This window comes from Pseudomonas sp. FP1762, from assembly GCF_030687105.1.
Lineage (GTDB): Bacteria > Pseudomonadota > Gammaproteobacteria > Pseudomonadales > Pseudomonadaceae > Aquipseudomonas > Aquipseudomonas siliginis.
This window is the reverse complement of the sequence record NZ_CP117458.1, coordinates 2176901-2290576: the sequence shown is the minus strand read 5'-3', so window position 1 is coordinate 2290576 and position 113676 is coordinate 2176901. Positions and strand designations below refer to the sequence as shown.

At 60.2% G+C, this 113676-nt stretch carries 105 protein-coding genes and 9 tRNA genes (2 of these 114 only partly in view); 39 read left to right on the top strand and 75 right to left on the bottom strand.

Annotated elements, in window-relative coordinates; all coding sequences use genetic code 11:
- From PSH90_RS10090 to PSH90_RS10025, 14 genes are all read left to right on the top strand, one after another.
- Positions 1 to 86: the end of a CpsD/CapB family tyrosine-protein kinase gene (locus PSH90_RS10090; protein WP_024012451.1), read on the top strand. 562 nt of this gene lie to the left of the window's left edge; only the last 86 of its 648 coding nucleotides appear in the window; the start codon falls outside the window, past its left edge; the stop codon is at positions 84 to 86.
- Positions 87 to 107: 21 nt separating this feature from the next.
- Positions 108 to 1130: a polysaccharide biosynthesis/export family protein gene (locus tag PSH90_RS10085; protein ID WP_305382628.1), complete on the top strand. Its 1023-nt coding sequence runs from the start codon at positions 108 to 110 to the stop codon at positions 1128 to 1130.
- Between the two features lie 16 nt (positions 1131 to 1146).
- The gene (locus PSH90_RS10080; RefSeq protein WP_095179535.1) at positions 1147 to 2739 is read left to right on the top strand and encodes a Wzz/FepE/Etk N-terminal domain-containing protein; all 1593 of its coding nucleotides are present in this window, start codon (positions 1147 to 1149) and stop codon (positions 2737 to 2739) included.
- Complete coding sequence (locus PSH90_RS10075) at positions 2736 to 3827, top strand: glycosyltransferase family 4 protein (RefSeq protein WP_150635723.1); 1092 nt, start codon at positions 2736 to 2738, stop codon at positions 3825 to 3827. Before PSH90_RS10080 ends, PSH90_RS10075 begins: the two co-directional genes overlap by 4 nt.
- Positions 3824 to 5194 carry an O-antigen ligase gene (locus tag PSH90_RS10070; RefSeq protein WP_258711417.1) on the top strand — a complete coding sequence of 457 codons (1371 nt, stop codon included), beginning with the start codon at positions 3824 to 3826 and terminating at the stop codon, positions 5192 to 5194. The genes PSH90_RS10075 and PSH90_RS10070 overlap by 4 nt, the downstream gene beginning before the upstream one ends.
- Entirely contained in the window at positions 5191 to 6159 is a 969-nt protein-coding gene (locus tag PSH90_RS10065) for a glycosyltransferase family 2 protein (protein WP_305382627.1), read from the top strand. The genes PSH90_RS10070 and PSH90_RS10065 overlap by 4 nt, the downstream gene beginning before the upstream one ends.
- Complete coding sequence (locus tag PSH90_RS10060) at positions 6152 to 7288, top strand: glycosyltransferase family 2 protein (protein ID WP_150635726.1); 1137 nt, start codon at positions 6152 to 6154, stop codon at positions 7286 to 7288. Before PSH90_RS10065 ends, PSH90_RS10060 begins: the two co-directional genes overlap by 8 nt.
- A gap of 13 nt (positions 7289 to 7301) precedes the next feature.
- On the top strand, positions 7302 to 8303 hold the full coding sequence (locus PSH90_RS10055; RefSeq protein ID WP_041478593.1) for a polysaccharide deacetylase family protein: 1002 nt from the start codon (positions 7302 to 7304) through the stop codon (positions 8301 to 8303).
- A complete protein-coding gene (locus PSH90_RS10050; protein WP_130899478.1) occupies positions 8300 to 9604 on the top strand; it encodes an oligosaccharide flippase family protein in 1305 nt (434 codons plus the stop codon). The genes PSH90_RS10055 and PSH90_RS10050 overlap by 4 nt, the downstream gene beginning before the upstream one ends.
- Positions 9601 to 11520, top strand: coding sequence for a hypothetical protein (locus PSH90_RS10045; protein ID WP_305382626.1), 1920 nt, complete (start codon positions 9601 to 9603; stop codon positions 11518 to 11520). The genes PSH90_RS10050 and PSH90_RS10045 overlap by 4 nt, the downstream gene beginning before the upstream one ends.
- A gap of 68 nt (positions 11521 to 11588) precedes the next feature.
- Positions 11589 to 12278, top strand: a complete 690-nt coding sequence (locus tag PSH90_RS10040; protein WP_305382625.1) for an N-acetyltransferase — start codon at positions 11589 to 11591, stop codon at positions 12276 to 12278.
- 4 nt (positions 12279 to 12282) lie between these two features.
- On the top strand, positions 12283 to 13470 hold the full coding sequence (locus PSH90_RS10035; RefSeq protein ID WP_095179527.1) for a GNAT family N-acetyltransferase: 1188 nt from the start codon (positions 12283 to 12285) through the stop codon (positions 13468 to 13470).
- Positions 13442 to 14233 carry a carbohydrate deacetylase gene (locus PSH90_RS10030; RefSeq protein ID WP_041478588.1) on the top strand — a complete coding sequence of 264 codons (792 nt, stop codon included), beginning with the start codon at positions 13442 to 13444 and terminating at the stop codon, positions 14231 to 14233. The genes PSH90_RS10035 and PSH90_RS10030 overlap by 29 nt, the downstream gene beginning before the upstream one ends.
- A gap of 56 nt (positions 14234 to 14289) precedes the next feature.
- Positions 14290 to 14982: a GNAT family N-acetyltransferase gene (locus tag PSH90_RS10025; RefSeq protein WP_041478587.1), complete on the top strand. Its 693-nt coding sequence runs from the start codon at positions 14290 to 14292 to the stop codon at positions 14980 to 14982.
- Positions 14983 to 15108: 126 nt separating this feature from the next.
- On the opposite strand, the gene PSH90_RS10020 is transcribed toward PSH90_RS10025, so the two are convergent.
- Complete coding sequence (locus PSH90_RS10020; RefSeq protein ID WP_305382624.1) at positions 15109 to 15906, bottom strand: class I SAM-dependent methyltransferase; 798 nt, start codon at positions 15904 to 15906, stop codon at positions 15109 to 15111.
- 308 nt (positions 15907 to 16214) lie between these two features.
- On the opposite strand from PSH90_RS10020, the gene PSH90_RS10015 reads away from it, so the two are divergent.
- Positions 16215 to 16406, top strand: coding sequence for an antitoxin (locus PSH90_RS10015; RefSeq protein ID WP_305382623.1), 192 nt, complete (start codon positions 16215 to 16217; stop codon positions 16404 to 16406).
- Positions 16396 to 16665, top strand: coding sequence for a type II toxin-antitoxin system mRNA interferase toxin, RelE/StbE family (locus tag PSH90_RS10010; protein WP_082228561.1), 270 nt, complete (start codon positions 16396 to 16398; stop codon positions 16663 to 16665). Before PSH90_RS10015 ends, PSH90_RS10010 begins: the two co-directional genes overlap by 11 nt.
- A gap of 73 nt (positions 16666 to 16738) precedes the next feature.
- Here PSH90_RS10010 and PSH90_RS10005 read toward each other — a convergent pair whose 3' ends face one another.
- Positions 16739 to 17638: a LysR family transcriptional regulator gene (locus PSH90_RS10005; protein WP_041478583.1), complete on the bottom strand. Its 900-nt coding sequence runs from the start codon at positions 17636 to 17638 to the stop codon at positions 16739 to 16741.
- Positions 17639 to 17873: 235 nt separating this feature from the next.
- On the opposite strand from PSH90_RS10005, the gene PSH90_RS10000 reads away from it, so the two are divergent.
- Together PSH90_RS10000 and PSH90_RS09995 are read left to right on the top strand one after the other, a co-directional pair.
- Positions 17874 to 18893 carry an alpha/beta hydrolase gene (locus tag PSH90_RS10000; protein WP_150741528.1) on the top strand — a complete coding sequence of 340 codons (1020 nt, stop codon included), beginning with the start codon at positions 17874 to 17876 and terminating at the stop codon, positions 18891 to 18893.
- Positions 18894 to 19001: 108 nt separating this feature from the next.
- The gene (locus PSH90_RS09995; protein WP_073474277.1) at positions 19002 to 20429 is read left to right on the top strand and encodes a mechanosensitive ion channel family protein; all 1428 of its coding nucleotides are present in this window, start codon (positions 19002 to 19004) and stop codon (positions 20427 to 20429) included.
- An 87-nt stretch (positions 20430 to 20516) separates the two neighbouring features.
- Here the strand turns inward: PSH90_RS09995 and ycaC are convergent, their stop codons facing one another.
- From ycaC to PSH90_RS09965, 6 genes are all read right to left on the bottom strand, one after another.
- Positions 20517 to 21140 (bottom strand): isochorismate family cysteine hydrolase YcaC, encoded by a 624-nt coding sequence (ycaC, locus tag PSH90_RS09990; RefSeq protein ID WP_056784494.1) that lies wholly within the window; start codon positions 21138 to 21140, stop codon positions 20517 to 20519.
- A 68-nt stretch (positions 21141 to 21208) separates the two neighbouring features.
- A complete protein-coding gene (locus PSH90_RS09985) occupies positions 21209 to 23047 on the bottom strand; it encodes an amidohydrolase (RefSeq protein WP_056784491.1) in 1839 nt (612 codons plus the stop codon).
- 40 nt (positions 23048 to 23087) lie between these two features.
- Complete coding sequence (locus PSH90_RS09980; protein WP_041478579.1) at positions 23088 to 23714, bottom strand: antibiotic biosynthesis monooxygenase; 627 nt, start codon at positions 23712 to 23714, stop codon at positions 23088 to 23090.
- Positions 23707 to 24120, bottom strand: a complete 414-nt coding sequence (locus tag PSH90_RS09975) for a DoxX family protein (protein ID WP_150741527.1) — start codon at positions 24118 to 24120, stop codon at positions 23707 to 23709. Before PSH90_RS09975 ends, PSH90_RS09980 begins: the two co-directional genes overlap by 8 nt.
- 502 nt (positions 24121 to 24622) lie before the next feature.
- Positions 24623 to 25546, bottom strand: coding sequence for a LysR family transcriptional regulator (locus tag PSH90_RS09970; RefSeq protein WP_039762138.1), 924 nt, complete (start codon positions 25544 to 25546; stop codon positions 24623 to 24625).
- 54 nt (positions 25547 to 25600) lie between these two features.
- Positions 25601 to 26584, bottom strand: a complete 984-nt coding sequence (locus PSH90_RS09965; RefSeq protein ID WP_041478578.1) for an MBL fold metallo-hydrolase — start codon at positions 26582 to 26584, stop codon at positions 25601 to 25603.
- A 236-nt stretch (positions 26585 to 26820) separates the two neighbouring features.
- Between PSH90_RS09965 and PSH90_RS09960 the strand changes: the two genes are divergently transcribed.
- Together PSH90_RS09960 and PSH90_RS09955 are read left to right on the top strand one after the other, a co-directional pair.
- Complete coding sequence (locus PSH90_RS09960) at positions 26821 to 27252, top strand: helix-turn-helix domain-containing protein (protein WP_056784487.1); 432 nt, start codon at positions 26821 to 26823, stop codon at positions 27250 to 27252.
- Positions 27253 to 27386: 134 nt separating this feature from the next.
- Positions 27387 to 30236: a winged helix-turn-helix domain-containing protein gene (locus PSH90_RS09955; RefSeq protein WP_305382621.1), complete on the top strand. Its 2850-nt coding sequence runs from the start codon at positions 27387 to 27389 to the stop codon at positions 30234 to 30236.
- On the opposite strand, the gene PSH90_RS09950 is transcribed toward PSH90_RS09955, so the two are convergent.
- Positions 30201 to 31673 (bottom strand): winged helix-turn-helix domain-containing protein, encoded by a 1473-nt coding sequence (locus tag PSH90_RS09950; protein WP_305382620.1) that lies wholly within the window; start codon positions 31671 to 31673, stop codon positions 30201 to 30203. The two genes, PSH90_RS09955 and PSH90_RS09950, sit on opposite strands and share 36 nt — an antisense overlap.
- Positions 31674 to 31763: 90 nt before the next feature.
- A complete protein-coding gene (locus tag PSH90_RS09945) occupies positions 31764 to 32714 on the bottom strand; it encodes a GlxA family transcriptional regulator (RefSeq protein ID WP_305382619.1) in 951 nt (316 codons plus the stop codon).
- A 220-nt stretch (positions 32715 to 32934) separates the two neighbouring features.
- Between PSH90_RS09945 and PSH90_RS09940 the strand changes: the two genes are divergently transcribed.
- Entirely contained in the window at positions 32935 to 33657 is a 723-nt protein-coding gene (locus tag PSH90_RS09940) for a pirin family protein (protein WP_305382618.1), read from the top strand.
- 42 nt (positions 33658 to 33699) lie between these two features.
- Here the strand turns inward: PSH90_RS09940 and PSH90_RS09935 are convergent, their stop codons facing one another.
- Together PSH90_RS09935 and PSH90_RS09930 are read right to left on the bottom strand one after the other, a co-directional pair.
- The gene (locus PSH90_RS09935; RefSeq protein WP_236169324.1) at positions 33700 to 34206 is read right to left on the bottom strand and encodes a hypothetical protein; all 507 of its coding nucleotides are present in this window, start codon (positions 34204 to 34206) and stop codon (positions 33700 to 33702) included.
- Between the two features lie 180 nt (positions 34207 to 34386).
- Positions 34387 to 35262, bottom strand: a complete 876-nt coding sequence (locus PSH90_RS09930; protein ID WP_305382617.1) for a LysR family transcriptional regulator — start codon at positions 35260 to 35262, stop codon at positions 34387 to 34389.
- A gap of 111 nt (positions 35263 to 35373) precedes the next feature.
- On the opposite strand from PSH90_RS09930, the gene PSH90_RS09925 reads away from it, so the two are divergent.
- The 3 genes from PSH90_RS09925 to PSH90_RS09915 all read left to right on the top strand — a co-directional run bounded on the left by PSH90_RS09925 (position 35374) and on the right by PSH90_RS09915 (position 38691).
- Positions 35374 to 36573 (top strand): YbfB/YjiJ family MFS transporter, encoded by a 1200-nt coding sequence (locus PSH90_RS09925; RefSeq protein ID WP_150635737.1) that lies wholly within the window; start codon positions 35374 to 35376, stop codon positions 36571 to 36573.
- A 60-nt stretch (positions 36574 to 36633) separates the two neighbouring features.
- A complete protein-coding gene (locus tag PSH90_RS09920; RefSeq protein WP_305382616.1) occupies positions 36634 to 37632 on the top strand; it encodes an NAD(P)H-quinone oxidoreductase in 999 nt (332 codons plus the stop codon).
- Between the two features lie 114 nt (positions 37633 to 37746).
- Entirely contained in the window at positions 37747 to 38691 is a 945-nt protein-coding gene (locus PSH90_RS09915) for an alpha/beta hydrolase (RefSeq protein WP_041478569.1), read from the top strand.
- Positions 38692 to 38721: 30 nt separating this feature from the next.
- On the opposite strand, the gene PSH90_RS09910 is transcribed toward PSH90_RS09915, so the two are convergent.
- On the bottom strand, positions 38722 to 39051 hold the full coding sequence (locus tag PSH90_RS09910) for a hypothetical protein (RefSeq protein WP_041478568.1): 330 nt from the start codon (positions 39049 to 39051) through the stop codon (positions 38722 to 38724).
- A 196-nt stretch (positions 39052 to 39247) separates the two neighbouring features.
- Between PSH90_RS09910 and PSH90_RS09905 the strand changes: the two genes are divergently transcribed.
- Positions 39248 to 39523, top strand: coding sequence for a hypothetical protein (locus tag PSH90_RS09905; RefSeq protein ID WP_305382614.1), 276 nt, complete (start codon positions 39248 to 39250; stop codon positions 39521 to 39523).
- 127 nt (positions 39524 to 39650) lie between these two features.
- Complete coding sequence (locus PSH90_RS09900; RefSeq protein ID WP_041478566.1) at positions 39651 to 39866, top strand: hypothetical protein; 216 nt, start codon at positions 39651 to 39653, stop codon at positions 39864 to 39866.
- Between the two features lie 82 nt (positions 39867 to 39948).
- Here PSH90_RS09900 and PSH90_RS09895 read toward each other — a convergent pair whose 3' ends face one another.
- The 3 genes from PSH90_RS09895 to PSH90_RS09885 all read right to left on the bottom strand — a co-directional run bounded on the left by PSH90_RS09895 (position 39949) and on the right by PSH90_RS09885 (position 42824).
- Positions 39949 to 40236 (bottom strand): hypothetical protein, encoded by a 288-nt coding sequence (locus tag PSH90_RS09895; protein WP_041478565.1) that lies wholly within the window; start codon positions 40234 to 40236, stop codon positions 39949 to 39951.
- 174 nt (positions 40237 to 40410) lie between these two features.
- A complete protein-coding gene (gene rtcA / locus PSH90_RS09890) occupies positions 40411 to 41436 on the bottom strand; it encodes an RNA 3'-terminal phosphate cyclase (RefSeq protein ID WP_305382613.1) in 1026 nt (341 codons plus the stop codon).
- A gap of 161 nt (positions 41437 to 41597) precedes the next feature.
- Complete coding sequence (locus PSH90_RS09885; protein ID WP_252879813.1) at positions 41598 to 42824, bottom strand: RtcB family protein; 1227 nt, start codon at positions 42822 to 42824, stop codon at positions 41598 to 41600.
- 195 nt (positions 42825 to 43019) lie between these two features.
- On the opposite strand from PSH90_RS09885, the gene rtcR reads away from it, so the two are divergent.
- A complete protein-coding gene (gene rtcR, locus PSH90_RS09880; protein ID WP_252883511.1) occupies positions 43020 to 44624 on the top strand; it encodes an RNA repair transcriptional activator RtcR in 1605 nt (534 codons plus the stop codon).
- 419 nt (positions 44625 to 45043) lie between these two features.
- Here rtcR and PSH90_RS09875 read toward each other — a convergent pair whose 3' ends face one another.
- From PSH90_RS09875 to thrS, 10 genes are all read right to left on the bottom strand, one after another.
- Positions 45044 to 45259, bottom strand: a complete 216-nt coding sequence (locus PSH90_RS09875) for a hypothetical protein (protein WP_076567342.1) — start codon at positions 45257 to 45259, stop codon at positions 45044 to 45046.
- Between the two features lie 209 nt (positions 45260 to 45468).
- Positions 45469 to 45545 (bottom strand) — tRNA-Pro (locus tag PSH90_RS09870).
- Positions 45546 to 45634: 89 nt separating this feature from the next.
- Positions 45635 to 45991 carry a MerR family transcriptional regulator gene (locus PSH90_RS09865; RefSeq protein ID WP_003179985.1) on the bottom strand — a complete coding sequence of 119 codons (357 nt, stop codon included), beginning with the start codon at positions 45989 to 45991 and terminating at the stop codon, positions 45635 to 45637.
- Positions 45972 to 46274 carry an integration host factor subunit alpha gene (gene ihfA / locus PSH90_RS09860; RefSeq protein ID WP_002553164.1) on the bottom strand — a complete coding sequence of 101 codons (303 nt, stop codon included), beginning with the start codon at positions 46272 to 46274 and terminating at the stop codon, positions 45972 to 45974. Before ihfA ends, PSH90_RS09865 begins: the two co-directional genes overlap by 20 nt.
- A gap of 3 nt (positions 46275 to 46277) precedes the next feature.
- A complete protein-coding gene (gene pheT, locus PSH90_RS09855) occupies positions 46278 to 48656 on the bottom strand; it encodes a phenylalanine--tRNA ligase subunit beta (protein ID WP_305382612.1) in 2379 nt (792 codons plus the stop codon).
- Positions 48657 to 48682: 26 nt separating this feature from the next.
- The gene (pheS, locus tag PSH90_RS09850) at positions 48683 to 49699 is read right to left on the bottom strand and encodes a phenylalanine--tRNA ligase subunit alpha (protein ID WP_003226365.1); all 1017 of its coding nucleotides are present in this window, start codon (positions 49697 to 49699) and stop codon (positions 48683 to 48685) included.
- 109 nt (positions 49700 to 49808) lie between these two features.
- Complete coding sequence (gene rplT / locus PSH90_RS09845; RefSeq protein WP_002553161.1) at positions 49809 to 50165, bottom strand: 50S ribosomal protein L20; 357 nt, start codon at positions 50163 to 50165, stop codon at positions 49809 to 49811.
- Positions 50166 to 50192: 27 nt separating this feature from the next.
- Positions 50193 to 50387 (bottom strand): 50S ribosomal protein L35, encoded by a 195-nt coding sequence (gene rpmI / locus PSH90_RS09840; RefSeq protein WP_002553160.1) that lies wholly within the window; start codon positions 50385 to 50387, stop codon positions 50193 to 50195.
- Positions 50388 to 50447: 60 nt separating this feature from the next.
- Positions 50448 to 50999, bottom strand: coding sequence for a translation initiation factor IF-3 (gene infC / locus PSH90_RS09835; protein ID WP_169432615.1), 552 nt, complete (start codon positions 50997 to 50999; stop codon positions 50448 to 50450).
- Complete coding sequence (thrS, locus tag PSH90_RS09830; RefSeq protein ID WP_024012407.1) at positions 50999 to 52921, bottom strand: threonine--tRNA ligase; 1923 nt, start codon at positions 52919 to 52921, stop codon at positions 50999 to 51001. The genes infC and thrS overlap by 1 nt, the downstream gene beginning before the upstream one ends.
- A 370-nt stretch (positions 52922 to 53291) precedes the next feature.
- Between thrS and PSH90_RS09825 the strand changes: the two genes are divergently transcribed.
- Complete coding sequence (locus PSH90_RS09825; protein ID WP_056784441.1) at positions 53292 to 53594, top strand: hypothetical protein; 303 nt, start codon at positions 53292 to 53294, stop codon at positions 53592 to 53594.
- Positions 53595 to 53884: 290 nt separating this feature from the next.
- Positions 53885 to 54097 (top strand): cold-shock protein, encoded by a 213-nt coding sequence (locus PSH90_RS09820; protein WP_003179963.1) that lies wholly within the window; start codon positions 53885 to 53887, stop codon positions 54095 to 54097.
- A gap of 65 nt (positions 54098 to 54162) precedes the next feature.
- Here PSH90_RS09820 and PSH90_RS09815 read toward each other — a convergent pair whose 3' ends face one another.
- A complete protein-coding gene (locus PSH90_RS09815; protein ID WP_095179508.1) occupies positions 54163 to 54480 on the bottom strand; it encodes an I78 family peptidase inhibitor in 318 nt (105 codons plus the stop codon).
- Positions 54481 to 54646: 166 nt separating this feature from the next.
- The gene (locus PSH90_RS09810) at positions 54647 to 54949 is read right to left on the bottom strand and encodes a hypothetical protein (protein ID WP_305382610.1); all 303 of its coding nucleotides are present in this window, start codon (positions 54947 to 54949) and stop codon (positions 54647 to 54649) included.
- A 129-nt stretch (positions 54950 to 55078) separates the two neighbouring features.
- On the opposite strand from PSH90_RS09810, the gene PSH90_RS09805 reads away from it, so the two are divergent.
- Positions 55079 to 55279 carry a hypothetical protein gene (locus tag PSH90_RS09805; protein ID WP_056784436.1) on the top strand — a complete coding sequence of 67 codons (201 nt, stop codon included), beginning with the start codon at positions 55079 to 55081 and terminating at the stop codon, positions 55277 to 55279.
- 34 nt (positions 55280 to 55313) lie between these two features.
- Here PSH90_RS09805 and PSH90_RS09800 read toward each other — a convergent pair whose 3' ends face one another.
- The 8 genes from PSH90_RS09800 to PSH90_RS09765 all read right to left on the bottom strand — a co-directional run bounded on the left by PSH90_RS09800 (position 55314) and on the right by PSH90_RS09765 (position 62927).
- Complete coding sequence (locus PSH90_RS09800; protein ID WP_056784434.1) at positions 55314 to 56342, bottom strand: nucleoside hydrolase; 1029 nt, start codon at positions 56340 to 56342, stop codon at positions 55314 to 55316.
- A 31-nt stretch (positions 56343 to 56373) separates the two neighbouring features.
- Positions 56374 to 56778, bottom strand: a complete 405-nt coding sequence (gene rbsD / locus PSH90_RS09795) for a D-ribose pyranase (protein ID WP_305382608.1) — start codon at positions 56776 to 56778, stop codon at positions 56374 to 56376.
- On the bottom strand, positions 56775 to 57692 hold the full coding sequence (rbsK, locus tag PSH90_RS09790; protein ID WP_305382607.1) for a ribokinase: 918 nt from the start codon (positions 57690 to 57692) through the stop codon (positions 56775 to 56777). The genes rbsD and rbsK overlap by 4 nt, the downstream gene beginning before the upstream one ends.
- A gap of 24 nt (positions 57693 to 57716) precedes the next feature.
- On the bottom strand, positions 57717 to 58736 hold the full coding sequence (locus PSH90_RS09785) for a LacI family DNA-binding transcriptional regulator (protein ID WP_236169313.1): 1020 nt from the start codon (positions 58734 to 58736) through the stop codon (positions 57717 to 57719).
- 3 nt (positions 58737 to 58739) lie between these two features.
- Complete coding sequence (locus PSH90_RS09780) at positions 58740 to 59717, bottom strand: ABC transporter permease (protein ID WP_016774040.1); 978 nt, start codon at positions 59715 to 59717, stop codon at positions 58740 to 58742.
- Positions 59714 to 61267, bottom strand: coding sequence for a sugar ABC transporter ATP-binding protein (locus tag PSH90_RS09775; RefSeq protein WP_305382606.1), 1554 nt, complete (start codon positions 61265 to 61267; stop codon positions 59714 to 59716). Before PSH90_RS09775 ends, PSH90_RS09780 begins: the two co-directional genes overlap by 4 nt.
- A gap of 55 nt (positions 61268 to 61322) precedes the next feature.
- Complete coding sequence (locus PSH90_RS09770) at positions 61323 to 62279, bottom strand: sugar ABC transporter substrate-binding protein (RefSeq protein WP_024012403.1); 957 nt, start codon at positions 62277 to 62279, stop codon at positions 61323 to 61325.
- Positions 62280 to 62477: 198 nt separating this feature from the next.
- Entirely contained in the window at positions 62478 to 62927 is a 450-nt protein-coding gene (locus PSH90_RS09765; RefSeq protein ID WP_041478549.1) for a hypothetical protein, read from the bottom strand.
- Between the two features lie 336 nt (positions 62928 to 63263).
- Between PSH90_RS09765 and PSH90_RS09760 the strand changes: the two genes are divergently transcribed.
- From PSH90_RS09760 to PSH90_RS09750, 3 genes are all read left to right on the top strand, one after another.
- Positions 63264 to 64352, top strand: a complete 1089-nt coding sequence (locus PSH90_RS09760; RefSeq protein ID WP_125915872.1) for an asparaginase — start codon at positions 63264 to 63266, stop codon at positions 64350 to 64352.
- A 197-nt stretch (positions 64353 to 64549) separates the two neighbouring features.
- Positions 64550 to 64819, top strand: coding sequence for a DUF1654 domain-containing protein (locus PSH90_RS09755; RefSeq protein ID WP_016774035.1), 270 nt, complete (start codon positions 64550 to 64552; stop codon positions 64817 to 64819).
- A gap of 4 nt (positions 64820 to 64823) precedes the next feature.
- Positions 64824 to 65513, top strand: a complete 690-nt coding sequence (locus PSH90_RS09750; protein WP_041478547.1) for an endonuclease — start codon at positions 64824 to 64826, stop codon at positions 65511 to 65513.
- 84 nt (positions 65514 to 65597) lie between these two features.
- Here the strand turns inward: PSH90_RS09750 and PSH90_RS09745 are convergent, their stop codons facing one another.
- The gene (locus tag PSH90_RS09745) at positions 65598 to 65963 is read right to left on the bottom strand and encodes an SPOR domain-containing protein (RefSeq protein WP_024012401.1); all 366 of its coding nucleotides are present in this window, start codon (positions 65961 to 65963) and stop codon (positions 65598 to 65600) included.
- Between the two features lie 250 nt (positions 65964 to 66213).
- Between PSH90_RS09745 and csrA the strand changes: the two genes are divergently transcribed.
- Positions 66214 to 66408, top strand: a complete 195-nt coding sequence (csrA, locus tag PSH90_RS09740) for a carbon storage regulator CsrA (RefSeq protein WP_003179932.1) — start codon at positions 66214 to 66216, stop codon at positions 66406 to 66408.
- A gap of 219 nt (positions 66409 to 66627) precedes the next feature.
- On the opposite strand, the gene PSH90_RS09735 is transcribed toward csrA, so the two are convergent.
- On the bottom strand, positions 66628 to 67083 hold the full coding sequence (locus PSH90_RS09735) for a DUF2214 family protein (RefSeq protein ID WP_305382605.1): 456 nt from the start codon (positions 67081 to 67083) through the stop codon (positions 66628 to 66630).
- A gap of 463 nt (positions 67084 to 67546) precedes the next feature.
- Positions 67547 to 67623 (bottom strand) — tRNA-Val (locus tag PSH90_RS09730).
- Positions 67624 to 67806: 183 nt separating this feature from the next.
- Between PSH90_RS09730 and PSH90_RS09725 the strand changes: the two genes are divergently transcribed.
- Positions 67807 to 69090 (top strand): FAD-binding oxidoreductase, encoded by a 1284-nt coding sequence (locus PSH90_RS09725; RefSeq protein ID WP_150635745.1) that lies wholly within the window; start codon positions 67807 to 67809, stop codon positions 69088 to 69090.
- Positions 69091 to 69219: 129 nt separating this feature from the next.
- On the opposite strand, the gene PSH90_RS09720 is transcribed toward PSH90_RS09725, so the two are convergent.
- The 23 genes from PSH90_RS09720 to leuC all read right to left on the bottom strand — a co-directional run bounded on the left by PSH90_RS09720 (position 69220) and on the right by leuC (position 94362).
- Complete coding sequence (locus tag PSH90_RS09720) at positions 69220 to 70191, bottom strand: XdhC family protein (protein ID WP_305382603.1); 972 nt, start codon at positions 70189 to 70191, stop codon at positions 69220 to 69222.
- Between the two features lies 1 nt (position 70192).
- On the bottom strand, positions 70193 to 71428 hold the full coding sequence (locus PSH90_RS09715) for a cytochrome c (protein WP_305382601.1): 1236 nt from the start codon (positions 71426 to 71428) through the stop codon (positions 70193 to 70195).
- A 2-nt stretch (positions 71429 to 71430) separates the two neighbouring features.
- Positions 71431 to 71970 (bottom strand): (2Fe-2S)-binding protein, encoded by a 540-nt coding sequence (locus tag PSH90_RS09710; protein WP_305382598.1) that lies wholly within the window; start codon positions 71968 to 71970, stop codon positions 71431 to 71433.
- Positions 71963 to 74794: a xanthine dehydrogenase family protein molybdopterin-binding subunit gene (locus tag PSH90_RS09705; RefSeq protein ID WP_305382597.1), complete on the bottom strand. Its 2832-nt coding sequence runs from the start codon at positions 74792 to 74794 to the stop codon at positions 71963 to 71965. The genes PSH90_RS09710 and PSH90_RS09705 overlap by 8 nt, the downstream gene beginning before the upstream one ends.
- A 489-nt stretch (positions 74795 to 75283) precedes the next feature.
- A tRNA-Asp gene (locus PSH90_RS09700) sits at positions 75284 to 75360 on the bottom strand.
- 93 nt (positions 75361 to 75453) lie between these two features.
- A tRNA-Asp gene (locus tag PSH90_RS09695) sits at positions 75454 to 75530 on the bottom strand.
- A gap of 55 nt (positions 75531 to 75585) precedes the next feature.
- Positions 75586 to 75661: transfer RNA gene (locus PSH90_RS09690), tRNA-Val, on the bottom strand.
- Between the two features lie 166 nt (positions 75662 to 75827).
- Positions 75828 to 76604, bottom strand: a complete 777-nt coding sequence (locus PSH90_RS09685) for an SDR family oxidoreductase (protein WP_252879799.1) — start codon at positions 76602 to 76604, stop codon at positions 75828 to 75830.
- The gene (locus PSH90_RS09680; protein ID WP_056784395.1) at positions 76601 to 77812 is read right to left on the bottom strand and encodes an O-succinylhomoserine sulfhydrylase; all 1212 of its coding nucleotides are present in this window, start codon (positions 77810 to 77812) and stop codon (positions 76601 to 76603) included. The genes PSH90_RS09685 and PSH90_RS09680 overlap by 4 nt, the downstream gene beginning before the upstream one ends.
- Before the next feature lie 71 nt (positions 77813 to 77883).
- Positions 77884 to 79389, bottom strand: coding sequence for an amidophosphoribosyltransferase (gene purF / locus PSH90_RS09675; RefSeq protein WP_016773943.1), 1506 nt, complete (start codon positions 79387 to 79389; stop codon positions 77884 to 77886).
- A gap of 41 nt (positions 79390 to 79430) precedes the next feature.
- A complete protein-coding gene (locus PSH90_RS09670; protein ID WP_016773942.1) occupies positions 79431 to 79991 on the bottom strand; it encodes a CvpA family protein in 561 nt (186 codons plus the stop codon).
- Between the two features lie 98 nt (positions 79992 to 80089).
- On the bottom strand, positions 80090 to 80749 hold the full coding sequence (locus tag PSH90_RS09665) for an SPOR domain-containing protein (protein ID WP_041478538.1): 660 nt from the start codon (positions 80747 to 80749) through the stop codon (positions 80090 to 80092).
- Positions 80733 to 82040 carry a bifunctional tetrahydrofolate synthase/dihydrofolate synthase gene (gene folC / locus PSH90_RS09660; RefSeq protein ID WP_305382595.1) on the bottom strand — a complete coding sequence of 436 codons (1308 nt, stop codon included), beginning with the start codon at positions 82038 to 82040 and terminating at the stop codon, positions 80733 to 80735. Before folC ends, PSH90_RS09665 begins: the two co-directional genes overlap by 17 nt.
- A complete protein-coding gene (accD, locus tag PSH90_RS09655) occupies positions 82037 to 82957 on the bottom strand; it encodes an acetyl-CoA carboxylase, carboxyltransferase subunit beta (RefSeq protein ID WP_016773939.1) in 921 nt (306 codons plus the stop codon). Before accD ends, folC begins: the two co-directional genes overlap by 4 nt.
- A 199-nt stretch (positions 82958 to 83156) precedes the next feature.
- On the bottom strand, positions 83157 to 83789 hold the full coding sequence (locus tag PSH90_RS09650) for a phosphoribosylanthranilate isomerase (RefSeq protein ID WP_095179496.1): 633 nt from the start codon (positions 83787 to 83789) through the stop codon (positions 83157 to 83159).
- A 64-nt stretch (positions 83790 to 83853) separates the two neighbouring features.
- Positions 83854 to 84678 (bottom strand): tRNA pseudouridine(38-40) synthase TruA, encoded by an 825-nt coding sequence (gene truA, locus PSH90_RS09645; protein ID WP_016773937.1) that lies wholly within the window; start codon positions 84676 to 84678, stop codon positions 83854 to 83856.
- A 266-nt stretch (positions 84679 to 84944) separates the two neighbouring features.
- Complete coding sequence (locus PSH90_RS09640; protein WP_305382594.1) at positions 84945 to 87602, bottom strand: FimV/HubP family polar landmark protein; 2658 nt, start codon at positions 87600 to 87602, stop codon at positions 84945 to 84947.
- 209 nt (positions 87603 to 87811) lie between these two features.
- Positions 87812 to 88822, bottom strand: coding sequence for an aspartate-semialdehyde dehydrogenase (locus tag PSH90_RS09635; RefSeq protein ID WP_305382593.1), 1011 nt, complete (start codon positions 88820 to 88822; stop codon positions 87812 to 87814).
- A 245-nt stretch (positions 88823 to 89067) separates the two neighbouring features.
- Positions 89068 to 90180 (bottom strand): aspartate-semialdehyde dehydrogenase, encoded by a 1113-nt coding sequence (gene asd / locus PSH90_RS09630; RefSeq protein ID WP_016773934.1) that lies wholly within the window; start codon positions 90178 to 90180, stop codon positions 89068 to 89070.
- Between the two features lie 66 nt (positions 90181 to 90246).
- On the bottom strand, positions 90247 to 91329 hold the full coding sequence (gene leuB / locus PSH90_RS09625; protein ID WP_016773933.1) for a 3-isopropylmalate dehydrogenase: 1083 nt from the start codon (positions 91327 to 91329) through the stop codon (positions 90247 to 90249).
- Positions 91330 to 91384: 55 nt separating this feature from the next.
- Positions 91385 to 92152: a class I SAM-dependent methyltransferase gene (locus PSH90_RS09620; RefSeq protein ID WP_095179493.1), complete on the bottom strand. Its 768-nt coding sequence runs from the start codon at positions 92150 to 92152 to the stop codon at positions 91385 to 91387.
- A 132-nt stretch (positions 92153 to 92284) separates the two neighbouring features.
- The gene (leuD, locus tag PSH90_RS09615; RefSeq protein ID WP_024012386.1) at positions 92285 to 92929 is read right to left on the bottom strand and encodes a 3-isopropylmalate dehydratase small subunit; all 645 of its coding nucleotides are present in this window, start codon (positions 92927 to 92929) and stop codon (positions 92285 to 92287) included.
- A 2-nt stretch (positions 92930 to 92931) separates the two neighbouring features.
- Positions 92932 to 94362: a 3-isopropylmalate dehydratase large subunit gene (gene leuC / locus PSH90_RS09610; protein ID WP_041478531.1), complete on the bottom strand. Its 1431-nt coding sequence runs from the start codon at positions 94360 to 94362 to the stop codon at positions 92932 to 92934.
- Positions 94363 to 94501: 139 nt separating this feature from the next.
- On the opposite strand from leuC, the gene PSH90_RS09605 reads away from it, so the two are divergent.
- The 3 genes from PSH90_RS09605 (at position 94502) to PSH90_RS09595 (ending at position 100520) form a co-directional block, all read left to right on the top strand.
- Positions 94502 to 95392, top strand: a complete 891-nt coding sequence (locus tag PSH90_RS09605; protein ID WP_024012384.1) for a LysR family transcriptional regulator — start codon at positions 94502 to 94504, stop codon at positions 95390 to 95392.
- Between the two features lie 63 nt (positions 95393 to 95455).
- Entirely contained in the window at positions 95456 to 98734 is a 3279-nt protein-coding gene (locus tag PSH90_RS09600; RefSeq protein ID WP_024012383.1) for a PAS domain S-box protein, read from the top strand.
- A 94-nt stretch (positions 98735 to 98828) separates the two neighbouring features.
- Complete coding sequence (locus PSH90_RS09595) at positions 98829 to 100520, top strand: molecular chaperone HscC (protein ID WP_305382592.1); 1692 nt, start codon at positions 98829 to 98831, stop codon at positions 100518 to 100520.
- Here PSH90_RS09595 and PSH90_RS09590 read toward each other — a convergent pair.
- The 13 genes from PSH90_RS09590 to uvrB form a co-directional block, all read right to left on the bottom strand.
- Positions 100517 to 103207, bottom strand: a complete 2691-nt coding sequence (locus PSH90_RS09590) for a DUF805 domain-containing protein (RefSeq protein WP_150635756.1) — start codon at positions 103205 to 103207, stop codon at positions 100517 to 100519. The two genes, PSH90_RS09595 and PSH90_RS09590, sit on opposite strands and share 4 nt — an antisense overlap.
- Entirely contained in the window at positions 103204 to 103899 is a 696-nt protein-coding gene (locus tag PSH90_RS09585; RefSeq protein WP_150635757.1) for a DUF1266 domain-containing protein, read from the bottom strand. The genes PSH90_RS09590 and PSH90_RS09585 overlap by 4 nt, the downstream gene beginning before the upstream one ends.
- Positions 103900 to 104087: 188 nt before the next feature.
- Positions 104088 to 104534 (bottom strand): Hsp20 family protein, encoded by a 447-nt coding sequence (locus tag PSH90_RS09580; RefSeq protein ID WP_016773925.1) that lies wholly within the window; start codon positions 104532 to 104534, stop codon positions 104088 to 104090.
- A gap of 119 nt (positions 104535 to 104653) precedes the next feature.
- Positions 104654 to 105613, bottom strand: coding sequence for a tRNA-dihydrouridine synthase (locus PSH90_RS09575; RefSeq protein ID WP_150635758.1), 960 nt, complete (start codon positions 105611 to 105613; stop codon positions 104654 to 104656).
- A gap of 175 nt (positions 105614 to 105788) precedes the next feature.
- Positions 105789 to 106232, bottom strand: coding sequence for a thioesterase family protein (locus PSH90_RS09570; protein ID WP_016773923.1), 444 nt, complete (start codon positions 106230 to 106232; stop codon positions 105789 to 105791).
- A gap of 46 nt (positions 106233 to 106278) precedes the next feature.
- On the bottom strand, positions 106279 to 107112 hold the full coding sequence (locus PSH90_RS09565) for an alpha/beta fold hydrolase (protein ID WP_016773922.1): 834 nt from the start codon (positions 107110 to 107112) through the stop codon (positions 106279 to 106281).
- A 30-nt stretch (positions 107113 to 107142) separates the two neighbouring features.
- Entirely contained in the window at positions 107143 to 107682 is a 540-nt protein-coding gene (locus PSH90_RS09560; protein ID WP_041478525.1) for a TetR/AcrR family transcriptional regulator, read from the bottom strand.
- Positions 107683 to 107863: 181 nt separating this feature from the next.
- Positions 107864 to 107939: transfer RNA gene (locus tag PSH90_RS09555), tRNA-Glu, on the bottom strand.
- An 80-nt stretch (positions 107940 to 108019) separates the two neighbouring features.
- Positions 108020 to 108095: transfer RNA gene (locus PSH90_RS09550), tRNA-Ala, on the bottom strand.
- 53 nt (positions 108096 to 108148) lie between these two features.
- A tRNA-Glu gene (locus PSH90_RS09545) sits at positions 108149 to 108224 on the bottom strand.
- 79 nt (positions 108225 to 108303) lie between these two features.
- Positions 108304 to 108379 (bottom strand) — tRNA-Ala (locus PSH90_RS09540).
- Positions 108380 to 108567: 188 nt separating this feature from the next.
- Entirely contained in the window at positions 108568 to 110049 is a 1482-nt protein-coding gene (gltX, locus tag PSH90_RS09535; protein ID WP_095180271.1) for a glutamate--tRNA ligase, read from the bottom strand.
- 164 nt (positions 110050 to 110213) lie between these two features.
- Positions 110214 to 112229: an excinuclease ABC subunit UvrB gene (gene uvrB, locus PSH90_RS09530; protein ID WP_016773919.1), complete on the bottom strand. Its 2016-nt coding sequence runs from the start codon at positions 112227 to 112229 to the stop codon at positions 110214 to 110216.
- A 337-nt stretch (positions 112230 to 112566) separates the two neighbouring features.
- Between uvrB and PSH90_RS09525 the strand changes: the two genes are divergently transcribed.
- Positions 112567 to 113676: the 5' portion of an amino acid aminotransferase gene (locus tag PSH90_RS09525; protein WP_305382591.1), read on the top strand. Its footprint extends 87 nt past the window's final position; 1110 of the gene's 1197 nt are visible here — the first part of the coding sequence; the start codon lies at positions 112567 to 112569; its stop codon lies beyond the right edge, outside the window.

The following is a 113676-nucleotide window of genomic DNA, read 5'->3' as shown; positions in this document are numbered from 1 at the left end:
TGACTCAGGCCGGGGCGAAAGTGGTCGGCAGCGTGTTCAACCGGCGCAAGTACTACATGCCCAAATGGCTTTACAAAAACCTGTAAGCGAACGCAAAGGATGACGCCATGAACGCCAGAATGCTTGTCCTGCTGTTGCTGCCGCTTGCGGGCTGCTCCAGCACTTCCGACACCCAGAACATGCCGGTGAATATTCTCACCGCCTCCCCGGCCAACGCCCAGGCGACCGATATGCCGAAGATCGAGCAGACCCTGCGCCCGCAGGATGTGCTGGACGTGATCTTCCATATCAGCACCAGCGGCTCGGACGCTTACCGCGTGCAATCGGGCGACCAGATCGGCCTGAATTTCACCGCCGCCAGCCAGCTCAACGGCAATCAACTGGTGCTGCCCGACGGCACCATCGAACTGCCGGGCGCCAACACCTCGGTGAAAATCGCCGGGCTGACCAGCGAAGAAGCGCGCCAGGAAATCCAGCGCGTGTATCAGCGCAAACAGCTGTTCCAGCCCAACCGCAACCAGCTCACCGTGCAGATCATCAGCCCGCTGAGCAACGAGCAGAACCTGAAAAGCGCCCTCAATCACCCGGCCACCGGCATGAGCCGCGAGATCACCGTCGGCACTGACGGCTACGCGAGTTTTCCGGAAATCGGCGCCGTGCCGCTGCAAGGCATGACCGTCAATCAACTGGAATCGTTCCTCAACAAAAAGTACGCGCAACTGCCGGGCCGCATGACCGTGGACGTGCTGCTCAAGTCCACCGCAGGCAACGAGATCTACGTGCTCGGCGAGGTCGCACAACCGGGCTCGTATCCGATCCGCCGGCCGGTGTCGGTGCTCGAGGCGCTGACCCTGGCGCGCGGTACCAACGTCAAGGCGCGGCTGGATTCGGTGGTGATCATGCGGCGCAACGGCAATCAGGTGAAAGCCGTGCGCTACGACGTCGAAAAAGCGCTGTCCGGCGAAGCCCCGCAAATCGCCTACCTGCAACCGGACGACATGCTCTACGTGCCAAAAACCAAACTGGCTAGCGCCGGCGAACTCGCCCGCCAACTGGCTGATGTGGTGCTGTTCCAGGGCGTCGGTTTCAGCTTCGGCTACCGCGTCGACAACAAAGACAGTGACAACTAACTCACAGGTGACCGACATGAACCCAAAGGAAAACTACCTGCATGAGTTCTTCAGGATTTTCTTCGCCAACAAGCAACTGGTGAAGCGCGTCTTCCTGACCTTTGCAGTCATCGCCCTGCTCCTGCCGTTGCTGCTCAAACAGAGCTTCGATATCACCGCGCAGGTCATCGTGCAGTCGAAAAAACTCTCTCAGGGCGACGCCACCACGTCGCTCACGGTGGACAACGCCACCTTCATTCCGCCGTCGCTGGCGGACATGGAAACCGAAAGCAACATTCTCCGTTCGCCAGCGCTGATCCGTCAGACCATCAGCGAACTGCGCGACAACGGTGAATACAGCCCGCCACCCGGGGTGTTCGCCAAGTTGCTCGGCGAACCATTCAAGCGCTACGTCTCGACGCCGCTGCGCGAGTACGTGATCAATCCGCTTCGCGACGGGCTCGGCATGGAAACCGATCCGGTACGTGACACCACCCTCGACGCCCTGACCCAGCAAGCCGTCGACAGCCTGAAAATCGAAACCCTGCCCGGTTCCAACGTGATCTCGATCACCTACAGCTTCCCGGATCCGCAGCAAGGCACGACGTTTGTCAGCGCCCTGCTGCAGAACTATCTGGTCAGCCGTCAGGCCCTGCAATCGATCGACTTGCCGCAGTCGTTCTACGAGACCAAAAAGCACCAGTATCAAGTGCGTCTCGATGGCCTGGAAGGTAATCGTCAAGCACTGCTGGAAAATGTCGGCGCAGCGGATCCGAAGGAGGAAATCACCTTCCGCCTCAACGCCATCAACACTGAAGAACAGGCGCTGAACCTGTATCAGGATCGCCTGCTGCAAAGCCAGCGCTGGCTCGAATATCTGAAAACCGCGCTCGCCGCCGCCAGCAGTAGCAAGCTCAACGACTACACCTTCCCCTACACCTTCACCACCACCGTCGACAACGTGGCGTTCGAGGACCGGGAAATCAAACAGATGGGCGAGCAACTGACCAGCCAGGTCAGCCGTTACATGAACGATCTGGCGGTGTTCCAGCCCGGCAGCGAACCGATGCTGTTGACCCGCGAGCAGATCGCCCGCACCCGTCAGCAGTTTCTCAAAGTGGTGAGCAACCGCATCCAGGAACGCACCGCCGACCTGGCCGTGGTCAAGCAGGTGATCGAGCAGAAAACCGCGCGCATCGCCGAGTTCAAGAACCGCATCCGCGACCTGCAGCAGACCCAGAGCAAACTGCGCCAGATGGACACCGAGATCGATGCGCTGCACGCAGCGTTCTCGACCTATGCCCAGCGTTTTGCCGAAAGCAGCACCACGCGCTCGCTCAACGATGACCTGTCCAACGCCCGGGTACTCAGCCCGCCGTTCGAACCGACCGAGGCAGCGTTCCCGAAACCGCTGCTGATCATCCCGTTCGGGCTGTTCACCGGTCTGCTGCTGGCAATCGCGTTCGTCTACGTGCGTGAGTTCTTCGATCACCGCTTCAAGCATCCGGCGCAAATCAGCCATGAGCTGGGCCTGCCGGTGCTGTTGGTGCTCAACGAAGAAACGTCGCAGCCGGGCAATCCGCACAAGAACTGGACCATGCCGAGCCTGGTTCACTGGGTGCGCAATTGAACGCGGTGTCCACCCCAATCGTCGCCCTGCCGATCATTCATTTGCTCAGCAGCGGCGGCTTCTACGGGGCCGAGCGGATGTTGCTGGATCATTGCCTGGCCACGCCGGGGCAGCATCAGGTGCTGTTCCTCGACGCACCGCCTGAGCTGATCTCGCGCTTTCGCGAGGCTGGGGTGGACGCTCGCGCTTGTTCAGGGCCGGGCGAGCTGTTGCGGCACTTGCGTCAGCGCCGTGGCGACAAACCGTTGCTCAACACTCACAACTTCAAAGGGCTGTTGTTCGGCTGGGTCGGCGCCACGCTGTTGCGCCTGCCGCTGGTGATCACCCAGCACGGGTTCACGCCGCGCAGTCGCAAGCAGAAGTTCTACACCTGGCTGAGCCTGCAACTATGCCGCACGGCATCGGTGAAACGGGTGGTTTGCGTGGCGCAAAGCATCGCCACGCTGCATCTGAAGGCCAGCGTGCGCGCGGAGAAGTTGCAGGTGATTCCCAACGGTTTGCCAGCGGCGCCAGCGACGCCGCCGCTGGCAGAGCGGCAACGCTGGCTGGCCGGTTACGTCGGGCGGTTGAGCAGTGAAAAAGGCCCGGACCTGTTCCTCGATGCGCTGATCGCATTGTGTCACCAGCATCCGCAACTGGACGCGGTGATGCTCGGTGACGGCCCGGAACGCGAGGCCTTGCAGGCGCGTATCGATGCTGCCGGGTTGCAGCAGCGGATTCGCCTGCCGGGCTACCAGACGGCGATGCAAGGCTGGTGGCAGCAACTCGATGCGTTGGTGATCAGCTCGCGCACCGAGGGCACGCCAATGATTCTGCTCGAAGCGATGCAGGCCGGCGTGCCGGTGGTGGCGTTCGCGGTCGGCGGTATTCCCGATGTCCTGCAGGACCGTCACAACGGCCTGCTCGCGGCGCCGACGGATACCGCCGCCCTCGCCCGCCAGCTCGACACCTTGCTGGCCGAACCGAAGCTGGCCGCGCAGTTGCGTGAAAACGCCAGACGCACCCAACAGGAACGCTACGACCTCAAGGCTTTGGCCGAACGCTGGTCGCAGCTGTACATCCACACGGCACGGGAGACACGCTCATGATTTTCCCGCTCTCGATCGTCAGTCTGTTCGCCCTGGTCAGCCTCGGTCTGCTGGCCAGTCCTTGGCCGTATCTGGCGCCGGGGGCGGTGATTGGCCTGGTCGGTTTCACCGTCCTGTACCGCAAGCCGACATGGGGCCTGCTCGGCATTGCCGCGCTGGTGCCGTTCGAAGGGTTCTTCAAGGACAGTTCAGTGTCGGGAAGCAAGTTGCTCGGCGCCTCCCTGGCGGTAATCGTGATGCTGCAACTGGCGCTGCACCAGATTCCGTCGCAACGCCTGCGCAGCAACCTGTGGCACTGCCTGATCGGCTTCATGGTTCTGTATTTTCTCAGCCTGCTCAATACCGATGACATGGGCATGTCGCTGGGGCATCTGCGCGAACTCAGCGTTGGTCTGGTGCTGTTTGTCATTACCTTGTTGATCGGCCGCGAACTGAACCTCGACCTGTTCGCCCGGCTGGTGACCCTCGCCGTCACCGCGACCTGCGCCATGGCGATGTTCTCGGCGAAGTTTCAGGATCAGGGCCGCGCCGCCGGCCTGCTCGAAGACCCCAACGCCTTCGCTATGCTCATCGCCTTCGCCATTCCTCTGGGTCTGCTGCTGGTGATCCGCAGCCCGAACCTGCTGCACCGCTTGTTCTGGGGCACCTGCTGCCTGCTGTTGCTCGGTGGCATGACCAAGACCGAATCGCGTTCCGGGCTGGTGGTATTGGCGTTGAGCCTGCTCATCGGCATCTGGCACTACCGCGCGCAACTGACCCACATCCGCCCACGGCACCTGGGTTTCGTCATGCTCGGTGCGGCCATCGTGATTCCGCTGGCGATCTACGCCATGCCGGCCGGTTACATGGCGCGGATCCAGTCATTGAGCATCCTCAGCGCCGGCTCCAAGGCGCAGGACGAATCCCTCGGCCGCCGTGCTTCCTACATCGTCGTCGGCAGCCAGATGATCCGCGAGCACCCGGTGCTCGGCTCCGGCCCCGGGACCTTCCCGTTGCATTACGCGACCACCGGTTACGCCAAGGCGTTTTCTGCCAACCGCAAGATCGGCGACCTGTACCGGCGCGCCCACAACACCTATCTGGAAATCTTCAGCGAACTGGGCGTGCCTGCCGGGCTGTTCTTCGTCGGCATGCTCGGGCTCGGTCTGTACAACCTGATTCGCGCGCGGGCGGCGTGGATGCTGCGCGGTGACGGATATCGGGCAGACATGATGACCCACCTGGGGGTGAGCTTTCTGTCGCTGACCCTGTTCCTGATGTTCCTCAGCGCGCCGAACCAGAAATACGTGTGGATCATGCTGGCGCTGACCAGCGTCCTGCGCATCAAGGCCGAGCAGGCGCCACTGACCCCGGAGACGCAGGCATGAAGCGGATCAGCATCGTCATCCCGATGTACAACGAGGCGCGGCACATTGGCCGTACCCTGCTCGCCGCGCAGAAAGCCGCACACGCGGCCAACGTCGAGTGCGAGCTGATCGTGGTCGACAACGGCTCGACCGATCAGGGTCCGCAGATTGCCCGGCAGTTCGGCGCAACCGTGCTGAGCTTGCCGGGGCTGTTGATCGGCGCTCTACGCAATCGCGGCACGGCGATCGCCAGCGGGGAATGGCTGGCCTTCATCGACGCCGACGTGGAAATGCCTGAAACCTGGTTGCAGCCCTTGTTCGACATCCAAGCCAGTGGCCAAGCCGATGTGTTCGGCCTGGATCTGCATACGCCGGCCGAGGCGCCATGGTTCGCCACGGCCTGGCAGCGGCGCACTTCGCAGCCGTCGCACCGCGTCAGCCACAGTGTCGATTGGCTGCCCAGTTCCAACCTGCTGATGCGTCGCGACTGGTTCGACAAGGTCGGCGGTTTCAACGAGGCCCTGCGCACTGGCGAAGACAAGGAATTCACCCTGCGCCTGCACGAACAGGGCGCGCGTCTGCTGTCGGTCAATGACAAGGTCGCGCTGCACTGGGGTTACGAGATGAACTGGCGCGAATGGATGGGCAAGGAAATGTGGCGTCAGGGCAGCCACCTGCAACTGCTGCGCACCCATGGCATGAGCCTGCGCCTGCTGCGCTTTCCAATATTGTCGTTGTTGGTGTGGATCCTCGATTTCCTGGCGATTTCCGCACTGCTAGACGGCTTTCCCCATCACGCGGCGGTGATGGTCACCCTGACCGTGATCCCCGGTCTGGTCCTGAGCGTTCGCCAGAGCATCAAGCACCGCGATCCGGTTCTGCTCCTGCAACTGTGGGGCCTGCACTGGCTGCGCCTGCACCTGGCCGGCGCGGCGTTCATTTTGAGTCTGTGTCAATGGAACGCAAGGAGGCCTGCCCGTGGCTGAGTTCATTTTCTGGATGTGCCTGTTGCTGCCGGTCTACGCCTACGTCGGCTACCCGCTGTTGCTGACGATCCTCGCGCCGCTGTTTCCAGCGTGGCGACACACGCCGGCGCCGCCGCTGAACGTCAGCATCGTCATCGCCGCGCACAACGAGGCGCGGCATATCGAGCACAAGTTGCGCACGCTGCTGGCCCAGGATTATCAACCGGCAACGCTGCAGATCATTCTCGCCAGCGACGGCTCTACCGATGACACCGTGGCCTGCGCGCACAAAGTGATTGATCCGCGCATCACCGTGCTTGACCTGCCGCGTCAGGGCAAAGCCGCCACGCTGAATGCCGGCGCGGCCCTGAGCAGCGGCGACATTCTGGTGTTCACCGATGCCGACAACCAATGGTCACGCGACACCCTCGGTCACTTGCTCGCGCCTCTGAGCGATCCACAGGTCGGCGCTTGCGCCGGGCACATGGTGATCCCGGTCACCGGTGGCGGTCTGAGTGTCGGCGACAGCCTCTATCGGCATTACGAAGGCTGGTTGCGCCGGGTCGAGAACCGCACCGGTTGCATGGTCTCGGCCGACGGCGCCCTGCTCGCCCTGCGCCGCGAGCTGTTCCAGAACGTACCGGCCGAGGTCAACGACGACTTCTTTATCAGCACCTGCGCGCCGGTAGCCGGCAAGCGCATCGTCTACGTGCCCGAAGCGCAAGTGATCGACCATGGCGTCGACGAGGCGGACAAACAGTTTCGCCGCCGTCAGCGCGTCACCGTCGGCGGCCTGCAAAGCCTGGCCCAGCGCCGCGAGCTGCTCAACCCGCTCAAGCATGGCCTGTATTCCCTGGCGTTGATCAGCCACAAATTGATCCGCCGCCTGGCGCCGGTACTCCTGCTGCCATTGCTGCTGAGCAATTGCTGGCTGTGGGACGAGCACGCTTTCTATCGCCTGAGCCTGATCGCGCAACTGTTCGGCTACAGCGTGGCAATTGCCGGGCTGCTGGATGCGCAACACCGCTTGCCGAAACCGTTCCGCCTCGCCGCGTTTCTGCTGGTCACCCTCGCCGGGATGAGTCTCGGCCTGTGGCAGTTCCTGCGCGGTCAGCGGTATGCCCAGTGGAATCCGGAACAGAACCGTTAAGAGGACCGAAGCCATGGCGATCAAACAACTGATAAAAAGCACCAGTGGCTGGCTCTATCTCAACTCGCCGGTGGGCCGTCAGCAGTTGCAGGGCGCGGGGGTGATTCTGATGCTGCACCGCGTGCTGTCGAATGACCGCGCCGCCGACCTGCCGCACCGCAATGAACTGTGCGTCGGACCGAAAGCGTTCGAGCATTTGCTGGTGTGGCTGCGCAAGCATTTCGACTGCGTGCCGCTGATGGAAATTCTCCAGCCCAACGCCCTGCGCAGCGAGCGCCCACGGGTGGCGCTGACCTTTGACGATGGCTGGCGTGACAACGCCGTCAACGCCTTCCCGTTGCTGCAGAAACACCAGGTGCCGGCGAGCATTTTTCTCTCCACCGATTTCATCGGCAGCCGCCAGCGTTTCTGGTGGGAAAGCCTTGGCGAAACCCTATGGGGCAGCCATGGCGATAAAGCACGCATGCACCTGATCGAATGCCTGCATGCGCGCAAACATCCGCTGCCGGTGCTGCTTGATGACATCGATGTCGAGCGCCGCAGCCTGGCGCTGCTGCATTACCTGCAAGGGCTGAAAAGCCTGGCCCCGCAGGAGCTGGAAGAACTCACCGACGAATGCCCGAAGGACTCGCTGCCACAGGCACTGGACTGGCATCAGGTGCGGGCAATGGAAGCCTCCGGTCTGGTGCGGTTCGGCCCGCACGGCGCCAGCCACGCAATCCTCACCGGTCTCGATGATGCGCGCCTGAGCGAAGAAATCCGCCGCAGCCGCGACGCATTGAACAACGGCTGCAACCGACCTCTACCGGTCTATTGCTACCCCAACGGCGACAACGATGATCGCGTTCGCCAGCAGGTCGCGGACCACGATTACCCGTTTGCGCTGGGCACCGGCACCGGGATCTATCGCGGCGACGGCGATCCGCTGAACCTGCCGCGTTTCGGCGTCAGCCAGCGCACCGCGCGCCATCCGCAATTGCTGTCGTGGCGGATCTACCGGGGAGCGCGGCCATGAGCCGAGGCAACTACCTCAAGCACCTCGCGTTGAGCATGGGCACCAAGCTGGCGATGATCGCCTTGCGTTTGCTGCGCAACGTCCTGCTCGCGCGGATTCTCGGCCCCAGCGAACGCGGCCTGTTCGCCCTGCTCAGCACCCTGCCTGACCTGATCAGCGCGGCCACCAGCGGCGGTTTGAATTCGGCGGTCGGTTATCAGGCGGCCAAGCAGCGGCCGATGGGTTTGCTGCTCAGCCAGGTGCTGGTGTTCGGTTGTTTGCTGGCCGGTTTGCTGACTTTGCTGGTGGTGGCGCTGGTGCGCGAATTCGGCACGCAACTGGACGTGACCACGCAACTGGGCCTGCTCGCCTGGCTGTTGCTGCTGGCGGTGCCGTTGACCGTGTTGAAAAGCGGCCTGCTGACCCTGCACAACGCCTCGGGTGGCGTGGTCGCGTTCAACGTCTTGCGCCTGATCGAATCGCTGGCGCCGCTGTTGCTGTTCGTCGCACTGTTCTGGATGTGGCAGAGCGCGGCGTTGGAGGCAGCGCTGATCAGTTGGCTGGCCGGTATCAGTCTGGTGGTGCTCGCCGGTTGGGTCTGGCTGAAGCGGGCGCAGCCATTGCAGCTGCAATGGGATCGCGCCAGCCAGAAGGAGCTGCTGCGCTACAGCGCGCGCAGCCATCCCGATCTGCTGTTCCAGCAAGTGATTTTGCGCTCCGATTACCTGTTTATCGGCGCCCTGCTCGGTAGCACCGCGCTGGGCCATTACGCCATGGCCAGCGCTGCTGCCGAATTGCTGTTGATCGTCCCCGAAGCCGTGACCACACCGCTGATGAAACGCCTGCTGCAACAGGATGAAGGCATGGACAAGGTCACTCCGCTGGCGCTGCGCCTGACCGCGACGGTGATGCTCGGCGCCTGTTTGAGCATGGCCGTGATCGGCGAGTGGTTGATCGTCACCCTGTTTGGCGCTGCCTACCAACCGGCGTACCCGGCGCTGCTGGCGTTGCTGCCGGGGCTGTTGGGTCTGTGCTACGCGAGCATTCTGCGCCTGGACTTGCTGGGCAAGAATCGCCCCGGCTCGGTGTCGTTGTTGATGGGCCTGGGCGCGCTGCTCAATCTGGCGCTGAACCTGGTGCTGATTCCGGCCTACGGCATCGTCGGCGCCGCCGCCGCATCATCGATCGCCTATCTGGCGGTGACCGTGGCCATGCTCGTGCTGTATTGCCGTTTGAGCGCTGTGCCGTTCTGGCAAACCCTGATCATCCTGCCCCGCGACGTGCTGCCGATGTGGTCGATGCTGCAGAGGAAGCCCGCATGAAAGGCTGGTACCTGCTGTTCGGTCTCGGCCTGTCGCTGGACGCTTTGGCGGCGTCGATGCGCTGGGGCGAAATTCGTGACGGCAGTCTGTTTCTGCAAACCGATCAGCCTGACAGCGTGACCGTGCGCTGGACCCCGGCGTGGCAAGCGGATGCCAACGAAGAGCAACTGTACCTGCTCGACGGTCGCGGCAAATTGCTCGGCGAACGCTTGATCAAGGCCAGCGAAACCCGTGGCAGCCAGACCTGGCCGCTGCTGCCCGGCGCGGCGAGTTATCGACTGGAAATTCCCGGCTACAGCTTCCGCCACTACCGCATCGAACACGATGAACGCACCGTTGCCCTGTTTGCCCCGGCCAAAGTGCACTTCAGTGCCGAAAGCAAAAATGGCGACGTGCTGTATTTCAAAGTCGCGGCCGGTGAGCATGCAGTGCTCGCCGGCAAGTTTCACGGCGGCGTCACCGCGCTACAGGCGCAGCGGATCGGCGACCACCAGGCGCTGACTCTCGCACTAAAGCCCTATCGCGCCTATTGGCAGTTCGATCAGGTCGCGTTGCCAGTCAGCCCCCGCGAGCAGGTCTGGCGCCTGCAACTGCAGGGCAGCGGCAAAGCGGCGTTCTGGCTTGATGGCACGACTAATCTGTTTGCGCAGAATCCGCAGCAACTGCAACCGCTGCGCGAAGACGTCGGAGATGTCCGGCTGGTGCTGCATGACAAAGTCCTCGGGCGCACGCCGGATCTCGGTATTGCCCTGCCCTACGTGATGCCGCCCGCAGCCAGCCACGCGCTGCTCGATGCGCTGAAACCGACGGCAGCGAGCTATTACAGTTTCGTCGACGTCACGGCGCAGAACCCGCAATTCGAAGACGCGTTCCGCCGGGTCTATCAGCAGCGCTTCGGCATTCGCAACGACATCACCCTGCTGGCCGGAAGTCAGCGCCAGGCCGATCTGCGCGCCGACGTGCAGAGCAACAGCGGCCTCGACGCCTGGCTGGCGAGCACCCGCGCGCTGGGCGGCAATGGCACGCATTACATCGGCTTTGCCGACGAACCCAATCTCAACTATTCCAGCTACGGGCAATATCAGGCGATTTTCACCAGCATGGCCCGTCAGGTGCGCAGCGACCCGGCGAATGCCCGCGCCGGTGTGCGCATCGCCATGCCGGCCAGTTCGCGACTGGTCAACGGCCCGTTCGCCGATAACGCAGCGGACAAGCGCGGAATCGATTGGGCACGGCGCCTGCTCAGCGAGTCAGCCGATCAGGTCGATGCACTGGCCTGGCATGAATGGATGATTCGCGATCTACTCGCCACCCGCGTCTACCGCGACAGCGTGCGCCGTGCCGCCGAACTGGTCGGCCGCGACGCCAATGGTCAGCCGCGCAAGGCCTTGCTGCTCGATCAGACCAACCTGTCCAGCGGCTCCAGCCTCAGCCCCTACGATCAGGAAACCCACTACACCTCGCTGTGGTGGGCCTCAGTGGTGATCAATGCCTCGCAGGACGGTTTGCTGAGCATGCTCAACTGGTTTCAGGCCGCTGACGAACCGCATTACCCCAAAGGCATGTTGCGCGTGTTGGGCGACGATCGCTTCGAGCTGAAACCGGTCGGCCTGGCCCAGCAATTCATCGCCCGCCACTGGCTGCACCAGGTGCTGCAACTGGACAACGATGCCTTTGAGGTGGATGTGCTGGCGATGGCCGGCGACGAGCAGCGCACGTTGCTCGGAGTGAACAAAGGTACGCGCCTGCAACGCGTCGATCTGAGCGGCGCCCGATGCCCGCTCAACCATGGCGCCCTGCGTTACTTCGGCGCCGACAATCGCAGCCGCGACGCACCGTTTGCCTGCGACAACGGGCGCGTGCGTTTCGAACTGCCGGGACAAACCCTGTTTGCCCTGAGCTGGAGCGCTTCATGAGCCGCCCTTCGATGCTCTGCCGCGTGGGCTTGATGCCGCGCATGGCACCCTCATCAGGAGAAGAGACCATGGATGTTTTGCAAAAACTCAGCGGACATATTCGTCGTAAAGGCCTGCGAGCGACCTTGGGCAAGATCCGCAAACTGTACATTTTTTCCCATCAGCAACTGCTGTGGATGGAGCGCGACCTGGTCAGCCCGGTGCCGCCGCACAAGCTCAAACCCTATCCGCCGCTGCGCGTGGTCAGGATCACCGCGGACAACGCCAGCGCTTTCGCGCGTTACTTTGGCGACCGTGTCGGCACGATGGCCGAGCTGGCCAAAGAGGGCCACACCGGGCACATGCATGTCGACGAGCAAGGCGATGCCGTGGCGTTTATCTGGGGCACGCCGCGCAGTTATTTCGATCGGCACTACTACGGCTGCCGATTCCCGGTGAAGCCCGGCGAGTTCTTCGAGTTCGGCGGCGAACTGGCCCGGGCCTACTGGGGGACAGAGCTGTCGGTGGACCTGCAATTGCGCCTGTGGGAAGCCATGGCCGCCCAGGGCTGCCGAAAAGTGGTCGATGTCTGTGAGTCGACCAACATCCCGGCACTCAAGCTGCATCTGCGCATGAGCTATACCGAACAACAGCGGATCATGAATATCTACACGCTGTTCGGCCGCTGGCGCTTCTATCGCGAAACCCGCTACAGCGGTTCGCGCCTGGCGGCGCTGGGTAAAACTTCCCGTCCACCTGTCAACGCAACGGCGGCCTGAACCTATGGTGATGCGATTCGAATGGCGCACGTCCCTGTGCGCCGCCGACTTCCCGGCAACCGCGTATGAAACGCTGCGCCTGGGCGTGACCGACCATACGCCGTTCAACAATCTCGGCTGGTTATGTGCGGCGGAACAGGCTCTGGGTGAGGATCAGCGCCTGCACATTCTGCTCGGTTGGGAAGCCGCAGAACTACGCCTGTGCCTGCCGCTGGTAGCCAGCCGCGAGCGCTTCGCCGGCGTGCCGTTTCGGGTCTTGCATCACTTGGGTTATCCGCTGGCTGATCGTCTGGCCCTGCTGTCGTTGCTCGGCGGCGCGGACATGCACGAGGCGCTGCTGTTGATTCGCCAGCGCCTGCCCCATGCGCTGCTGCAACTCAATGAGTTGTCGGAGCCTGCGGGTGAAGAAAGTGCCGTCACCGCATGGATGGCGCGCAGTTCTACGGCCGAGCGACGCCTGAGCTGCCGGGTGCCAGTGCATCTGATCAGCGAAGCCGACCATCAGGAAGTCTCCGGCGACCCGCGCTACAAACTGCGCCGGGCACGCAAACGGATTGCCGCGTGCGGTGCGCAGATCCGCCGGATTACCCCGGATGCGCTGAGCATGGCTGCCTTGTTGCAGACCATCAGCGAAGTCGAGGCGGTGAGCTGGAAAGGCGATGAAGGCGTCGGGATTTTCGCCACACCGCGCAGTCGCCAATGGATCGAACGCGCCTTCACCGCCCTCGCCGGCCAAGGCATGGTACGCGTGGTGATGCTCGAGCTGAACGGCCGCTGCATCAGCTATCGCCTCGGCCTGCTCGAACAGGGCCGGCTCTACGATTACAACCTCGCCTTCCTGCCGCAGTACGCCGATCTCGGCAGTGGCCGGGTGTTGCTGGAGGAATGGATTCGCTGGGGCCTGGACGAGCACTGGCGCTGGATCGATGCCTCGCGGGTCAGCCTGGAAAACTCCAGCCATCAACTGCACGAACGCATGACCGGGCAATTGGAACACTGGCGCTGGAGTTTCTATTCGTGGCGCCCAAGTGGGCTGGCATTGGGTCTGGCGCTGCGCATCTGGTATCGCTGCAAGCCCGCCGTGCAGCAGTGGCGCACCAGGCGCGCCAACAAAAAATCTGCAGCACTGGTGCAACCTGTCGCAATCACTCCGGAGGGCGGCCATGCCTCGCCAAGTCATAGTCAACGCTGATGACTTCGGTCTCAGCGCCAACGAAAACGCAGTGATCTTCGCTGCCTTCCAGGCCGGCCTGATCAGCTCGGCCACGGCCATGGCCAACATGCCGGCGTTTGAAGCCGCCTGCACCATGGCCCGCCATCCGACGCTGCAAGGTCGGATCGGTCTGCACTTCAACCTGACCTACGGGCGCCCGCTGAGCCAGGCGATCCTGGGGCGGCGGACCTTTTGCGATGGCAACGGCGTGTTCGACCTCAACCTGCCCCGCCACAGCCTGTGGCTGAGTCGCGCAGACCGTGACGCGGTGCGCGCCGAGTTACAGGCGCAGTGGCAACGCTGCGTCGATCACGGCATGCGCCCGAGCCATATCGACTCGCACCAGCACGTACACAACATCTGGCCGATCGGCGAAGTCGTCGCGAAGTTTGCCGCCGAGCAAGGCGTACCGATTCGGCTGGCGCGCAACCTCGGGCACAACCTCACGTTGCCCAAGCGCCTATTCAAGGGTTTGCTCAATGGCCGTTTGCAGAGTCTGGCGCGGGTCACCGCCGATTACGTCTGCACGCCGGTGGACCTGCGCAATGCCAGCGTCCCCAGCGACGGCGTGCTGGAAATCGTCGCCCACCCGACCCGCCTCGGCGTCGATTTCGGTGATGCCTATCTCGACTCCGGCGAGTCTTTGAGCGAGGTAATCGAACAGGGTTTGAGAGGCGTCGCGCGAGTCTCGTATGCCGACCTCAATCGAGAGGAAACGCAGGGCGCTACGGCGCTCGAATGAATCACCGCTGTAACGACACTCACCACAACATCCGGGCCAAGACCCTGGAGGGCATCATGAGCATCATCACCAAAGTGCAAGATCGCATCAGACAGAAAGGCCTGGGCCGCACCGTCGGCACGTTGTGGAAACGCTACGTGTTCTTCCACTGGGAACTGCTGTGGATGGAGCGCGACCTGGTCAGCCCGGTGCCGCCACACAAACTGCGCCCGTATGAAGGCCTGCGCAAAGTCGACATCACCCCGGAGAACGCCGTGGCGTTCAGCAAACACTTCGGCGACCGAGTCGGCACCATGGCCGAACTGGCTGCCGAGGGCCACACCGGGCACATGTACCTCGACGCCGATGGCCACGCCGTGGGCTTTATCTGGGGCAGCATTCGCGACTACCACGACCGCCACTATTACGGCTGCACCTTCCCGGTCAAACCCGGCGAGTTCTTCGAATTCGGCGGCGAAATGATCCGCGCCTACTTCGGCAGCAGCCTGTCGGTGGACGTGCAGGTTGCACTGTGGCAAGCGATGGCGGCGCAGGGTTGCACCAAGGTGGTCGACGTTTGCGAAACCCACAACATCCCGGCGCTTAAACTGCATATCCGCATGGGTTATCAGGAACAGGGCCGGGTGACCCACGTTTACTGCCTGTTCGGCCGCTGGAAATTCTTCCGCGAAACCCGCTATGAAGGCTCACGCCTGGATCCGCTGCGCAAACCGGGCCGGCCGGTGGTAAGTGCCGCGGCCCAGGCTTGATCCGGCCTTGTGAAATGTGGCGGTCGCAAGGCCGCCATCGCGAGCAGGCTCGCTCTCACACTGGAATGCGTTTCCCTGTGGGAGCGAGCCTGCTCGCGAAGAGGCCAGCCGTCGCAAAAAAGGTTCTCAGGCCTTGCTTGCCACCAGGCTAAAGCACATCGGCAGCTGCGCCTGCTGGTTCAGGTAGCAGTCATACACCTCTTCCCGGTTCGAATGCGCATATTCCTTAAAATCCACAATGCTCAGCCCCGCTCCAATGGCGCCGCTGAAGATCCCGCCCAGCGTATGCACGAACCAGTACGACTTTGCCGCCGGCTGCTCGACTTTACCTACGTAAACGATCGGTTCTTGCTGCACAAACGGCTCGGCACGAAAATACGAGCTGGCGAGGCGGAAAGGATCTTCAGCCTGCGGATCAACCATTTCCAGAAACGGATGGGTTTCGTAGATCACCAGCTTGCCGCCGGGCTTCAGCACCTGCGCGACATGGCGGAAGAATTCGCCGATGTCAGGCATCCAGTTGAGTACCCCGATGGTGATCAGGGCGACGTCGAAGCGGTTATGCAGCGATGCGGGCAGATGGTGGATGTCGCTCTCGACGAATTCGGCATTGTGCGGCGAGCGGCTGTTGAGCTCGCGGGCCTGCTCAAGAAACGCGGCCGATTGATCGACGCCGACGACACTGCGCGCACCCAGCGCAAACAGCGACAGGCTCTCCCGACCGTTATTGCAGCCCAGTTGAATCACGTCTTTGCCGTCGACGTCCAGCAAACCACGCAAGGTGTCGTCAAGGCAGCAAAACTCCCCCTGCGCAACATCGCTGAGCAATGCCTGCCAGTCCGGTGAATCCTGATGATGACGGGCGGAATCGTTCCACGCCTGTCGATTGCTTTCGATGGCGGTTTTGGGGTTGGGCACTTCCATGGCGCTACTCCGGGTGAGGCTCGTGATTGAGCGGCGTGAGTGTAGAACAGACGCGGGGTGGCGGTTGTTCCAATGTTGTAATCACACTGCGCAGTCCTCTTCAGCGAGTCCTACAGAAAAAGGAAGGAACTCGGGAAACCCCAACCGTTTTCCTACATCTTCCGTCGGTTGGCCGTCGGAAGCGCTCAGTCTAGGATTTGTCGAACTACAAGTACTCATGGAGCTCGACCAAGATGCAGTTCATCCAGACAACGACGACAGCAATCCCTGTACCGAATAGACTGCCAGGCATTGATCCCGGAGGCACTATGGACGGCAAAATCTTTCCCGACGATTCAGGGTTTGAAAACAACGAGCAGGCTGCCAGTCATGATCGCTGGTTGCGAGCCAAGGTGCAGGCGTCCAGAGATGATCCCCATCCGAGTCTCCCCCATGAGGACGTGATGGCGGACATGCATGCCTTGATCGAATCCATGCGAAAAAAGGTCGATGCAGATTGAGTGGCGGCCCGAAGCCAAGGCCGATCTTTCGAACATCCTCAGATACATTGGCGAGAGAAACTTTGCAGCCGCAGTGAGTCTCTCTAAATCCATCGAAGAATCCACAACCTCACTCTCCGTTCATCCCCATCTCTACCGTAAAGGTCGATCTCCCGGCACCCGGGAAATCGTTGTCCATCCTAACTACGTAGTGATTTATGAGGTGACGGATCGAATCGAGATACTTAGCGTTTTGCATACCCGACAGGAATATCCATAAAGACATCGCAGGAAACGGTGTGACCTTCGCCCGATCGATAACACGCCGTTTGTTTGCCCAGCAGGCACCACTATCAAAGATTCACATGACTCTGGTTAAGCCGCTCACGCAAAAACTCCACCAGCGCCTGCACAGGCCGCGAAGCCTGGCGATGCTGCGGATAAACTGCCGACAGGGTCAGCGGCTCCGGGCGTAAATCATCCAGCACCGGTACCAGCCGCCCGTCCTTCAGCGCCGCACCGACGATGAAGGTCGGCAGATAAGTAATGCCCATCCCCTGCACCGCGGCGTCTCGCAGCAGTTCGCCATTGTTGACGCGCATGCGGCCGGCGACGTTGATCAGCAGCGGTTTGCCCGGCGCTTCGTTGAAACGCCATTGCACCGAGCGCCCGTGGCCGTAAGGCAGGCAGTCGTGGCTGTGCAGGTCTTCGGGTTTGAGTGGTGTGCCGCGTTCGGCGAGGTAGGCCGGGCTGGCGCAGTAGACCCGTTCGATGCTGGCGATACGTCGGGCGATCAATGTCGAGTCCTCCAGCACGCCGATGCGCAGGGCCAGGTCGTAGCCTTCGCCGAGCAGGTCGACCGGACGATCGCTCAGATCCACTTCGACGGTGACTTCGCGATAACGCTGCAGGAATAGCGGTAGCAGACAACCCAGATGCGCCACGGCAAACGACAACGGCGCGCTGAGGCGAATCGTGCCGCGCGGCTCGGCGGTTTCGCCGGCGATGCCCTGCTCGACCTGTTCCACCTCACCCAACAAGCGCAACGCCGATTCGTAATAGCTCTGCCCCAGCGGGGTGACGTCGAGCCGGCGGGTCGAGCGATTCAACAAGCGCACACCGAGGCGCTCTTCCAGTTGCATCAAACGGCGGCTGACGAACTGCTTGGACAGCCCCAACTGATCGGCCGCGGCGGTGAAGCTGCCGGAGTCCATGACCTGGCAAAAAATACGCATGTCTTCGAACGGGTTCATTGTCACTCTCTGGTGGACAGTTAAACGCTTTATAGCCGCTTTTTCGCTTTTCAGCAGCCCATTAATCTGTGCTCACGGTTTGAAAACAACCCTGAACACAAAGAGCTGCCGAAGGCAGCCATCTGATCGTTGGGACGCGGAGCGTCCCCGGCTGCATTCCCACGCAGAGCGTGGGAACGATCAGATCGCAGCCTTCGGCAGCTCCTACATCACACATTCAAAAATGGAATTGAACATGAGCATCAAGAAAACCCTAGCCGCATCCCTCCTCGCCCTGTCCGTCAGCAGCGCTTTCGCCGCTGGCAGTCCTGGCGTCGAACACAACACCCAGGCGTTCCTCGATGCCCTCGCCGCTGGCGGTGGTCGTCCGCTGGAGCAACTGAGCCCGAAGGACGCCCGTGCAGTGCTGACTGGTGCCCAAGCTTCGGTAAAGGTTGATCTGTCCGGCGTGGAAGTCAGCGACAAGGCGATCAAGGTCGACGGCCAGACCATCAACCTGAAAGTGGTGCGCCCGGCCAAGGTCAAAGGCGAGTTGCCGGTGTTCATGTTCTTCCACGGTGGCGGCTGGGTGCTGGGTGACTTCCCGACGCACCAGCGCCTGATCCGTGATCTGGTGGTCGGCTCTGGCGCTGTTGCGGTGTATGTCGATTACACGCCATCGCCGGAAGCGCAGTACCCGACCGCGATCAATCAGGCGTACGCCGCGACGAAATGGGTGGCCGAGCACGGCAAGGACATCGGTGTCGACGGCAAGCGTCTGGCGGTGGCCGGCAACAGCGTCGGCGGCAACATGGCGGCAGTCGTCGCCTTGATGGCCAAGGAACAGAAAGCACCGGCCCTGCGCTTCCAGCTGTTGATGTGGCCGGTGACCAATGCGCAGTTCGACGACGGGTCGTACCAGCAATTTGCCGAGGGCCACTTCCTCACCAAGGGCATGATGCAGTGGTTCTGGGACAACTACACCACCAACCCGGCCGAGCGTGCGCAGATCCATGCCTCGCCGCTCAACGCCAGCGCCGAACAGCTCAAGGGCCTGCCCGCTGCGCTGGTGCAGACCGCCGAGTTCGACGTGCTGCGTGATGAAGGTGAAGGCTATGCGCGACACCTGGATGCGGCCGGCGTGCCGGTGACCTCGGTGCGTTACAACGGGATGATTCATGACTTCGGCCTGCTCAATCCGCTGAGCCAGATTCCGGAAGTCAAAGCGGCGGTGCGTCAGGCGGCGGCCGAGCTGAAGACTCATCTGAATCCATAAAAGCAAAAGATCGCAGCCTGCGGCAGCGCCTACCCTGGAATACGATTCCCTGTAGGAGCCGCCGCAGGCTGCGATCTTTTTTCTCACCAGCGTCGCGGAGTACCGGTCATGACTCTTTTCTACGCCCACCTGCTGTCCTGGAGCGCTGTGCTGTTGCTGCTCGACGCCGCGCTCTGGCATTTCTCGCCCTTCAGCCATCGCGCGCCGCGAGTCGGCGTGCGTCTGGCACTGTTTCTGGCATTCAGCGCGCTGGTGATCAACGCCGGTGTCAGCCCCTTGCAGGCGCCGCTGTTCGCTGATGATCGCGTGGCACAACTGGGGGCAACGGCGCTGGGGATTCTCTGGTGGTTGTACGCAGCACGGGTGCTGACCGAAGTGATCGGCCTGGCGCTGATGCGCCGCATCGGTCACAGCGGTCGCTTGCTGCAGGACGTCATCGGTGCGCTGGTGTTTCTGGTCGCGATTGTCGCGGCGGCCGGTTACGTGCTGGAACTGCCGGTCAAAGGTCTGCTGGCCACTTCCGGGGTGGTCGCCATCGTGGTCGGTCTGGCGCTGCAAAGCACCCTCGCCGATGTGTTTTCCGGCATCGTCCTCAACACCACCAAGCCGTATCAGGTGGACGATCTGGTGATGATCGACGGCGTCGAAGGCAAGGTCTTCGATATCGACTGGCGCGCCACGCACCTGCTGACCAGCGCCGGCACCATGGCCGTAGTACCGAACTCGGTGGCGGCCAAGGCGAAGATCGTCAACCTCAGCCGGCCGAGCAACATGCACGGTGTCTCGATCAGTATCAAAGTGCCGAACCACATTCGCCCGCGTCGGGTATTGGATGCCCTTGATCGCACCTTGCAGGGCAGCAGTTCGCTGTTGCTCAGCCCGGCGCCGAAAGCCGTACTCAAAGAAGCCGGCGAAACCATGTCGGAATACGTTGCCAGCGGTTTCATCGCTGAGCTGGGCAAGAAGAGCGAAGTGCGGAATCAACTGTTCGACCTCGCCCATCGCCATCTCGAAGCCGCAGGTATTTCGCGCCATCCCGACGGCGTGATCGAACCGTCGAGCCGCGCCCGTGCGTTGCTGGATGAGGTGAAGATTTTCCGCTCGCTGAGCAGTGAAGAGCGCGATCGCCTGGCTGAGTCGATGGTCGCGCAGCAGTACACGGCCGGTCAGGTGGTGCTGGATCTGGACGAGGTGCCGGACAGTCTGTTCGTGATCGCCACGGGCGTGGTCAGCGCGACGGTGCCGGACGGCAATGGCCAGACCGAGGCCGGGCGCATGGGGCCGAGCGAAGTCATGGGTGAGCAGAGCATTCTTGCCGATACACCGTCGCAGGCGACGTTCACGGCGCTGACGTCGAGCATCATCTATCGTCTCGACAAACAGTTGACCCGTGAGTGCATGGACAAGCGCAGCGAAGTCGGCCGGGCCTTGAACAAGTTGCAGGCGGTGCGTCAGCAGAACAGTCGCCTCGCGTTGATGGCCAAACCGGTGGCGGTGAAGAAAGGTGGTTTTTTGGGGTGGTTGCAGAAGCGCTAACAGCAAAAGATCGCAGCCTTGAGCGGCTCCTACGGGAAAATGCATTCCCATGTAGGAGCTGCCGAAGGCTGCGATCTTTTGATTTTCTTACTTGGCAGTGAACTTGGTATAGCTGTTGATCAGGTTGCGATAGTTAGGCAGACGCTCGGACAGTAGATGCGCCAGGCCTTCCATGTCGTTGCGCCAGTCGCCTTGCAGCTCGCAAGCCACAGCGAACCAGTTCATCAGGTGTGCACCGGCGGCCGACATCCGCGCCCACGCCGCTTGTTGCACAGTGGTGTTGAAAGTACCCGACGAGTCGGTGACGACGAACACTTCGAAGCCTTCAGCAATCGCCGACAGGGTCGGGAAAGCTACGCAAACGTCGGTCACTACACCGGCGATGATCAGTTGCTTGCGGCCGGTGGCCTTGATCGCCTTGACGAACTCTTCGTTGTCCCAGGCGTTGATCTGGCCTGGACGCTGAATGAACGGCGCGTCAGGGAATTGCTCGAGCAGTTCCGGCACGATCGGGCCGTTTGGACCGGCGTCGAAGCTGGTGGTCAGAATGGTCGGCAGCTTGAAGAACTTGGCGATGTCGCCCAGTGCCAGCACGTTGTTCTTGAACTCGTTCGGCGAGAAATCCTGCACCAGCGAGATCAGACCGGTCTGGTGATCGACCAGCAGGACGACGGCATCATCTTTGTTCAGACGCTTGTAAGGAACGCTCATGGCAAAACTCCTGGATGGATGGTTGTTGCGGGAAGCGCCGGCCCTGATGACCGGCGCTTTTTTCAAACTCAGAACGCGAAGCAGGAACAGCCGAACGCGCCCCAGAAACCGGCGAAATCGCTGACCGGCGCATTCGACATCCGCGCTTTTTCATGGCTGTGGGTGTGCACGGCGCACGGCCCGCTGCACTGGTGCACCTGCGCCTGCAACGGCGAGTTCGGGCGCCAGTGGCCCGGGACTTTGACTACCGGCGACCAGTCCGGCAGCACCGGAATCGAACGCGGGCCGAGGTCTTCGAAGTCGAAGGCGGCGTAGACGATCTTGCCGCCGACCACGGTCATCACCGACTCGATCCACTTGATCGCTTCTTCCTCAACGCTGAAGAAGTCCGCGCTCAGTGCCGCGAGGTCTGCCAGTTGGCCGACGCGGATCTGGCCCTTCTTGCCCTGCTCCGAAGAGAACCAGGCGCTGCCGTGGGTGAACAGTTCCAGCGCGGTGCTGCGTGGCAAGCCTTCTTCGTAAAGCGCCAGACCGCCAACGGTACGGCCGCTGACCATCCAGTACAGCGAGGTCCACGGGTTATAACTGGACACACGGGTGGCGTCGGTGCCAGCGCCGACCGGCACGCCTTCAGCGAGCATGCGCTTGATCGGTGGCGTGGCTTCGGCCGCTTGTTTGCCATAGCGATCGACAAAGTATTCGCCCTGGAACGCCATGCGATCCTGAATCGCGATACCGCCGCCTAGCGCCTTCACGCGCTCGATGTTTTGCGGGGTGATGGTTTCAGCGTGGTCGAAGAACCACGGCAGACCGTTGAACGGAATGTCGCGATTGACCTTCTCGAACACATCGAGCATACGGCTGATCGATTCGTTGTACGTGGCGTGCAGACGGAACGGCCAGCGCTGCTCAACGAGGTGGCGTACCACCGGCTCGAGTTCCTGTTCCATGGTCTGCGGCAGGTCCGGACGCGGTTCGAGGAAATCCTCGAAGTCGGCGGCGGAGAACACCAGCATTTCGCCAGCACCGTTGTGGCGCAGGTAGTCGTCGCCCTGATGCAACTTGACGCTGCCGGTCCAGTTCTGGAAATCGGTCAGCTCTTCTTTCGGCTTCTGGGTGAACAGGTTGTAAGCGATGCGTACGGTCAACTGGTCGTCTTTGGCCAGTTGCTCGATCACTTGGTAATCGTCCGGGTAATTCTGGAAACCACCCCCGGCGTCGATTGCACTGGTCAGGCCCAGGCGATTGAGCTCGCGCATGAACTGACGGGTCGAGTTGACCTGATATTCCAGCGGCAGCTTCGGTCCCTTGGCCAGTGTCGAGTAGAGGATCATCGCGTTCGGCCGCGCGACCAGCATGCCGGTCGGGTTGCCGTTGCTGTCGCGGACGATTTCGCCACCCGGCGGGTTTGGCGTGTCGCGGGTGTAGCCGGCCACGCGCAGGGCAGCGCGGTTGAGCAGCGCACGGTCGTAGAGGTGCAGGATGAACACCGGGGTGTCCGGCGCGGCCTGGTTGATTTCTTCCAGGGTCGGCATGCGTTTTTCGGCGAACTGGAATTCGTTCCAGCCACCGACCACGCGCACCCACTGCGGGGTGGGCGTGCGATCGGCCTGATCCTTGAGCATGCGCAGCGCGTCGGCGAGCGATGGCACGCCTTCCCAGCGCAGTTCGAGGTTGTAGTTCAGACCGCCGCGAATCAGGTGCAAGTGCGAGTCGTTGAGGCCAGGGATGACGCAGCGGCCCTTCATGTCGACCACTTGTGTGGCGCTGCCCTTGAGGGCCATTGCCTCGGCATCGTTACCGACGGCGACGAAGCGGCCATCCTTGATCGCCACCGCACTGGCCAGTGGTTTTTCCCGGTCTACGGTATGAAATTGGCCATTGAATAAAATCAGATCGGCGCTCATCGCAGTTCCTCAAGCGAAAGTGAAAAAAAGCAAACCCCGCTCAACGCGGCGAGGTTTCTTGGGAATCGAGGTGTTCGTGGGCCTGACTGGCTTCCAGCCACGGGGTAAACAAACGGGTGACCGGCGGCATCACCACGTAGACCACCGAGAGGACGATGGTCAGGGTGATCAGGAACGTGGCGACCACGTAGTTGGACAGAAGCGGATGCAGCGCCAGCAGCGGGCCCCAGATCAGCGGCACCAGCAGGGTGTGCGGCAGAATCACCAACAGTGTGACGACAGCCTGCTTCCAGCGCGGCGGCGGCGAGCCGGCTTCGGCCAGCGGTGTGAACCAGAACTCGTTGACTGGGGCGACTTCGGTCTGATCGCCGTCGGCCAGCATCGGCGCAGCTTCGGCGACCAGCGCCTGACGCTCGGAGGATTCCAGCCAGCCCTGCATCGCTTCGGTGGAGCTGAAGCGCAGCACGCAGGTGTAGAAGTCCAGACGCCCGCGCTTGCCGCGCACCACGTCCACACCCAAATGCCCTTCGCGCTGCCCGGCGACGCGCACGATGTTGCGCAGCCATGCTTCATAGGCCGACTCGAAACCGGCCTTGACCGAGTGTTTGATGATCAACGTGACGGTCTCATCGGCCCCCGGTGCTTGTGAATTGAGGACTTCAGGCATAACGCAGCACTCCGGGCAAACGAACAGGAATCGCCAGCCGTCCCGGCCCGGCGATCAAGACGGTGGTGAAAAGAATCAACAGCAACCAGCCAAACTGCCCTTCAGCCACACTCCATTGCGGATGCACGACCAGCAACGCCACGAGCAGTACAAAGAGAATAGGCAAACAAGCCAATCGCGCCAGCACACCGGCGACGATCAGCAACGGGCAGAGGACTTCGGCGAAAATCGCCAGGATCAGGGTCAGGTGGGCGCCGAGGTGGAACGGGTCTTCGATCAGTTGCAGCTGCGCGGTGAAGCCCAGCAATTTGGGCAAGCCGTGCACCCACAGCAGAAATAATCCACCGCTGACCCGCAGGAACAGCAACCCGATGTCGCGCGCCTGTTCATCCCTCGTAGCAATCATGACCCGACCCTTTGAATGTCATTGACGGGAATCATGCCAAGGCCGGCGCGGGAGAAATTGGATGGGTGTGCTTAGTTGCTTTTCAGGTCTTTGATGTTCTGCCGCCAGCCACAAAACAATGTGGGAGCGAGCTTGCTCGCGAAGGTGTCAGGTCAGCCACATCCACATTGACTGACACACCGCTTTCGCGAGCAGGCTCGCTCCCACAGGTTTTTGTGGTGACCAACAATGTTCATTCCACCCCGTATCCCTGTGGGAGCTGGCTTGCCAGCGATTGGTCGGCACATCCACCACCTTCTTTGACGGACCCACCGCAATCGCTGGCAAGCCAGCTCCCACAAGTCTATGTGCCGAATCACAAAGCTCGGTCAGCCCCGAATTTCTCTGTGGGAGCGAGCCTGCTCGCGAAGGCGTCAGGTCAGTCACATCCACACTAACTGACACACCGCTTTCGCGAGCAGGCTCGCTGCCACAGGAGAACTGCTTGTGTAATCGAGGGCGGTTAAAGCGCCGGAATATCCAGCGGCGCCGCCATGAACTGGCTAATGCGCGAGCGCAGCCATTTCTCTGCCGGGTCGTTGTCGTGCACCCCGCTCCAGGCCATGGACAATTGCGCGGCATCGATCGGGAATGGCGGATCTTCGGCACGCAGGGCGCAGCCTTCGACCAAGGCACAGGCGGCGTAGTCCGGGACCGTCGCGATCATCTCGGTACCGGCGAGCAAGGCGCGCAAGCCGCTGAACTGTGGTACGCCGAGAACGACTCGGCGGCAACGGCCGATCTTGGCCAGATCCAGATCGATATTGCCGCTCAGGTCACCGGAGAACGACACCATCGCGTGCGGACGCTCGCAATATTCGTCCAGGGTCAACGGCCCCGGACGGTCGTCGCCGCGCAGCACTTTGCAGGGAATATCACGCAGCTTCTTGCGCTTGGCGTTGGCAGGCAGATCCGTGGTGTAGCTGACGCCCACGGAAATTTCTCCAGAGGCCAACAACGCCGGCATCAACAGATAGTTGGCGCGGCGCACCACCACGACGATCCCCGGCGCCTCCTGCTGAAGCTGGCGCAACAGCGGTGGAAACAGACCGAACTCGGCGTCGTCCGACAGACCGATGCGAAATACGTCGCAACTGCTGGCCGGTTCGAACTCCTTGGCGCGGCTGACTGCGCCGGAAATCACGTCCATTGCCGGTTGCAATTCCTTGAGGATCGCCAGCGCCCGCGCTGTCGGCTCCATGCCGCGACCGTTGCGCAGCAGCAACGGATCGTCGAACAGATCACGCAAGCGCCCCAGCGCAGCACTGACCGCCGGCTGGCCCATGAACAGTTTTTCCGCCACACGGGTCAGATTCTTTTCGAACATCAGCGCTTCGAAAATCACCAGCAGGTTCATGTCGACGCGGCGCAGATCGTTACGGTTCATGGGTGTGGTTTCCTTATCGGTGTCAGACGCTTTTTGCCACAGGCGTTGGGCACTTTACTCGATCAATGGCACTTTCGCCGCGCGTTTGTAGGGGCCGTACTCCACCGGCACCCATTGGAAATGTTTGCCCTCGGCGGTGATGTGGCCGATGCCCGGGAACGGCAGATGCGCTGCCGTCACCCAGGTCTTGCTCGCTGCCGCAGCACTGAACACTGCCTGACGACTGCTGATCGCCTGCTGACTGTTGACGTCGAAACCGATCGACACTTCCGGGTGCAAAAACTGCACCGCGAGGTTGTGCACCAGATCGCCCATGAACACGATGCTCTGTTGCTGCGAGGTGAAGCGGTACGTGGTGCTGCCCGGCGTGTGGCCGGCTTCCAGGGTTGCTTCGACCAGCCCGGGCAGCGGTGATTGCCCGGCGGCAAACGTCTTGAAGCGACCGGCGGCAACATAAGGCGCCGTAGAGTCCCGGGCTATCTTGAAAAACTCTTTGGCACCCGCCGGGGCCTTGGCCAGCGCTGCCGGATCGAGCCAGTAGTCGGCCTCGGCTTTGGCTGCAAACACGGTGGCGTTGGCGAACACCGGTTTCTTTTCGGCGTCGACCAGACCGCAGACGTGATCGAGGTGCAGGTGCGTCAGCAGAATCGTGTCGACCTGTTCAGGCTTGTAACCGGCGGCCTGCATGTTGGCCGAGAGTTGGCCTGCGGTGGCGCCGATGCACTGCCCTGCGCCCGTGTCGACCAAAATCAGTTGTTTGCCAGTGTTGACCAGAAAGGCATTGAACGCCGTCTGCACGCCAGGGGTTTCAATCGAACGGCGCGCAAGCAGCGCGCGAATCTGACTCTGGCTCATGCCCTGCAACAACTTCGGCGACAAATCGTTGTAACCGTCGAACAACGCGGTGACTTCGTAATCGCCGACAGCCAGCCGGAAATAACCCGGCGCCTGAGTGCCAACCTGCGGTGCCTGCGCCATGGCGCCGGACATTGCCAGCACGACCGCCAGCGTCGTTGCCGCTTTCACCAAGCTTTTCATTGCATTCCCCTTTGAACCTGGCCAACGGCGGCCGTGCTTTGTCGACATCGTCGCGCAAAGCGCCGGGCGCTGACTTGCAAGGATGTGCTGAGTTCCAGCCTGAGCGAGGAAATTAACAACGATTAACTCGTCAGTCTCAAGGCATCGCCCAACAATGAAGCCCTCTGCGCAGCGTTGCTTTTTTGACCTGAGGGAATGCGCCGACCGTGCCTTCCCCACCGACACGGACCTTGGCCATGGCTTATCCACAGCAAACCGTCGCCCTCGCCCCTGCCAGCGAACCGCGTAAAAACACGACTGGCGGACTCAGTCCGCAGCGCGAACGCCAGATCAAACAGTTGATCCTGGATCGCTTGGGCGAAAGCCTCGAAGTGGCTGAACTGGCCCGGGCATGTGCACTGTCACGCAGTCATTTCTCCCGCGCATTCAAGTGCAGCACCGGCCTGTCGCCACAGGACTGGATCCGCGCCCAGCGCCTGGCCCGGGCCAAGTTGCTGATCCAGCACACCGACTTGAGCCTGACGCAAATCAGCCTCGAATGCGGCTTCTGCGATCAGGCGCACTTCTGCCACATGTTCACCCGCAGCGAGGGCATCAATCCCTTCGCCTGGCGCTGTCGAGTCATGGATAAACCGAAAAACACCGCAGCGCAGCCTGCGGTGTTTTGACTGCTGCCGTTACGCCACCCGTTGCACTGATGCTCAAACCTGAGGATTATGCCCGGACACCCCGGATCAGACGGCCTGCGCTTGCGCCAGGCACTGATTCGCCCTGTCCGCCGCATCACCGCAGGAGCGCGCTGTTGAGTTTTTCCCCGAATCAGGCCATTGCGTTTGGCCCCTATCGGATTCATCCCGGGCAACGATTGCTACTTGAAGGCCAACAGCCTTTGCGCCTGGGACGGCGGGCGATGGACATCCTCCTGATTTTGCTGGCCCATGCCGGTGAAGTGGTGAGCAAACAGCAATTGATGGCCGGGGTCTGGCCAGACAGTGTCGTTGAAGACATCAATTTGCGCGTGCACATGGCAGCGCTGCGCAAAGCGCTTGGCGACGGGCAGAACGGCCAGCGCTACATCGTCACCGTGGCGCAGCGCGGCTACAGCTTTGTCGCACCGTTCGTGCTCGACAGCATCGAAGCAACGCCTGCGGTCGCCGCGCCCCGGCACAACCTGCCGCTGCGTCGTACGCGGATGATTGGTCGCCAACCCCTGATCGATCACTTGATTACGCAACTGCCGCGCCGACGCTGCATCACTCTGGTCGGCCCCGGCGGCATTGGCAAGACCACCGTCGCCCTGCGCGTCGCCGAACAATTGCTCGACCAGTATCGCGACGGCATCCGCCTGGTGGATCTGGCGCCCATCGCCGATCCCGCGCTGATCGGCTCGCATCTGGCGACGCTGCTTGATCTGTCCGCAGCTGAAGGCGATGCGCAGGCTGGTCTGGTCGACGGCCTGCGAGAACAGCAAATGTTGTTGGTGATCGACAACTGCGAGCACTTGATTGATGCGGTCGCCGCGCTCAGCGAGCAGATTCTGCGGGGGGCACCAAAGGTGCATATCCTGGCGACCAGCCGCGAGAGCCTGCGCGCTGAGGGTGAGTTCGTGCAGCGTCTGGAATCGCTCGAATGCCCGTCCATGTCGACCCCGATGGAGCCGGCCCAAGCACTGGGCTTTGCTGCGATGCAGTTGTTTGTCGAGCGCGCCACCGCAGCCAGGGAAAACTTCCGACTGAGCCACGCCGAGCTGCCGCAAGCGATCGAAATCTGCCAGCGCCTGGACGGCATTCCGCTGGCACTGGAACTGGCCGCCGCGCAGGTCAGCGAATTGGGCATGGACGGATTGCTCAAGCACTTGCGCGAGGGTTTGCCGCCATTGTCGGCCGGACACCACAGCAGCGCCGAACGCCACCTGACCCTGCGCGCGACGATGGACTGGAGTTTCAACCTGCTCAACGTCTGCGAGCAAACCTGTCTGCGGCGACTGGGGATTTTCCGCGGCAGCTTCACCCTCGCCTCGGCGGCAGCGGTGATCATCGGTCAACAGATTGATCCCGGCGCGGTGTTCACCGCCGTCACGCAATTGGTGGCCAAATCCCTGCTGAGCGTCGAAGTGGGCGACGAAGATGTTTTCTATCGCTTGCTCGACACTACCCGCCACTACGCACTGGAAAAACTCGAACAGGCCGACGAGCTCAACGCAACCCGCCAACGCCACGCCGAGCGCTGCCTGACACTGATGCAGCAGGCGCAGGCGGATTGGGACAATACTCCGACTGTATTGTGGATGGAGCGCTATGCCCGGGGTCTGGAGGATTTGCGCGCGGCGCTGGACTGGAGCCTCAACGGCCCGGGACCGGATGAGCTGGGGGTGCAACTGGCAGCCGCGTCGGCGCCTTTGTGGCAGGAGCTGTCGTTGCTGCGCGATTACAGCCGCTATGTGCGCCGGGCACTGAGTCTGCTGGAGGCTTCGCCAGCAGACTCGCTGCTACCGCCCTGCCCTCGCCTGCAAATCGCCTTGAAACTGGCGCTCGGTAGCGCCAGCTATCACACCTGGGGCGGCACGCCCCAAACCATTCAGGCCTTCGTCGACGCCTGCCAATTGGCCGAGGAACACGGCGATCTGGCCGGGCAACTGCGTGCGATATCGGGGCATATGGCGGTCAATCTGAGTTGCGGGCATTACCGCATGGCTTTGGCCCAGAGTGAGCAATTCGACCGCATCGGCCTGCACGGCGAACCGCTGCTGTCACTGAGCACACATCGCTTGCGGGTGCTGGCCCTGCATTATGCCGGCGACCAGCCGCAGGCACGCGTACATGCCGAGCAGGTGCTGCAACGCATGGCACACAGCGGCCATCTCAATCGTTTCACCCATGGTTTTGGCGTGCAGTACGATCAGAGCGTCGCTTCGCTGACAGTGCTGGCCCGAGTGCTGTGGTTGCAGGGTCTGCCCGAGCAAGCCTGGCGCGCCGCACGGCAGGCGCTGGACATCGCCGTGCAGATCAATCACGGCACATCGATCTGTTACACCCTGGCGCTGGCCAGTTGTCTGATCGCTCATTACAACGGCGACCATGTAAACGCCCGCGCGCTGCTGCAGTTGCTGCTGGAACAATCGCAGAAGCACTCGGTGCTGCTGTTCAATAACTGGGGCCGGCAGTATGCGCAGGTGATCGATCCGGATAATGCCATGCCCGTACCAGCACAGAGCAGCGGTCTGATTCGGGAAGTGATGGTTACGCTGGATGAGCGTTTTGTCGATGATGCACTGGTGGAGCGCGCGCGCAATGGCGATGCGGGATGGAGTGCAGCGGAGATATTGCGGGCGCGGGCGGCGGCATTGTTGAAGGGTTCATCCTGTGGGAGCGAGCCTGCTCGCGAATCGGCCCGCTCAGACACCGCTGAAACCCAAGAAGCCGAACAAACCCTGCAACAAGCTCTGGCCATCGCCAGATGCCAGGGCGCCCTCGCTTGGGAACTGCGCAGCGCCACGGACCTCGCCCGATTATGGCAGCGCCAGTCCCGCCATCGCGAAGCATGGGATTTGCTCAGCCCCATTTACCAGCGCTTCACCGAAGGCTACGCCACACCGGACTTGCGCAAGGTCCGCCTGCTACTCGACAGCCTCCACGAGCAGTGCCCGGCCTGAAGCGTTGCGCGTTCTGCTGAGATAGCGCGCATGGCGCTGTTTCAGTTCGAACTTGTCGTCACTGCGCTCGAACTGATCACGAGCATAGCGGCGCACGGTGTTGAGCATCCAATAGCGGGCCGTCGCACGGTTGGGTTCTCGAACAAGCAACGATTTGCGCGCCAACCCTTCGATTATCGCGGACAGTCTGGAACCCGCCACATCCGCGCTGCTGATCACACTCAGTGCGGCCTCCAGGGTAAAGCCCGCGCTGAATACCGATAGACGCAGCAGCACACGCTGTTCCATCTCCGTCAGGTACTGGAAGCTCCAATCGATCGCAGCGGCCATCGACTGATGGCGCGGTTCCGCGGTGCGCCGGCCTTGGCCAAGCAACTGCAGGCCGTTTTCAACCTGTGCCTGCAAGCCGATCAAGCCCAGCGCGTCGATCTGTGCAGCGGCGAGCTCGATCGCCAGCGGCAGACCGTCCAGTTGACGGCAGATCTCGCGCACTCCTGGCAAATCCTGCTCACGCAAACAGAAGCCATGCTGCCGTGCCCGCGCGCGATTGACGAACAACTGCACCGCCGGATAGCCCATGGCTTCTTCGACGGTGTTCAATGTCGAGCGCTTGGGAATCGCCAACAGCGGCACGTAATGAACGGTCTCCTGCGCGACTTGCAAGGCTTCGCGGCCGGTGACCAGAATCGACAGGCGAGGCGCAGCATGCAACAGCGTTTCCACCAGTGCCGCACAGCTGTCGCGCTGGTGGTCGCAGTTATCCAGGATCAACAAGGCGTGCCGGCCGGTCAGTGTGAAAAAGTCTGTCTTCAGGGTGTGCAACAGGCGCTCGAGCAATGGAATGTCATCTTCGAGGCTGGCAAGGTCGACCCACCAGGCGCCATCGCGAAAGTATTGCAGGAGCAATTCCGCCACGCGCAATGCCACTGTGGTCTTGCCAACACCCGGCGCACCGGTAATCGTCATCAAGCGGCATACCGGCATTTGTCGAACCAGACTACCAATCAGGGCGTCGCGCCCACTGACTGGCGTCAGTCGTGCCGGAAGATTGTGCAGGGGCATGAGCGCGGCAGCGGGCATGGTCAGCGCATCACTGGTGCCCTGCTCCACAGGGGCGACAAAACTGTAGCCGCAGTGCGCCACGTGAATGATGAAACGCTGCCCGTTTACGCCGTCACCCAGTGCGCGGCGCAACGCCGCAATGTGCACCCGCAGGTTGATCTCTTCGACGACCGAGGTCGGCCACACTCGAGCAATCAACTGCTCTTTGCTGACCACCTCACCCGCGTGTTCGAGCAGCGCCTGAAGGATGTCCATGGCGCGCCCGCCCATGCGCAACGGCTGCTCTCCTTCAAGGACCAGACGTTGGCGCACATGAAAGGCGTAGGGGCCGAAACGCAGCACTGAACCGTGGCTTGTGTCGTTGTGATTATTCATGCCAAACATCTTGGCACTCTCGCGTGACGATACAACCGCCAGAGCCGACGCAGCACGGACATCCCGCTGCGTCAGACGGACAGAACCGCTCTAGCTGAACTGTTCGCGGTATTGTAACGGCGTAAGACCGAGCTTTTCGGCGAACAACGAGCGCATGTGCCGAACGCTGCCAAAGCCACTTTTATAAGCGATGGTTTTCAGTGGCAGATCGCTGGTTTCCAACAGGTTTCGCGCGCAGTCAATGCGGGCATTCTGCAAAAACTCCATCGGCGTCATATTGACGTCACGGGCGAACAGGCGAGCAAAGTGCCGTGCGCTCATGTTCGCCAATCCAGCCATGCGCTCGACAGTGAACGCTTCATCCAGATGTTCAAGGACGTAATTCTGTGCGCGGGTGATGGGCGTTTCTTGCGGTGAGACTGCCGCCATCAACGGGCTGAACTGCGCTTGACCGCCCTGGCGCTTCATGACCACCAACAAGACCTTGGCAACGTCCTGGGCGATTTTCTTGCCGTGATCTCTGGCCACCACCGCCAGCGCCAGGTCGATGCCGGCCGTAACGCCACCGGAGGTGATGAGATTACGATCCTCGACGTAGATCTGATCGGTGGTCACCGTGGTTTTCGGGAAAGCCTTGATCAGCCGTTCGGTGTAGTTCCAATGCGTGGTGACGCGATAACCATCAAGCAGGCAGGCGTGGCCGAGGATGAATGCGCCAGTGCAAATCGAACCGTAACGCTCCGCGCGCGGCACGGCTTTTTTCAACCAGCCAAACAGCTCGGGAAATCTCTGGTTATAGGCGCCGGGTCCGCCTGGCACCAATAGCAGGTCATAGCGCTCGGCCGCCTCGTCGACGTGCAAGTCAGCCTGAACCTGCACGCCGTTGGACGCCCTCAGCAAGCCGCGCTCTGTCCCGAGAGTCGTCAATTGATAGTGCAGATCAGGTTTCAGATAACGGTTGGCGACTGAAAACACCTCCAGCGGCCCCGCCATGTCGAGCATCAGAAAGTCAGGGAACAGCACCATTGCCACGGTTTTCATGGGAGGTTTCACACATATTCAAGGGTCAATACGCACGCTTCAGCCAAGGCATTATGGCGGACCGAGTGTTCAGGAGCGTGATCGAATGGGTGAACCATAACGCAAAACTGTCAACCTGAGCCGGACAGTCTTTCAATTTCCATCTACTTATTGCCTCATCGGGTAACCAGTAACCTTCTCCTCACTCGGACGAATTCACGTCCCGCCAGGAGATTTCATCATGCTGACTCTTCGCAAAGCCTCCGATCGCGGCCTCGCCAATCACGGCTGGTTGAAGTCGTTTCACACCTTTTCTTTCGCCAGCTACCGCAACCCGCGTGAACAGGGTTTCTCCGATCTGCTGGTGATCAACGATGACCGGGTCGCCGCCGGCAAAGGCTTTGGCCAGCACCCGCACCGCGACATGGAGATCTTTTCCTATGTGCTCGAAGGCGCGCTGGAACACAAGGACACCCTCGGTACTGGCTCGGTGATCCGCCCTGGGGACGTGCAATTGATGAGTGCCGGCAGCGGCGTGGCGCACAGTGAGTTCAACCACTCGGCCACCAAGCCCGTGCACTTTCTGCAAATCTGGATCGTGCCGGATGTCAGTGGCGCCAAGCCGCGCTATCAACAGGAACACTTCAGCGCGCAGAAAAAACGTGGTCGCCTGCAACTGATCATCTCGCCGGACGGTAGCAATGGCTCCCTGAAAGTCCGTCAGGATGCGCTGGTCTACGCCGGGTTATTTGACGGCGAGGAAAGTGCCACGCTGAAATTGCCGGCCAATCGTTACGCTTACGTGCACGTTGCGCGTGGAAGCGTCGAACTCAATGGCCAAGCCTTGCAGGAAGGCGACGGCGTGCGGGTTCGTGAAGAACAGCTGCTCACCTTGAGCAACGGGGTCGATGCCGAAGTGCTGGTGTTCGACTTGCGGCCTCAGGAGTTGCCGGAAATGCCATGATCTGGCGCGATGCAGAACGGCCTTCCACTGAAGGCCGTTTTTTTATTGCGGCGGCACTGCTGAGGGTTGTACGACAGGTTTGGGTGACGATACCTCTTTGCCAATCTGAATCGCTGCCAGCGTGGTTTGTATCGTGGTCAACACCGCCGCCTGATTGGCAAAATGTGCGCCAACCAGCAAGGAAGCCACGCCGAGGAAATGCACAGTGGTGGCAGCCCAGTAATTGGCCTTTACCGTCGATGCCTGTCTGATCGCTTCCCGCGATTCGTCGGCGATTTTCTGCACGCCCATCCACATCAGGTCATAACGCTTGTCCCGTTCCTGCAGGGCCTTGTCCCGTTCAAGATAGACCTTGTCCCGCTCTGCCTGAGCAGCCAGGAACCCGCGAATGTCGGCGCGCATTTCTGCCACGCGGCCATCCATCCTCGTCTCGATGGTTTCTATCCTGGCATCGAATTCTTCGCGACTTATGCTGCTCATGATTTGCCTGTCCCGCCCCGCGTCCGATCTGTCCGTGACTGCATATTGATTCACTTCCCTGATTTTCAATTCGACACCTTTCTGCGGCTACGCGGCCTTCCCTGGCTCTTCGTTTCGATGCGTCACTGAGGTCTGCATCGAGCTGCAGTGACAATAGAACTCATCACGGACTACAACAAGCCGGCCCATTCTGTCTCGGACGTAGGCTGTTTCGTCAGCAGTTGTAGCCTCGGCAAAACCCTGAACCACTTATTCGTTTTCCAGCGCAAAAGCCTCAACGATCTGCTCGATGACCGCCCGTACCCGCGCGGTGTGACGCAGGTCGGCGTGGGTGACCAGCCACACTTCATACGGCAGCGGCCGGGTCCGCTCCGGCCAAAGTCTGACGAGGCCATCGCGTTCGCCCATGTATACCGGTATCTCGCCTATCCCGAGGCCTGCGGCAAGGGCTCGACGCACCAAGAGGCTGGAGCTGAGCGTGGCGACGATGCGTCCGCGGGTCAACGGTTCAGAGACCAGCGTCAGGTCTTTTTTGCTCTGTAAGTACGGCTGATACACCACCAGATCATGGCCCTCGAAAGCGTTGCCGGGCTGCGGTTCTCCATGGCGCTCGACATAGGCCTGTGCTGCGAAAAGTCCTACAGGCCAACGGGCGATTCGCCGAGCGATGAGATCCGGGTTATCCGGCCGAGTATTGCGCACCGCGATATCGGCTTCGCGCTTGGCCAGACTGAGGATTTGCGTCGACGCATCCAGCTGAATCTGCACGTCGGGGTGCTGGTCATGCAGGCGCGCCATCGCCGGGATGATGAAGTCGATGGCCATCGAGTCGGTGGTGCTGACCCGTACGTTACCGGTCAGACGATTGTCCAGCCCGTGGATGTGCCGCTCCAGTTCCAGTGCCGAATGTTCCATTTTTTCCACACTTTTACGCGCCGCTTCACCAACACTGGTCAGCGCGTAGCCATCGGAGGTACGCAGGAACAGCGTCGCGCTCAAAGACTTTTCCAGCGCGGTAATACGCCGCCCGACAGTGGCCTGGTCCACGCCCAGAACTCGTGCAGCTCCGCGCAAGGTGGACTCGCGACAGACCGCCAGAAAAATCCGCGCATCATCCCAATTCATGCTGGTCCTCATCGAAGCATTTTTGCATCACTCTGCCGCTTAATCGCTGCATATGCGCAGCCAAGATAGCCGATAAGCTGAGCGCCATACACCTCTTGTGAGATCGCTATCATGCGTACTGCAAATTCCTCCGGCATCTGGCTGCCGATCTTCGCCGGGCTTTGTGCCAGCCTGGTCAGCATTGGCCTGGCGCGTTTCGCCTACACGCCGCTGATCCCTTCGCTGATTCAGGCGCAGTGGTTTTCCGCCAATGATGTCGTCTATCTCGGCGCGGCCAATCTGGTCGGCTACTTGATCGGCGCCCTGCTCGGTCGGCCCATGGCCCATCGACTGGGTAACCGCAACGCCTTGCGCCTGATGATGCTCGCGGTCACGGGAGCATTTTTTGCCTGTGCTTATCCGCTCTCGGTGAGCTGGTTCTTCGGCTGGCGTTTGCTGTCCGGCATTGCCGGTGGCGCGATCATGGTGCTGGTGGCGGCAACCGTGCTGCCTCACGTTCCGGTGGCGCGCAGAGGTCTGGCCAGTGGCGCAATCTTCCTGGGCATCGGCCTCGGAATCGCCGGCTCCGGGACCATCGTGCCGCCGCTGCTGAGCCTCGGCTTGCAAGCGACCTGGCTGGGACTGGGCGCGCTGGCGTTGTTGCTGACCGCGTTGAGCTGGTTCGGCTGGCCTGCGGATACCGCGCACCCTGTGGCTGCGCACGCAACGTCGGCTGATGAGCCGACACCGCCGGGCGTCTACCTGTTGTTTGCTCAATACGCGTTCATGGCCGCCGGGCTGGTGCCTGCCATGGTGTTTCTGGTGGATTACGTGGCTCGCGGACTGGGCGCCGGGGCGCATATCGGCGCAATGGTCTGGGTGATGTATGGCCTGGGAGCGATTGTCGGGCCGGTGACGTACGGTTTTCTGGCCGACCAGCTTGGTGCACGCACTGGCATTCGCGTGGTGCTGGTAGTTCAAGCCATTGCCCTCGGTTTGCTCGCCGTCTCCCATGCGTTTCTGGCGCTGGCTTTACTGGCGGTGATTCTCGGCTCGTTCCCGCCGGGCATCGTGCCTCTGGCCTTGGCCCGCGTGCATGAGCTGGTGCCGTCGCATCACCGTCAGCAGATCGCCTGGAGCCGCGCCACCGTATCGTTCGCCACTTTTCAGGCTCTGGCCGGGTTTGCCTACTCGGCGCTGTTCAACGCTTCAGGTGGTCAGCACACGCTGCTGTTTGTGATCGCCGCTGGCGCAATCGTCGTGGCTCTACTGCTGGAGCTAGCCATGCGCTGGCTGCCCTCTGCTAATGAAACGCGCTGCGCGGCGAACTGAGGGGAATCATTGCACCCTGTCTGCGCTCCCATCTACACGACCTTCTCCACAGGAATAGACATGTCACTGCCTAAAGAAATGACCCGTATCGAAATCACCCAACCCGGCGGCCCTGAAGTATTGCAAGCCAGGCGCGTATCTCTGCCCACTGCTTCCGAGGGCCAAGTGCTGATCCGTGTTCACGCCGCGGGAATCAATCGTCCGGATGCCTTGCAGCGCGCCGGCAAGTACCCGATGAAACCCGGCATGGACCCGATCCCCGGTCTGGAAGTGGCTGGCGAAGTGGTCGCGGTTGGCGCCGGAGTAACGCGTTTCGCGGTCGGCGATCGGGTCTGCGCGCTGACCAATGGCGGCGGTTACGCCGAGTATTGCGCGGTTCCGGCCGGCCAGACTTTGCCTGTGCCGGATGGAGTCGATTGGGTCCAGGCCGCCGCGATTCCGGAAACGTTTTTCACCGTCTGGGCCAACCTTTTCGGCCTCGGCGCCGCCAAGGCCGGGCAGCGCGTGTTGATTCACGGTGGCACCAGCGGTATCGGTACCACAGCGCTGATGCTCTGCCGTGAATTCGGTATTGAGGCGTTTGCTACCGCAGGCAGTGCTGAAAAATGCGCCGCAATCAGCAAACTTGGCGGGCAACCGATCAACTATCGTGAGGAAGATTTCGCCAAGGTCATTGCCGAGAAGACCGCAGATCAAGGCGTGAACGTGATTCTCGACATCATGGGTGGCTCGTATCTGAACGGCAACATCAGCGCACTGGGAATGGGTGGCCGACTGGTGATGCTCGGCTTTCTCGGCGGCGCCCGCGCCAACGACATCGATCTGCTGGCCATCCTCGGCAAACGCGCAGTGGTCACCGGCTCGCTGCTGCGCGCGCGTACGGCTACGGAAAAAGCCGCCATCGCCGATCAACTGCAAGAACACGTTTGGCCTGCCCTCAGCGCCGGGCGCTGCCTGCCGATCATCGACAAGGTTTACCCGCTGGCTGACGCGGCTCAGGCCCATGCCCGCATGGAGGGCGGCGATCATATCGGCAAGATTGTGCTGCAGGTGGCGTGATCGATTGCAGCATCTTGTAATCGTTGGGCGTGCACGGTGGTCGAAAAACAGTCACGCGCAGACCGAGGCATCTGGTAAAAAGCGTTCTTTGTCTGCGCTGTGGTGAAACGATTAATGTTCCTGTCCTTCTTGACCCGTCTGCGACGCCGCCGCCTGGCGTTCGCCATGATGGCCGCGCTGATCATTGGCGTGCCGACGAGTTGTGCGGTGCTGGAACACACCGAGCGCAAACTGTTGTTTCGCATCGAGCCGGGCACCGCCGGCTGGTATCGCGGTCTGCCCGGCAGCGTTCAGGAACTCGATCTGCAACCGAAGAGTTTCAAGGCCGGGCAGAACATCCATGCCTGGTGGTGGCCGGCGGAACGTGCCAATGCCCCGGCAATCCTTTATTTGCATGGCGTGCGCTGGAACCTCACCGGACAGTTATTCCGCATAGAACAACTACGCGCGGCGGGCTATTCGGTGCTGGCCATCGATTATCGCGGGTTCGGCCAAAGCAAGGGTGATCTACCATCCGAAAGCAGCGTTTATGAAGATGCCCGCGTGGCCTGGGAGCGCTTCCAGCTGCTGCAACCGGACCCGAACAAGCGCCTGATCTACGGCCACTCTCTCGGCGGTGCGGTGGCGATTGATCTGGCGGCCGAGCTCGGACAGAACGCGGCGCGCAACAACACACCTCTGCCGGTTCGCGGTCTGGTCATCGAATCTACCTTCACTTCTCTCGCCGACGTAGCTGCCGCCGTGGCCAACACCTCGCTTCCTGTGCGTTGGCTCCTGTCGCAGAAATTCGATTCCATCGACAAGATCGCCGACATTCACATGCCACTGCTGGTGGTGCATGGCCTGGCTGATGCCTTCGTGCCGCCGCGCTTCAGCGAGCAGCTATTCAATGCCGCAGAGCAGCCCAAACGCCTGCTGCTCGTGCCCGGCGCGACGCACAACAACAGCATGGCGCTTGGCGGCCAGGGCTATCGCAAGGCTCTGGATGCACTGATGCAGACCAAAGCGGCGCCGCGGGTTGCCGGGCCGGCAGTCGCCAAGGGCTCTCGCGATTCCTGAGCTGTGTAAATCAGCCCTGAGAAACCGGCATCAGCGCCGAGCCAACTCATGGCGTACGCATTGTTCGTAATAGGTCTGCTTGACCGCTGCCGGTTTGAGCTTCGAACTGCTGTTGTAGGTCTGCTCGGTAATCCCCATCGCTGTCATGCGCATCCAGGGTTGCTGGAATCGGCGAACCTGCAATTGCTTGCGCGCGCCATACAGCGAAACCCCGGACAGTTTTGATCGCTGCGCACCGGCAGCAATATCCGAGCCCCAGGTGCAGGCAAAGCGATGGCCCTTGCTCAACTCTTTTGCCTGCACTCCCGAGGCGATCAAAGCCAGGGAGAGCGTCACAACGGTGATGACAATCGTGCGCATGTAGCCAACCTAACCTTTTGAAAAAAGGCGATTTTGCCGGTGCGAAACACCTATGGGGGCCAGCAATTTGCCTGCTGTCGCGAGATTTTTGATCCGGCTGAATACAATCAGGCTTCGCCGCTCGTCCAGTACTGCGCACCTTTGGCAGACAGGCTTATCCAAAGCAGTACATCCCACCGCGTAGAAGGCCCACGTGATGAACAAGAAAATCTTCGCAATGTCGTTTTTCAGTCTGTGCTTCATTGGCCCGCTCCACGCTTGGGCAGCCGAAACGACAGCGGGCGCTGCCACCCCCGCCACCGCCCTGCCCGGTGTCAATCATGCACAAAGCTCTAGTGACCATGATGAGAAGGCCAACAAGAAAGGTGAAGAGTCTTCAGGCGCCAATGCGGGCTCAGAACCGCACGAGACGGAGAAGGATGCGGCGACGTCGAGCGACTCTGAAGATCTTGAGAAAAAGCCCGCTCAGTAACCACGGACTTTGCTATTCATAACGAAATACCGACGCCGAACTAGCGCAATCCACGGTGATATCAATATGATGCGCGCACTGGCCACCATAGAAGGTGGCCAGAGGAAAATACATCCAAGGAATGCAAATGAAAGATTTCGTCATCGGCGTCAACAACATCGTTCTCTACATCGCACTGGCGGTCATCCTGATCGTTTCCCTCTTCATGATGAGCCAGAGCTTTCTTTCGGGTCTCGGCATGTTTGTAGGCGGCACCCTGGGCTGGTGCATCGTCTCTGGCTTCTGGTTCGTGCAATCGGCGACCTACGAAGAACTGCGCAAGCTGAACTCGAAAACCAGCTGATCTGCGCCGAGTATTGGTTAAATAAAAAGGCCAATGTCATCGACATTGGCCTTTTTCTTTCAGCTTCGAAAGGACTGATTAGTCATTGCTTGGTGCACTGAGCGCCCAGTCCCATGCCCATGGAACCCAGGGCAACCATCGGGCCGCTCGGCAGTTCGCACGTATATTCGCCACTTTCGGTTTGAGCGGTGTAGAAGGTTGTATTGAAGTCGCTGCGGATATTTGAAACCTTGATTACGGGTTTACCGATGGTGGTCTGTGCGCGATTCTTGAGATCACTCTCTCCCGGTTTGACGGTCTGGCATCCAGTAACTGCGAGCGCCATTGTTGCGAATAAAGCGAGAACCGGGATAGTCCTTGATGAGTTCATTGCAGATCGACCTTTTTGATTTTCATACCGGAGAAATACTGGCAATAACCTGCCAAGCGAAAGGACTTTAAGGTCGAGCCAGACCGGGGGCAATTAGGTCGGATGTGCTAATGGCTGAAGGCTAGCCTCACCTGCGATGAGGTTGTGCAACTGCTTTCCGGTTGCCGGCCGCTGTTAATCGGTTTGGAAAACGTCTACCCGCAAGCGATCGCCGCCCTCCTCCCGGCAATCGATACGGACCGGCAAAAACAGGTGAATGACTTCGATGTTGCTGCGCAGATGATCAGTCATGCGCGGCGTGGTGAACGATCCGCCACCGGCCAGCGCCATCGGCAACAGCAATTGATCGGCCAGATGCTCAGCGACCGCAGCATCACTGCGCAACCAGTCGACAGCCTGATTGATTGCGGCATCGGCCACCTTCTCGGCGCGTAACGACACTTGGCCAAATGCGCTGAACACCTCCGTGACATGCTCGAAAACATACTCCAGCAATAACACATTGCCCGGGCCGCGTGCCGGGTCAAGCGCCACAGGTTGCAGCACCTCCACTGGCCAGTTCAAACGCTTGGCCACCTGACTCAGCTCTCGCTGAGCGACAGTGGGTGCGAGACCTGCGGTCAACGCCAATGCGCGTCGTGAGACTGCCCCGCCGCGCTCACACAGGTCCAGGCGCGTGAGGCGCGAGGGCTGAACCTTCACCGCAATTTCGCCACCGCCAGCCGGTACGAAACCATGACGCAGCAACTCCAACTCGACATCGCCGCCCATGCGCCGCAGCAGCGGCAACCAACTGCGCGACAGGAAATCCGTCGGCGGTGCCAGCGGATTATGCGTGCCACCGGAGATCGTCACCCGACTGGCCTTCGATGCCCGCAACAAGGCTGGCAGCAACGTCTGCAGCACCAGCGTGCAGCTGCCGGCCGTGCCGATAGCGAACTGAAAGTCGCCGCCGCGAATTTCGCCCGGTTCGAAGCTCAGGCCTTGCGACCCCAGATGCGCACCAGATATCTGTGCACCACAAATCTCGCCCGCCGCCATCACGGCTGTCAGGTGCTGACGCAGCAATCCCGGACGACTGCGTCTGGCGCGAATCTGTTTAATGCGAAACGCCCGACCTGTCACCATCGACAGGCTCAACGCACTGCGCAACACCTGGCCGCCACCGATGGCACCGTCCAGTTCGATTATCTCTTTCATTGCAAATCCTTACGCGTATAGCCCGACGGTGTCTCTGAGGTACCGTTAAACCGTCGTGGGTCTTCCTGAGTTACGATCAATATTGATAATTCGCGCTTCAGCTCAGCCGTGATGAACCGGGGCAGCGCCGGACGCAGAATTCTCGCCAGCGCTGTATTTCCTTAGCCTTTGACGCACACCACCTGACGCAGGGTGTGCAGCACTTCCACCAGCTCACGCTGGGCGTGCATGACTTTGTCGATGTCCTTGTAGGCCATCGGAATTTCGTCAATCACCGCTTCGTCCTTGCGGCACTCCACATGTGCGGTGGCGCGGATCTGATCGGCAACGGTGAAGGTATTCTTGGCCTTGGTTCGGCTCATGGTGCGGCCGGCGCCGTGGCTGCAGGAACTGAACGACTCTGCGTTGCCCAGACCGCGAACGATAAAGCTCTTGGCGCCCATCGAGCCCGGAATAATCCCCAGTTCGCCCTTCTTCGCTGACACCGCGCCTTTGCGGGTAATCAGCACGTCCTCACCGAAATGCCGTTCCTTCTGCACGTAATTGTGGTGGCAGTTGACCGCCTCCAGCGCCACTTCGAACGGCTTGCGGATGATCTGCCGCGTGGCCTGAACCACCGCACGCATCATCAGTTCGCGGTTCTGTCTGGCGAAGTCCTGCGCCCAGCCCACCGCTTCCACATAGTCATCAAAATGTCGGCTGCCTTCTTCGAAATAGGCCAGGTCACGGTCCGGCAGGTTGGCAATATGCTGACGCATATCAGCTTGGGCCATCTGGATGAACAGGTTGCCGATAGCGTTGCCGACACCGCGCGAACCGCTGTGCAACATGAACCACACCCGGTTGGCTTCATCCAGGCACACTTCGACGAAGTGGTTGCCACTGCCGAGCGTCCCCAAGTGCCCACGGTTGTTGGTGTTGGCCAGTTTCGGATACTTGTCGGTGATCAGTTTGAAGCGCGGCTGCAACCCCGCCCAGGCCTGATCGGCTTGCTGAGGAATCTCATCCCAGGCGCCTTTGTCTCGCCGCGAACGATTCGAACTGCGGCCATGTGGCACCGCTTGCTCGATGGCGCTACGCAGTCCGTGGAGGTTGTCCGGCAGATCCGAAGCCATCAGCGATGTACGGGCAGCGATCATTCCACAACCGATGTCGACGCCCACCGCTGCGGGAATGATCGCGCCGACCGTTGGAATAACGCTGCCAATTGTCGAGCCCTTGCCCAAGTGCACATCGGGCATCACCGCCAGATGCTTGAAGATGAATGGCATTTTTGCCGTGTTCATCAACTGTGCGCGGGCTTCGTTTTCAACCGGGACACCTTCGGTCCAGAGTTTGATGGGCTTGCCGTCGGCGACTTCGAGAAGCTGGTAGGTTTGGTCTTTCATATCTTGGTGTCCATGTTCGTTTCCACCAGCATTGCAGCCGCTGTGCCAGCTTTGGATGCGGCTATGGTTTTTTCTGCTATGTTTCTGATTTTAATAGCTTTTATCTCTGATGCGACGAGTCTCGATAATCTATGGAAGACAAATCAGACCAGCAAAATTATCATTGCATATCGTCATTTATCTTATGAGATAAGCATGCCCAACAAACGCACGGTCGCCATCGGATTTATCGGAGCCACCCTGGATCGTGTCGGCAAAGGTGCCAGCCGTTGGAATTATTGGCGACCAAGCGTAGGTCTGTGCCAACAAACAGAACTCCCTATCCATCGACTTGAATTGATTCACGGCCTCGACGCGCGCGACGTCAGCCTCGCCGAGCGTGTCCGAGTGGACATCCAGCAGATTTCTCCGAGCACCGAAGTGCGCCTGCATCCAATGTCACTGCGCAATCCTTGGGATTTCGAAGAGGTGTACGGCGCACTGCACGACTTCACCACTGCGTACAATTTTGACACTGAGCACGAGGATTACCTCGTCCACATCACCACCGGCACCCACGTCGCACAGATCTGCTGGTTCCTGCTCACCGAGGCGCGCTATCTGCCAGCCCGGCTGATTCAGACCTCCCCCGCCAAGCGCAAGAACGATAACGAGCCCGCCTGCGGCACTCACGCGCTGATCGATCTCGATCTGTCGCGCTATGATCGCATCGCCTCACGCTTCGCCAGCAAACGTCTCGAAGGCCTCGAATTTCTCAAGTCCGGCATCGCCACACGCAACCCGGCCTTCAACCGCTCCATTGAACAGATAGAGCGCGTTGCGCTGCGCTCGAAAGCCCCCATGCTGCTGATCGGCCCGACCGGCGCCGGCAAATCCTTCCTGGCGCGGCGCATCTACGAACTCAAACGCAATCGCCATCAGATGCAGGGACGCTTTGTCGAAGTCAACTGCGCCACTTTGCGTGGCGACGGCGCGATGTCGGCCTTGTTCGGCCACGTCAAAGGCGCCTTCACCGGCGCGCAAAACGCTCGCGATGGCCTGCTGCGCGCCGCAAACGGCGGCATGCTGTTTCTCGATGAAATCGGCGAGCTCGGCGCAGACGAACAAGCGATGCTGTTAAAGGCAATCGAAGAGAAACGCTTCTTCCCGCTGGGCTCGGACAAGGAAGTCGAGAGTGATTTTCTGATAATCGCCGGCACCCACCGCGACCTGCGCAGCCGCGTCGCCGAAGGCCTTTTTCGCGAGGACCTGTACGCAAGGATCAACCTCTGGACATTCGACCTGCCCGGCCTCGCCGGCCGACGCGAGGACATCGAGCCAAACATCGATTTCGAACTGGAACGCCACGCGCGCGAACATGGGCAACGCGCGCGTTTCAATCTCGAAGCACGCCGACGCTACCTGGCCTTCGCCAGTTCACGTGAAGCAGCGTGGCTGGGCAACTTTCGCGAACTGTCTGCGTCGATTACACGGATGGCGACTCTGGCCGACAGCGGACGCATCGATGAAGCGCAGGTAGATGATGAGATCGATCGATTGCGATATGCGTGGGGGTTGGCGCAACCCACTGCTGTATCAACTGAGTTGCCGGGAGATAGCGATAGCATGGACCTGTTCGATCGCTTACAGCTGAAGGCGGTTATAGAGGTATGCCGGCAGGCGGACAGCCTGTCCGATGCCGGCCGACAGCTGTTCGGTGTTTCCAGGCAGGCCAAGGCGCAACCCAATGATGCCGATCGCTTGAGGAAGTACCTGGCGCGGTTCGGACTTGAATGGGGCAAGTTAGTGGACACGAAGTGAAGCACAGCGCTCTTGATCACACTGCTTCAATGATTACTGTAGAAAAAATGAATTAGCCGCCTGATCTCTCGGTCAAGAATTATGAACGCAGTAAATCTGACGAGGTGACAGCAATGACTATCCAGGCAGAGACACTCGTACAACTGACCGAAGCGCTCCAAGAGCGAGGCATGAAAATGGTCTCAGACGTCCATTTCACCCGCGCACCCTATCGATACAACCATCGCTGGATCTGCATCGTTGAGTGAACATGCTTGTTGCCGGCGCCTGGATCGAAGCTTCCAGCCGCCGGCGCCGCTCGGCTTCGCCCACCCAAGCCCAAATAACCGTCTGCGCCCGGGGATGTCGATAGAGGGTTGGGCGGCAATAAAAACCCGGCGCGATGGCCGGGTCTCGTGAACTATTACAATTGATCGGGCTTACTTAGCGCCGCCATTATCTCGGCCCGTCTGGGCGTCCTGATCAGAGCCAGGATTGCCGGGTGGCGGATTCCAGTCCTCTGGTCGTTCGTCGGTGCCCTGCTTCGGCTCAGAATCAGCCTGCTCCAGGCCGGAATCATGACCCTCGCCAGAATCAGGGGTTTGTTCGTCTGGTCCCGGATATGGCGCTTCAGGGCCGTTGTTGTCGTCGATCATCATTCTCTCCCGTCAGTGGCGCAGGGGCTGCGCTTAATAAGTAAGAGAAGATCGGCGCACAGAGAGTGCTATTTGGTCGACGAGCGGACTTTCTTACTAATCCAAACACTTGGTGATGCGAGTCGCAGGCGTGATCGAGTAGCCCCGCAAATCTCACACACATGAAAAAGGCCAATGCTGTGAACATTGGCCTAAGTCGTTGAAAAATATGGTCGGGACGGAGTGATTCGAACACTCGACCCCTAGCACCCCATGCTAGTGCGCTACCGGACTGCGCTACGCCCCGACTGATGTTGCATCCCGTTCTTCACCTCGAAGAACGCTCAAGAATATATCGCAAGCTTTTGAAAACTGGAAGTATTCAAACGCAGCTTTTTATTTCTTGAGTACCACCAGGACATCCTCCAATTCGGCAATCATCTGCCGAATCATCTGTTTGTACTGTGTGGTGTCATCTTTGGCTTCGTCGCCGGACAGGCGCAGACGTGCGCCGCCGATGGTGAAACCCTGATCGTAAAGGAGCGCGCGGATCTGCCGGATCATCAGCACGTCCTGGCGCTGATAATACCGGCGGTTCCCGCGGCGTTTGACGGGGTTGAGCTGAGGAAACTCCTGCTCCCAGTAGCGCAGCACGTGTGGCTTTACGGCACACAGCTCGCTGACCTCACCAATGGTGAAGTAGCGTTTGCCCGGGATGACGGGTAGTTCGTCGTTATGACTTGGTTCCAGCATAAGCCTCAACTCGGGCCTTCAACTTCTGCCCTGGACGAAAGGTGACCACACGGCGAGCCGTGATCGGGATTTCTTCCCCCGTTTTCGGGTTGCGGCCGGGCCGCTGGCGTTTGTCCCGAAGGTCGAAATTGCCGAAACCGGACAATTTGACCTGCTCGTTGTCTTCAAGAGCGTGCCTGATTTCCTCGAAAAACAGTTCGACCAATTCCTTGGCTTCCCGCTTGTTCAGGCCCAGCTCTTCATACAGACGTTCCGCCATCTCAGCTTTCGTCAAAGCCCCCATACGTCACTTCCTTAACGTGGCGTTCAACCTTTGTTCGAGCGAGGTGAGGATATTTTGCGTCGTCGAATTCACCTCATCGTCATTAAGAGTGCGCGATGGATGCTGCCAGGTCAAGCCGACTGCAAGGCTTTTTCTATCAGGATCAATACCTTTACCCTGATACACGTCAAACAGCCTGAGCTCTGTGAGCCATTCGCCTGCATTTTCACGGATTACGTCCAGTACAGCCGAGGCCGCGACGTCTTTGTGCGCGATCAGTGCAAGGTCACGACGCACTTCAGGAAAGCGCGACAACTCGTGGAATTTCGGCATTTTACCGAGCGCCACTTCCGCCAGAACCAGCTCAAAGACGAACACCGGACGATCCAGCCCCAGCGCCTTCGACAGCTCAGGGTGAATTGCACCGATATAGCCTACCTCGCGACCTTCACGCTCGATGCGCGCGGTTTGACCCGGATGCAGCGCTGGGTGTTTGCCCGGAGCAAAGGTGAACGAATCCAGGGCACCGGCAAAACCCAGTACAGCCTCCACGTCAGCCTTTACGTCGAAGAAGTCGACGGTATCCCGACCCTGCGCCCAGCCTTCCGGCAAGCGACTCCCGCACACAACCCCGGACAACATCGGCTCTTGCTTCAAGCCGTCAAGCTGACCAACGAAGCGCAGGCCGCTCTCGAACAGACGCACACGATCCTGCTGACGATTGAGGTTGTGCTGCAACGCCTTGACCAGACCTGGCCACAACGACGAGCGCATGGCGGCCATATCGTTGGAGATCGGATTGGCCAGCAACAGCGGCTCGACACCTGGATTGAACAGTTCGAACTGACGCGGATCAATGAAGCTGTAAGTGATCGCTTCCTGATAACCACGAGCAACCAGCAGACGACGCAGCTCAGGCAGATCACTACGCGCTTCGGCCTTGGCTTGCGGCGCCAGACGCGCTTGCGGGTAGCGAACCGGCAGACGGTTGTAACCGTACAGACGAGCCAGCTCTTCGATCAGGTCGACTTCCAGGCTGATATCGAAGCGGTGGCTTGGCACTTCAACGCGCCATTGGCCTTCGCCGTCAGCGGTAATGCTCAAGCCCAAGGCACTGAGCAGACGCTCGACCTGTGCCGAATCCATCTCCATGCCGAGCATCTGAGTGATGCGCTGAGCGCGCAGAGTGATCGGTGCAATCGATGGCAGATGTTGTTCGCTGACGGTCTCGATGATCGGACCAGATTCGCCGCCAGTGATTTCCAGCAGCAGGCCAGTGGCGCGCTCCATGGCTTCACGGGCCAGTTGCCAGTCAACGCCACGCTCGTAGCGATGCGAAGCGTCGGTATGCAAGCCGTAAGAACGTGCCTTGCCGGCAACCGCAATCTGATCAAAGAACGCAGATTCGAGGAACACATCACGGGTGGTCGCGGAAACACCGCTGTGCTCGCCACCCATGACGCCGGCGATCGCCAGTGCACGAGTGTGGTCAGCGATGACCAGCGTATCGCTACGCAGGCTGACTTCCTGACCATCAAGCAGAACCAGCTTTTCGCCCTCTTCAGCCATGCGCACACGAATGCCGCCATTGATTTCGGCGAGATCGAAAGCGTGCAGCGGTTGGCCGAGCTCGAGCATGACGTAGTTGGTGATGTCGACGGCAGCGTCGATGCTGCGCACGTCGGCGCGACGCAGACGCTCAACCATCCACAGCGGGGTTGGCTTGGACAGGTCGACGTTACGGATGACCCGACCCAGGTAACGTGGGCAGGCAGCTGGGGCCAGCACCTCGACCGAGCGGACTTCGTCGTGTACCGCTGCAACCGCAGCCACCACAGGACGGGTTACCGGCACGGCGTACAGCGCGCCGACTTCACGAGCCAGACCGGCCAGGGACAGGCAGTCGCCACGGTTCGGGGTCAGGTCGACCTCGATGCTGGCGTCTTCCAGATCCAGATACACTCGGAAATCTTCGCCCACCGGCGCATCGGCCGGCAGCTCCATCAGACCGTCGTTGCCCTCACCGACCTGCAGCTCTGCCTGCGAGCACAGCATGCCGTTGGACTCGACGCCACGCAGCTTGGCCTTCTTGATCTTGAAGTCGCCCGGCAGCTCTGCGCCAATCATCGCGAACGGAATCTTCAGGCCCGGGCGCACGTTTGGCGCTCCGCACACGACCTGGAAGGTTTCCGCGCCATTGCTGACCTGGCATACGCGCAACTTGTCGGCGTCCGGATGCTGCTCGGTGCTCAGCACCTCACCCACCACCACACCACTGAATACGCCGGCGGCCGGAGTAACGCTATCGACCTCAAGACCGGCCATCGACAGACGAGCAACCAGCTCATCGCGATCTACCTGCGGGCTGACCCAGCCACGCAGCCATTGTTCACTGAATTTCATCCTGCTCTCCTAAGAATTCGTTACGACTAGCGAAATTGCGCGAGGAACCGCAAGTCGTTGTCGAAGAACAGACGCAAGTCGTTCACGCCGTAACGGAGCATGGCCAGACGCTCGACACCCATGCCGAAGGCAAATCCGGAGAACTCTTCCGGATCGATGCCGGACATGCGCAGCACGTTCGGGTGAACCATGCCGCAGCCCATCACTTCCAGCCAGCCGGTCTGCTTGCAGACGCGGCAGCCTTTGCCGCTGCACATCACGCATTCCATATCGACTTCAGCGGATGGCTCGGTGAAGGGGAAATACGAAGGACGGAAACGCACGGCCAGTTCTTTCTCGAAGAACACCCGCAGGAATTCTTCGATGGTGCCTTTGAGATCGGCAAAATTGATATCGCGATCAACCAGCAGGCCTTCGACCTGGTGGAACATCGGCGAATGGGTGATATCGGAGTCGCTGCGATAGACGCGGCCCGGGCAGACGATGCGGATCGGCGGCTGCTTGGATTCCATGGTGCGGACCTGTACCGGCGAGGTATGGGTGCGCAGCAACATGTTGGCATTGAAATAGAAGGTGTCATGCATCGACCGGGCCGGGTGATGGCCTGGGATGTTGAGCGCTTCAAAGTTGTGGTAGTCGTCTTCGACCTCAGGGCCTTCGGCGATGCCGTAGCCAATGCGGGTGAAGAACTGCTCGACGCGCTCCAGAGTCCGGGTGACCGGATGCAGACCGCCAGAGGTCTGGCCACGGCCCGGCAATGTCACGTCGATGGATTCGGCAGACAGTTTGGCAGCCAGTTCGGCTTCTTCAAACAATGCCATGCGCGCATTGAGAACGCCTGTAACACGTTCCTTGGCAACGTTGATCAGCGCACCGACTTGCGGACGCTCTTCGGCCGGCAGATTCCCCAGGGTCTTCATCACCTGAGTCAATTCGCCCTTCTTGCCAAGGTATTGAACCCGGATTTGCTCCAGGGCATTGATATCTTCAGCGCTTTGCACAGCCTCTAGTGCTTGAGAGACCAGCGCATCCAGGTTTTCCATGTACAGACTCCAGATACAAAATAGGGGAAGAGCTTGAAGGCTCTTCCCCTATTTATGACGTTTAACACCTGGCCCCACAGAGGTGAGGCCGGGTGACTGTCGGGGGTACTTAAGCCAAGGTGGCTTTAGCTTTCTCGACAATCGCAGCAAACGCCGCTTTTTCGTTCACTGCCAGATCAGCCAGAACCTTACGGTCGATCTCGATGGACGCTTTTTTCAGGCCAGCGATGAAACGGCTGTAGGACAGACCGTTAACACGAGCACCAGCGTTGATACGAGCGATCCACAGAGCGCGGAACTGACGTTTTTTCTGACGACGGTCACGGTAGGCGTATTGGCCTGCCTTGATTACCGCTTGCTTGGCAACACGGAATACGCGGGAGCGTGCGCCGTAGTAGCCTTTAGCAAGTTTCAGAATTTTTTTGTGACGCTTACGGGCAATGACGCCACGCTTTACACGAGCCATGAGTTACTTCCTCTATTCTTGACTAAATTAACGAAGGCGCAGCATGCGCTCGACTTTTGCCACGTCAGACGGATGCAGCAAGCTGCTACCGCGCAGTTGACGCTTACGCTTGGTCGACATTTTAGTCAGGATGTGGCTCTTGAAAGCGTGCTTGTGCTTGATGCCGTTAGCAGTTTTCAGAAACCGCTTGGCAGCACCACTTTTGGTTTTCATTTTTGGCATGTTCGGATACTCCGCATTCAGTTGATAAACATAATCAGAAGGCCTGCCGTGCCCTGTTGATTACTTCTTCTTTTTCGGGGCGATGACCATGATCAGCTGGCGTCCTTCCATCTTAGGATGCTGTTCGACCGAACCGTACTCGAGCAGGTCTTGTTCAACCCGCTTGAGGAGTTCCATCCCCAGCTCCTGGTGGGCCATCTCACGGCCGCGGAATCGCAAGGATACCTTGGCCCTGTCCCCGTCACTCAGGAAACGTACCAGGTTGCGCAGTTTTACCTGGTAATCCCCTTCCTCCGTCCCTGGACGAAACTTGATTTCTTTAACCTGAATCTGCTTCTGATTTTTCTTCGCCGCGGCAATCTGCTTCTTCTTCTCGAAGATCGATTTGCCGTAGTCCATCACCCGGCAAACAGGCGGGACTGCATCTGCGGAAATTTCCACCAGATCAAGCTTTGCTTCTTCAGCGATACGAAGCGCTTCATCAATCGAGACGATGCCAATCTGCTCGCCATCAGCGCCAATTAACCGAACCTCGCGTGCCGAGATATTCTCGTTGATCGGGGCTTTCGGTGCAGCTCGTTTATCTTGTCTCATTTCACGCTTAATAATAATTACTCCGAATCTGGGCGACCACGCCGGGAAACCGCTTGCGCGAGAAACTCAGCGAACTGGGCGACGGGCATCGAGCCCAGGTCAGCACCTTCACGAGTACGCACAGCGACAGTCTGCATCTCGACTTCCTTATCTCCGATAACCAAAAGATAGGGAACCTTGAGCAAAGTATGCTCGCGGATTTTAAAGCCGATCTTTTCATTTCTCAAGTCGGACTTGGCACGAAATCCGCTTTCGTTGAGAGTTTTTTCAACCTCTGCAACAAAATCTGCCTGTTTATCAGTGATATTCATGATCACCGCCTGGGTCGGCGCGAGCCACGCAGGGAAAGCACCTTCGTAGTGCTCGATCAGAATCCCGACGAAACGCTCGAACGAACCGAGGATCGCGCGGTGCAACATCACCGGGTGTTTGCGGCTGTTGTCTTCAGAGACGTATTCAGCGCCCAAACGGACAGGCAGGTTAAAATCGAGCTGCAAGGTACCACACTGCCAGACTCGACCGAGACAATCTTTCAGCGAGAACTCGATCTTCGGCCCGTAGAAAGCACCCTCGCCCGGCTGCAGATCGTACGGCAGGCCAGCAGAATCAAGGGCTGCAGCCAATGCTGCTTCAGCGCGATCCCACAGCTCATCGGAGCCGACGCGTTTTTCCGGACGAGTGGACAGTTTCATCTCGACTTCGGTAAAGCCGAAATCGCGATAGACATCCATGGTCAGCTTGATGAACGCAGCGGACTCGGCCTGCATCTGCTCTTCGGTGCAGAAGATGTGCGCGTCGTCCTGAGTGAACGCTCGCACGCGCATGATGCCGTGCAACGCACCCGACGGCTCGTTACGGTGGCAGGCACCGAACTCGGCCAGACGCATCGGCAACTCGCGGTAGCTTTTCAGGCCCTGATTGAACACCTGCACGTGGCATGGGCAGTTCATCGGCTTGATCGCGTAGTCGCGGTTTTCCGACTGAGTGGTGAACATGTTGTCGGCGTAGTTGGCCCAGTGCCCGGATTTTTCCCACAGGCTGCGGTCGACGACTTGAGGAGTCTTGATCTCAAGGTAGCCGTTGTCGCGCTGGATCTTGCGCATGTACTGCTCGAGCACCTGGTACAGAGTCCAGCCATTCGGGTGCCAGAACACCATGCCCGGGGATTCTTCCTGGGTGTGGAACAGGCCCAGACGCTTGCCGATCTTGCGGTGATCGCGCTTCTCGGCTTCTTCGATGCGCTGGATGTACGCCGCCAGCTGTTTCTTGTCAGCCCAAGCGGTGCCGTAGACGCGCTGCAATTGCTCGTTCTTGGCGTCGCCACGCCAGTAGGCGCCCGACAGCTTGGTCAGCTTGAAGGATTTCAGGAAACGCGTGTTCGGCACGTGCGGACCGCGGCACATGTCGACGTATTCTTCGTGATAGTACAGACCCATGGCCTGCTCGTTCGGCATGTCTTCGACCAGACGCAGCTTGTAATCTTCGCCGCGGGCCTTGAACACTTCGATCACTTCCGCGCGCGGAGTGACTTTCTTGATGACGTCATAATCCTTCTCGATCAGCTGCTGCATGCGCTGCTCGATGGCCGCCATGTCTTCCGGCGTGAAAGGACGCTCGTAGGCGATGTCGTAATAGAAGCCTTCGTCGATGACCGGGCCGATGACCATCTTCGCGGTCGGGTACAGCTGCTTGACCGCGTGGCCAACCAGGTGCGCGCAAGAGTGGCGAATGATCTCCAGCCCCTCTTCATCCTTTGGCGTAATGATTTGCAGGGTCGCGTCGCTGCTGATGATGTCGCTGGCGTCGACCAGTTGGCCATTGACCTTGCCCGCGAGCGTGGCTTTGGCCAGACCTGCACCAATGGATGCGGCGACCTCGGCTACGGAAACCGGGTGATCGAATGAACGTTGACTGCCGTCGGGAAGAGTAATAGTTGGCATGGCGCCTCCTCTCCTAGTGGTGACCCCTACCAAAGGTCACGTGGGTTGGGATGAGCCAGTACAAGATCCGATCCAGGCCATTCAATGACGAACGCCTGCCTTACAGCGGCAGGAGCCTTGCGGCCAACCGGAAAACCGAACCAGAGTGACTGGGATTCAAATCGGAAAAATTCGCACGCCGACCGCTTCGGGACTGAAGGTCATCCGAAGCCTGAGAACGCTTGAGCCCGGCATGCTAGCACAGATGAGCGGTCGCTTACGTCCTGATTTGGCAGAAGGTCAAATGTCCGTTTTTATGCCAAAGTGCTGAACTTGATCGGCCTTTGCGCCCTCAGATAACAAGACATTGACCCACAAGGAGCATCCTCGCATGCGTCTGAAAAGCTTATTCGCCCTCGTCGCACCCGTCGTTCTGCTGCTGCCACTGAGCGCCCATGCCGACTGGCCGAAAGGCGAGCGCGAGAAGTACATGGCCCAGTGCACTGAGGCTGCAACCCAGCAAATCGGTGCTGCCGCGGCGAAATCCCACTGCGCTTGCGGAGCTGACGCCATCAAGTCCTATCCGGCCAGCGACATTCAGGCGCTGATGGACAACAAGGCGACGCCTGAATTGCAAAAGAAAGCCCTTGGCCAGATCACCAAATGCAAGGCAAATACCGCCCCGAAAAAATAAGAAAACCGGTCATTAACATCGGCTGAAAGGCGGAAAAAAGTGCTGGAAATGAGGCTTTTCAGACGATTTATGCAGGTTTTACAGGTTTTTTTATCGTCTTTACGTTTCGCTGAAAGCCTTTCAAACCGGGGCTTTCAGCGCAACCAGGTGGTAAAGAAAACACGACTGATTGGCAAACAGCACGTCCGGGGGGCTACCAAAGCGAACATTTCGACTATGATACCCGGGTGTGCCCAGTTGGCCTGAGCAGCACAGCACTACTGAAAATATATGTTTCTTGGAGATACACCATGTCTAATCGCCAAACCGGCACCGTTAAATGGTTCAACGATGAAAAAGGCTTCGGCTTCATCACTCCTCAAGGTGGCGGTGACGACCTGTTCGTACACTTCAAAGCTATCGAATCCGACGGTTTCAAAAGCCTGAAAGAAGGCCAGACCGTCTCTTTCGTGGCTGAGAAAGGCCAAAAGGGTATGCAAGCTGCACAGGTTCGCCCAGAGTAATTTCTCGGCGCACTAAAAAAACCCCGTCCTGGTGACGGGGTTTTTTATGCCTGAGACAAAAGGACTCAGCCGCAGTTGACGCGGGTGACTATCAGGTTGTTGTCGGTGTTCAGGTTCAGGCGATCGGAGCGGTATTCCAGGGTGATCATGTCGTTCGGCTTGAGGAAACGCGCATTTTGCGCCCCAGCCTTGGCACGCGCCTGATCCAGCAACTCAGGGGATGCCTTCTTGCCGATGGCAAATTGCGCTGCCGATGCTTCGCAGCGGCTATTTCCTGATTCAGCCGCCACGGGCTCCTTTGCCGACTCGCTGGAGGTTGTGCTGCAACCAGCCAACAGAGCAGCGGCCATAAGTGCACCCAGTGTCGCGAACTTCAAAGGCATGAAGCCTCCTTGTTTTCAAATGTTTAAGCAGAGATCGTGCGACCGCCAATGCGGCGTTTGGTTTCAAGGCTCAAGCCATGCCCTGCCCCACGAGCGGAAAAATGCCGAGTGTGCCTGAGCCGCCCTGTCCGGCTCATCAAACATTCGTGACTGAATATTAACGACCTCAATAAACGTCGATGTAGTCGTAGGGCGGATTCGGCCAGTTGTCTTTGAGTGCGTTGAAAACCTGCATCACCCAGACTTCATCGCTGGCTGCGACGTTACCCACATAGCCCGACCCCTTCGCCCAGGTTTCCAGGCGAAACAGCAGACCCTCGATATCCTGCCCACCGGTCACCGTAGACAGATAGGCAATGCCATCTTTGGTCACGCGCAATTGGTTGTGCACGTCGTCACTGCCCGAGGCAAGCAATTGGCGCACTGCTTCGAGTGTGAGGCCGTCAGGGGTATTCAGATCAATCTGCACAGCGGGGTCCTTTGCAAGCCGGAAAAGACCAAGTGTCGCATAGCGCTCCGCTCATGCCTAAGTCGCAGTGCCAAATGCCGCACAAAATGGTTAACTCGAAAACAGACATCCTGACCTTTCGAGCCTCCCATGACCAGTGTAAGCATCGACGCCGCCATCAACGCCAAATGGGCCGAAGGACACAGCTCTTACAGCCCCGGCACGACGGAAGAATTGGCGCTGATCGGCATTGATTTACTGGTCAAGGAGTTGGGGATAGAAGCGGCGCAGCATTTTATCAATCAGGTATTCGAACGCTATCCGATCAGCCAGGCTGAACAGCCGCAGTGAAAACCCGCAGGCAAACCGCCTGCGGGTTGACGAATTATTTCAGGCGTTTCAGGCGCTCGGTCAGCAGATCAAAGAATCCCTGGGCGTCGCCATTTTCGACCCAGAATGCATTCTTCGGTGCTTTCAGGCCGTCATACCAGTCAACAATGGTCTGGCCGAATGTCGGTCCTTCACGGCTATCCACCACGACGTTGACCGCCCGACCGGTAAACAACTCAGGCTTGAGCAGATACGCCACAACCGTCGCGTCATGCACCGGGCCACCGGGAATGCCGTAGTGCTCCATATCGCCCTTGATGTATTCGTTGAGAATGTCGCCGACGATCTTGCTCGCATTGTTGTTCAGCGCGGCGATCTGCTTCAGGCGTGCATCGCTGGTCAGGATCTTGTGGGTCACGTCCAGCGGCAGATAGGTGAGCTTCACCCCGCTCTTGAGCACCACCTCGGCAGCCTGCGGATCGGCGAACAAGTTGAATTCAGCCACAGGGGTGATGTTGCCACCGTTGAAATGCGCCCCGCCCATGATCACCACTTCCTTGATGCCCTGAACGATTTCCGGCTCCTGGATCAATGCCAGAGCCAGGTTGGTCTGCGGACCGAGCATGGCAATGGTGATGCTGTGCGGTTTGGCCGATTTAAGAGTGTCGATCAGGTAATTGACCGCATTGCCTTTCGCCAAGCCTTTCTTCGGTTCGTGAACCGTGACGCCTGACAAGCCTTCCTTGCCATGAATGTTCTCGGCGTAGATCGGCGTGCGCATCAGCGGCTTCGGTGCGCCAGCGTAAACTGGCACGTCTTCGCGCCCTGCCCATTCGCGAGCGAGTCGCGCGTTACGCGAAGTCTTGTCCAGGCGCACGTTGCCGGCGACAGTCGTTAACGCGCGGATATTCAATTCATCCGGCGACGCCAGCGCGAAGAGCAAAGCGACAACGTCGTCAGCGCCTGGATCGGTGTCGATGATCAAATCGATTTTTTCAGCGGCCTGAACGCCGGTCGCAGTTATCACAGACAAAAGCAGCAGGCTCCGGACCAGTTGATGAAGTTTTGCAGCATAGCGTTGCATAGCGCATTCCTTGTGCAGGTGATATCGGAAATCAGAATGTAACCCCGGCGACCAGAACGATGTTGCAGTACGGCTGACATTCTCCTGTACGAATGATCGCCCTGGCTTGTCGGCTAAGCACCTTGAACTGCTCGTGGGTGAGCAGATCCCTACGGCCCAGCGCGCCCTCTTCGTTCAACGCGTCCAGATCGGCAAGTGCCGTGGGTTGTTTGTCGAAGATCTCTTTGGCCAGCACATGGCTTTCTACCTGCATCTCGCTGAGTACAACTTTCAGCGTGTTGACGAAATCAGGGATGCCATGGGTCAGCGCCAGATCAATCAACTCGACACCCGGTGGCACGGGCAAACCGGCATCGCCAATCACGACCATGTCACCGTGGCCAAGAGAAGCGATCAATCGCGACAGCGCGACATTAAGCAAAGGAGTCTTTTTCATGCGGGATTGAACGCCTGTACTTCGGATATGGTTGGAATCGACGGTTGCGCACCGGCGCGGGTAACCGACAGTGCAGCGGCGATCTGACCGTAGCGAATCGCCTCGGCCTCAGACTTGCCATCGGCCAGCGCTGCGGCGAAACCGCCGACAAAAGTGTCGCCCGCCGCCGTGGTATCGACCGCCTTCACGGTCGGCGCGGGGAAATGTTCGAAGCCGTTGCCGTTGGCGAACAATGAGCCTTGCGCGCCTAACGTGACGATGACTTTGCCCGCGCCCATGGCAATCAACTGAGTGGCAGCCGTTTCTGCCGACTGCAGCGAGTCGACAGCGAGCCCGCTCAATGCGGCGGCTTCGCTTTCGTTGGGAATCAGATAGTCGATGGCGGCAAACCAGTCTGCCGGCAAAGGACGGCTGGCCGGCGCCGGGTTGAGGATGACGGTTTTGCCCAGTTCACGCGCACGCTTCAGCGCATGTCCGACCGTCGCATCGGGAATCTCGAGCTGACAGATCACTACATCGGCGGCCTGTAAAACCGCATCAAAGCGGTCGACCACTGCCGGCGTCATCGCGCCGTTGGCACCGGCGACAATCACGATGGCGTTCTGGCTGTTGTCATCCACCACAATCAGCGCTACGCCACTGGAATCCTCTACGACACTGACAGCCTCGCAGTCGATGTGCTCGGCGAGCAAGGCATCACGCAATCGCACACCGTAGTCGTCATTTCCGACGCAACCGATCATCGCCACCTTAGCGCCCAAGCGCGCAGCAGCAACCGCCTGATTGGCGCCCTTGCCGCCAGACACCGTGGCAAAGGAATGACCGATCAGCGTTTCACCGCCGCGTGGCAGCCGTGGCGCCCGAGTGACCAGGTCCATGTTCAGGCTGCCTATTACCACTACATTTGCTGGCATACATCACTACTCATCAATTCGGTTTCAGCGATATTCGGTGAACACGCCGGACAGCGGCGCGGTCGATTCGCGCAGGACAATGCTCGGGGTCACGATGCGTTGATCGGTGCCCGAATCCGGCGCAGCAATTCTGCGCAACAGCACTTCGGCGGCCATCTCGCCCAGTTGCAGGATCGACTGGCCGACCGTGGTCAGCGCCGGATAGACATAACGGCTCATCTGAATGTCATCGAAGCCGATCACCGACAGCTCGGCCGGCACCCGGACATTACGTTCAGCCGCCGCACGCAGCACACCGATGCCAATCATGTCGTTACCGGCAAAAATCGCGCTCGGGGGATTGCTTTCGAGCAGCCGGGCAGCGGCGTTGTAACCGCCGGTGCTGGTGAAGTCGCTTTCGAGCATGCGCTCCTCACGCATCTCGATTCCCGCCTCTTGCAGCGCTCGGCAATAACCGGCCTGACGCATTTGCGCCACGCTGGTACTGGCCGGACCGCCGATGGTGGCGATGTCGCGATGCCCCAACTCGAGCAGGTGACGGGTTGCCAGATAAGCGCCGTATTCGTGGTCGATGCGCACCAGATCGGCATTTACACCTTCCAGGCCCCGGTCAACGATAACCATCGGCGTCTTCACGCCTGCCAGCCCTTGCGCCAGACCAGTGTCACCGCCGGCGGAGGCGACGATCAAACCGTCGATGCGTTTTTCCAGCAACACACGCAGATAACTGCGCTGCTTGTCCGGATTGTCGTCGGAGTTACAGAGGATCACGCAGTAACCGTTGCGCTCGCAGTAATCCTCGATTCCGCGCGCCAATTCAGCGAAGTACGGGTTGAGGCTGTTAGGCACCAGCAGGCCGATGGTCGCGGTGGTCTTGGCTTTCAGCGAGCGCGCCACGGCACTGGGAACGTAGTCGAGGCTCTTGATCGCCGCCTCGACTTTGCGCCGCACTTCTTGACTCACCGGGCGGGTGTTGTTCACCACGTGCGACACGGTCGTGTAGGAAATACCCGCAAGCGCCGCTACATCCTTGATCGTTGCCATGGTTCAGCCTCGGCGACTGGCGCGTTGACTGCGATAGGTGTCGAGCACCACGGCGATAACAATTACCGCTCCGGTGATGATGCGCTTGGTCGGCTCCGTCGCACCAATCTGTGCGAGTCCGGCCGCGAGCACGGAAATGATCAACACACCAAAGAAAGTGCTGATCACCGAACCGCGTCCACCCATCAGGCTGGTACCGCCGATGACCACCGCCGCGATCACTTGCAGTTCCAGACCCGAACCTGCGTTCGGGTCAGCCGCTTCCAGGCGCGAAATCTGAAACAGAGCGGCAATGCCCGCCAGCAGCCCCATAAGGCTGAACACCAGAATCTTGTAGGGCTTGGGATTGATCCCGGCCAGCCGCACGGCTTCTTCGTTGGTGCCGATGCCGATCAGGTAGCGGCCGAAAACCGTGCGGGTCAAAACTGCCTGCGCGATGAAGATCACCAGCAAAGCGATGATGAACGACGGGGAAATGCCGAACGCGATCGGATTCGACAGCCAGGCGAACGCATCGCCGATGTACGCAGTCCGCGACCCGGTCATCTGATACGCCACACCGCGGGCCATTTCCAGCACGCCGAGAGAGACGATGAACGACGGAATCCGCCAGGCCACGGTGATCGAGCCAGTGATGGTCCCGGCCAGCGCCGCCACCGCCATGCCGAGCAGCGCCGCTGGCAAAACGCTCCAGCCCCAGCCGAGAATCGCAACGCTGACCGTCGATGCGGCCAACGCCAGCACCGAGCCGACGGACAAATCGATGCCGCCGATGATCAGCACAAAGGTCATGCCCACCGCCAGCACCATCAAGTCGGGAATCTGGTTGGCCAGGGTGCTGAAAGTGTTGTACGAGAGGAAATGGCTGCTCAGAACCGAGAACAGCGCAATCATCGCCAGCAAGGCACCGGCCAGGCCCAAATATGTGCCCAGGCCGAAGAAATTGCCACTACGTTTACTGGCAGAAGATGCAGTTTTCATGGGAGATCCCTAGGCGCTGCCTCATTGAGCAACGCATCACGTTTTTGGTAGCCGGCGAATGCGGCGGCAAGCAAATCATCCTGGGTCCAGCTGTCGCGCTCGAAGGTGTCGATCAGACGCCCCGCCGAAAGCACGCCGATCCGGTCGCAGATCAGCATCAACTCGCGCAAGTCACTGGACACCACCACCAACGCCTTGCCCTGACGGGTCAACTCACCGAGCAAACCGTAAATATCGAACTTGGCGCCGACATCAATCCCGCGAGTCGGCTCGTCGAACAGCAGCACCGAACAGTCGCGCTCCAGCCAGCGACCGATCACGACCTTCTGCTGATTGCCGCCGGACAGTTCCGAAACCAACTGCGTCGGGCTCGAGCTGCGGATGCGCATGGCTTCGATCTGACGCTCCGCCAGGGAGATTTCGTCGCCGTTGTTGACGAAACCGCCACTGGAGATTTCCGGCATGTTACCCAGGGCGATGTTGGCGCTGATCGACTGACTGAGCAGCAGCCCTTCGCCCTTGCGATCCTCGGTGATCAACGCGATGCCATTGCGTACGGCATCGACTGGCGAGCGAACACTCACGACCTTGGCCGGGGAGCCGAGCGCGATGGTGCCGCTGTCGGCAGCATCGGCACCGAATATCAGCCGCAGCAATTCCGTGCGCCCTGCCCCGATCAATCCGGAAATGCCGAAGATCTCCCCGGCACGCACCTCAAAAGAGACGTCGCGGACTTTGTCAGAGCGGGTCAGGCCTTTGACCGTCAACGCCGGAGCGCCGATCTTGCGCGGCCCCATGTCGATGTGTTCACCCAGTTCGCGACCGACCATCAAGGTGACCAGTTGCTCGCTGTTGTAGTTGGCCATCGGCTCGACGCAGACCAGGTTGCCGTCACGCAGCACGGCAATACGCTGCGCCACCCGCGCCAGTTCTTCGAGACGGTGAGAGATATAGATGATGGAAACGCCGCGGGCCTGCAATCGGCTGATCTGCTCGAAGAGCATTTCGACTTCGCGCGCCGTGAGCATCGCGGTCGGCTCGTCAAGGATCAGCACATGGCAGTCGCCGATCAGGTTGCGCGCGATTTCAACCATCTGCTGATGGCCGATACCGAGTTCGCCGACCAGCGTGTCCGGATCGATCGCATCGAGGCCGACTTGCGCCATGGCTTCGATCGCGGCCTTGCGCAACTGCTTGCGGCTGATCCAGCCCGCGCTGCTCGGCAGATTATCCAGAAAGAGGTTTTCCGCCACCGACAGCGTCGGCAACAGATTGAGTTCTTGCATGACCATGCGCACGCCAAGCTCTTCGGCCTGGGTACGGCTGCCCGGACGATAATCCTTGCCGTGGAATTGCATCTGGCCGGTAGTGGGTGTGACCAGACCGCCAATGATCTTCGACAGGGTACTTTTGCCGGCACCATTTTCGCCGGTCAGCGCCAGTACTTCACCGCGCATCAGCGTCAGATCGATGCCGGTGAGCACCGGTTGCGCATAGGTCTTGCCGATACCGCTGACCGAGAGGACAGCGTTCGGGGCGGAAACTGACATAGAAATCTCCATGCGCTCGCCCGGACGGACGAGCGCCGTTGTGTCGCCAAATGACTTACTGGGTGACCAGCTCGACCGGTGTTTCGATCACGCCGTTGGCACCGCTGTCGACTTTCTCGCCTTTGATGATCTTCAGCGCGGTTTCGATGCCGAACACGGCCTGCTTGGCTGCAAACTGATCAGCCGTCGCCAGCACGCGGCCGTCCTTGAGCATTGGCTTGATGGCATTGATATTGTCGTAACCGACGACTTTCACCTGCCCTGCCTTACCAGCGGCACGGACTGCGGAAACGGCACCGACCGCCATGCTGTCGTTACCGGCCAGCAGTGCTTTGACATCCGGGTATTCACTGAGGATCGAAGCCGCAACCTTGTTGCCCTTGTCGATTTCCCAGTCACCGGACTGCAGCGAGACCACTTTGATCTGCGCGGCTTCCATCGCGTCCTTGAAACCGGCCGTGCGCGCCTGCGCGTTGGTGGTGGTGGACACGCCTTCGATGATGCCGACCTCGTCGCCCGCCTTCAGTTGCTTGGCCAGATATTCGCCAACCAGACGTGCACCCTTGCGGTTGTCCGGACCTACGAACGGCACGTTGATGTTTTTGCTTTTGACCACGGCGGGATCGAGCTGGTTGTCGATGTTGATCACCGTGATACCGGCGTCTACGGCCTTCTTGATCACCGGCACCATGGCCTTGGAGTCAGAAGGCGCGATCACCAGTGCATTCACCTTGGCCAGGATCATCTGTTCGACGATGCGAGTCTGGCCGGCAGTGTCGGTTTCGTCCTTGATACCGTTGGAGATCAGATCGAAATCGGCGGAGTGTTCTTTCTGGTACGCCTTGGCGCCGTCTTCCATGGTCAGGAAGAATTCATTGGCCAAGGATTTCATGACCAGCGCGACTTTGGGCTTTTCTGCAGATTCGGCGAACGCCGAGGAGACAGGTAGTGCGGCGGCTGTGGCAGCCAGCATAGCGACAGCAAGAAGACGTGCGGCGAATGGCAGCTTCATGGGTTCACTCCGATCTTATGATTATTGTGAGCAACGTTTGCGCTGACGTAAGCTACGTCACGGCTCCGGAAGCAGATGCCCTTCAAAGCCGCGCAAACGTTTGCGTAGACCGAACTATGAGAATCCCGCTGACATTTGTCAACAATCAGAAATCGTCTTTTGTTGTAGGCCGAATCGCTGAGTCGGCCATCAGACGTTTCAGGCGGTCGTGTTGACCAGGCCACCACTGGTGGCGCTTTTCGACATCTCCTTGACCAACGCACCCGCCACTTCTGCCAGTGCGGCGCTGGTTTGCGCGATCTGGCCCTGAATCGACATCACTGCCTGGGACTTCGCCTCGGGAGTCGGATAGCTTGCAGCCTGAGCCGCAGCCAGTTGCTGTTGCTGCTCCTGAAGTTGCTTCTGCAATTCCTTCATCCGCTTGAGCAACGTCTTGACGGTGATGCTGAGATTGCTGTCAGCCTCGGTTTCACTGTTTTCCTGTACAGGCCCGCCACCGGTTCTGACCTGATTCTTCTCAGTCTTTTCGGTACCCAGCGCCTGCGCCGAAGTCTCATTGGTCGCATCGTTCAGGCTGTTGATCGTCGCTGCAGTTTTACCGCCAATGGTGACTGCAGCGGGATTGGCAAAACCGACCGTCAGTGACATGTGAACTCCTAAGATTTGGTTTCCTTGAGGACGCATCGGCCTGAGAGCACATTTCTTTAGCGGGGATTTGTCACCCGCCTGGCTTTTCAGAGATTGCCTATCGGCGAGCCGAACACGAATCCGCCTGTCGTTCGGAATCCCGGATGGATGGATCCTCAACGATGCTCCAGCCCTCGACAAATATTGATTTAAATCATTGGGTTAAACATTTTCCGCCAGCACATTACGCATGGTATGAATCCTGCTCCCGTCCTTGCACCTCGAGCATTCAGATCGGCTTGGGGCGCATCTAGATGAACCTGCATCAGCACCGTCTCACGACTAGAGAGAAAAATAATGAAATCTGCTTTCAATACTTTGATTCCGGGCGCATTGGCCCTCCTCCTGCTCCTGCCTGCTGCCCTTCAGGCAAAAGAAGCCGAAACCCAGACGAAACTGGCCAACGTCGTCGTCCTCGCCACAGGCGGCACCATCGCTGGCGCCGGCGCCAGTGCTGCCAACAGCGCCACTTATCAGGCAGCGAAAGTCGGTATCGAACAACTGATTGCCGGCATTCCCGAGTTGAGCAAACTGGCTAACGTGCGTGGCGAACAAGTCATGCAGATCGCTTCGGAAAGCATCACCAACGACAACCTGCTGCAATTGGGTCGTCGCGTTTCCGAACTGGCTGACAGCAAGGACGTGGACGGCATCGTTATCACCCACGGCACCGACACCCTCGAAGAAACCGCTTACTTCCTGAACCTTGTCGAGAAGACCGACAAGCCGATCATCGTCGTAGGTTCGATGCGTCCGGGCACTGCCATGTCGGCAGACGGCATGCTCAACCTGTACAACGCCGTCGCCGTGGCGAGCAGCAAAGAAGCACGCGGCAAAGGTGTGCTGGTGACCATGAACGACGAGATCCAGTCCGGTCGCGACGTCAGCAAAATGATCAACATCAAGACCGAAGCATTCAAAAGCGCCTGGGGTCCGCTGGGCATGGTGGTCGAAGGCAAATCCTACTGGTTCCGCCTGCCGGCCAAGCGTCACACCATGGATTCGGAATTCGACATCAAAAACATCAAGAGCCTGCCTGACGTAGAAATTGCCTATTCCTACGGCAACGTCAGCGATACCGCCTACAAGGCACTGGCGCAAGCCGGCGCCAAAGCCATCATCCACGCTGGCACTGGCAACGGTTCGGTATCTTCCCGCGTGGTTCCATCCCTGCAAGCGCTGCGCAAGGATGGCGTGCAGATCATTCGCTCGTCGCACGTCAACGCCGGCGGCTTTGTCCTGCGTAACGCCGAACAGCCCGACGACAAATACGACTGGGTTGTCGCTCACGACCTGAACCCTCAGAAAGCCCGCATCCTGGCGATGGTTGCACTGACCAAGACCAACGACAGCAAAGAGCTGCAACGGATGTTCTGGGAATACTGATTGAACATCGCCTGATCACTTCTCGATCGGGCAATTGCGCATCACCTGTCAGCTTGGCAGGTGGTGCCCCGCTTACACCCTTCCAATACTTTTCCCACAAAAATCTCGACAAGTCCTACACCAAAATCGGAAACCCGCTGTCAGAGGATTTTCTTGAATTTTAAGCAGTTGCGAAATCGCTTACAGTTAAATACTGTATGCACGTACAGCTTAATAAGGATAACCTCGTGGCCACCTCTCCTGCTGCTCCTGACGCTTATGAACGCATGGGTATGCGCGTTCAGAAAATCATCAATTCCCCCACCGCACAAAAAGCCAAAGCCGCACTGATTTTCCGTCTGCCGGATGAGCCGATGGACGACTGGGAGCGCTTGCTCGAGGAAATCGACGAGAACGACAACGTCACCCTCGCCTATCGCGATGACGGTGGCGTGCAGATTTTTTGGGTTGTGCCGAAGGAAGATTGATTCAATGAGTGTCCGCTGTGTTGCTTTGCTGTTGTTGTTTTTCGCCGTGGGCGCCCAGGCTGGCGCCCCACGTACATTTTCCGAAGCCAAGAAAGCCGCATGGAAACTTTATGCGCCGCAGTCCACGGAGTTTTACTGCGGCTGCAAGTACACCGGCAACCGCGTCGATCTCAAGGCTTGCGGCTATGTGCCGCGCAAGAACGCCAAGCGTGCATCGAGGATCGAGTGGGAGCACATCGTGCCAGCGTGGCAGATCGGGCATCAGCGGCAGTGCTGGCAGCAAGGCGGACGCAAGAATTGCACGCGTTACGATCCGGTTTATCAAAAGGCCGAAGCCGACCTGCACAACCTGGTGCCGAGCATCGGTGAGGTCAACGGTGATCGCAGCAACTTCAGCTACGGCTGGTTGCCGGTGCAGTCCGGTCAGTATGGATCCTGCCTGACGCAGGTCGACTTCAAGGCCAAGAAGGTCATGCCCCGCCCTTCGATCCGCGGCATGATCGCCCGCACGTATTTTTACATGAGCAAACAATACGGACTGCGGCTGTCGAAGCAAGATCGGCAGTTGTACGAAGCGTGGGACAAGACCTATCCAGTGCAGGACTGGGAACGTCAGCGCAACCAGAGCGTGGCGTGCGTGATGGGGCGTGGCAACGAGTTTGTCGGCTCGGTAAATCTGAAAGCCTGCGGCTGATCGCAGCACAAAAAAAAGGCCTCGAGCGTTATGCTCGAGGCCTTTTTCATGTCTGGCGTTCAATCTGTGTTGAAGGCGCTTCGCTTATGGCGTGAGCGGATGCTCAATCACCACCGATTCGATATTTTGTTTCTTGGCTTTAACCAGCGCTGCATCGACCTGCACCTTTCGCGCCTCGGCGTCAGCCTGGGAATTGAACGGACCGATCAGAATTCGTGTTTTACCGCTGCCGTCCTTGACGACTGTCGGAACGAAAGCATGCTCGATCAACCAGCCGCTCAGGTCACTGACGGCCTGAGGGGTCTCGCCCCGAACTTCCAGATCCCACTGTGGCGCGGCGGCCGCCGGCGCTGCCGCGACCTTCGTCTCAGGCTTGGGCGCATCTACATTCTTGCCTTCACCGCAGCCTGCCAATGCCAGTGCCGCTACCAGCCAAACCAATTTGCGCACAACGCTTCCCTCGGAATTCGTAAAGCGGCGATCTTATCATTCAAAAATACTTCGCGAGCCCCGCAAAATGGGCACAAAACAACGAGAATGATGATTGCAGCCTCTGTATAGTTACGCCCTGGGAATTAATGCCGCATCTGCGCGTCAGAAAGAGGCACCCAAACCGTGAGACTTCGCACTAATCTATAGATACCACCGACCTCTGCACTGTCTGAATCAGGTGCCCTACAAAGCAATCAAGGAGAAGACCATGCTGATACTCACCCGCAAAGTCGGTGAAAGCATAAACATTGGTGATGACATCACGATCACCATCCTCGGAGTCAGCGGCCAACAAGTCCGCATCGGCATCAACGCTCCGAAAAACGTGGCAGTGCACCGTGAAGAAATTTACCAACGCATCCAGGCCGGCCTGACCGCTCCGGACAAGCCGCAAACACCCTGAGCCACTTTGCATTACGTAGCCAGTCCTATTGCCGTCGCGCAAGACTGGCTAAAGATTCACGCGCCGTTTAGCCATCCGCATTTCACCCCGCTGGGCACGGCGCCTGAAGCACACTGACTCCTTTCACTTGTCACTCCCTCCTTTCTTGCGCCGATATTACCTTTCACTCCTGGAGCTGGCTGTCGGACGTTTCCGATAGAGCACGGAGAATTTCGCCTTCTAAGCGAATATCACCCCACGCGCCATGCCCGTCGCCGCGACCATCATCAGGATCAGCAGCAGCGCTTCAACATGACTGATTCGCGCGTACAACTTCGCACGCCCGGCTTCAGGCGCTACCCCGCGCGACGATGCGATGCGCCATTTGATCAGCGTGATCATCGGTGCAAGCTCCATCAGTAGTATCAGCAAGAACAGCGTCATCTTCAGATGAAACAGCGGCTGATGCAGGTAATAGTCGGAGGCTTTCTCGTAACCACCAAATGCGCGCATCGCTCCGGTAATAAGCAGCGTCAAAGCTGAAAGCCCCCAGAGGTTATCCGCGAGCAGCACGCGCTTGAGCTCTCCCGTGCCCGCCGAGAGCTGGCTGAACGCTGTGCCGCGCGTCAGTACCGCCCAGAAAGCCAAGGCAAACGCGAATAGATGAACAGCCGCAAGGATCCACTGACTCATCATCGACGCACCCCCTTACAAAGAGTTGAAAATCGGCCAGTCAGTAGTAGACGAAAAAGCGGGGCCTCGCTTGGAGCTGACGGCGAGACAGATGCCAAACGCCAAAACGCAGGCAAAAAAAATCCCAAGCAGCTGATGGAAGCTTGGGATTTAAAAATGCATAAACCGTGGTGGTGAACGCGGAACGGATGTTACTTAAATTCCCAATATGCAACAAGGCTTTTTCGATAACCGGTTGGAGAAAAATAGCTGTAAGCCTTTGGATATTCAGGTGTTTTCAACAACAAAATGGTAGAAAACGCACCAAAATGGCGCTTGATCACTTTGCCCAAATAGTAATGAATGGAGAGCTGATCAGAGCGAAGCGGAAATGACCGGGAACAAGCGTTGCGCAAATCGCAGACAACAAAAAAGGGCTCACCTTTCGGTGAGCCCTTCCAGACCGCCCAGCAGAGCGGATTTTGTTTGGTAGGCGCGATTGGACTCGAACCAACGACCCCCACCATGTCAAGGTGGTGCTCTAACCAACTGAGCTACGTGCCTGCTGTGAGGCGGCATTCTACGGAATTCCGGAGGGGTGTCAACACCTTTTTTTCACCTAACCCTATGAATATGCAAAATATTTAATTTCGCCTCAGCGACGAAGATTTTTCGGTAGCTGGCGGAGGTTTTTCAACTCGGGTAGGATCGACGCACTCGTAAAATATATTAAACAGAGGCGGCAGGATGGCGAACAACCAATACCCAGAGTCTTATTACGCTGCGTCGGCCAATGCCGTACCACCACGCCCTGTGCTGCAGGATGATGTGGAGACGGACGTCTGTGTGATCGGCGCCGGGTATACCGGGCTGTCGTCCGCCCTGTTCCTGTTGGAGAACGGTTTTCGCGTAACCGTGCTGGAAGCGGCGAAAGTCGGTTTTGGCGCCTCGGGCCGAAACGGCGGGCAGATCGTCAACAGCTATAGCCGCGACATTGATGTCATCGAACGCACGGTCGGCCCCAAGCAGGCGCAACTGCTCGGCGAAATGGCCTTTGAAGGCGGCCGGATCATTCGCGAGCGCGTGGCCAGATACAACATCCAGTGCGACCTGAAAGATGGCGGTGTATTCGCCGCCCTTTCCGCCAAACAAATGGGCCACCTGGAATCGCAAAAGCGCCTGTGGGAACGCTTTGGCCACACCCAGCTGGAATTGATGGACCAACGCCGCATCCGCGAAGTGGTCGGCTGCGATCAGTACGTCGGCGGCATGCTCGATATGAGCGGCGGCCACATCCATCCGCTGAATCTGGCGCTCGGTGAAGCAGCGGCAGTCGAGTCTCTCGGCGGCACCATCTATGAGCAATCACCTGCCGTGCGCATCGAGCGCGGCGCCAATCCGGTTGTGCATACGCCGCAGGGCAAGGTCAGGGCCAGGTTCATCATCGTTGCCGGCAACGCCTACCTCGGCAATCTGGTGCCGGAACTGGCGGCCAAATCGATGCCGTGTGGCACTCAGGTGATCACCACCGAGCCGCTGGGTGATGAGCTGGCGAAAGCGCTTTTGCCGCAGGACTACTGCGTGGAAGACTGCAACTATCTGCTCGACTACTATCGCCTGACCGCCGACAAGCGCTTGATCTTCGGTGGCGGCGTGGTCTACGGCGCTCGCGATCCGGCGAACATCGAAGCGATCATCCGCCCGAAGATGCTCAAGGCTTTCCCGCAACTCAAGGACGTGAAGATCGACTACGCCTGGACCGGCAACTTCCTGCTGACCCTTTCGCGCTTACCGCAGGTCGGGCGCCTGGGCGACAACATCTATTACTCGCAGGGCTGCAGCGGCCACGGCGTCACCTACACGCACCTGGCTGGAAAAGTCCTCGCCGAAGCGTTGCGCGGTCAGGCCGAGCGTTTCGATGCCTTTGCCGACCTGCCCCACTACCCCTTCCCCGGCGGGCAACTGCTACGCACACCGTTTGCCGCGCTGGGCGCCTGGTATTACGGGCTGCGCGATAAGTACGGCCTATAAACACCATTGTGGCGAGGGGATTTATCCCCGCTGGGGGTGCGAAGCGCCCCCTCTTGAGCAGGAGGGGACTGCTACGCAGTCCAACGGGGATAAATCCCCTCGCCACAGTAGATTCAGCAAGGCTTAGGATCAGAGCTGATCCCGAGCGATCCCGCTGCGAATCCGCAGGATATCCGCCAGCACCGCCAGCGCAATTTCCGCCGGTGTCTTGCTGCCGAGGTTGAGGCCGATCGGCGCATGAATCCGCGCCAGCTGCGCCTCGCTCAAACCACCAATGCGACGTAAGCGCTCAAAGCGTTTTTGCGACGTCTGCAGTGATCCCATCACACCGATGTAAAACGCCTTGGTGCGCACCGCCTCCATCATCGCCAGATCATCGATACGCGGATCGTGGGTCAACGCCACTACCGCCGTATCGCGATGACAACCACCGTCGGCAATAAACACCGAAGGCAACTGCCGACGGATTTCCACGCCATTGAGCACCACACCTTCCAGCACCTCCTCGCGCGGATCGCAGAGAATCACTTCGAAGCCAAGTCCTACCGCGAACTCGGCACAGACCTGCGCCACACTGGAGTAGCCGGCGAGCAACAAGCGCTGTGCTGCACCGATACGGATGCGCACCCGATCAATCTCACGCTCGATCCGTGCACCCTGCTCGCGATCAGCCAACAGAACGCGAGCACCGCTGGCCAGATCGACTTCGCGAAGCAGACGACGCTGACCCAGCAGCGCTGATTCCAGTTCACGCAGATGCGCCTGCACCGCGCAGTCGGCGTCAAGTTTTTCCACCAACACATCGAGAATGCCACCGCAAGGCAGACTGACCCGCGAGCGCGGATCATCGCCTTCGCCGTAACGCACGACGCTTACTGCTTCGAGAAACGCACCTTCGGCAACGCGCTGAAGAAAATCCTCCTCAACGCAACCGCCCGACAGCGAACCGATCCACTGCCCGCCTTCGTTCACCGCGAGCAGCGAACCCGGCGCGCGCGGTGCCGAGCCGTAAGTGGTCAGCACCGTGCACAGCCAGATTCGCTGCCCGGCCACCGACCATTCCAGCGCCTTACGCACCACTTGCAGATCGAGATGCTGCATATCAGTGGGCCTTGTGCTCGAGGCTCGGCGCGTCGGCTTGCAGCTTCTGCACTTCACTTACTGCCAGCTCAGCGCTCTGGCCGCCCCAACCCTGACGCAGGTAGTTGAGCAGATCGGTCAATTGCTCAGGACTGAGCTTTTCAGCAAACCCCGGCATCGGCTGCATGCGCTCGAACCCGGAGAACTTCTGTTCGCCGATGCCGTCCTCGATCACTCGCAACAGGTTGCGCGGATCTTCCAGACGCAACGTGGTGTTGCCGCGCATGGCCACTGCGATGTGCGGTTTGCCTTCACCGCCAGCCGCGTGACAACCGGCGCAGACGTTCAGATATTCCTGACGGCCGCGCTGAGCACTCGCGCTGAGCTTGTCCAGCGGTACTTCGACGAGCTCTTTGGCTGGTGGCGGTTGCTCGCCAAGCAGGAACGTCGCCATTGCCGCCAGATCAGCATCGCTCAGACCTTGAGTGCTGTTGTGAAACACCGGGAACATTTCGTTGAACATCGTTCCTTGCGCGCTCATGCCATGCTTCAGAAACGTGCTCAGATCCTGCTGATTCCAGCCGCGCGCGGCCAGGTCGGTGGCCAGCAGGCTCGGCGCGAGATAACCATTGAGAATGCCGCCGGTCATGCGCTTGTCCATTTGCATCGCGCCCGGCAGGCCACGTGGCGTGTGGCATTCACCGCAGTGGCCGAGCACATCGACCATATACTGGCCGCGCTTCCACGCCGCACTTTTGCCTTCGGCCGGCTCCAGCTTGACGTCTTTACCGTAGAGCATGTTCCAGCCGGTCAGGCCCAGACGCACGTTGAACGGAAAGCTCAGGCTGGTTACCGGCGCGGCGCGTTCGATCGGCTCGATGGTTTTCAGATACGCGTGAATCGCATCGGAATCGGCGCGCGGCATCAGGTGATACGAAGTGTACGGCATCGCCGGATACAGATTCGCACCGTCGCGCCGTTTGCCTTCGGTCAGCGCAGCGAAGAACTCGTCATCGTTGTACAGACCGATGCCGTGCTCTTTGCTCGGGGTGATGTTGGTGCCGTAGATCGTGCCGAACGGCGACACGATCGGCAGGCCGCCGGCATAGGGCGCGCCACCCGGTGCGGTGTGGCAGGCCATGCAGTCAGCGGCGCGGGCGAGGTATTCGCCGCGCTTGACCTGATCATCGGCGTGGACCGCCAAAAACGGCGCAGCCAGTCCGACCGCAAAAGTCAGGCGGGTCAGTAAACGCTTCATGCTCAACCCTCCTTGACCAGACCAAGATCGGTCAGCACGTTGCGCGTGGCGTTGTAATAACGCACGTACCCGGTGCAGCGGCAGACGTGATGGCCGAGGCTGTCCTCGATCACCTGTTCCAGCTGACTTTTGACGATCGGCTGGCGCTGCAGCTTCTCGAGCAACACCGTCGCGGCGTTGACGAAGCCTGGCGCGCAGTAGCTGCACTGGAAGGCAAACTCGTCGACAAAGCGCTGCTGGATCGGATTGAGCTCAGTGACCTGGCCCTGCTCGTCGCGAGTGGCGTGGCCTTCGATGGTGCGGACTTTCTTGCCCTCGAAGTAGTGCGCGCCGGTGATGCAGGTGCGCACTTCTTCGCTGGTACCGTCGGGGTTATCGACGATCACCACGCAGGCGTGGCAGATCCCCTGACCGCAGCCCAGCCGCGAGCCGGTGAGGTTTTTGTATTCGTGCAGATAGTCGATCATCGGCAGGTCATCAGGGATGTCCACCGGGCCGACGGATTGACCATTGAGGGTCAGTTGAAGCGGACGGTTAGCCATTGAGGGCCTCCTTGATGCGCGCAGCAGTGATGGGCAGGTCGCGAACACGTTTGCCGATGGCATGCGCCACGGCGTTACCGATGGCACCGACAATCGGGATCATCACCACTTCGGCGATGCCCTTGGACGGATCGCTCGGCGACAGCGGCGGCAGGATCTCCGCAGTCTGCTTCCACACCGCTACGTGACGGGCCATCGGCAGACGGTAACGGTTGAAGTTCCAGTCACCCTCCCCCGGCCCGCCTTCGTACAACGGCATTTCTTCCATCAGCGCATGACCAATACCCATGGCGATACCGCCTTCGAGCTGGCCCTTGACCAACTCTTCAACCAGCACGCGACCGCACTCGATCCACGAATGGTGGTTGAGCACCTGAACCTCCGACGAGCCTTTGTTGACCTTCAGCTCGACCAACGTGGCAACCGGGCTGTAATAGGTCACGGCAGCGTTGTTCAGTTGGACTACCGGGTAGTTGACGTTCTGCCGATCGAGCAGGTGGAAGCCGGCACTGTTCATCTGTGCTTTCTTCGCTTGTGGCGCGCCATCGCCGTATTTCACCGCCAGACCGTCGAGCGGCAAGCGCTCGCGCACGCCGTCGATGCTGTATTCGGCTTCGGCCCAGCTCCAACGGTTGAAACCGTGCACCGTGGCGCCCGTCACCAGCCCGCGTTCGTGGGCGCGCTTGGCCAGCTCTTCGAAACTCAGCGGCTGCATGCCGTTGGCGGTCAGCTTGCCGTCGACCCAATGCGCATCTTCGCGACGCACCACGTAAGGGTTGGCCTGGCCGCCGTACGGCCCCTGACGCCATATCTCCAGCGCCGCCGGCCACAAACCATGGTTGAACAGCACGCGCGCGGCCTCACGGGTTGCATGGCTGAAGTAATAGGCGGAGTTGGTCGCCGAAGACGCCGACGCCAGCTTGCCGACCCAGCGCGGGTTGCGCAGCAGATTGTCCTGTTCGGCCTGACTCATGATGTACGGGTTGCCGCTGGTGATCAGCTGCATTTCCTGCCACTCGGTTTCGCCGGTCTTCACATCATGCGCCGGGCTGCCGAGGAAATCGGCGACGACCAAGGCTTGCGAAGTGGACATGCCGGTGCCGATTTCGATACCGATGTGGCGCAGGGTGATGCGCCCGTCTGCGGTGAATTCGATGCTGGCCATCGGCGCTTCGGAGCCGGTACCGAAGTCTTTCTGGCAGATGGCGAAACCGACGCCGTACCAGTTATCCGGGTCTGCCGCTTCACGTTGTTGCTTGATCGTGTCGCGGTTTTTCCAGACTTCGTGCACCGAGGCCTTGTCGAGAATTTCGTGCAGGCGCAGTGCACCGGCCGGGATTGCGCCCTGGGTGTTTTTCATGCCGGATCGCAGTGCATTCCTGCGGCGCAAATCGATGGCGTCGACACCCAGACGATTAGCGATTTCGTCGACCATCATTTCGGTCGCCGCCATGCTTTGCAGGGTGCCGTAACCGCGCATCGAACCCGCTTCGACTGCGCGCGAGTGATAGGCGGTGACCTGCAGATCGTTCTGCGGCATGTAGTAGATCGACTGCGCAGCCGTGGCGCCAACCGCTGCCACCGATGGGCTGTAGTTGACCCGACCGCCGCCGTCGACGCTCATTTCCGCGCGGAAAATCTTGAAGGTGTAGTCATTCTTGTCCACGGCCAACTGGTAGCGGATGTCGAACGGGTGACGCTTGATGCCGCTCTGGAATTGCTCATAGCGGTCGTTGGCCAGACGCACCGGCACACCGGCGCCGTACAGCGCGGCCAGGGCTGCATAGTAGACAAAAATGTTGTGGTCTTTGGAGCCATAGCCGACGGTATAGCCCGGGTGCATGTTCAGGTTGGCCAAGCCGAAACGCGACGGCCCGATCATCTTCGCAGTCTCGGTCGCGACTTCCAGCGGGCACTGCGTCGCCACGACGAAATGCAGGGTTTTGGTTTTCGGGTCGTACCAGCCGTTGCCGTTGTCCGGCTCAAGGGCGGCCGGTTCGATCGACGGCGTCTTGTAGCGCTCATCGAACACCAGCCAGTTGTCTGGCGGCGTGTCGATCTCCTGCTTCATGCGGTCGGCGTAGAACAGACCGCGCTCGGTGAGGTTGCCATGCAGGTTCGGCGATGCGTTCCACACTGGACGGCGGTTCTTCAGCATCGGGAACAGAATCGAATCCTTGAGGCTGGCGAACTCGTCTTCATCCGCCGAGGTCGCGCCACCGACGCGCACATAGCGGAAGCTGCCGTAGGGATCGCCTTCGTAGAACGGCACTTTGGCGCCGTAACGAATCGCCTTGTCATTGAATTTGAGTTGATTCTTGGCCTGACGGAAACGCTCGAAATCGTTCCAGATCAGGATCGCCACCGGGTGACCGATGAACATCGGCACTTTACCTTCCGGCAGCAATGGATCAGGCGCGTGCTCTTCGGGGAAGACGATACCGTCCTTGTCCAGATCGGCAGCGGTAACGATGCGGTCTGGCTGCAGATCAGCGCCGAGCCACGACAGGTCGTAACCTGCGTAGATACGGTCGGCCTTGATGGTTTTCAGCAGCATGGCGTGGCCCTGTTGCTCAGGCCAGCCAGGCATGTCCTTGGCGCGGATGTCGCGGGCAAACACCTTGCTGCCGCAGACCTTGGACAAGGCATCGTTGCGTTGACGGGCCTTGCCGTTATTGCCGAGCCATTTCTCGGACGGCACGGTGACGCTGTTTTCCATCAAGGCAGCCAGCGCCTGACTGCTGAGCGGCGTAAGCGTAACGCTCACACCCGCCACCAGCCCGCCCTGGAGGAACGAGCGCCGGGATATTTCACGGTTGGACATGGATCATCCTCTGGGCGGTTATAGGTCCGCCCTTGTGGTTATCTACTGGGGATCTCGAGTCGTGCAGAAGCTCTTTCTGGCGAAGCAAAGAGCTGTGTTGACAGTGCAAAGCTGACCGAAAGGTTAACTTTAAAGGTTTCTGCGCCCACAGCAAACAACCAGTTACAAAAACCTGACTAAATAATCAAAAAATCAATGCGACGTAGCACCGCATCCGATCTGCCGAGATAACAGAGCGTGCCTATGTGGGAGCGAGCCTGCTCGCGAAAACGTTTTTCCAGGCAATACAGATTTTGAACGTGCCGGCGCTTTCGCGAGCAGGCTCGCTCCCACAGGGATTCGCATGGACTTAAGGAGAGAGGAAGAGGAATAACCAAATTTCAGACACAAAAAACCCCGGTCTTTCGACCAGGGTCTTTGCTATCGATCCGATTCAGCCAATGGCTGATTTCGGCGCTTCAAGGCGTTCAGTGGTCCTTGAAACAGATATGGCGCAGCGGACGGGACTCGAACCCGCGACCCCCGGCGTGACAGGCCGGTATTCTAACCGACTGAACTACCGCTGCGTATCGCTTTGAGCTTGCGCTCAAGTGACTCGTTTTGATTGCCGGCTTCGGTGCCTTGCAATCGCGAATCAGATGAATCTGACTCGTAAAATATGGCGCAGCGGACGGGACTCGAACCCGCGACCCCCGGCGTGACAGGCCGGTATTCTAACCGACTGAACTACCGCTGCGCGTCGGTGCAGGCACTTTCAGCCTACTCTCTTGCTTGCGCAAGCTTCTCGGGAGTGGTGGGTGATGACGGGATCGAACCGCCGACATTCTGCTTGTAAGGCAGACGCTCTCCCAGCTGAGCTAATCACCCGTTTGCATCTCCGAGGCCGCGAAATTTACGCAGGTGGCGAAGCTAAGTCAATAGCAGGATTGGAGTTTTTCTGAAAAAGACGAAATTGCTTCATTCCTGAAGAAGCCATCGACCGATGGACCGCATTCGCGAGCAGGCTCGCTCCCACAGGACGCGGCTTCGCTTGTTATTCCGTGTAGATCATCTTCTTGGTCATGCCGCCATCGACGACGAATTCCTGCCCGGTGACAAATCCCGCATTGCGCGACAGCAACCACGCCACCATCGCCGCCACGTCTTCGACCGTCCCCACCCTGCCCGCCGGATGCTGGGCGTGATCGGCATCGGCCAACGGTTCGGCGCGACGCACCGAGGGATCACGCGCATCGATCCAGCCCGGACTGACCGCATTCACGCGGATTTCCGGCCCAAGGCTGATTGCCAGCGCATGGGTCAGCGCCAACAGCCCCCCCTTGCTCGCCGCATACGCCTCGGAGTCCGCCTCCGACTGTCGCGCACGGGTCGAGGCCAGATTGACGATCGAACCGTTGTGCGCACGCAGATAAGGCGCACAGTGCTTGGCCAGCAACATCGGCCCGCTCAGATTCACCGCCAGCACCCGATTCCAGTAGGCGAGATCGAGGCTTTCCAGAGTGATGTTGTGCGGATCGGCCACCGCCGCGTTGCAGACCAATGCATCGAGGCGACCAAACTGCCCCAGCACCTCGGCCACGCCCAGTGCGACCTGATTTTCCTCGGCGACGTCCATGGCGATGAACCAGGCGTTCTCGCCGAGCACCTTCGCCACTTTCGAACCACGCACCCGATCAAGATCGGTCAGCACCACTTGCCAGCCTTCGCTGATCAGCCAGGCGGCAATTCCGAGGCCGATACCGCGTGCAGCGCCAGTGACCAGCGCCACGCGGCCATGGGTATTGGCCGCCGGTGTGGACAACTCGATCACAATGCCGCCAGACCGCGCGCCAGGTCAGCCTGCAGATCAGCGACATCTTCCAGACCAACCGCGACGCGGATGAGGCTGTCGCGAATCCCCGCTGCTTCACGCTCCTGCGGCGCCAGACGGCCGTGGGAGGTGGTGCTTGGATGGGTGATCGTGGTTTTGCTGTCGCCGAGATTGGCAGTGATCGAAATCAACCGAGTAGCATCGATAAAGCGCCAGGCGCCTTCTTTGCCGCCCTTGACCTCGAAGCTCACCACCGCACCAAAACCCTTCTGCTGGCGCTGGGCCAACTCGTGCTGCGGATGGCTCTTCAGACCGGCGTAATGGACCTTCTCGATGCCGTCCTGCTGCTCCAGCCATTCGGCCAGCGCCTGAGCGTTGGCGCAATGCGCTTTCATGCGCAGGTTGAGGGTCTCGAGGCCTTTGAGGAAGATCCACGCATTGAACGGGCTGAGGGTCGGCCCGGCGGTCCGCAGGAAACCCACCACTTCTTTCATCTGCTCACCGCGACCGGCGACAACGCCGCCCATGCAGCGACCCTGACCGTCGATGAACTTGGTCGCCGAGTGCACGACAATGTCCGCGCCGAGCTTCAGCGGCTGCTGCAACGCCGGGGTGCAGAAGCAGTTGTCGACCACCAGCTGCGCGCCCTTGGCATGAGCGATTTCAGCCAGGGCGGCGATATCCACCAGCTCGGCCAACGGGTTGGACGGCGACTCGACAAAAAGCAGTTTGGTGTTGGACTTGATCGCCGCGTCCCAGGCCGACAGATCGGCCAGCGGGACGTAATCGACTGCGACGCCGAAGCGTTTGAAGTATTTCTCGAAGAGGCTGATGGTCGAGCCGAACACGCTGCGCGACACCAGCACATGATCGCCAGCACTGCACAGGCTCATCACCACCGCCATGATCGCGGCCATGCCGGTTGCCGTGGCGACGGCTTGCTCGGCGCCCTCCAACGCGGCAATGCGTTCTTCGAACGCGCGCACGGTCGGGTTGGTGTAGCGCGAATAGACGTTGCCAGGCACTTCGCCGGCAAAGCGCGCCGCTGCATCGGCAGCGGTGCGGAACACGTAACTGGAGGTGAAGAACATCGGGTCACCGTGTTCGCCTTCCGGCGTGCGGTGCTGACCGGCACGGACGGCCAGGGTATCGAACGCTACGCCTTCGAGGTCGCTGTCCAGCCGACCGGCATCCCATTCCTGACTCATGCTGTCTCTCCTTGCTGTTCTCGAACAATAAATATCAGATACAAAACCGGCCCCTCAGGGCCGGTGGAAACTCAGTTGTTGTACAGATCGATGATCGCACTGACTGCCTGGGTCTTGACCTTCGAGGCATCGTTGCGCGCCTGTTCGATCTTGTTCAGGTAAGCCTCGTCGACGTCACCGGTCACGTACTTGCCGTCAAACACTGCGCAATCGAAGTGCTCGATCTTGATCTTGCCGCCGCCGACCGCTTCGATCAAGTCAGGCAGATCCTGATAGATCAGCCAGTCTGCACCGATCAGGTCGGCCACGTCCTGAGTCGAACGGTTGTGCGCGATCAGTTCGTGGGCGCTCGGCATGTCGATACCGTACACGTTCGGGAAGCGCACCGCAGGTGCCGCCGAGCAGAAGTAGACGTTTTTCGCGCCAGCTTCGCGGGCCATCTGGATGATCTGCTTGCAGGTGGTGCCGCGCACGATCGAGTCATCGACCAGCATGACGTTCTTGCCACGGAATTCCAGCTCGATGGCATTGAGCTTCTGGCGTACCGACTTCTTGCGCGCAGCCTGGCCCGGCATGATGAAGGTGCGACCGATGTAACGGTTCTTGACGAAACCTTCGCGGAATTTCACGCCCAGGTGATTGGCCAGCTCCAGCGCTGCGGTACGGCTGGTGTCCGGAATCGGGATGACCACGTCGATATCGTGTTCAGGGCGCTCGCGCAGGATCTTCTCGGCAAGCTTCTCGCCCATGCGCAGACGCGCCTTGTAAACCGACACGCCGTCGATGATCGAGTCCGGACGCGCCAGGTAGACGTGTTCGAAAATGCACGGGGTCAGCGACGGGTTGGTTGCGCACTGACGGGTGTGCAGCTTGCCGTCTTCAGTGATGTAGACCGCTTCACCCGGGGCCAGGTCGCGAATCAGGGTAAAACCGAGCACGTCCAGCGAAACGCTTTCCGAGGCGATCATGTACTCGACGCCTTCGTCGGTGTGTCGCTGGCCAAACACGATCGGGCGGATGCCGTGCGGATCGCGGAAACCGACGATGCCGTAACCGGTGACCATCGCCACAACGGCGTAACCACCAACGCAACGGTTGTGCACGTCGGTCACGGCGGCGAACACGTCTTCTTCGGTCGGCTGCAGCTTGCCGCGCTGGGCCAGCTCGTGGGCGAATACGTTGAGCAGCACTTCCGAATCGGAACTGGTGTTGACGTGACGCAGATCGGATTCGTAAATCTCTTTGGCCAACTGTTCAACGTTGGTCAGGTTACCGTTATGCGCCAGTGTGATGCCGTACGGCGAGTTGACGTAGAACGGCTGGGCTTCGGCCGACGTCGAGCTGCCGGCAGTCGGGTAACGGACGTGGCCGATACCCATGTGGCCGACCAGACGCTGCATGTGACGCTGCTGGAACACGTCACGCACCAGGCCATTATCCTTGCGCAGGAACAACCGGCCATCATGGCTGGTCACGATACCGGCAGCGTCCTGGCCGCGGTGCTGGAGCACGGTTAGCGCGTCATACAGCGCCTGATTGACGTTCGACTTACCGACGATACCGACGATGCCACACATGCGACGCAACCCCTACTTAATGGATCTGAACTGAACAGCACTCACTGAGGCGTTTTCGCCGTCGGCAAGAGCTGCTCCTTGAACGGAATCTCAGCGGGTACGCTGATTCCGCTGGCAAGCCACTGACTGCTCCACCCGAGTATCAGGTTTTTGGACCAGTCGGCGACCAATAGAAACTTGGGCACGAGCTGTGATTCTTTCCACCACCCGTCCTGCTGTACCGGCCCCAGGCTCAACAGCCCGACCGCCACGACCACCAGCAACACGCCACGCGCTGCGCCGAAGGCCATGCCGAGGAATCGATCGGTCCCGGACAACCCGGTGACGCGAACCAACTCGCCGATAAGATAATTGATCATTGCGCCCACGATCAGTGTGGCGACAAACATGATGGCACAGCCCGCGATCACGCGAGCCGATGGGGTTTCGATGTATCCGGCGAGGTACTCGGACAGTGAGCCACCAAACATCCAGGCAACCGCTCCTGCGATGATCCAGGTCAGCAGCGATAAAGCTTCCTTTACGAAGCCGCGGCTCAGACTGATCAAAGCGGAGATGGCGATGATTGCAACGATCGCCCAGTCAACCCAGGTAAATGGCACAGTGCAGCCTACAGACGGATAAGGCGGCGCATTTTAGCAGAGCGCATGGCTGTCGGTAAGCTGCGATTGTCAGTGCTTTTCAATCGAGGTGATAGATTTCAGCCACGTTCAGGCTGAAAACGGACAACGAAGCCCTTGAGGTTCTGCTGACGACTCAGCAGATCACGCAGACGATCGGCTTCGGCACGCTCGATCAGCGGACCGACGAACACCCGATTCTTGCCATCGGCAGAACGAATGTAGGCGTTATAACCCTGGCTGCGCAGGTTCTTCTGCAGGCTCTCGGCGCTGGCGCGGCTCGACAGACTGGCCAGTTGCACCGACCAGCTCACCGACAGACCGTTGGCATCGACGCGGCTCTGCGTGGTGTCAGGCTTGCTGGTTGCGGATGTGATCGGCTGAGCCGGCGCCGGAATCGGCTTGGCCACCGGTGGCGGCGTTGCCGGACGGGCTATCTGCGCAGGGATGGTCGGTGCTGGCGCAGCCGGTGCAGCCGGGGCCGCAGGCACCGCTTCTTCAGCGACTTCTTCGTCAGTCGGCACAGGCTCTTGCGGCAAGGCTTGCGGCTCGGGCACAGCCACCGGGTCAATTTGCACCTGCGGCATGGCCGAAGGCTGAGGCGCAGCCGGGGCCTCGACGGTCACCTGACGCTGCTCGTCCTGACGGGAAAACAGCATCGGCAGGAAGATCACCGCCAGCGCCACCAGCACCAGCGCGCCAACCATGCGCTGCTTGTACGCTTTATCCAGCAAAGCCATTTGCCGCTTCCTCCGTGGAGCGCCGGGCCAGCCATTCAAGGGCCTCGGCGACACAATAAAATGATCCGAACAACAGAATCTCGTCGTCGCTGGTTGCTATAGCGCACTGCCCATCCAGAGCGGCCGCCACGCTGGCGTAAGACGTAACCGAAGCACCAAGGTTCTGCAGCGCTGCCTCAAGCTCAACCACCGGACGCGCGCGCGGCGAATCCAGCGGCGCGACAGCCCAATGCGCGACACTAGCATTCAATTCGCCAACAACACCATCCAGATCCTTGTCCGCCAGCAGGCCGAATACCGCCAGGCGCTTGCCCGCCGGGGGCCGCGCGGCCAGACGACGGGCGAGATATTCAGCGGCATGCGGATTGTGACCAACATCAAGCAACAGGTTCAGGCGCTTGCCATTCCATTCGAATGACCGACGATCGAGGCGCCCAACCACGCGCGTCGCCTGCAACGCCGCGACAATCTGTTCGGCATTCCACGGCAAACCTGTCAGCAGATAGGCTTGCAGCGCCAGCGCGGCGTTTTCCATCGGCAGATCGAGCAGCGGCAAGTCGCGCAACTCGACCACTTGGCCCAGGGCATCGGTGCCGCGCCATTGCCAGTGTTGGTCAGTGATGCCGAGATCGAAATCGCGTCCACGCAGAAAGAATGGGCAAGCCAGTTCGTGCGCCTTGTCGAGCAGTGGTTGCGGAGGATTCAGGTCGCCACACAGAGCAGGCTTGCCCTGGCGGAAAATTCCGGCCTTCTCGAAGGCCACGGATTCGCGGGTATCGCCCAGATAATCGGCGTGATCGACGCCAATGCTGGTGACCAGCGCAATATCGGCATCGACTACATTGACGGTATCCAGACGCCCGCCCAACCCGACTTCAAGCACCACAGCGTCAAGCGCCGCCTGCTGGAACAGCCAGAACGCTGCCAGAGTGCCCATTTCGAAGTAAGTCAGGGAAGTCTCGCCGCGGCCCGCCTCGACCGCAGCAAAGGCTTCGCAGAGCTGCGCGTCAGTGGCTTCGACGCCGTCGAGCTGCACCCGCTCGTTGTAACGCAGCAGGTGCGGAGAATTGTAGACACCAACGCTCAGGCCCTGCGCACGCAGCAATGAAGCCACGAACGCGCAGGTCGAGCCCTTGCCGTTGGTGCCGGTGACCGTGATCACCCGAGGCGCCGGCTGGCCCAGCCCCATGCGGGACGCTACCTGTTGCGAACGCTCCAGGCCCATGTCGATGGCCGACGGATGCAACTGCTCAAGGTAGGCGAGCCATTCACCAAGGGTGCGCTGGGTCATACGTTGGCAGGCACCGGCGGCACCACGATCGGTTCGATCGGCGCGGCGACGAACTTCGGCGTCGGCTTGCCGGTCATCTGTGCCAGCAGGTTACCCAGACGCGGACGCAGTTCCTGACGGTGAATGATCATGTCGATCGCGCCGTGCTCCAGCAGGAACTCGCTGCGCTGGAAGCCTTCCGGCAGTTTCTCGCGCACGGTCTGCTCGATCACACGCGGGCCGGCGAAGCCGATCAGGGCTTTCGGTTCGCCGACGATGACGTCGCCAAGCATCGCCAGACTGGCGGAAACGCCGCCGTAGACCGGGTCGGTCAGTACGGAGATGAACGGAATGCCTTCTTCACGCAGACGCGCAAGCACGGCCGAAGTCTTGGCCATCTGCATCAGCGAGATCAGCGCTTCCTGCATGCGTGCACCACCGGAGGCGGCGAAGCAGATCATCGGGCAGCGGTTTTCCAGTGCGTAGTTGGCAGCGCGCACGAAGCGCTCACCGACGATGGCGCCCATGGAACCGCCCATGAAGTTGAATTCGAATGCCGAAACCACTACCGGCATGCCCAGCAGGGTACCGCTGACCGAGATCAGCGCGTCTTTTTCGCCGGTCTGCTTCTGCGCAGCGACCAGGCGGTCCTTGTACTTCTTGCCGTCGCGGAATTTCAGACGGTCAACCGGCTCCAGGTCAGCGCCCAGTTCGTTGCGGCCTTCCGGATCGAGGAAGATGTCGATGCGCGCACGTGCGCCGATGCGCATGTGGTGGTTGCACTTGGGGCAAACGTCCAGGGTCTTTTCCAGCTCCGGACGGTACAACACCGCCTCGCAGGACGGGCATTTGTGCCACAGACCTTCAGGCACCGAGCTCTTCTTGACCTCCGAGCGCATGATCGAAGGGATCAGTTTGTCTACTAACCAGTTGCTCATGCTTTCTTTCTCCAGTACCGGCGGCCCGAACGCTCTGGTTCGCAGCCCCGCGTATGCCCTTGAGCTAAATTCATGTGTGTGGCGATGGTTGCCGAACAGTGGCGGTCAGCGCGGAACATGACCTGCGTACGATTCAGCAACCCTCAGCCGCGCCTGCTTTGTGCAAGTGCATTGATGGACGGCGGCAGACTGCCAGCCGTCACATCGACGATGTATTGCCGCGCACCGCGTTGATGAATGCGCGAATCCTGTGGTGATCCTTGATGCCTTTGCTCGCTTCTACCCCGCCGCTGACATCCACCGCGTAGGGCTTGACCCGTGCTACCGCGTCGGCAACGTTCTCCGGCGTCAGGCCGCCGGCCAGAATCAGCGGTTTGCTCAAGTGTTGCGGAATCAGTGACCAGTCAAACGCCTCGCCGGTTCCACCGGGCACCCCTTCGACATAGGTGTCGAGCAGTACGCCACTGGCGCCGGGAAAGGCATCGCAGGCAGCAGCAATGTCATCACCCGCCTTGACCCGCAGCGCTTTGATGTACGGACGATGCCAGCCTTCACACTCCTCCGCACTTTCGTCGCCATGGAACTGCAGCAGATCCAGCGGCACCGCATCGAGGATTTCTCCGAGCTCGCAACGGCTGGCATTGACGAACAGCCCCACGGTGGTAACGAACGGCGGCAGCGCCTTGATGATCGCCCGCGCCTGCTGCACGTTCACCGCTCGCGGACTCTTGGCGTAAAACACCAGGCCGATCGCGTCGGCACCAGCTTCGACGGCGGCCAGCGCATCTTCGATGCGGGTAATGCCGCAGATCTTGCTGCGAACGGCTGACATGTCAGGAAAACCTCAAGGCAAAATCCGAAAACGTCCCGGATGGTAACAAAAGCGTTCGAGGGCGTCAGCCGTCAAGTTCGGAGAAACCCGTAAGGAAATGTGGCCCGATAAAGCGCTCGGGCAACGGAAATTCGTCGTGGTACTCGACCTGCACCAGATACAACCCGTAGGGATGCGCCGTGACCCCGCCGGAGCGACGCTCGCGACTTTCCAGCACTTCCTTCATCCACTCCACCGGACGCTCACCGGCACCGATGGTCATCAGCACACCAGCGATATTGCGCACCATGTGATGCAGGAACGCGTTGGCACGAATGTCGAGCACGATCATCTTGCCGTGACGGGTCACGCGCAGGTGATGCATCTTCTTGATCGGCGACTTTGCCTGGCACTGACCGGCCCGGAACGCGCTGAAATCGTGGGTACCGATCAGGTACTGCGCGGCCTCGGCCATGCGCTCGGCGTCGAGCGGACGGTGATTCCAGGTGATTTCTTCATTGAGGTGCGCCGGGCGGATCTGATCGTTGTAGATCACATAGCGATAACGCCGGGCAATGGCTTTGAAGCGCGCATGAAAATGCGCCGGCATGACCCTGGCCCAACTGACGCTGATGTCGTGGGGCAGATTGATGTTGGCGCCCATGACCCAGGCTTTCAGCGAGCGATCAACCTGGGTGTCAAAGTGCACCACTTGGCCGCAGGCATGCACGCCGGCATCGGTACGCCCGGCGCATTGCAGGGAAACCGGCGAATTGGCGACTTTCGACAGGGCTTTTTCAAGCTCTTCCTGCACCGTCGCCACTCCGGTCAGCTGCCGTTGCCAGCCGCTGTAGCGCGAGCCTTTGTACTCAACGCCCAGCGCGACGCGGTAAAAGCCGTCGGGCGCCATTTCGGCGACCGGGTTATCTATGTTTGCCAAGGTGGGACAGCCTGCTGATTTGCAAAGGCGGGCATTATAAGGCGGTGGGCCGGGGATGCCAGAGTTCTCTATCGGCAGTACCGCCCCCTTCGCGAGCAGGCTCGCTCCCACATTTGCAATGCGCCCCCCTGTGGGAGCGAGCCTGCTCGCGAAAGCAATCGATCAAACACCGCCGAATCCGACACAAACAAAAACGGCAGCCCCACCGGGCTGCCGCTTGTTGTTTACCGCTGAACTTACGCCAGGTTGGAAAGCATTTCCTTGGCCTCGCCCCGCTGCTTCTCGTCACCCTCGGTCAACACTTCGTTGAGGATGTCACGCGCACCGTCAGCGTCGCCCATGTCGATGTAAGCCTGGGCCAGATCGAGTTTGGTCGCTGCTTCGTCGGTGCCGGCGAGAAAGTCGAAATCGTCTTCGCCCAGATCATCGCCCAACGCAGCGTCCGCTTCGGTGAAGCTCGGCTCGGCCATGCTTTGCGACAGGCGATCCAGCTCGGCATTGACGTCGTCGAGCTCGGCCGCGAAAGCATCCGGCTCGGCGGCTGGGTTGGTGTCCATTTCGTCGGCCAGCGACAGGTCGAAATCGGCTGGCAGCTCCAGGTCGTCCTGCGGCACGTCAGCAACTACCGGCGTCTCGACCGGTGGCAAGTCCTTCACGCCGTCGTCCAGATCCAGCAGGAAGTCATCTTCAGCCAACGTGGCCGGCGATGGTTCGGCGCCCAGATCCATGTCCAGATCGAAGTCCGACAGATCGTCGAGATTGTCTTTCATCTCGGTCTGCTCTTGCAGCACCGAAGCGAAGCTCAGATCGTCTTCGGCAGGAAACGCGTCTAGCTCGACAGGCGCTTCTGGCTCGACCGCTGGCGCAGGATCGACCGGGGTGATGTTGTCGAGGTCGTCCAGGCTCAAATCGAACGCGGTGTCGAGATCGTCAGCGGCAGCCTCGGGCGCTTGCGGCTCGTCTTGCAGCAATTCCTTGACGTACTGCGCGTCCAGTTCGGCAGCGACGGCGGCAGCTGCCAGCCCACCGGCAGCGATCACAGCCATGGCCGGGAAGCGGCTTTTCAGCGCTTCGACCTTGGCGAAGTTATCGCCATTGGCCACCAGTTGACGCTCTTGCGCAACGAACGCATCGCGGTCGCCCTGCTGACCGTAGACTTCCATCAGCTTCAGGCGCAGATCGCTGCGTTCCGGCTCAAGGCTGACGCCCTCTTCCAGCAGCGCAGCGGCCTGATTAAGGCGGCCGGCATTGATGTGCGATTGCGCTTTGTCGAGCACATCATCAGAGCGTTCGCCGGCCGGGGCCACCAGTGGTGCGGCAATCGGCGCAGCCATCACCACCGGAGTGACGACCGGTGCAGGGGCTGGCGCAGGTGCCGGAGCTGGCGTGTTGAGCTTGACGCTGGCTGCCGGGGTTTCCAGGCCGGAGAAGCTGCTTTCCGGCAGATCCTGCTCAGCGGAGAACTCTTGCTCTTCAGCCAGAGCGCGGGCCATGCGCAGGTGCTTTTCGGCTTCCTGCTGGGCTTTGCGACGGCGCGCCAGCAGCAACAGCAGAAGCAGCAGAACCACCGCACCGCCGCCGATCAGGCCGAGCAGAATCGGATTGGTCAGCAGTTCATTGAAGGCTTTGTCGTCATCGGCGGCAGCAGGCGTGGTTTCGACCACCGGCTCGACGACCGGCTCAACCGGGGTTTCCGCTGGCGGCGCGATGGCTGACTCTGGAGTCGGTGAAGCCGCTGCGGCGTCGGCCGGAGTGGCTGGCGGGGTCGCCGCCAGTTCGGCAGTGATCGCCGGCACCGGCGGCACAGCAGCAGTGGCGCCAGGCGCAGCGCCGGCGCCGTCGGCCTGCATCTTCGCCAGTTGATTGTTCTTCAGCTCGATCAGCTTTTGCAGCTTGTCCAACTGGCTCTGCAGATCAGCCATGCGGCTTTTCAGTTCCTCGTTGTCACGACGGGTCGTGTCGAGGTTTTCCTGAGTGATTGCCAGTTTGTTGCTCAGCGCCTTGGCGTCGCCGGCCGGGCCTTTCGCACCGGGCTTGGCGCTTTCCGCCGAGACCAGGCTCAGATTGTCCTGGGTGTTGGCCGCTGCACCGGTATTGCCACGGCCACGATTGGTCGCATCCAGCTGCTGCTGACCGGTGCCAGGCTTGCCTACGTAACGACGGCCCTGGCGCCAGGCTTCGTTCTGCGCCGCCACTTCAGCAATGGCAGCCGACTGCGGCAGCGCTGTGCTTTGTACCGGGTCCGGCAGACGCAGCACCTGGCCGGTTTTCAGACGGTTGATGTTGCCGTCGATAAAGGCATTCGGATTGAGCGCCTGAATCGCCAGCATGGTCTGCTGCACCGAGCCGCCGTTGCGCGCCTTCGCGGCGATTTCCCACAGGGTATCGCGCGGCGTGGTGGTGTATTGATTGCGATGGGTGGCGCCAGTGGTGGGCGCAGTGATGGTCTGCGACGGCGCCGGTTGCGCGGCGGCGTCTGCGGTCTGCGGCGAGAACTTCGACGGATCGAGCAGCACGCTGTAATCACGCAGCAGGCGGCCATTGGGCCACATCACCTGCACGAGGAACTTCACCATCGGTTCCGACAGCGGTTGGCTCGAGGTCACGCGCAACACGCTTTTGCCGCTGGCGTTGAGTACCGGGGTGAACGTCAGGTCATTGAGAAAAGCCTGACGATCAACGCCAGCCTTGGCGAAATCTTCAGGGGAAGCCAGGCTCGGCACCACCTCGGCGGCGGTGAGATCCTTGACGTCGAGCAGCTCGATTTCAGCCACCAACGGCTGGTTCAGGGTCGACTTCAGGGTCAGCTCCCCGAGCCCGAGGGCATGCGCCATACCGGAGGACAGCGCCGAGGCGGCCGCTATTGCTAACACCAGTTTGCGAACTTGAACCATAGCCTCATCCTTTGTTTGAACGTTCCTCGGCCAGCGAGAAGCTTTTGAATACCGCTGCCGTAAGGCATTGCGCGCGACGACGGGGGTCGCCGCGCGCGATCATTTCTGTGCTGCCCCGGAAAGTCCCGGAGGGTGACTCGTCATCGACGCGCTTCGGGCAAGCATAGCGCTCACCTAGAATCAGTCGACAAATTGTTGCCAAGTATCTTTTACAGCAGGTCTTTTATCAACAACTCAGCCAGTTGCACGGCGTTGAGAGCCGCGCCTTTGCGTACGTTATCTGACGTCAGCCAAAGATTTAGTTCCGCCGGGTCGTCGACGCCCGTCCGCACGCGGCCTACGTAGACCACGTCCTGCCCCACCGCATCGCCGACGGCGGTCGGATAATCGCCAGCCTCGACCAGCTCGATGCCCGGTGCGGCCTCAAGCGCTGCGTTGACCTTTTCCAGGTCGACAGCGCTGCTTGACTGCAAGGTCACGCTAAAGCTATCGCCAAAAAACACCGGGGCTTGAACGCAAGTGGCAGAAATCTTCAATAAAGGTTTTGCCAGAACCTGGCGCAGCTCTCGAACCAATCGTTTTTCCAGCAGCGTGTGGCCCTGCGCATCCGGCGTACCGACTTGTGCCAGCAGGTTGAAGGCCATCTGCCGGTCGAAGAACGTCGGTTCCAGCGGACGCATGTTGAGCAGCTCGGCGGTCTGCCGCGCGAGCTCGGTGACCGCCTCGCGGCCTTGTGCCGAAACGGCCAGATTGGCGGTGACGTTGACGTATTGCAGATCGAGCAGATCGAGCAACGGCGCCAGCACCACCGCAAGCGTCGTCGCAGACGGGCTTGGGCTGCTGACCTGGAATGGGCTTTTCAGACTGGCGAGAATATCGGCATTGGCCTCGGGCACCACTTGTGGCGCCTGATCGGTGGGCAAGGCGCCGGACAAGTCGATCAACGAGCAACCGGCAGCATGGGCGCGAGCGGCGTAGCTCAGCGACACAGCAGCGCCGGCGGCGAAGAACACCAGTCTGACCTTGCTGAAATCGAACTCGTCGACCTCGCGCACGCGTACGTTTTTGTTGCGGAAAAGCACCGAGCTGCCGGCCGATTCACTGCTGGCCAACAGGTGCAGGTTGCCGACCGGGAAGTCGCGTTCTTCGAGAATCTGTACGAGGGTTTCGCCGACAGTACCGGTGGCGCCGATAACGGCGATATCGAAAGTCTGGGTCATGGAGCTACCTCTGGCAAAACGGGGGGAGCGGCACTTTACCGGGTGGGTGGCGCACAGGCAATTTCTGCAGGATTTGCGGCGGCTGGACCGGCCCTTTCGCGAGCAGGCTCGCTCCCACAGGGACCGCATTTCAATGTGGGAGCGAGCCTGCTCGCGAAAAAGGCAGTACAGACACCGGAGAAATCCTTGGCATAAAAAAACCCGCACCTCTCACAAGGCACGGGCTTCTTCAATGCTTCAAGCGATCAACGCTCGAGCAGGATCCGCAGCATGCGGCGCAGCGGTTCGGCCGCGCCCCACAGCAGCTGGTCGCCGACGGTGAAGGCACCGACGAATTGCGAGCCCATGTTCAGCTTGCGCAGACGACCGACCGGTACATTCAGGGTGCCGGTGACCTTGGTCGGGCTCAGCTCCTGCATGCTGATCTCGCGGTTGTTCGGTACCAGCTTGACCCAAGGGTTGTGCTGGCTGATCAGCCCTTCGATATCGGCGATCGGTACGTCTTTGTTCAGCTTGATGGTCAGCGCCTGGCTGTGGCAGCGCATAGCGCCGATGCGCACGCAGATGCCGTCGACCGGAATTGGGCTCTTGAAGCGACCGAGGATCTTGTTGGTCTCGGCCTGGGCCTTCCACTCTTCGCGGCTCTGGCCGTTCGGCAGCTCCTTGTCGATCCATGGGATCAGGCTGCCGGCCAGCGGTACACCGAAGTTTTCGGTCGGGTACGCGTCGCTGCGCATGGCTTCGGCCACGCGACGGTCGATGTCGAGGATCGCGCTGGCCGGATCGGCCAGTTGATCGGCGACAGCGGCGTGGGTCGCGCCCATCTGCTTGATCAGTTCACGCATGTTCTGCGCGCCGGCACCGGAGGCCGCCTGATAGGTCATGGCGCTCATCCACTCGACCAGACCGGCCTCGAACAGACCGCCCAGGCCCATCAGCATCAGGCTGACGGTGCAGTTGCCGCCGATGTAGTTCTTGGTGCCCGCGTCCAGCTGCTGGTCGATGACCTTGCGGTTGACCGGATCGAGAATGATCACCGCGTCATCGTTCATACGCAGGCTCGACGCCGCGTCGATCCAGTAACCCTGCCAGCCGGCTTCGCGCAGCTTGGGAAATACTTCGCTGGTGTAGTCGCCGCCCTGGCAGGTCAGGATCACGTCGAGGGTCTTCAGCTCGTCAATGCTGTAAGCGTCCTTGAGCGGAGCAATGTCCTTGCCCACGGACGGGCCTTGGCCACCGACATTGGACGTGGTGAAAAACACCGGCTCGATAAGATCGAAATCCTGCTCTTCCAGCATCCGCTGCATGAGCACGGAACCGACCATCCCGCGCCAACCGATCAGACCTACACGTTTCATCGCAACTACACCTTCTTGAAAAGTGGGCCGCTGCTTTGTATTGAATTTCGCAGCGGGCCCGAGAGATTACAGATTCCGCAGCGCGGCGACTACTGCGTCGCCCATTTCCTGCGTACCGACTTTGGTACAACCGGCCGAGTGGATGTCGCCAGTGCGCAAGCCCTGATCGAGCACGACACTGACGGCTTTTTCGATGGCATCGGCAGCGTCATGCAGATTGAAGCTGTAACGCAGCATCATCGATACCGACAGGATCGTCGCCAGCGGGTTGGCAATGCCTTTGCCAGCAATGTCCGGCGCCGAACCATGGCACGGCTCGTACATGCCCTTGTTGTTGGAATCCAGCGAGGCCGACGGCAGCATGCCGATCGAACCGGTGAGCATCGACGCTTCGTCAGACAGGATGTCGCCGAACATGTTGTCGGTGACGATCACGTCGAACTGCTTGGGTGCGCGCACCAACTGCATGGCGGCGTTATCGACGTACATGTGGCTCAGTTCGACTTCCGGGTAATCCTTGGCCACTTGCTCGACCACTTCGCGCCACAACTGGCTGGATGCCAGGACGTTGGCCTTGTCCACCGAGCAGAGCTTCTTGCCACGAACCATGGCCATGTCGAAACCGACACGGGCGATGCGGCGGATTTCGCTTTCGCTGTACGGCAGCGTGTCGTAGGACTGACGCTCGCCGTTGTCCAGCGTACGGGTGCCACGCGGCGCGCCGAAGTAAATGCCGCCGGTCAGCTCACGGACAATGAGGATGTCCAGACCGGCAACGATTTCCGGTTTCAGGCTCGACGCGTCGGCCAGTTGCGGATAGAGGATCGCCGGGCGCAGGTTGCCGAACAGGCCCAGTTGCGCGCGGATTTTCAGCAGACCGCGCTCAGGGCGGATGTCACGCTCGATGGTGTCCCATTTCGGGCCACCGACCGCGCCCAGCAGCACGGCGTCGGCAGCGCGGGCGCGATCAAGGGTTTCGTCGGCCAGCGGCACGCCATGCTTGTCGATGGCCGCGCCGCCGATCACGTCGTGGCTCAGCTCGAAGCCCAGGCTGTACTTGTCATTGGCCAATTCCAGCACCTTGACCGCTTCGGCCATGATTTCCGGACCAATACCGTCACCCGGGAGAATCAGAATTTGCTTGCTCATGCTTTCCTCGTGTCTTCAAGCGGTGCGCCAGTGAACGGCGCGCCGGGAAAAATTCCTATCGCTCGGCCATCAGCACGATCACATCGGTACTGAACGAGCCGTCGGCATCTATCTCAAAATACTCACGCACTTCGTTGCCCATCGACTGCTGCAACTGGCGGATCGCCGCGCGCATCACGTCAGGTGTGCGCATGCGCTCGACCCAACTGCTGTACTCCAGACGCAGGCGCTGACGGGTGGTGCTGCGCACATGCAGACCGGCCTCGCTGACCTGGCGCAGCCACTCGGCGGCGGAGTAGTCGCGGACATGGCTGGTGTCGCGCAGCACTTCGACGCTTTGCAGGTAAGTGTCGAACAACGCACTGCCCGGTGACAACACGTCAACGAAAGCCGCCACCCCGCCCGGCTTCAGCACCCGGCGCACTTCGCGCAAGGCCAGACCGAGGTCGCTCCAGTGATGCGCCGAATAGCGGCTGAACACAAAATCGAACTCGCCATCGGCGAACGGCAAGCGCTCGGCAGCACCGTTGACGGTAATGATATTGCTCAAGCCGCGATCGACGGCAGCGCCGGCAACCACATCAAGCATTTGCTGCGACAGGTCGTAAGCCACCACCTCCTTGACCAATGGAGCGACATGGAAACTGACATGGCCTGCGCCGCAACCCAAGTCCAGCAAACGAGCCTCGCCCTGCCCGGCCAGCTCAGCCTGTAGCAATGCGAATTCGGTGCCTTGAGCGTGAACGGCGCTGCTCAGGTAGGCGGCGGCCTGTTCACCGAATTGCTTTTGTACGACCTGAGTGTGTTGGGCGGTGCTGGTCATGGGCACATCCTGGTATCTATGTTGTTTGCGCTGCCGTCTTCGCGAGCAGGCTCGCTCCCACAGGGGAATGCATTCCAAGGTGGGAGCGAGCCTGCTCGCGAAGAGGCCCGCCCTGACTACATCAATCCCGAATCAAGCGTCGCGAAACAACCACGGCTGACTAACCCGATGCTTGGCTTCGAACGTCGCAATCGCATCGCCGTCCTGCAAGGTCAGGCCGATATCGTCCAGACCGTTGAGCAGGCAGTGCTTGCGGAACGCATCGATCTCGAAGCTGTACACCTTGCCATCCGGGCGGGTCACGGTCTGCGCCTGCAAGTCGATCTGCAATTGATAACCCGGCTCGGCTTCAACTTGCTTAAACAGTTCATCAACTTCTGCATCGCTGAGAATGATCGGCAGCAGGCCGTTCTTGAAACTGTTGTTGAAGAAGATGTCGGCGTAACTCGGCGCGATGATGCTGCGGAAACCGTACTCTTCCAGCGCCCACGGCGCGTGTTCACGGCTCGAGCCGCAGCCGAAGTTCTCGCGGGCGAGCAATACGCTGGCACCCTGATAACGCTCGGCGTTGAGGACGAAATCCTTGTTCAACGGGCGCTTGGAGTTGTCCTGATACGGCTGGCCGACATCCAGATAACGCCACTCGTCGAACAGGTTCGGACCGAAACCGGTGCGCTTGATCGACTTCAAGAACTGCTTGGGAATGATCTGATCGGTGTCGACGTTGGCACGATCCAGAGGCGCGACAAGACCAGTGTGCTGAGTAAATGCCTTCATCTTTACTGTGCTCCTTGGATCAATTCACGAACGTCGATGAAACGGCCGTTCACCGCTGCCGCCGCCGCCATGGCCGGGCTGACCAGGTGGGTACGGCCACCGGCGCCCTGACGGCCTTCGAAATTACGGTTGGAAGTCGAGGCGCAATGCTCGCCGGACTCCAAACGGTCCGGGTTCATCGCCAGGCACATGGAGCAACCCGGCTCGCGCCATTCGAAACCGGCCTCGAGGAAAATCTTGTCCAGCCCTTCGGCTTCAGCCTGCGCCTTGACCAGACCCGAGCCCGGCACGACGATCGCCTGCTTGATGGTCGAGGCGACCTTGCGGCCCTTGGCGATCACCGCAGCAGCGCGCAAGTCTTCGATGCGCGAGTTGGTGCAGGAACCGATGAATACGCGATCAAGCTGAATGTCGGTGATCGCCTGATTGGCGGTCAGACCCATGTATTTCAAGGCGCGAACGATCGAGTCACGCTTGACCAGATCCATTTCCTTGGCCGGGTCCGGCACGTTCTGATCCACGGCCAAAACCATCTCAGGCGAAGTGCCCCAGCTGACTTGCGGCTTGATCTGCGCGGCGTCCAACTCGACCACGGTGTCGAATTTGGCATCGGCGTCGGAGACCAGGTCTTTCCAGGCTTCGACGGCCATGTCCCACTGCTCGCCCTTCGGCGCGAATGGACGACCTTTGACGTAGTCGATGGTCTTCTGATCTGCCGCCACCAGGCCGACGCGGGCGCCGGCTTCGATGGACATGTTGCAGATGGTCATGCGGCCTTCGACGGACAGATCGCGGATCGCGCTGCCGGCAAACTCGATGGCATGGCCGTTACCGCCGGCGGTGCCGATCTTGCCGATCACCGCAAGGACGATGTCCTTGGCGGTCACGCCGAACGGCAATTGGCCTTCGACGCGCACCAGCATGTTTTTCATTTTTTTGGCGACCAGGCACTGGGTGGCGAGCACGTGCTCGACCTCGGAGGTGCCGATGCCGTGGGCCAACGCACCGAATGCGCCGTGGGTCGAAGTGTGCGAGTCACCGCAGACCACGGTCATGCCCGGCAAGGTCGCGCCCTGCTCCGGACTGATCACGTGAACGATGCCCTGACGCACGTCGTTCATCTTGAATTCGACGATGCCGTATTCATCGCAGTTGTCGTCGAGGGTCTGCACCTGCAAACGCGAAACCTGATCGGCAATGGCTTCGATGCCGCCCTTACGCTCAGGGGTGGTCGGTACGTTGTGATCCGGGGTCGCAATGTTGGCATCGATGCGCCAAGGCTTGCGCCCGGCCAGACGCAAGCCTTCGAAAGCTTGCGGCGAAGTCACTTCGTGGATGATGTGACGATCGATATAGATCAGCGCCGAGCCATCGTCGCGCTGCTTGACCAAATGCGAATCCCAGAGCTTGTCGTAGAGCGTTTTGCCGGCCATCAGACGGTTCCTCATCAGCTTGTTTCTATGCCCTGGGCTTATCAATAACCCTTTGGCTTGTGAGGCCGATCCTATGGGGTTAGATTAAATAACTCAAATTCATATTTTTTATGCTTTGGATAACCAACTGGAATGCGACATGGACTTGGCTAACCTCAACGCTTTTATTGCCATCGCCGAGACCGGCAGCTTCTCCGGCGCTGGCGAACGCCTTCATCTGACCCAACCGGCGATCAGCAAGCGCATCGCCGGTCTTGAGCAGCAATTGAAGGTGCGCCTGTTCGACCGCTTGGGCCGCGAAGTCGGCCTGACCGAGGCCGGGCGCGCCCTGCTGCCACGGGCTTATCAGATTCTCAATGTGCTCGACGACACCCGCCGCGCCCTGACCAACCTGACCGGCGAGGTCAGCGGCCGCCTGACCCTGGCCACCAGTCACCACATCGGCCTGCATCGCTTGCCGCCTCTATTAAGGGAGTTCACCCGCCGCTACCCACAGGTTGCGCTGGATATTCAGTTCCTTGATTCGGAAGTGGCCTACGAGGAAATTCTCCACGGCCGCGCAGAACTGGCGGTCATCACCCTCGCGCCAGAGCCGCATACCCTGGTCAAAGCTACGCCGGTATGGGACGACCCGCTGGATTTCGTCGTCGCCCCGGAACACTCACTGATCAACAACGGCGCCGTCAGTCTGGCGGACATCGCCGGCCATCCGGCGGTTTTCCCCGGCGGCAACACGTTTACCCACCACATCGTCCAGCGTTTGTTCGAAGCTCAGGGCCTGACGCCGAACATCGCCATGAGCACCAACTATCTGGAAACCATCAAGATGATGGTCTCCATCGGCCTGGCCTGGAGCGTGCTGCCGCGCACGATGCTCGACGAACAAGTGGCAAGCATCGCATTGCCGGGCATACAGCTCACTCGCCAGCTAGGCTATATCTTGCACACCGAACGGACGCTATCGAATGCAGCACGCGCCTTCATGGCCCTGCTGGATGCACAAATCGATCGGCCAGGGATCCCGGCCTGACTTGTGCTACTCCTATAGAGCCGCTCCTGTGCCTAACGCCACTCAGCTCAAGGCCCGCTGACAATGCCGAAATCTGTTGACCGAACTCCGCCGATGCCGCGAATCCAGGCTGTCGATCCGCGCCATTCCGAGCAGAGCTGGGAAAGCGCGCCGCAATTGCTCGCCGCGCTCAACGGCGCGCGGCTCGGTGCCTGGTATTGGGACATCGAACGTGGGCAGATCAGCTGGTCACGGGGCACTCAGGCGTTATTCGGTTTCGATCCACGGCAGCCATTACCTGCCGACCTGGAATACCTCGACCTGTTGCCGCCGGAAGACCGCGCGAAAACCGTGCGCGCCTTCCACGCGGTGATCGCCGGCGCCCCGCTGGAGCAGGCGATGCATCACCGTATTCGCTGGCCCGACGGCAGCCTGCACTGGCTGGAGATCAGCGGCAGCCTGCTGCCGGACAAGAACGGCCGGCCCCGAATGATCGGGGTGATTCGCGAAATCACCCACCAACGCCAGCGCGAGCAGGCCCTGAGCAGCTCGGAGAAACGTTTCGCGACACTTTTCCACCTGTGCCCGAACATGGTTCTGCTGACCCGTCAGGATGACGGTCTGATCAGCGAGGCCAACCAGTATTTCGAAAGCCTGTTCGGCTGGCCGGTGCAAAGCGCGATCGGCCGCACCACCCTGGAACTGGGCTTGTGGGTGCACCCCGAGCAACGCGCCGAACTGGTGAAGAAAACCAAAGCCAAGGGCGAGCTGATCAGCATGGAAGTGCAGTTTCGCGCCAGCAATGGCCAAGTGCACGACGGCATCCTCAGCGCGCAGAAGGTCGAGCTCGAAGGCCAGCCCTATCTGCTCAGCACGTTCCTCGACACCACCGAACGCAAAGCCGCCGAACTGGCCTTGAAGGACAGCCAGGAACGCCTCGACCTGGCGCTGGACTCGGCGCAACTCGGCACCTGGGACTGGCACATCCCCAGCGGCATGCTTTACGGCTCGGCGCGCGCTGCGCAATTGCACGGGCTGGAGCCGATTCCATTCCATGAATCATTCGAGGAGTTTTTCGAAGGCGTGCCGGGCGAGGAACGCGACAGCATGCGCGACGCCTACCGCAGCCTGCGCGAAGGCCCCGCCGGCAATTATCAACTGACCTATCGCGTGCAATTGCCCGACGGCAGCTCGCGCTATCTGGAAAGCCGCGCGCGACTCTATCGCGACGACAACGGCGCACCGCTGCGCATGGCCGGCACGTTGCTGGACATCACCGATCAGGTCGAGCGCGAGCAGCGGCTGGTAGCCTCGGAAGAGAAATTCGCCACGCTGTTTCAGGTCAGCCCCGATCCGATCTGCGTGACGCGCCAGGAAACCGGGGAATTCATCGAGATCAATTCGAGCTTCAGCCAGACCTTTGGCTGGAGCGCCGCCGATGTGATTGGCCACACCGCCGAGGAAATCGGCCTGTGGGACGCCTCGGCGAAGAGCCTGCAACGCATCGAACGGGTGATTCGCGAACAAGGCCTGAGCAACGTGGCCATTCTCGTCCAGCACAAGGACGGCCAGTCGCTGACCTGCGTGATTTCCAGCCGGCAGATCAGCGTCGGCGACCAGCCGTGCATCGTCACCACCCTGCGCGACATCACCCAGCAACAACGCTCGGAAGCAGCGCTGAAGGCCAGCGAAGAAAAATTCGCCAAGGCGTTTCACTCCAGCCCCGACGCCATCACCATCACCGAGCGCGACACCGGGCGTTATCTGGAGGTCAACGACGGCTTCTGTCGCCTCACCGGCTATCGCGCCGACGAAGTGGTGGGCAAAACCGTTTATCAGGTGGGGATCTGGGCCGAAGAGAAACAGCGCTCGACCTTACTCGCCGAGTTACAGATCAAGGGCCGCGTGCATCATCAGGAAATGCTCGGGCGCAACAAGCGCGGCGAATTGCTCACGGTGGAAGTCTCGGTCGAGCCGATCACCCTCAATGAAACCGCGTGCCTGCTGCTGACCGCGCGCGATGTCAGCCTGTTGAAGAACGCCGAAGCGCAGATTCGTCACCTGGCCTATCACGACCCGCTGACCAACCTGCCCAACCGCGCCCTGCTGATGGATCGCCTGAGTCAGCAGATCGCCCTGCTCAAGCGCCACAATCTGCGCGGCGCCTTGCTGTTTCTCGACCTCGACCACTTCAAGCACATCAACGATTCCCTCGGTCACCCGGTCGGCGACACCGTGCTGAAAATCATCACCGCGCGGCTCGAAGCCAGCGTGCGCATGGAAGACACGGTAGCTCGCCTCGGTGGCGATGAGTTCGTGGTGTTGCTCAGCGGCCTCGAAGGTTCGCGCAGTGAAGTCAGCGAACAAGTGCGCGCGCTGGCCGACACCATTCGCGAATTGCTTTCGGAGCCGATGTTCCTCGATGGCCAGCGCCTGCAAGTGACGCCGAGCATTGGCGTGGCGCTGATTCCCGATCACGGCTCGACCCCGACCGACCTGCTCAAACGCGCCGACATCGCGCTGTACCGGGCCAAGGATTCCGGGCGCAACACCACGCAGATGTATCACAACACCATGCAGAAAGCGGCCAGCGAACGCCTGCGCATGGAGACCGACCTCCGCCTGGCGCTGTCGCGCGGCGAGTTCAACGTGCATTTTCAGCCACAGGTCGATGCCCGCGACAACCGCATCATCGGCGCCGAAGCCCTGGTGCGCTGGAACCATCCCGAACTTGGTGCGCAATCGCCCACCGAGTTCATCAAGGTGCTGGAAGATAGCGGCCTGATTCTCGAAGTCGGCACCTGGATCCTCGATGAAGCCTGTAACGCCTTCAAACAATTGATCGCGTTGAAACTCGTTGACCCGCTGAACTTCAGCCTGTGCGTGAACATCAGCCCGAGGCAGTTCCGCCAGAACGATTTCGTCGAACGCATCGAACACAGCATGACCAGCCACGGCCTGCCCTGCTCGCTACTGAAACTGGAAATCACCGAAGGCATAGTCATTCAGAATCTGGAAGACACCATCAGCAAAATGCGCCGCCTGAAAAAGCTCGGCGTGAGCTTCGCCATGGACGATTTCGGCACCGGTTATTCATCGCTGACGTATTTGAAGCGGCTACCGGTAGACACCCTGAAGATCGACCAGTCGTTCATCCGCGATGCAACCACTGACTCCAATGTCGCGGAGATCATTCGCGCAATTGTCGCGATGGCGCGCAGCCTTGAGCTGGAAGTCATTGCCGAAGGCGTGGAGACGCCCGCGCAACTGGCATTTTTACAGGGGCTGGAATGCCATTTGTATCAGGGCTATCTGCATAGCCGGCCGGTGGGGTTGGAGGATCTGAAAAAACTGCTGCCCTGAACCGGCCGCTGCACAGACTGGCAACAGAGCAACAATTGCCACGCTTTGCCTCAGCCTGTAGGGTCGCGTTTTTTGCGCCGCTTCGAGATCAACCATGCAGGATGCATCCCTTCCTCGCCCGGCCCTGCTGGGCATCGACCTTGGCACCACCAACAGCCTGATCGCCGTCTGGCGTGAAGGCCGCGCCGAACTGATCCGCAACGCCCTCGGCGATGTGCTGACACCGTCGGTGGTCAGCCTTGATGAAGACGACACGATTCTGGTCGGCAAAGCCGCCCGCGCCCGCCTGACCACGCACCCGGAACGCACTGCCGCCGCGTTCAAGCGCTTCATGGGCAGCGACAGGCAAATCCAGCTCGGCTCTTGCCAGTTCAGCCCGGAAGAGTTGTCGGCGCTGGTGCTTGGCTCCCTCAAGCAAGACGCGGAAGCCTTTCTCGGCCAGGCGGTCACAGAAGCGGTCATTTCCGTACCGGCATATTTCAGTGACGAGCAGCGCAAGCGTACCTTGTTCGCCGCCGAACTGGCCGGGCTGTCCGTGACGCGCCTGATCAACGAACCGACCGCTGCCGCCATGGCGTACGGCCTGCACGAACAGAAGTTCGAACGCACGCTGATTTTCGATCTCGGCGGCGGCACGTTCGACGTCACCGTGCTCGAATACGCATTGCCGCTGATCGAAGTGCACGCCTCCACTGGCGACAACTTTCTTGGCGGCGAAGACTTCACCGCAGCCCTGTTGCAGGCCTGCCTGAAAAATTGGCAACTCACCCCCTCAACGATCGATGCACAAGCCATGGCCAGCCTCGGTGATGCCCTCGAACAGCTGAAATGCAAACTCGGCGAAGGCGCGCAGCAGTTGAGCTGGCGGCATGCCGAGCAGACATTCGAATGGGAACTGGATGAAGCCGCTGCAGTGAAAATATGGGAGCCGTTGCTGGCCCGCTTGCGCGCGCCAATCGAACAGGCTCTGCGCGATGCCCGACTGAAACCGCGCGACCTCGACAGCCTGGTGCTGGTCGGTGGCGCCACGCGCATGCCGGCGGTACAGCAAATGGTCGCCACGTTGTTTGGACGCCTGCCTTATCGGCATCTTGATCCAGACACTATCGTGGCGCTGGGGGCGGCGACGCAGGCGGCATGCAAGGCGCGGGACGGTGCGGTCGAGGAATTGATTCTGACGGATGTCTGTCCGTATACGCTGGGGATTTCGACCAATCGTGGCGAAGGCGTCAGTGGCGCGTTCTCGCCGATCATCGAGCGCAACACGGTGATTCCAACGTCACGGGTGCAGCGTTACTCGACGACGTTTGCACAACAGACTGAAATCCGTATCGCCGTTTACCAAGGGGAACGCCCGTGGGTACGCGACAATATTTTCATCGATTCTTTCGACATCCAGTTCACCCCTAGTGAGCAGCTGCAGAGCCTCGATGTGCGTTTCAGTTATGACATCAACGGCCTGCTGGAAGTAGACGTCACGCTTCTGGAAACCGGCGAACGTTACGGCCACAGCATCGACCGCAGCCCGACCGGACTGGATGAACAGGCGCGCAGAGACAGCCATGCCCGGCTCGCGACGCTCAAAGTCCACCCTCGCGACGCCCTGCCCAACCGCACCCTGCTCGCACGACTGGAGCGAGCATGGATGCAAACTCTGGGCGACGAGCGTGCGCGCATTGCCGAGTGGATGGACACCTTCAACACCGTGCTTGCCGGCCAGCAAGCCAGCGAAATCGCCAGCCACCGCTCAGCGCTGAATGAGGCGCTGGACCAGATGCGTCTTTAACCGTTCAGTTGCCGTAAAGCAGCCTGCAACCCGCCGGACAACATATCTGCCCCACTGTCCGGCGGCACGCCATAGCGGTTAGGCAGTTTGTCTCCCGGAAAGCCGAACAACACCAGCGGCAGGAATGGCAGAAACGGCGACAATCCCAGAAATATCAGCAGTGTCGGTATGCCCCGGCCCATATCGTGCAACCGCCGTAGAACTGCCGCGAACAACAGCAGCACGCCAAGCAAAAAGATGACCATCCCGCCAATCGTCGTGCCCGTTATCAGCCCGGCTATTGGGGTTACCACTACGCATCCCAGGACCTGAGCGATAAAAGCTCTGCGCCCCAGCCGTGATCCGAGGCGCCAGAAAGCTTTCGCTGGTACTGGCTGGACATCACTGTTGGCTAACAGCAACCGCTCCGACCACGACAGCAACGCGCACAGTGCCAAGCGCAAACCGACGCTGTTCTGCACGTCATCCTTACCCTGCTGCAGCTGCCGCAATACTCGCGTTTTCGGCACTCCGGCAGCGCCGTAGCGAATCAAGCTTTTGAGCGCATCCAGCGCCTCATAGGCCAATAGTTTGTCGACACCGAAATCCGTCAACACCTTGCGCGGTGGCCACACCGGTTCGCCCTTGATCAGACCGTCGCGAAAGCCTTCGAACCAGTCATCCTCGCAACTGACCGCTTCAATCGACTGCAACAACGCCCGGTGCTGCTCGGCGCTCAGGCTTGGATCGTGGTAGAGCACGCCCCAGAACATCAACAAGCCCAGCAGGTCATCGCCGCACGCCGCACGGTCACTTTCGACGCAGGTGTAAAGCAGGGTATTGGCGGGCAGCCTGGCGCTGTCGAGAGCCTGCTCGACACTGAACAACTGTTGCACCAGCAAACCGTGCACAGGATCGTCACCCTGCAGCCAGCCGAGCAAACCGGCGCAATTGCCCTGCTCACGCAGCAAGCGCCGCAATAGCGGCTGCAGTCGGCTCAAAGGATGCGCAGGATTGAACGGCAAACGCTCCAGACACTGCGCATCAATCAATTGCAACCAGCGCTCGGGTTGTTCCAGCAATGCCAGCAAAAACACGGTTTGAGCGTGCCAATCCCAGATGGCCGCTCCCAAACCGATCGGCGGCAAACCTGTCGCGCGCCGACTCAACTGGAGCATGAGATCGAGTTGCGACAGGTCATTGCCGTCTTTGACCGCACTCAGCTCGAACGCGTCGGCAATGCGTGCAAGCGCCGTGTCGCTATAGGGCCGCAAGCGCTGCAACCACAGACGACAAACCTTGTGCAGCGCACCTTCGGACAACGCGAGAGGCAATTGCGGTGAAAGTGTTTGCGAGTCAGTGAAAGCGCTCATGGCCTGCGCAACAGGCGCCTTGGCCAGCCAATGCAGATGTTGCCTGGCCTGATACTTCAGGCCGCTCAATACCAGGCATTCCAGCGCGTCCACCGGCAGCGGTTCGTCGACAATCTGCTGCAACAAGGCCGAATCACCACGATGCAGCGCCCAGGCGTGCCGGTACAGACGCAGCAAACGGCTGTCGTGGTTTTCGCCGATCAACTGCGCGAGCAATGGCAACTCGTCGCCCGCCATGCGCCAATCAACAAAGCTTTGCGCCAGTGCATCAAGCTTGAGCCGTCCGACACCCAACCAACGGGTCAAGGTCTCGGGCCGTTGTGACGGACTGCCATACACTTGGCACTCAGCACCCAGTTCGTCCGGCCAAACGGCGCAGTCCTCCAGACGATCGAACGCCTGAATCAGCAACGGCAGAAAGGTCGGCTGACGCTTGGCACACAGCTCCAGCAAGCGACTCTCTGCCGCGGGATGGCGATGTTCGCTCCAGAGCCGAATCCAGCATGGAAACGCTTGATCGTCGTGCCCCAACAGACTGTACTGACACGCCAGCAGGTACAGCCAGTCGACGTTATCCGGCGCGGCATCGTGCTGTTCGGCACAGCACTGCAGGAACGTCGGCGCGCCCATCCCCGCTTGGGTGAACTGCACCAGCAACCGCTTGAGGTACGCGGCATCGTTGGGCAACGGCAAGCACGTGTGCCGACTGGCGAACTCGGCGAACTCGTGAAGCGGACGCTGAGTAAAGATGAAATCGAGGCTACGGGCATACCACAGCGACTCGGTCTGTGCCGGCTCTGACCAGGCGCTCATCAGATCCGTGTCGAACGGGTCGGGCGCCTTGATGCGCTGCAAAAAGCCTTCTACCGCTTGCGCATCGTCGAATGCCAAATCCAACAGTTGCTGGTCCCAGGCCATGCGTTGCGCCAACAGATTCGCACAACGGTAGGACAACGGACCGGCGCCGGACAGTCGGTGGTACAAGCCCCAGTTGAGGTCATCGAAAACCTCCAGTGACAAATCATCCAGCGTCCGGACGAATGCCTGCCACGCCGCGTGATTGAAGCGTCGCGCGGGATCATCCAGCAGCGCACAGAAATCCAGGAAAGCTTGAGGCGCCCGAACGATATTGGCTTGTGCAGCGTCGATGTCGCCTTCAGCCTCTGCCTCTTCTTCACGGGCCAGACGCAGGGCGCTCTCGTAGGCCATGCGTAACGCCTGAAAACCTTCCGGGTCGGTTTCCGGATGGTGCGCCGGCAAACGGGCGCGATAGGCGCTGCGAATCAGGGTTTCGTCAGTAGTCGGTTCAATGCCCAGTCGAATCCAGCAACTCATGACCAGTCGAACTCCCCAAGCGATGCCGGACGAGACGGCGGATCAATATCCATGTGCCAAGGCAGATCGGCGAGAAAGTGTGGAATGTTTTGCGCAAGGCCTCGGGCAATCCTGGTGTTGAAAGCGCTGGTGCCCTCACGACTCATCTCGACCGCCAGTTCATCATCGCTTTTGCTCATGCAGCACCAAAAAGTTCGTCCCACCAGAAAGCCGTTGAAATAAGCCATCCAGCTGCCGTAATGAAACTGCGCCCTCAACGCCAGACGACTGTGCAACCAGTTGCTCTCGGCCAGATCGATCCATTGATTACGCACGGCGCAGCGCAACAGAAAGCCCATCCGGCCGTAATCCCAGGACAGAATGCCGCCGGGACCACAGCTGCCGAAGGTACGGCTGGCAAATTCATGCAGGACGCGCTCGCGCGGGTTCAGTTCATTGAGCAACGACTGCCATTCACTCGGCAGGCATCGCTGCCAGGCCAGATAGGCCCCGCTGAGGTGCTTGGCATGGCCGTCGTCGGTCATCCATCCGAGCATGTCGAACAACTGTCGGCGATCATCGATACCCCAACTTTCCTTGAGGTTGATGTAACGATCGTTGCAGAACGCCGGGTCGTCATACCCGGCGCCGGTGTTGAGCGCGGCCATTGGTGCGGACAACGCGCACAGCCAGCGCTGTTGAATCTCGTCCATGAAAAAAGGCTCCAGGCCGACCGCTGGGAAATGGGGGTCGGCAAAACTGCGCAGATTGTAAAGAGCCCCGACAACAGCGGCAAACCCTGCATCGCTTTGATTGCGCGCACAAAAAAGGCCCCGACGTATCGGGGCCTTTCGTTCAGCGGCTTATCGCCGATTCGGGCGATTGTGTGTCAGCACATGAATCAATGCTGCAATGCCGGCTGCTGCGCTCCATTGATCGGGATGCGCTTGGCTTTCGCTTCTTCCGGGATCACACGGAGCAGGTCGATGCTCAGCAGGCCGTTGCGCAGCGCAGCGTCCTTGATCTCGATGTGATCGGCCAGACGGAACGACAGCTTGAAGGCTCGCTGGGCGATGCCTTGATGCAAGAACGTGACGCTTTCGTCAGTGTCACGCTTGCCGCCACTGATGGTCAGCACACCCTTTTCGACTTGCAGGTCCAGGTCTTCTTCCTGGAAACCGGCGGCCGCGACGACGATACGGTATTGGTCATCACCGTGTTTTTCGACGTTGTAGGGTGGATAGCTGCTGCCAGGCTCGTTACGCAGGGCGGTTTCGAACAGGTCGTTGAAACGGTCGAAACCTACCGAGGAACGGAACAGTGGCGCGAGAGAAAATGCAGTACTCATGATTCAAATCTCCTGAAAACAATCAGCAAGGTTTTGTGTCTCCGCGACCCGAATTCGGCATCGCGTAACCCTTAGATAGGGACCGCTGTTTTGATTTCAAGAGAATATTTTGAGATTTTTTATGCGGCTTCGACGAGCGGCAATCCGAGCAAGCGCGAGACTTGATCCGGCTCGGTTTCGCGACGCAGAACAGTGAAAAGCTCGGCGGCTTCCGGGTAGTTGCGCGTCAACATGGCCAGCCATTGCTTGAGGCGACCGGGCGATTGGCGTGCGGTCATCTGCGCCTTGGCCTGCAGCCAGAAGTCCTGAATCAGCGGCATCAGCTCGGCCCAGGTCATCTCGACGACCTCGTCGCCAGCGCGCGCCGCAGCGATCTGCCGAGCGAGATCCGGGCGGGAGACCAGCCCCCGACCGAGCATGATGTCTTCGACACCACTGATTTCGCGGCAACGGCGCCAGTCTTCGACGCTCCAGATGTCCCCGTTGGCGAAGACCGGGACCTTGACCACATCCTGCACACGCGGGATCCACTCCCAATGAGCCGGCGGTTTGTAGCCGTCCATTTTCGTCCGCGCATGTACGACGATGTGCTCTGCCCCGCCTTCGGCGAGCGCCGTGGCGCAGACCAGCGAGCCGTCAGGACTGTCGAAACCCAGGCGCATTTTCGCGGTGACCGGGATGTGCGCCGGTACGGCGCGACGGACATGCTCGACGATCTGGTTGAGCAGCTCCGGCTCCTTGAGCAGCACGGCGCCGCCACGGGATTTGTTGACGGTCTTGGCCGGGCAGCCGAAGTTGAGGTCGATCACTTCCGAGCCAAGCTCGCAGGCCAACGCGGCGTTTTCCGCCAGGCACACCGGATCGGAACCGAGCAATTGCACGCGCAGCGGCACGCCGGACGCGGTGCGAGCGCCGTTGAGCAGCTCGGGGCCGAACTTGTGGAAATAGGCCGGCGTGAGCAACTGGTCGTTGACCCGAATGAACTCGGTCACGCACCAATCGATGCCGCCAACGCGGGTCAACACGTCGCGCAGGATGTCGTCGACCAACCCTTCCATGGGCGCCAGAGCAATTTGCATGGGGAAACACTACTTGAAGAAAAAACGTGCGGCAGTTTACTGGATATCGCACAAATCCGCAGAACTACACATATCTCTGTGGGAGCGAGCCTGCTCGCGAAGACGGTCTGTCAGTTGACGCATGCGTAACTCACGCGATGCTTTCGCGAGCAGGCTCGCTCCCACAGGGTGAGATTCACATGGCTTCTGCAATCTGGATCGCCGGGCCATAGCCTTCGATAAATTCCGCCGGCATACGCTTGGGCTTGCCGGTCGACAGTTCGATGCACACAAATGTGGTCTGCGCGCGCAACAGGGTGGCGTTGTCGCTGGGGCGTTTGAGCTGGAAATGCCGGGTCATTTTCAGGCGCTGATCCCAATCGACGATCCAGGTCGCCAGTTGCAGTTCATCGCCTTCATAGGCGGCGGCCAGATAATCGATTTCGTGGCGGACAACGGCCATTGCTCGGTCCAGACGCCGGTATTCGACCAGGTCCAGGCCGAGGCGCTGCGAATGGCGCCAGGCGCAGCGCTCGAGCCAGGTGACGTACACCGCGTTATTGGCGTGCCCGAGCCCGTCGATGTCTTCGGCGCCTACTTGCAGATCAATGGTAAACGGCGTTGCCCGATCCCAGCCCATGCCCCACTCCCGGTCAAAGTATTCAACCGAGGCAGTGTAACGGAGCTCAGGCCGATTGGCGCGCCTGAAGACTGCGACCGGCGAGCAGTGATAACACGCCATCAATCACTCGAGGGTCGGCCAGCACGCGTTGATGGCCGCCGCTTTCCAGGCGCAGCAGGCGGCTGTCGAACCAGGCTTCGTGAATCAATTGCGATTCTTTGACCGAGACAAAATTGTCGTCCTCGGCATGGACGATCAGGCCGGGCATATCCAGTTGATAGTGGGCCACGTCCAGCGTCGCGGCGCGCATGCCGACGTCCTGCTCGACCTGACGAATGAACGCCGAACGCGCGCGCGGCGGCATGCCGACCATTCGCGCGAAACCGCGCAGCACGCCGAGAATCCGCGACGGTGCGGCGATGCTGACCAGGGTTTCGGTGCGCAGCCCCAATTGCACGGCGAGCATCGCGCTGGCGCCGCCCATGGAATGGCCGATAACCGCTTGCAGCGGCGGCAATTCGGCAGCGGCTTCAAGCATGGCGCGGGCGAACAGCACTACATTGGCTTCTCGCCCAGGGGAGCGACCGTGGGCCGGGCCATCGAGCGCGACGACGGTATAGCCGGCATCAACCAAAGCGTTTATCAGCGAAGCGAATTGCGTTGGCCGCCCTTCCCAACCATGCATCAGCAACACTGTAGGACCTTGGCCCCAACGCAGCGCCGACAGACCGAAGCGCAATGTGATGCGTTCGGAGCTGGCCAACAGCGGCAGCTCCCAATCGCGCAGCGGTAGCGCGCGGGGCGTCATGAACGCCAGACGCATTTTGCTTGCCACCAGTTTCGGTGCAAACCAGCCCAAGGTACCGTTAACGCCACGAACCCACTTCAACGCGTTCATCGCACTCTCCTCAGACTTGTTGCCTTCAGGTCAACGCACCGCCGACTTGGCAGCGCGCAGCAATCGATCGGATAAATCTCCCGGACCCAGCGCTCTGGCCAAGGCCAGACCACCGACCATCAACGCGACATCGGCCAAAGCCTTGTCGGTGTCTTCAGGGCTGGCCGCCAGTTGCGCGACCATCAATTCCAAATGCTCGTTCAGCGCAATGCGGAACGACTCCGGCAAACGCCCCAGCTCCCCAATCGAGGCCGGGATCGGGCATGCAGCCTCGCTGGAATCCCGGTGTTTGCGTGACAGGTAGAACGCAGCCACCAAAGCGCGACGCTCTTCGCCGGTCAGATCGGCGTCCATGTCGGCAATCAGGTCGCGACGGCGGCCCAGCAGCTGTTTGAACGCCTCGAGCATCATCGCGTCCTTGCTTTCGAAGTGCGCATAGAAGCCGCCGACAGTCAGCCCGGCGGCGCCCATCACTTCACCCACGCTCGGGTCTGCCGGGCCGCGTTGAATCAATGCGGCGCTGGCAGCCTTGAGGATGCGTTCGCGGGTTTGAGCTTTTTTATCGTTCATCGTTGCCTCCGAATATTACGACTAGAATATTATTCGCATAATAATATTCCGCAAGTCATGAATATGACCGCTGGTCTGAAGCACAGTGTAAGGAAAAAGGAGAGTTGGCCAAACGCCGGACAAACAAAAGGGCCATTCAATAATTGAATGACCCTTATAAATCCCGCAGAGCGGGTAATCGTGGCGTCCCCTAGGGGACTCGAACCCCTGTTACCGCCGTGAAAGGGCGGTGTCCTAGGCCACTAGACGAAGGGGACACAAACCCTTCTATACAACTGATCAGTGCTGAGAGCTGATCGATTCAAGGCCGGTGTGGCCAGACCTTGAACTGTAAAATTGGTGGAGCTAAGCGGGATCGAACCGCTGACCTCCTGCATGCCATGCAGGCGCTCTCCCAGCTGAGCTATAGCCCCGGATTTTTCGCCTCGCGGCGGAGTGATCTCTTGCAACATCACTTCTGTAAAACTGGCGTCCCCTAGGGGACTCGAACCCCTGTTACCGCCGTGAAAGGGCGGTGTCCTAGGCCACTAGACGAAGGGGACGCAAACCCTTCTATACAACTGATCAACGCTGAGTGTTGATCGCTTCAAGGCCGGTGTGGCCAGACCTCGAAGTGTAAATTGGTGGAGCTAGACGGGATCGAACCGTCGACCTCTTGCATGCCATGCAAGCGCTCTCCCAGCTGAGCTATAGCCCCTCATCGCTGAGGACGGGGCGAATCTTAAGGGCGTATCGAAAGCCTGTCAAACTTATTTTTGAAAAATTTCAAAATTTTTTGCCGGGATAACAATCACTTACCGCCCTCCCCCGTAAATTCGGGAGAAACGCCGAAGGCAGGATCAAAAGATCGCAGCCTTCGGCAGTCCTGCAGAGAAGCAAAAGCAATCAGGCGATGGCGCCCAAGAGCTTTTCCCATTCCTTGTTTTCTTTCTTCGACACGCCGCCCAGCAGGTCAATCGCCTGGCGCAGACGGAAACGGGTCAGGTCCGGGCCGAGGATTTCCATCGCATCGAGCACCGACACCGAACTGGCCTGCCCGGTGATCGCAGCAAACATCAACGGCATCGCATCGCGCAGTTTCAGCTCGAGGGACTCGACCACCGCCTGGATCGTCGCGGTGATGCTGTCCTTCTCCCACTGCCGCAGGCTTTCCAGTTTCCACAGGATCAATTGCATCAACTGGCGAACCTGATCGCCGGAGAGCTTTTTCGACTCAAACAGCTTGGCATCCGGATTCACGCCGCCGGCAAAGAAGAACCCCGCCAGCGGTGCGACCTGGCTGAACGTTTCAACACGGCCCTGAACGTGCGGCGCGATTTTCATCATATAGTCGGAATTGAACGCCCACTTCTGCACGCGGGCGGCAAACTCTTCCACCGGCAGATCGCGCAGCCACTGGCCGTTGAGCCACGACAGCTTCTCGATGTCGAAAATCGGCCCGCCGAGGGAGACACGCTTGAGGTCGAAGTTGTCGACCATTTCCTGCAGCGAGAACTTCTCGCGCTCGTCCGGCATCGACCAACCCATGCGGCCGAGGTAGTTGAGCATCGCTTCCGGCATGAAGCCCATGCGCTCGTAGAACGTCACCGAGGTCGGGTTCTTGCGCTTGGACAGCTTGCTCTTGTCCGGGTTACGCAGCAGCGGCATGTAGCACAGCTCCGGTTGTTCCCAGCCGAAGTATTCGTACAGCAAAATCAGTTTCGGTGCCGATGGCAGCCATTCTTCGCCACGCAGCACGTGGGTGATGCCCATCAGGTGATCGTCGACGACGTTGGCGAGGAAGTACGTCGGCAGGCCGTCGGTCTTCATCAGCACTTGCATGTCCATGCGATCCCACGGGATCTCGACGTCGCCACGCAGCATGTCCGGCACCACGCAGACGCCTTCATTCGGCACCTTCATGCGGATCACGTGCGGTTCGCCAGCAGCCAGGCGCGCCGCGACTTCTTCCTTCGACAGCAGCAGTGCGCGGCCGTCGTAGCGCGGAGTTTCGCCCCGAGCCATTTGCTCGGCGCGCATCTGATCGAGTTCTTCGGCCGTGCAGAAGCACGGGAACGCATGGCCCATGTCGACCAGTTGCTGGCAGTACTTCTGGTAGATGTCGCCGCGCTCGCTCTGCCGATACGGGCCGTGCGGGCCGCCGACGTCCGGGCCTTCGCTCCAGTCGATGCCGAGCCAGCGCAGGGCGTCGAAGATCTGCTGTTCGGACTCGCGGGTCGAACGCAACTGATCGGTGTCTTCGATGCGCAGGATGAACTCACCGCCATGCTGCTTGGCAAAGCAGTAGTTGAACAATGCGATGTAAGCGGTACCTACGTGGGGGTCCCCGGTAGGCGATGGCGCGATGCGAGTGCGGACGGTGGTCATGGCTTGTCTCGAAAAAATGAAGAGCAGAACAATCAAGCGGCGAATGGTAACAGGCGACACCCGCCCCGCTCCAGCGGGCAGGGTATTTAAGCCAGATGCCCTAAGCCCTTCGGATGGTGTGAAGGCCATTCGCGAGCAGGCTCGCTCCCACAGGGAACGATCCCTTATACCGTAAGCAATCGTTCGCGCAGTTTGGCAATCTCGTCACGCATCTGCGCCGCCGCTTCAAACTCCAGATCCCGCGCCAATTGGTACATCTTCTCTTCCAGAGCGCGGATGCGTTTGGTGATTTCGCTTGGCGAGCGCAGTTCGGCTTCGTACTTGGCGTTCTCTTCGGCGGCCTTGGCCATGCCTTTGCGCTTCTTGCTGCGCGAGCCCGGTACGGTGGCGCCTTCCATGATGTCGGCGACATCCTTGATCACACCTTTCGGGGTGATGCCGTTCTCAAGGTTGAAAGCGATCTGCTTCTCGCGACGGCGCTCGGTCTCACCAATCGCCCGCTCCATCGAACCGGTCATGCGATCGGCGTAGAGAATCGCCCGGCCATTGAGGTTACGCGCCGCGCGACCGATGGTCTGGATCAGCGAGCGCTCGGAACGCAGGAAGCCTTCCTTGTCAGCATCGAGAATCGCCACCAGCGACACTTCCGGCATGTCGAGGCCTTCACGCAGCAGGTTGATCCCGACCAGCACATCGAACACGCCGAGGCGCAAATCGCGGATGATCTCGACGCGCTCGACGGTATCGATGTCCGAGTGCAGATAACGCACGCGCACGCCGTGGTCGGCGAGGTAATCGGTCAGGTCTTCGGCCATGCGCTTGGTCAGCGTGGTGACCAGCACACGTTCTTCGATCGCCACGCGCTTGGTGATTTCCGAGAGCAAGTCATCGACCTGAGTCAGCGCCGGCCGCACTTCAACCTGCGGGTCGACCAGGCCGGTCGGCCGCACCACCTGCTCAACCACGCGCCCGGCGTGCTCGGCTTCATAGTTGCCAGGCGTCGCCGAAACGAAAATGGTCTGCGGGCTGACCCCTTCCCACTCGTCGAAACGCATGGGCCGGTTATCCAGCGCCGAGGGCAGGCGGAAGCCGTACTCGACCAGCGTCTCTTTACGCGAACGGTCACCCTTATACATCGCGCCGACCTGCGGCACGCTGACGTGGGATTCGTCGATCACCAGCAAGGCGTCGGCGGGCAGGTAGTCATAAAGGGTAGGCGGTGCCGCGCCGGACGGACGCCCGGACAGGTAGCGCGAGTAGTTTTCGATGCCGTTGCAGTAACCCAGTTCGAGGATCATCTCCAGGTCGAAACGGGTGCGCTGCTCCAGGCGCTGGGCCTCCACCAGTTTGTTGTTACTGCGCAGGTATTCGAGGCGCTCCTGCAATTCGACCTTGATGCCTTCGATGGCGTCGAGCAGGGTTTCCCGAGGCGTCACGTAGTGGCTCTTCGGATAGAAAGTGAAGCGCGGCATCTTGCGGATGACTTCGCCGGTCAGCGGATCAAACGCGGAAATGCTCTCGACCTCGTCGTCGAAAAGCTCAATGCGGATCGCTTCCAGATCGGATTCCGCCGGGAAGATATCGATCACATCACCGCGCACGCGGAACGTCGCCCGGGCAAAATCCATGTCGTTGCGGGTGTATTGCAGGTCAGCCAAGCGCCGCAGAAGCGCGCGCTGATCGAGCTTGTCGCCGCGATCCACGTGCAAGACCATTTTCAGATAGGTTTCCGGGCTGCCCAGACCATAGATGCACGACACCGTGGTGACGATGATCGCGTCCTTGCGCTCGAGCAACGCTTTCGTCGCGGACAGGCGCATCTGCTCGATGTGGTCGTTGATCGACGCGTCCTTCTCGATGAAGGTGTCGGACGACGGCACATACGCTTCGGGCTGGTAGTAGTCGTAGTAGGAAACGAAGTATTCAACGGCGTTGTTCGGGAAGAACGCCTTGAACTCCCCGTACAACTGCGCGGCCAGGGTCTTGTTCGGCGCCAGTACCAGCGTTGGCCGCTGTACCTGCGAGATGACGTTGGCGATGCTGAAGGTCTTGCCCGAGCCGGTCACACCGAGCAATGTCTGGTGCGCCAGCCCGGCGTCAATGCCCTCAACCAACTGGCGAATGGCTTCCGGCTGATCGCCGGCAGGCTCGAAGCGGGTGACTAGCTGGAATTCCGACATACACACCTCTGGATTCGCGGCGCTCCGCGTCAGACGGAGCACCACGAGGACGACCGCAAACGACCGATGTCGCGCAAGAAAAAACCTGGATTGTGCTGAATGTGGTGGCGATTGCCTGACCTTTCAAGGCAAACGTCCTACATCCGGTAAAGAGTCTGACAAAGTCAATCGACTAACGGTCCAGAAATAATCGGAAAAACTTACCTCAAAAGCCGATTCGCCTGTCGCCATTGCGCGGTGATGGCCTCTATACTAGCTCCCCGTTTGTGCACCGCTCTAGTGCATTCGGCTGGAGCGCTACACGTCCCTCCACTCTCCATTCAGAGCCGCCGTAATAATGAGCCTGTTCTCCGCTGTCGAAATGGCACCCCGCGATCCAATCCTGGGCCTCAACGAAGCATTCAACGCCGATACCCGGACCACCAAGGTCAACCTGGGCGTGGGCGTGTACTGCAACGAAGAGGGGCGAATTCCACTGCTGCGCGCGGTGATCGAAGCCGAGACGATTCGCGTCGCGCAACACGCTTCGCGCGGTTACCTGCCGATCGATGGCATCGCTGCCTACGACCAGGCCGTGCAGAAACTGCTGTTCGGCAACGACTCGCCGCTGATCAGCGCCGGTCGCGTCATCACTACTCAGGCCGTCGGCGGGACCGGCGCGCTGAAAATCGGTGCCGACTTCCTCAAGCAACTGCTGCCGAACGCCGTCGTGGCGATCAGCGACCCGAGCTGGGAAAACCACCGCGCGCTGTTCGAAACCGCCGGTTTCCCGGTGCAGAACTACCGTTACTACGACGCTGCCACCCACGACGTGAACCGTGCCGGCATGCTCGACGACCTCAACGCCCTGCCGAACGGCTCGATCGTTGTCCTTCATGCTTGCTGCCACAACCCGACCGGCGTCGACCTGACCCCGGCGGACTGGAACAAGGTACTGGAAGTGGTCAAGGCCAAAGGTCACGTGCCGTTCCTCGACATGGCTTACCAGGGTTTCGGCGACGGCATCGATGAAGACGCCGCCGCTGTGCGCCTGTTCGCCGAATCCGGTCTGACCTTCTTCGTCTCGAGCTCGTTCTCCAAATCGTTCTCGCTGTACGGCGAACGCGTTGGCGCACTGTCGATCATCAGCGAATCGAAAGAAGAAAGCGCGCGCGTGCTGTCGCAGGTCAAGCGCGTGATCCGCACTAACTACTCCAACCCGCCGACCCATGGCGCCAGCATTGTTGCTGCGGTGCTGAACAGCCCGGAACTGCGCGCACAGTGGGAAGCCGAGCTGGCCGAGATGCGCCTGCGCATTCGCGGCATGCGCGAGCAGATGGTTGCCCTGCTGGCGGTAAAAGCCCCGGGCCGCGATTTCAGCTTCGTCGGTCGTCAGCGCGGCATGTTCTCCTACTCCGGCCTGACCACTGAACAAGTGCATCGCCTGCGCAACGAGTTCGGCATCTAC

What these genes read in the sequence shown, in the direction of transcription:
- PSH90_RS10085 (WP_305382628.1), top strand. Translation starts at nt 108, where the DNA reads ATGAACGCCAGAATGCTTGTCCTGCTGTTGCTGCCGCTTGCGGGCTGC.
- PSH90_RS10080 (WP_095179535.1), top strand. Translation starts at nt 1,147, where the DNA reads ATGAACCCAAAGGAAAACTACCTGCATGAGTTCTTCAGGATTTTCTTC.
- PSH90_RS10070 (WP_258711417.1), top strand. Translation starts at nt 3,824, where the DNA reads ATGATTTTCCCGCTCTCGATCGTCAGTCTGTTCGCCCTGGTCAGCCTC.
- PSH90_RS10065 (WP_305382627.1), top strand. Translation starts at nt 5,191, where the DNA reads ATGAAGCGGATCAGCATCGTCATCCCGATGTACAACGAGGCGCGGCAC.
- PSH90_RS10055 (WP_041478593.1), top strand. Translation starts at nt 7,302, where the DNA reads ATGGCGATCAAACAACTGATAAAAAGCACCAGTGGCTGGCTCTATCTC.
- PSH90_RS10050 (WP_130899478.1), top strand. Translation starts at nt 8,300, where the DNA reads ATGAGCCGAGGCAACTACCTCAAGCACCTCGCGTTGAGCATGGGCACC.
- PSH90_RS10045 (WP_305382626.1), top strand. Translation starts at nt 9,601, where the DNA reads ATGAAAGGCTGGTACCTGCTGTTCGGTCTCGGCCTGTCGCTGGACGCT.
- PSH90_RS10040 (WP_305382625.1), top strand. Translation starts at nt 11,589, where the DNA reads ATGGATGTTTTGCAAAAACTCAGCGGACATATTCGTCGTAAAGGCCTG.
- PSH90_RS10035 (WP_095179527.1), top strand. Translation starts at nt 12,283, where the DNA reads ATGGTGATGCGATTCGAATGGCGCACGTCCCTGTGCGCCGCCGACTTC.
- PSH90_RS10030 (WP_041478588.1), top strand. Translation starts at nt 13,442, where the DNA reads ATGCCTCGCCAAGTCATAGTCAACGCTGATGACTTCGGTCTCAGCGCC.
- PSH90_RS10025 (WP_041478587.1), top strand. Translation starts at nt 14,290, where the DNA reads ATGAGCATCATCACCAAAGTGCAAGATCGCATCAGACAGAAAGGCCTG.
- PSH90_RS10020 (WP_305382624.1), bottom strand. Translation starts at nt 15,906, where the DNA reads ATGGAAGTGCCCAACCCCAAAACCGCCATCGAAAGCAATCGACAGGCG.
- PSH90_RS10015 (WP_305382623.1), top strand. Translation starts at nt 16,215, where the DNA reads ATGGACGGCAAAATCTTTCCCGACGATTCAGGGTTTGAAAACAACGAG.
- PSH90_RS10010 (WP_082228561.1), top strand. Translation starts at nt 16,396, where the DNA reads ATGCAGATTGAGTGGCGGCCCGAAGCCAAGGCCGATCTTTCGAACATC.
- PSH90_RS10005 (WP_041478583.1), bottom strand. Translation starts at nt 17,638, where the DNA reads ATGAACCCGTTCGAAGACATGCGTATTTTTTGCCAGGTCATGGACTCC.
- PSH90_RS10000 (WP_150741528.1), top strand. Translation starts at nt 17,874, where the DNA reads ATGAGCATCAAGAAAACCCTAGCCGCATCCCTCCTCGCCCTGTCCGTC.
- PSH90_RS09995 (WP_073474277.1), top strand. Translation starts at nt 19,002, where the DNA reads ATGACTCTTTTCTACGCCCACCTGCTGTCCTGGAGCGCTGTGCTGTTG.
- ycaC (WP_056784494.1), bottom strand. Translation starts at nt 21,140, where the DNA reads ATGAGCGTTCCTTACAAGCGTCTGAACAAAGATGATGCCGTCGTCCTG.
- PSH90_RS09985 (WP_056784491.1), bottom strand. Translation starts at nt 23,047, where the DNA reads ATGAGCGCCGATCTGATTTTATTCAATGGCCAATTTCATACCGTAGAC.
- PSH90_RS09980 (WP_041478579.1), bottom strand. Translation starts at nt 23,714, where the DNA reads ATGCCTGAAGTCCTCAATTCACAAGCACCGGGGGCCGATGAGACCGTC.
- PSH90_RS09975 (WP_150741527.1), bottom strand. Translation starts at nt 24,120, where the DNA reads ATGATTGCTACGAGGGATGAACAGGCGCGCGACATCGGGTTGCTGTTC.
- PSH90_RS09970 (WP_039762138.1), bottom strand. Translation starts at nt 25,546, where the DNA reads ATGAACCGTAACGATCTGCGCCGCGTCGACATGAACCTGCTGGTGATT.
- PSH90_RS09965 (WP_041478578.1), bottom strand. Translation starts at nt 26,584, where the DNA reads ATGAAAAGCTTGGTGAAAGCGGCAACGACGCTGGCGGTCGTGCTGGCA.
- PSH90_RS09960 (WP_056784487.1), top strand. Translation starts at nt 26,821, where the DNA reads ATGGCTTATCCACAGCAAACCGTCGCCCTCGCCCCTGCCAGCGAACCG.
- PSH90_RS09950 (WP_305382620.1), bottom strand. Translation starts at nt 31,673, where the DNA reads ATGAATAATCACAACGACACAAGCCACGGTTCAGTGCTGCGTTTCGGC.
- PSH90_RS09945 (WP_305382619.1), bottom strand. Translation starts at nt 32,714, where the DNA reads ATGAAAACCGTGGCAATGGTGCTGTTCCCTGACTTTCTGATGCTCGAC.
- PSH90_RS09940 (WP_305382618.1), top strand. Translation starts at nt 32,935, where the DNA reads ATGCTGACTCTTCGCAAAGCCTCCGATCGCGGCCTCGCCAATCACGGC.
- PSH90_RS09930 (WP_305382617.1), bottom strand. Translation starts at nt 35,262, where the DNA reads ATGAATTGGGATGATGCGCGGATTTTTCTGGCGGTCTGTCGCGAGTCC.
- PSH90_RS09925 (WP_150635737.1), top strand. Translation starts at nt 35,374, where the DNA reads ATGCGTACTGCAAATTCCTCCGGCATCTGGCTGCCGATCTTCGCCGGG.
- PSH90_RS09920 (WP_305382616.1), top strand. Translation starts at nt 36,634, where the DNA reads ATGTCACTGCCTAAAGAAATGACCCGTATCGAAATCACCCAACCCGGC.
- PSH90_RS09915 (WP_041478569.1), top strand. Translation starts at nt 37,747, where the DNA reads ATGTTCCTGTCCTTCTTGACCCGTCTGCGACGCCGCCGCCTGGCGTTC.
- PSH90_RS09910 (WP_041478568.1), bottom strand. Translation starts at nt 39,051, where the DNA reads ATGCGCACGATTGTCATCACCGTTGTGACGCTCTCCCTGGCTTTGATC.
- PSH90_RS09905 (WP_305382614.1), top strand. Translation starts at nt 39,248, where the DNA reads ATGAACAAGAAAATCTTCGCAATGTCGTTTTTCAGTCTGTGCTTCATT.
- PSH90_RS09900 (WP_041478566.1), top strand. Translation starts at nt 39,651, where the DNA reads ATGAAAGATTTCGTCATCGGCGTCAACAACATCGTTCTCTACATCGCA.
- PSH90_RS09895 (WP_041478565.1), bottom strand. Translation starts at nt 40,236, where the DNA reads ATGAACTCATCAAGGACTATCCCGGTTCTCGCTTTATTCGCAACAATG.
- rtcA (WP_305382613.1), bottom strand. Translation starts at nt 41,436, where the DNA reads ATGAAAGAGATAATCGAACTGGACGGTGCCATCGGTGGCGGCCAGGTG.
- PSH90_RS09885 (WP_252879813.1), bottom strand. Translation starts at nt 42,824, where the DNA reads ATGAAAGACCAAACCTACCAGCTTCTCGAAGTCGCCGACGGCAAGCCC.
- rtcR (WP_252883511.1), top strand. Translation starts at nt 43,020, where the DNA reads ATGCCCAACAAACGCACGGTCGCCATCGGATTTATCGGAGCCACCCTG.
- PSH90_RS09875 (WP_076567342.1), bottom strand. Translation starts at nt 45,259, where the DNA reads ATGATCGACGACAACAACGGCCCTGAAGCGCCATATCCGGGACCAGAC.
- PSH90_RS09865 (WP_003179985.1), bottom strand. Translation starts at nt 45,991, where the DNA reads ATGCTGGAACCAAGTCATAACGACGAACTACCCGTCATCCCGGGCAAA.
- ihfA (WP_002553164.1), bottom strand. Translation starts at nt 46,274, where the DNA reads ATGGGGGCTTTGACGAAAGCTGAGATGGCGGAACGTCTGTATGAAGAG.
- pheT (WP_305382612.1), bottom strand. Translation starts at nt 48,656, where the DNA reads ATGAAATTCAGTGAACAATGGCTGCGTGGCTGGGTCAGCCCGCAGGTA.
- pheS (WP_003226365.1), bottom strand. Translation starts at nt 49,699, where the DNA reads ATGGAAAACCTGGATGCGCTGGTCTCTCAAGCACTAGAGGCTGTGCAA.
- rplT (WP_002553161.1), bottom strand. Translation starts at nt 50,165, where the DNA reads ATGGCTCGTGTAAAGCGTGGCGTCATTGCCCGTAAGCGTCACAAAAAA.
- rpmI (WP_002553160.1), bottom strand. Translation starts at nt 50,387, where the DNA reads ATGCCAAAAATGAAAACCAAAAGTGGTGCTGCCAAGCGGTTTCTGAAA.
- thrS (WP_024012407.1), bottom strand. Translation starts at nt 52,921, where the DNA reads ATGCCAACTATTACTCTTCCCGACGGCAGTCAACGTTCATTCGATCAC.
- PSH90_RS09825 (WP_056784441.1), top strand. Translation starts at nt 53,292, where the DNA reads ATGCGTCTGAAAAGCTTATTCGCCCTCGTCGCACCCGTCGTTCTGCTG.
- PSH90_RS09820 (WP_003179963.1), top strand. Translation starts at nt 53,885, where the DNA reads ATGTCTAATCGCCAAACCGGCACCGTTAAATGGTTCAACGATGAAAAA.
- PSH90_RS09815 (WP_095179508.1), bottom strand. Translation starts at nt 54,480, where the DNA reads ATGCCTTTGAAGTTCGCGACACTGGGTGCACTTATGGCCGCTGCTCTG.
- PSH90_RS09805 (WP_056784436.1), top strand. Translation starts at nt 55,079, where the DNA reads ATGACCAGTGTAAGCATCGACGCCGCCATCAACGCCAAATGGGCCGAA.
- PSH90_RS09800 (WP_056784434.1), bottom strand. Translation starts at nt 56,342, where the DNA reads ATGCAACGCTATGCTGCAAAACTTCATCAACTGGTCCGGAGCCTGCTG.
- rbsD (WP_305382608.1), bottom strand. Translation starts at nt 56,778, where the DNA reads ATGAAAAAGACTCCTTTGCTTAATGTCGCGCTGTCGCGATTGATCGCT.
- rbsK (WP_305382607.1), bottom strand. Translation starts at nt 57,692, where the DNA reads ATGCCAGCAAATGTAGTGGTAATAGGCAGCCTGAACATGGACCTGGTC.
- PSH90_RS09785 (WP_236169313.1), bottom strand. Translation starts at nt 58,736, where the DNA reads ATGGCAACGATCAAGGATGTAGCGGCGCTTGCGGGTATTTCCTACACG.
- PSH90_RS09780 (WP_016774040.1), bottom strand. Translation starts at nt 59,717, where the DNA reads ATGAAAACTGCATCTTCTGCCAGTAAACGTAGTGGCAATTTCTTCGGC.
- PSH90_RS09775 (WP_305382606.1), bottom strand. Translation starts at nt 61,267, where the DNA reads ATGTCAGTTTCCGCCCCGAACGCTGTCCTCTCGGTCAGCGGTATCGGC.
- PSH90_RS09770 (WP_024012403.1), bottom strand. Translation starts at nt 62,279, where the DNA reads ATGAAGCTGCCATTCGCCGCACGTCTTCTTGCTGTCGCTATGCTGGCT.
- PSH90_RS09765 (WP_041478549.1), bottom strand. Translation starts at nt 62,927, where the DNA reads ATGTCACTGACGGTCGGTTTTGCCAATCCCGCTGCAGTCACCATTGGC.
- PSH90_RS09760 (WP_125915872.1), top strand. Translation starts at nt 63,264, where the DNA reads ATGAAATCTGCTTTCAATACTTTGATTCCGGGCGCATTGGCCCTCCTC.
- PSH90_RS09755 (WP_016774035.1), top strand. Translation starts at nt 64,550, where the DNA reads ATGCACGTACAGCTTAATAAGGATAACCTCGTGGCCACCTCTCCTGCT.
- PSH90_RS09750 (WP_041478547.1), top strand. Translation starts at nt 64,824, where the DNA reads ATGAGTGTCCGCTGTGTTGCTTTGCTGTTGTTGTTTTTCGCCGTGGGC.
- csrA (WP_003179932.1), top strand. Translation starts at nt 66,214, where the DNA reads ATGCTGATACTCACCCGCAAAGTCGGTGAAAGCATAAACATTGGTGAT.
- PSH90_RS09735 (WP_305382605.1), bottom strand. Translation starts at nt 67,083, where the DNA reads ATGATGAGTCAGTGGATCCTTGCGGCTGTTCATCTATTCGCGTTTGCC.
- PSH90_RS09725 (WP_150635745.1), top strand. Translation starts at nt 67,807, where the DNA reads ATGGCGAACAACCAATACCCAGAGTCTTATTACGCTGCGTCGGCCAAT.
- PSH90_RS09720 (WP_305382603.1), bottom strand. Translation starts at nt 70,191, where the DNA reads ATGCAGCATCTCGATCTGCAAGTGGTGCGTAAGGCGCTGGAATGGTCG.
- PSH90_RS09715 (WP_305382601.1), bottom strand. Translation starts at nt 71,428, where the DNA reads ATGAAGCGTTTACTGACCCGCCTGACTTTTGCGGTCGGACTGGCTGCG.
- PSH90_RS09710 (WP_305382598.1), bottom strand. Translation starts at nt 71,970, where the DNA reads ATGGCTAACCGTCCGCTTCAACTGACCCTCAATGGTCAATCCGTCGGC.
- PSH90_RS09705 (WP_305382597.1), bottom strand. Translation starts at nt 74,794, where the DNA reads ATGTCCAACCGTGAAATATCCCGGCGCTCGTTCCTCCAGGGCGGGCTG.
- PSH90_RS09680 (WP_056784395.1), bottom strand. Translation starts at nt 77,812, where the DNA reads ATGAGTCAGGAATGGGATGCCGGTCGGCTGGACAGCGACCTCGAAGGC.
- purF (WP_016773943.1), bottom strand. Translation starts at nt 79,389, where the DNA reads ATGTGTGGCATCGTCGGTATCGTCGGTAAGTCGAACGTCAATCAGGCG.
- PSH90_RS09665 (WP_041478538.1), bottom strand. Translation starts at nt 80,749, where the DNA reads ATGGCTTTGCTGGATAAAGCGTACAAGCAGCGCATGGTTGGCGCGCTG.
- folC (WP_305382595.1), bottom strand. Translation starts at nt 82,040, where the DNA reads ATGACCCAGCGCACCCTTGGTGAATGGCTCGCCTACCTTGAGCAGTTG.
- accD (WP_016773939.1), bottom strand. Translation starts at nt 82,957, where the DNA reads ATGAGCAACTGGTTAGTAGACAAACTGATCCCTTCGATCATGCGCTCG.
- PSH90_RS09650 (WP_095179496.1), bottom strand. Translation starts at nt 83,789, where the DNA reads ATGTCAGCCGTTCGCAGCAAGATCTGCGGCATTACCCGCATCGAAGAT.
- truA (WP_016773937.1), bottom strand. Translation starts at nt 84,678, where the DNA reads ATGGCGCCCGACGGCTTTTACCGCGTCGCGCTGGGCGTTGAGTACAAA.
- PSH90_RS09640 (WP_305382594.1), bottom strand. Translation starts at nt 87,602, where the DNA reads ATGGTTCAAGTTCGCAAACTGGTGTTAGCAATAGCGGCCGCCTCGGCG.
- PSH90_RS09635 (WP_305382593.1), bottom strand. Translation starts at nt 88,822, where the DNA reads ATGACCCAGACTTTCGATATCGCCGTTATCGGCGCCACCGGTACTGTC.
- asd (WP_016773934.1), bottom strand. Translation starts at nt 90,180, where the DNA reads ATGAAACGTGTAGGTCTGATCGGTTGGCGCGGGATGGTCGGTTCCGTG.
- leuB (WP_016773933.1), bottom strand. Translation starts at nt 91,329, where the DNA reads ATGAGCAAGCAAATTCTGATTCTCCCGGGTGACGGTATTGGTCCGGAA.
- PSH90_RS09620 (WP_095179493.1), bottom strand. Translation starts at nt 92,152, where the DNA reads ATGACCAGCACCGCCCAACACACTCAGGTCGTACAAAAGCAATTCGGT.
- leuD (WP_024012386.1), bottom strand. Translation starts at nt 92,929, where the DNA reads ATGAAGGCATTTACTCAGCACACTGGTCTTGTCGCGCCTCTGGATCGT.
- leuC (WP_041478531.1), bottom strand. Translation starts at nt 94,362, where the DNA reads ATGGCCGGCAAAACGCTCTACGACAAGCTCTGGGATTCGCATTTGGTC.
- PSH90_RS09605 (WP_024012384.1), top strand. Translation starts at nt 94,502, where the DNA reads ATGGACTTGGCTAACCTCAACGCTTTTATTGCCATCGCCGAGACCGGC.
- PSH90_RS09600 (WP_024012383.1), top strand. Translation starts at nt 95,456, where the DNA reads ATGCCGAAATCTGTTGACCGAACTCCGCCGATGCCGCGAATCCAGGCT.
- PSH90_RS09595 (WP_305382592.1), top strand. Translation starts at nt 98,829, where the DNA reads ATGCAGGATGCATCCCTTCCTCGCCCGGCCCTGCTGGGCATCGACCTT.
- PSH90_RS09590 (WP_150635756.1), bottom strand. Translation starts at nt 103,207, where the DNA reads ATGAGTTGCTGGATTCGACTGGGCATTGAACCGACTACTGACGAAACC.
- PSH90_RS09585 (WP_150635757.1), bottom strand. Translation starts at nt 103,899, where the DNA reads ATGGACGAGATTCAACAGCGCTGGCTGTGCGCGTTGTCCGCACCAATG.
- PSH90_RS09580 (WP_016773925.1), bottom strand. Translation starts at nt 104,534, where the DNA reads ATGAGTACTGCATTTTCTCTCGCGCCACTGTTCCGTTCCTCGGTAGGT.
- PSH90_RS09575 (WP_150635758.1), bottom strand. Translation starts at nt 105,613, where the DNA reads ATGCAAATTGCTCTGGCGCCCATGGAAGGGTTGGTCGACGACATCCTG.
- PSH90_RS09570 (WP_016773923.1), bottom strand. Translation starts at nt 106,232, where the DNA reads ATGGGCTGGGATCGGGCAACGCCGTTTACCATTGATCTGCAAGTAGGC.
- PSH90_RS09565 (WP_016773922.1), bottom strand. Translation starts at nt 107,112, where the DNA reads ATGAACGCGTTGAAGTGGGTTCGTGGCGTTAACGGTACCTTGGGCTGG.
- PSH90_RS09560 (WP_041478525.1), bottom strand. Translation starts at nt 107,682, where the DNA reads ATGAACGATAAAAAAGCTCAAACCCGCGAACGCATCCTCAAGGCTGCC.
- gltX (WP_095180271.1), bottom strand. Translation starts at nt 110,049, where the DNA reads ATGACCACCGTCCGCACTCGCATCGCGCCATCGCCTACCGGGGACCCC.
- uvrB (WP_016773919.1), bottom strand. Translation starts at nt 112,229, where the DNA reads ATGTCGGAATTCCAGCTAGTCACCCGCTTCGAGCCTGCCGGCGATCAG.